Source organism: Paenibacillus ilasis, assembly GCF_043195395.1.
GTDB classification, from domain to species: domain Bacteria; phylum Bacillota; class Bacilli; order Paenibacillales; family Paenibacillaceae; genus Paenibacillus_AQ; species Paenibacillus_AQ lautus.
In genome coordinates this window covers 1,023,863-1,139,205 of sequence record NZ_JBHDJG010000001.1, presented here as the reverse complement: position 1 = coordinate 1,139,205, position 115,343 = coordinate 1,023,863, and the positions used below count along the sequence as shown (strand labels likewise).

Here is a 115,343-nt window from a genome sequence, read left to right as displayed (position 1 = left end):
CTCTGCGCGTGATGAGCTTCAACCTGCGTTATGCCGCCAATGACAGTCAACCTTGGGAGAAGCGCCGCCCTGTCACGAAGAACCTGATTCTGGAGCATAAACCGGATGTCATCGGGACGCAGGAAGGACTTCATCGGCAAATCGTTGATATGGAGAACGATCTGCCGGGATATGATCGAATTGGAGTCGGACGTGAAGGCGGAAACTTAGGGGAGTATATGGCGATTTTTTATAATACGGAGCGATTGAAGCCCTTGGAACAGTCTCACTTCTGGCTGTCCGATACGCCGCAGACGATCAGCTCCGCCAGTTGGGGTAACCAGATTCCGCGGATGGCAACCTGGGTTCGCTTTCAGGATCTTCAGAACGGCAAAACCTTTTATATGGTCAACACGCATCTGGATCACCAATCCGAGGTTTCCCGGCAGAAGAGCGCCGCACTCATTGTCGACAAAATGAAGGCCTTTGCCTCGGATATCCCCGTGGTCGTGACCGGCGATTTCAATACCGTTCCGGGAAGCGATACGCATTCGATTTTTACAAGCAACGGGCTGTCGGACGGACATGTCACCGCCAAGAAACGCACCAACGATGACCTGGGAACCTTCCATAATTATAAGGACCCTACGGGCGGCGGCAGCGGAAACCGGATTGACTGGATTCTGCATAACCAAGACTGGAATGTCCTGCACAGCGAGATTATCAACTACAATGAAAACGACCAATACCCTAGCGATCATTATCCCGTCATGATGGAAGGCACCTTGCAAAAATCCAACAAAACGACCGAAGAAACGGTGCCTAAGCCGCCTCTGACCACTGCCCTTCATATCACTGAGGTGGTCGCTAACTCGAACGAACAAGGAAATTACAATTATGTGGAGATCTACAATCCGAATGACCGGGAAACCGACCTGGAAGGATACCAAATCTACTACTATTACGACCCTGCGCTTCCGTTCGATAAATCCAAGTCCAACCGCTGGACCATTACAAAGGATCGCTACAGCACGAACACCATCATCGGCCCGAATGAAACCAAAGTGATCTGGATCAAGAAGCAGCCCTGCTGTTATGACCTGAGTATGGAGCAGTTCCTAGCCAACTATAATGCCTCCGGAGATGAGCTCTCGCCTTTTCAACTGCTGGCCGTCTTCACGCCGGGGAACAATCAGGGGCTGAATGGAACCTCCACCAATGGACGCTCCTTGGGCATTTCGTCGCCATCCGGCACACATCTTGTGGGTGTCCAGTTTAATAACGGTCAGTTGGATGCCGGAGTTAACGAATCGATCACGTATCGGGAGCCCGAGCCGCTGACGAGCATTATGCAGAAAAAAGAGACCCACCAGATTCCTTCTCCAGGTCAACCGTAAATAAAAGTCCCCCTTGATTGCCGGATACGCCATCTAAGGGGGACTTGCTTATTAGATCGATGTGGATTTATATTGGACCGCCAAACACTGCTTCGCGATGTAAAAAATCTGACCCATATGCTCCGAATAATGCGTGGCGCATTGATGCAGGATGTCGAGGTTGCTTCGTTCTTTACCGCGTACCGATTGAACCCGTTCAAAGTCCTGACTCGACATGGATTTTACCGTATCGATCAGAAACTGAAACCGGTTCTTCACGATCTGAATCAGATCGTCTCGGCTGACAAATACCTGCGTCAACTCTTCCTCCCGGTTCCGCGTAATGTCTTGGTGCAGAATCCCTTTCATGACCCGCTCTTGAATGTTACCTTCAATGTGCCTGATCAACGTCGATATGCTCAGACTGGAATGGTTGGGCCGCCAATTGACTTGCTCATCGTTTAACTGCACCAACACTTTTAAGGTACGGCTGCGGATGTTTTCAAATTTGTCCTCCAGCCACTTCCGGTTGAACTCATGATCCATAACGCAACACTCCTTTTTCGGTATGATAAACGACTTGACGTCACTTCTTCATCGCTTTCCAGATGTATTTGTGTTCATGGACTCCAAGCTGCCCGTCGATCTGATTCTCCCGTATCTTAGCCTCGAGTTCACCCTTCATTTCCGGCAAGGTGATATCGGGATTACCCGGCGTATCCGACAGAAACAATGCAAATTCGCGGGCATTCGGGAAGTAAGTAATCGCTTCATTATACTCCTCGATCTCGACATTCATGTAGCCGTTCTCCGACAATCGCCTTCGAACAGCAGTCACATCATTATGTATGCCGATGATGGTGCCGCCTGAAGCCAATATCCTGGGATGTTCAAGGATCGAGGTGGGTCCTCTGCGGTCATAGATGAGATCAAACTGACCATCTTGAAAGGGCATCTCGGTTTTCGTTGTGGCATACACAAATTCCACATTCCCGATCCACTGCTCTCGAGTAAGGATTGGGAGATTCGGATCATCTCTGCGGAATTGTCAAAACCGATGATGTTCTCAGCATGCCTGGACATCCGGAGCGTGAACTCGCCATGCCCGCAGCCTGCATCCAGCACCGAATGAAACTGCGGCAGCATCTCCACTAACCGCTCCTCAAACACCTCTTCCGCCGACCTTCCGACTACGGTACACACCGCTCTTCCTCTGTAGCCGCCATTTCTGCGTGCGATCATGTCATACCAATCAATCCCCATGCATTACCTCCTCCGTGATAAGCTGCATTGCACTCACCATCCAAGATGGCAGAAACCTGTTTTTACGTGATCTGATACAAGCCGCTAGGTGCTGAAATCAACCGAAATATCTAATGACTTAAAATATTACCATTTTGTTCCGTAATGTCAACGGTTACATTTAAAAAATTTCCGTCTAAATCATACCTTTATCTTTCGATCTCCCCGATATTCGCTCCTCATTCGAGACGTTCAAAAAACTGAAACGGGCGCAGGCTAACTCCCAATCCATAGGTAAACATTCAGAAAAAACAATTGCTCCTGTCATAATTTGTCGACTACAATGGAGGAATATTAATCCAATACATAGATACATACAGGAGGATTCAAATGTTTCTAAAAAGGTGGCGTCTATTATTATCTTTAACCCTTATTCTATCGTTGTGCATGACATCCATGGCAAGCGCGGCGGGATCCAACCAAGACAAATATGCCTGGGCCAATGAGTCCGTTGATTTCCTTAGATCCCATGGGGTTTTTGAGAACATGGAGTATCGGACAAAAACGTTAGGCAAGATGGTGACCAAATCCGATCTTACCCTTATGGTTCACCGGTTGTTTACCGATTTCCGGGTCGAAGCCGATAAGAATATCAACATTCCCGGCGTCCCTTATGGGCACCCATCCTACCAGATCTTTAAGGATGTATACGGCAGTATACCTTCAGCGCCGAACGGATTAATCGGAGCCGCCGACAAAATCAATTATGGCAATGAAACCTTCAAGTATATACCGGAGAAAGTGTTAACACGCTGGGACTTGTTGATTACGCTGAATGCGCTGTTTGATGATATTGGTTATTCCCTGGAGTTATCGGACGGTGAGGATATCGCGAGATTGCGGGCGATTAAAGACCTACCCAAAAGATATTTCAATTCCTACAACCAATATGAGAAATGGAAGTATGCCTATCAGCCATTGACACCGGAAATCGGATTGATGCAAGACAAAAAATATGGGCCTTCCTTAGCCTCCGACCTCGATTACGTCAAAGCCTATGCGGTGCTCGGCTTTGCCGAGGCCGGCATCATGAAACCCGATACGAAAGGGTATTTTCGCCCGAATCAAAAGGTAACGTTAGCAGAAACCGCAGTTGTCCTGCATCGAATTTACGACTATTATAGTGGCAGCGACTATGTCCGGGAACCATCGCCGGATGATCTCATTCCGAATGGCACAAGAAATTTTATCTATGCGGGTTCCCCATCAGGACACGGACAAAGTCCGGTTTCTGACTTTGCTTTGGTGAATCGCGATGCCCTGCCGGAATTCTATCTGGCCTTGAAGGCTACGGAGAAAATCGACTTGCAGATCAACGTGAACGGGGAGCCATCCTATTATACTTACGAGCAGTTGAGCAACCCTAAGCAGCCTGTTCGAATCTCCTTGAATGGCGCATACTATGCAGAATTCATCCCCATTATCCGAAGCAAGGGTCAAAAAGCAACCGGCGACAATAACAACATTGAAGTTATGTATTATTACTCTGATAAGTTCCAGGACTTTACCCAAGCCATATGGTATGAACCCAAGTTCTAGTTAAGTTAACAAAGGGAGTGCACAACTGTTGCAAACAGTAGGCACTCCCTTTTTATCGTGTTACAAGACATATTCAAGTTCTTAAAATGTTTGCCTTCCCGCTTTGCAGATCCTCAAATACCGGTCTTTGCACAGAGCTGATGTCCTCTAGCTCAATCTCATGCAATGCCTTGAATTCCAACTGTAACGACTCGTTATCCTCATCGTGATGAATCAGTATTCTGCCTTGCTCCTCCGTCCTCCCTCTCAAATCCGCCGTGGCGTTAAAAATAAACATGACAAACACGACTTCATTTCCGTCCGGATAACGATATTGCATTCTGGGTCCGCTATAAACCCCATAGAGTTCATGATCGAGGACGACCAGCCCCGTTTCTTCGAGCACTTCCCGTCTCATCGTCTCTTCAACGGATTCTCCTGCCTCCATACCGCCGCCGGGAAGTCCCCAATTGCCGTAGTCCGAGCGTCGTTGGAGCAAGATTCGCCCTTGATGATCCCGGATGATGGCGCCGCCAGTCACGATGATTTTCATATCAGCATAATCCTCTCCACATACTTATAGACCAAGGGTTCAAAGCATCAGTTTCGCTACGGATTCACCATCCGACCACGGCATGACGCCGATTTCCTCAAACCCCGCTTTGACGTAAAGCTGCCTGGCCCGTTCGTTCTTCGGATCAAAACTTATCATAAGGACATCCGTCCGGTCAGGTTTGTTTCGGATTTCTTCGATTATGATTCGAAGTGCGTCTTTGCCATATCCCTTCCCTTGATAATGCCCGTCGATCATGAAACGGTAAATCCAATAGTTTCCGTCATCGGAATCCAAGCCATACAACGCGAATCCGATCATCGTCTGCTCATCATAAATCGCCATCGCTTCAAAATGTTCAAGGAATTGAAACTGGGCAATCGAATATAGATTAGAGGCAATAAAGCCTTCTTGATCCGGTTTCGCTTTCAGTTTAATGCATTCGGTCCAATTATCCTTATCAACGGGTTGCAGTCTAATCATATCAAGCTCCTTCGGATGGTTGTTGGTTTTAGACTCGCCTACTCCAAATACTTAATAAAGTAATAATGCTGATGACCCCTTGGGGCATCGTCAATGCGAGTTATCTCTTGAAATCCATGTTTACGGTAGAATACCGGCGCTTGAAAGCTGAAGGTATTGAGCTTGATGAATGTGCATTGCTTTTCTCTTGCGATCCTCTCGATCTCCTGTAGCAATCTTGAGCCGTATCCCCGTCCTCGAAGCCGATCATCGACCCACAGAATATCGACCTCAATCCAATTCCAGCAAAATACACTGTTGATACCGCCTGCGATTTCATCATTCTCATCTTTTATATGTAAGTTGATCTCCTCGTAATTCTGCTGCAAATCTTCTGCGATAAACTGTGCATTAAATTTAATCAGATTCGTCCGTACTGATTGTGCTTCTTCAGGACTGCTTCGATGGATGTTAATCTTCGGCAATTCGTTACTCCTCTTTCTCTTAACTTCTTGGTTAGATAGCACATTCAGCTTCAGAACTTCCTCATCGCCAAACCAGTTTCCCGTTTCCGCAAAACCTAGATTGCTGTACAAGGTTTTCGCTATCCGGTTATCCTTGTGTACGGTCAGGCGTATTTCTTCACATTGCGGAAATTGGCTTTGGATCCATGTAATCATCTGGAGTATAGCTGGTCTGCCATATCCTTTGCCCTGTTCTTTTGCATCTATTAAAAAGCCGTTGATCCAATAACCATCGGTTGTATTCACTTCATAAGCATGCATGATAAATCCGACCATTCGGTTCCCGTCATATATCGCAAAAGGAATGTATTCGACTTGTTCACCATCCGGCTTGATGTAAATCTTGGCTAGAGATACAGCTACCGCTGGCACAAACCCCTGCTGTGGGTCCAAAACCTGCAGTGCTAATGCTTCTTCCCAGTTCTTTCGATTGACCGGCTTTAACTCGATGTCCATATCATCGTCCTCCCAAGCGAGCGTACATTAAACCAAATAATACCATATGGAGTTGCGATATTCCTGGAATTAAACGACTTTATATAAACTCTTCCAAAATACATCCAGCCCAATCAACTATAATCCTCGATCACTGCTACCTTATTGTCTCTAAACGCAAATACGGAGCTTCCCTTCATATGAATCCTATCGCCGGCTTTCATACCGTTAGGCAGATCCTTGGCAAGAATACCCTCGTAATCAATCTCAACCTGAGCTTTGTCATCTTCAAACGAATAACCAACGATAGTCTGACAGCGATAGGAGAATAACGACTTGGACTGTTCGGCTATTTCTCGAAATTTCTCGATTCCTTTTGTCTCCACATCCACCGATCCGCTAGAATTATTTCTGAATTCAATATCCTTATGCAGAAGAGCTACCATCCCCTCGACATCAAAAGAATTATAGAGCCTCACATACTCTTCGATCATGTCCTTCATTTTCATAGGATTCACATTACATATCCCCTTTCGTCCGTTTTGGGTTACAACTTTAATTTTGTAAAACTCCGCCTTTTGCTTTGCACACTTTTCATCAACTTGTCATTTAATATACTGACTCTACTATAGTAAAAGAGGTGAATCGAATGGGTCGTGTCCGCGCTGTTCCTCAACCGGATTTAGTATTAATCAGCTGGTCAAGAAACCCTCTTGTTGCGGGCTCCGCGCGTAGAATCGTTGCTGCCCGTGTCATTGGCGATGCTTCTCCTTGCCGAGCTGATTTGACGCCGAATGCATTGCTAAGAACTGCCTTAGCCTGCTTATTAGATAATGATGTAGGTTTCAAAATCGTATTCCGCCAAAGAACATCCAATATTAGCGGATATCTGTTATTGCAGCGTAATGCATAACCTATGATTAAGAGCAGCCTTATCGCTGCTCTTTTTTGTCTCTTTTCTCGGGGCCATCTTATATATTCATCTCATCTAGTGAGTTTGTTATTCTCTTTAATTCATCGAGATTTTCATTTAAAAACGCCTTGTGTTTATCAATCCCTCGTTTGGCACACCATGCCACCCCACAAAAAGAATCATATAATGAATAAAAGGGCAGTGTTCGCTTAAGATCAATTAACGATTTAATGCTGTTATAACCTTCTTCAAATATTTCTCTTGTAGCTGGATTCCTCTCCCAGATATATCGATTCACTTTCGTGAAATCAATCTCGGATGCCCCTCCTCTGGAGCTCTCAAAATCAATAATGCCTGTAATCTTATGATCTTGAACCAATAGGTTTCCCGGTCTAAAATCTAAATGAACAACACATGGAGGATCCGGTTCTGGAAGACTTGAATATGCTTTATCAAAATATGCGACGCATCTTTCATATAGCCCCTGCTCCAATATGTCCAGGCATATTGGTTTACAATTTTCAAAATTCCAACGTATATAGGAACGCCAATGATTATCGGGTAAACCATGAAATCCGTCTGGCGTATCGTAACCGTACCCCGGCATGTTTACTGAATGCATTTGCGCTTGCAAACTTCCGATTTCATAGGCAAGTTTATCCGGGATAACGCCTGTTATAGGTAGGCCGGGAATGGATTCTAACAGCAATGCGCCGGTGACTTCATCATCTCCTTCCCAATATTGATGAACTTTCGGAACAGGCAGCTTCCCAGCCAATCGTTGCAACATAGCAAATTCACGATATAACTTCACCTTATTGAATGGGATCTTTAAATATACTTGTTGTTGGTTCGACAGGGTTAAGCGGTAGACCTCCGAGCTATAAGACTCCGGAACTCCATCCACATGAATCACATTCAATTTAAATCTTTTAATGAATTTTTGTATGTTATTCATGGCGGCTCCTCTTTTCATATCATCCCATATTTCATATAACATCGAAACGGTAAGCCATTTCGAGTAAACCTATCATAATAAGATTTATTGATTACGTACATCCCTAATTTTCACCCCCTTCCGATTTCCCATCTTTTTGCCAGATTAGATTGCCCAGGAAATATCTCTTCCCAAATAGCCTCTTGTAATGAAAAAAGCTTGCAGGGTATCCATTCACCCTGCAAGCTTCCTCGTAAGAACCACGATTCGCCTTTTTCATATCTAAGCCATATCTCTATTCCTATGGTTTGTCTCTATATTTATTGCACTTGGGCAACGCTTACTGCAACCTTCTCCAGCTGTGCTTTGCTTAAAGAATGATCCGGAGAGCTGATCGTCACGAAGCGGTCATTGATTTGAAACCCCAGCATGTCCGTATCATCCGGTGTATACCATTTTGCTTTGGTCCCATTGGACAGAGTTACCGGTTTGCTGTCATATCCATGAGAGTAGTCTCTTGGGGAGATATATACCGTCATGTGTTTGAACAGCATGTTAACGCCATCTCCCGATGCACCCGTCTTCTGATACATATCTCCTTTTACCATCTGACTTGGAGCATACGGTGTTTGGAAACCATCAAATTTGGCGAATGCGCTTTTGATCTCTTTTAGTTGTGCATCGCTGTATTTCACGTTGATCAGCTCGATCGTCTGACCGTTACCAGGATTATTTCCGATCAGCACCTGGTTATTCTTCGCATCGTATTGTACAGGAACATCCAGCACATTGGCAATTGCGCGAACCGGCAGGTACGTTGTGTTCTTATACGTGATCGGAGTCAATGTTTTGCCGGTGTTATAAACGGTACCGTCCACTTGGATACCGATGCTGTGGTTCAGGTAAGCCGAGATTTTCTCCATGTTTGCTCCCGCATAGACACCCGCGGCTCCCGTTAACGTCATTCCTAGCACGGCAACTGCCACGATTGATTTTTTTAATTGTTTCATTTCATCCATTCCCCTCGTTGTCCCATCAACATCTCTAAGTCGATGAGTCATAATATGAAGCACGATATCTTTATTGAAAATCAATAACATACGTTGCAATTAAATCTTCTTTATCTTCAATCGTAATTCCTAGTCTTTTTCCAGATGGACTCCAAGTCAGTGGGTAGACCGGATGGGCCGCGGGATGCACCGCTGAATAATAAGGCGCCATCCAGCTTACTTTCCCGGAAGCCGTATCAAACACATACACGCCGTTCATCCCGCTCTCATTTTCCGAGTACACATCAAAGGCTAATCTGGCAGAATCCGGCGACCAGGATAAGTACGAGATCAAATTGCCTTTTCCGATCAGAGAACCTTGCAAACTGCCGGCCGCGTCATAGATCAGCAGTTTGCTGCTTTGGTCCCCTCCCGGGTTAGTAGCTGTTGAGACTGCAATGTACTCGCTGTCCGGAGAAATCGCAAAGTTCCATACATTTTCAATGAGATGTATCGGCTTCGACTGTCCGGGTTCAACCACCTTAAGCACCTGGTTCACATCGGTATAGTAGATGCGGCCCTTACTCGCTCCAAATTGGTTGTAAAATTCAACATCCTCATCCTCAATGGCTATGGTGGTATAAGTGCCGTCCGTGGAAATGAGTCGAATATCGCCTTTGCCGCTCATGGAGCCTGCTGCGAGAACATAAGTGTCGGAATCCAGCCATCCCCCAATCTCCATGTAATTGTCACCTTTAACCGGTATGCTCTTGCCTGTACTCAAATCCTTCAGGAAATTGTCAGCTGTGTACTTATCCCTCCATTTCTGAACAAAGCTATATTTACCGTCTGGCGAGATCTCTTCTTTGACAAGATGTTCGCCTGGATGCGACTCTTCATGATTCGTCAGCTTACGCCGCTCACCTGTGCTTACACTCACTGCTTCGGAGGTATAATCATACTGCGGTTCTTCTGTTTCGGTCGCTTCCTTGATCAGCTTGGTTGTAAGCACCTTGACCTCATTCTCCGACAGCCATGCCTCAATGTTGGACGAGGCGATCCGATGCGCCTGATTCACGACCACTTCCTGGCTGGATTGCCCACTCGCCCCTTCCACAACCGTGAGTTTGCGCTCCCCCGATGCCGTCTCTCCGGCGTTCGATACAGGGTGCTGGACAGTTTGACTGCTGCCTGGCTCCACGATCGTCAACCGATCCTGGGACTGGCAGGCCGCAAGCGTTGCAGCAACAGCAACTACAGACAACAACTTGAACCCATGCTTCCCAAATCTATGTTTCATAACAGGTTCCTCCTAAGCATTCCCCCAAGGAGCTTCGGCAGCTGCAACTAATGTGTCTAAGCATGCCGCCTCTTTCCCTGTTGAACTCAGTATAGAATGCAAATATCTCGATACGATATCGAGCTTGTAACGAACTTGTAAACAAAGATGTACATTTAAAAAAAGCCCAGACCTTATTCCAAGTCTGAACTTTCTTCTGTCGAAATAACCTCTGACGATTGTGGCCGATTCATCGGCAAGACAATCACAAACGTAGAACCGCTGGGACCGGATTCCACAAGCTGAACGGACCCATGCTGCTTCTCCGCCAAATTGCGTACCAGGGCTAGCCCCAGCCCTGTCCCTCCGTGAACCCTGGAGCGGTCGCTGCTCACCGTGTAAAAAGGATCAAAGATCCGTTCCCGGGCCTCATCCGGAATTCCGATTCCGGTATCGCTTACCTTTATGAACATCCGGTCATGGCCATGCTCATCCTGCTTCACTTCGTTCGAGAGTGTGACGGTCCCTCCGGGCCTATTGTATTTAATTCCGTTATCCAGCAGATTCAGAACCATGTGCATCAAATTCTCCGGATCGGCCCATACCTTACCCTCCGTTAGGAATGATTGAATCGCAATGTTAGATTGCTCTGCCTTGGCCTCTAACCGGGCTGCCGCCTCTTGCAGAATCGGCATGAGGTCTATGTGCTCCGCATGGGTTTCGAATTCATAAATATCCATGGACGATAACTGAAGCGCCTTCTCTACCAGGCGGTATAGACGCTGTGCTTCCTTGCTGATCTGTCCTCTGGCTTCCTCGAGCAGCGCGGGATCGTCACGATACATTTCAAGCAGATCCGCATAAGCGAGTATGGAAGTCAGCGGCGTCTTTAACTCATGGCTGATATTCCCGATAAACTGCTTCTGCTGTTGTTCCAGCTCCTGCAGCCGTTCGATGGCATCCAGCAGCTTCAGCTTCTCCTCCGTCAGCTGGCTCACCGAGGAGGAAATTCGCCCGCTCATTTCATATATGCCTTGTGCCAGCTCGCCGAGCTCATCGCTTCGCTTAACCGTCGGCTCGCTAAGATAGACGCCTTCGCCAATCTTCTGTGCAGCCTGGTTCAGCCTGCTGATGACATGCACCTGCCGCCAGACGTATAGAAAACCGATCAGGAAGCCGGCGGCCAGCACCGCAAGGCCTGTCACGATAAACAGGTTCTGGATTCGATCATAGAAAGCGTGCTGCTCAGTTAGGGAAGCGTGGAATTGAATCGTTCCGATCGGCTGTTCCATATTCCGAAGCGGGGCAAGATAGAGCACCTGGTCACCCTCGGTAATATAAGCGGAACGCCCTTGCGCCGTGTGTGCAAGCGCGTCTTGTACATCCATTTTGGGCTGAAACGGAAGGGAAGTCCCCGTGAATGTACCATCCAGCTTGTACAGGGTTACCGGCATGCCGCTCTGGGCTCCAAGATCGACGGCTAGCCGTTGACCTACATTTTCCATAAAATCATCTGGCTGCGTTTGAGGATTCGTCAATAATTCCTGCTGAACCCTGAGATTGGCCGCTTCTGCTTCATGGGCGAAGGATTGCTCCAGTCGCACCCGCTGATCCTCCCGTATCCCGGCAAGAACCAATGTGCTCAGAACAACCACAACGGCGATCAGCAGCAAGGCGAGAAGAAGTGCGACTTTCCACTTTAAGCCAAAACGCACTTTTCTTTTGCTCATGATGGAATCTCCGTGCTTTTATAACCGATGCCATACACGGTCTGGATCACGTCATGCTGGTTCCCCAGCTTCTTGCGCAACCTCTGCACGTGAATATCTACCGTACGGGTTCCGCCGGCAAAATCCATATCCCATACCTGTTCAAGCAAGGCTTCGCGCGAATATACCCGCTCCGGATTCCGGGCCAGGAGAGCCATGAGATCAAACTCCTTCGGGGTCAGCTCAAGGGGCTTTCCTTCCACGTGAATGGTGCGATTTAACAGGTTCATGGTAAGCCCGGATATCCGGATCACATGCTGTTCCGGGGCTTGCTTCCCGGCTGCTTCAGGAGTACGGCTTCTTCGGGACAATGCTTTTACCCTGGCGATGATTTCCCGCATGTCAAAGGGCTTCGTCATATAATCATCGGCACCAAGCTCCAGCCCAAGCACCTTATCCACAATATCGTCCTTCACCGTCAACAGCAAAATGGCAGGGTGCTGCCGATCCTCGAGCTTGCGACAAACATCGTACCCGCTAAGCTTCGGCATCATGACATCGAGCACCATCACGTCAGGATCAAACGACTCCACACGCTCCAGCGCTTCCTGTCCGTCTCCTGCCGTCTCCACCGTATATCCTTCCCTCCGCAGCGCATAAGCGACTGCGCTTGAGATACTGATCTCATCATCTACTACAAGTACCTTGGTCATCGCAGATACGACTCCTTTGTTGGCCGATTACACATTGCTAATTCCATGATGGTAACGTATCCGGCATCATATTTCAACACGCGCCCCTGCCGATTTCATTACAATTGTAACTATGAACGCTTTCGTACGGTTGCCATAATAAAGCTAAGCACTCAACCAAAGGAGGATTCGGATGACAATCGCTACGATGAACCATATCATTAAGCGCTATGGACATCAGCTTGTCTTGGACCATGTCAATCTAGAAATCAGGCAAGGCGAAATACTCGGCCTTCTTGGACCGAATGGTGCAGGTAAAACCACATTGATCCATGCGTTATCCGGTTTAATTGGCATCGATTCCGGAAGCATCGAGCTGTTTGGTAAACAGCTAAGCGGCCCTATGCTGGAGGTCAAACGAAAAATTGGACTGGTCACGCAGGATGTCACCGTTTTTGAGGATCTTACCGCGCAAGAGAATCTCGCCTTTTTCGGTGGAATATATGGGTTAAGAGGCACTGAACTGAAAAGGCAAATCACGGAAACGCTCCAGTTCGTCGGATTAACGGATCAAGCCCATAAACGCCCTTCCAAATTTTCCGGTGGAATGAAGCGGAGGCTGAATATCGCCTGCTCTATTATCCACAGGCCCAGGCTCCTGATCATGGACGAACCTACGGTTGGAATCGACCCCCAATCCAGAAATCACATCCTGGAATCGGTACGCGAACTGCAAAAAAGGGGGACGACCATTCTTTATACAACCCACTACATGGAAGAGGTACAGTCCCTCGCGTCCAGTGTCGTGATTATGGATCAAGGCCATGTCATCGCGCAGGGGACGATCGATGAGTTGGTAAAGAATATCCAACATGAAGAGAAGATCAAGCTGGAGGTCGTGGAGCTGACAGAGGATCTGATCGATAACATCAAACAGCTGGATGGAGTCAAGCAAGTGATTTTGACAGGAACGCAAATTCAGATCATATCACGAGCAGGTGCAGGAAATCTGGATCGTATCCTGTCGTTGGCCAAAAGCGCGGGTGGCGTCCTATCCATCCATGCGGAGAAACCCACGCTTGAAGACGTATTCCTTACGCTTACCGGTAAGCAATTACGTGACACGGAGGGGATTTAACATGCTTCTATTCAGGATGGCGTACTTCTCCTTGCTTCGCCTGATACGCGAACCCATCGGGCAGCTGCTTCTGGTGGTCCTTCCACTGGTCGTCATTACCGTGCTGGGTCTCGTTATCGGACCCTATGAAGGCATGAACGGTGTTCCTCCGCTGGATTTGATGGTCGTTACGACCATTATGGGCGTTCAGTTTTTTGGCGGCACGTATTTGATGAGTTATTTGGATATGGATTTACTTAAAACCCGGAAATGGAGAATCTATTCGCTCCCTATTAACGTAGCGGTTTATTCAAGCTCTCTTATTCTTGCCTGCACACTCTTCAGTACTTTGCAAGGATTGGTCTTGGTGTTATTCACAACCTGGGTGTTCGGGATCGCGTGGGGATCGCTCGGCTGGGTCCTGCTGGTTTTTATTATTTATTCCTTGTTTGCACAGTCCGTACATCTGCTGCTGACATTATCCATCCATAACGTAAAATTGGCTGAAAGGGTATCTGAAATCCTCGGAATCGGCTTCATTCTCCTGACCGGATTAATGTTCCCTCTTCCGGATCATCGTTTCTTTGAGTTCATGTCGGCCTATGGGAATCCGGTATCCCTCGGAAAAATGTCCATCTTGGAGATGCTTGTCGATGGCGGGCAAGGGAAAGCGTACCTTAGCATATTATTGCTGTTAGCCTTAACCGTAATATGCATGATGATCAGCGCATGGCTTGGGAGGAGGAAGCTCGCTTGACGATATTTCATTTCGCGCTCATTCGGAGCGTCCGCAGCTTGCCCAATCTTATCCTGCTGTTAGGTCTTCCCGCAGCCGTCGTTGTCCTCCCTGTGGGCGGTTGGCATGGCTTACCGCTGGGGTATCACTTCTATGGAATCCTGCTGTTATTCACAGCCTCCAAACTCGTTCATATGATCATGGAGGATCGGAAGAATAAAATTATGACCCGGATCGGCGTTGCACCGGTGACCCACTTCAAGTATTTATCGCAGAATCTGCTTGCTTTCGCTCTGCTGCTCGTAGGACAAAGTGCCGTGGTCACGATCGGCGCCGGGTTGCTGCATGCCGATGTTTTTGGCAGTCTGATTCAACTCTTCAGCATGTTCAGTGTGTTCTCGGTCACCGCAATTAGTTTCTCTCTCGCTTGGTGCTCCATGTTCCGCCAGCCTGAATCCTCTACGGCCGTCATGCTGGGAATCATCATGGTCATGGCGTTGCTCGGAGGAACCTTATTTCCCATTCAGGCTATGCCTGCATTATTGCAGAAAATCGCCATGTTATCCCCGACCTATTGGCTCCATAAGGGAATTATGCTCGCTAAGAACGGGGGCTTGTTCACGGAGCTACTCCCTCCGCTCGGGATCCTGCTGTTGTTTGCGATCGCTTTAGTGCTGATTGGCAGCCGAAGGAAACTGGCTTGAAGAATATGTTACGATATGGGGAGTAGAGAACGTGTGCCATGGGAGGTTTTCATGAAAAGCTATACCGATTCGTGGTCCCCGAGCATCGCCGTAGTGATTTGGAGAATATTTGCCCTGCTGCTTCTGGCCGCTCTTTGGTTTATGGGAGATGCCGGGACCGAAGGGTTCATCCTGATCTTCGCCTTAGTGATCCTGGCGTTAGCCCGATGGCGGTTTTCCCTTCCTACATGGACAACAATGGTCGACCAGATCCTATGCATGTCCATCATTCCATACTGGCCGGAGGCCAGCTTCGGACTGGCTCTGCCGCTATTTGAAACCATGCTTGCCGGTCAACCGCTGTTTTCCCTGCCCATTCTAGCAGCACTTGTCATCGGGTATGTCGATCCGGACCTCCCGCTTCTTCTCTTACTCGTTCAAGCTTCATTTGCAGGATGGATCGTTTTATGTTGGTCCAAACAAATCCATCATTATCGGTTGGAGGCCGATCAGGAGCGTCGCGACCGCTACGAGTTGGAAATATTGAAGGGTGAGCTGCTTATGGCCAATGTGCAAACGGCCCAGCTTGCCGAGCTGAGAGAGCGCCATCGGATCTCTCAGAAGCTGCATGATGAAGTCGGCCATGAATTAACAGCCGCGATGTTGGCCTTTCAAGCTTTTGAAACATTATGGAGGGAGCATGACCCGCAAGCGGAAGACATGTTTGCTCAAGCCCAGATGCGCTTGTCGAGCAGCGCCCTGGAACTGCGGGAAACAGTCCATAATATGCAGCCTGTCCAAGCGACCGGCATTCGGAGCCTGGAGGAGATCTGCCGTAATTTCAAAGCGATGCCTGTACAGCTGCAAATTTATGGAGATACATCCCGTATAGCTGCCCATCTGTGGGTCATCCTGAATGCTTGTCTCAAAGAAGCCTTAACCAATGCGGTACGTCATTCCAAAGCCACACACGTTGAAGTATCGTTGGACGTCAATGAACATATCGTGCGGTTAAGCGTCCAGAATGACGGCGTTTTGGATTCCTCCTCGCTGCCTGGAACCGGGCTCCGCAACCTAAGACAAAGAGCCCAGGCGGCAGGCGGCAGCATCTCCACCAATACATCCAGCGGCTTTCAATTGGTCTGCGTATTACCTACGGGAAAGGAAGGCATTCGATGAACATTCTCATTGTAGATGATGATCCATTGGTATGTCAGAGTCTCCGGCTGCTTCTATCCAGAGAACCAGATATGGAAGTAACGGCCACTGCGAATGACGGCGCTGCAGCCATTCAATGCTGCGAAGAGGTCCTGCCGGACATCGTCCTCATGGATATTCGGATGCCTGGCATGGACGGAATCCAAGCGGCGAGGCTCATCAAGCAAAAATGGCCCCAAGTGCAGATTATGATGCTGACCACGTTCCAAGATGAGCATAATATCCGCCTAGCGCTGCTAGCCGGAGCCAAGGGGTACATGCTGAAATCGACGCAGGTCTCCAGTATGGCACAACAGCTGCGTGCCTTGGCTTCCGGCACTTCCGTTGTGGACGCCAATGTGCTGAAAACCTTGATGCTGCCCGAAAAAGAGAATCGTGCCGACCTTACCCCGCGGGAAAACGATATTCTCGAGCTGGTTGCCTTAGGCTGCTCGAATCGAGAGATTGCCGAGCAATTATTTATCAGCGAAGGAACCGTGCGCAATACGCTCTCGATCATACTGGATAAGCTGGAGCTCCGGGACAGGACGCAATTGGCGATCTATTATTGGAGGCAACCGTTGTAGTGTTCTTTTTCGTAAAGATGGATCACTCATTCTGGGTCTCGTCAACGTTCTACCAGCTTATTTTTCAAAAATATACATGGTGTCCGGATGGTTCTTTAAATATTCTCTGAATAAAATTTGGTCATTCCACTGCGGACCCTTGTATTTGTAAATATGTAGATGATGCGTCCCCGCCCGCCATTGCCCTCTTCGAAAGAACATCCGCTCCGGAAACTCCGGTTTAAACACGTATTCATACCCGATTCTGGCCAGATTCTCTATATAATGTTCATTTACTGATGTTAAACTCAAAACACCAGCCATCATATCGATGGTCGGTTTGGACCCTAAACCCATCACAGACGTGCTCCCGATATGTTCGATGTGTACGTCAAGCCCCTTCAAAGCCAACCTAATTTTATCTTGTTCCCGTTCAAACTCATTCTTCCAGTCCGGATTGTATGGTGTTACAATGACTTCTTCCATGCAAGTTTTCCTTTCGATACATGATTGACCATTACGAAGCCCTTATATATTCCGTCTCAGCTTAATTTCAAACTCCGGTTTCGTAATATATTCCATATAGACGACCTCTCGATTAAAATCCAAGTAAGCCTGAAATCGCGTTCGAATGGCCGGGGCCGTAATGTATTGGAGTACTTCATCCTTAGCGATCCAACGACTGTCCGTCGTTTCATCCGAAATGCTCAGTTCTCCCCCTGTAGGCTTACACACAAAATCCATCATCACTTTCGTTGGAACCACAGCGACGCCGCTATGTCCCGGATAGGTTGATGTATTGGAATAGACGCCGATCAGATGAGAAACGATGGTATCCATGCCGCTCTCCTCTTTGATTTCTCTTATTAATGCATCCACTAGATTTTCTCCGGCTTCCACCTGTCCACCTGGAAAAACCCAGCCGCTACGGTCCTTCACCAACAGAATTTCACCGCATTCATTCTCAACCACGCCGCCTACAGCGACGATATGGGTTGGCATCAACATGATAACAGCCTCCGATAGATAAGATATACCTCAACTTTCACACGGTCCATTAGATTTCGTCATAATTCACAATGCTTCCGGGTTCAAAATCCTTGTCGACGATATGTAACAGATGCATCCCTATTACCTCTGTAGATAGCAGCTGTCCTGACTCAAACGCATGGGCGAAAACCTTGGCCATTCCAAACTCCTGTTCATTTTTCCCTCTGGCCACTCTTTGCATTTCCGTATCCACCATACCAGGGTTGACAGTAATGATCTCCACCGGGTTCTGCCGGTTCTTTTGCTCGGCTCCAACACTCTGCGTAAACATATTGATTCCGGCCTTCGCCGTGCAGTAGACACTCATCGTAGGCGCTGGATATGTTCCAGAGCCTGAAGAGATGTTGATGATTTTCTTCCGAATGGAGAGCTTCTCCGTTTTCTTGATGAAGAAGGACGTTAAGATCATCGGCGCAATCAGACTGATTTGCACATTCATATGAATATCTGTCGCATCGCATAGTTCAATGGCCTTCAATGGTTCAAGCATGGACGCATTATTGATAAGGCAGATCCTATCTGCGTGATCGAGATCGATCTCCTCAAATATGTTATCCATAAGTCCCTCAAGCCCTGATGTCTCGCTCAGATTATACACATGGTGTCGGTAATTAGGGTAGCTGCTCAATCTCCCGGGCGTTCCTCTCGCTATCCCGTGCACGACATGGCCCTTCTCTAGAAGCATGTGGGCCAGCTGCTCGCCGATTCCTTTTGAAGTTCCCGTGATTATGAAATGACTTCCACTCATTGTTTTAACCTCCGTTATTCTTAAAAAGAAAGCTTGAGAATATATTCTTCCACTTCTTCACCACGAGCATGGGCATAACCCTTATCTTCCCCCCAGATGATGAAGCCGTTTTTCCCCAAAATCCGAATAGAGGCGGTATGATCTTTTACTGCACGTGCGTATAATGGACGTGTTTTGATATCTTTGAGAAATAACGAAAGGGCTCTAGTCGCTATGCCTCTTCCCCAGTATTCGCGCCCTATCCAGTAGCTGACCTCGGGCTGACCCATATGTTCGAAGAATACAATCTGCCCGGCCACTTGTCCCTCATATTGAACCGTCTTCTTGATGATGCTCTCATCCCCTAAGATTTTGGCCCAATGCGCATCAAAAGCTGCCTTATCCGAAGGATCTTTTGCTGTAAAAGCCGCCATGTAGTTCGCCTCCGGGTCCCGTTGTTGCTCGAAAAATATAGCAAGATCATCATCTTCGAATACATCTCGCAATAGCACCTCAATCATCACTAGTCACCCCAGTCGCCTATTGGTATTCATATATCGTCTATACCTAATGGATTTCACATGAGACTTCCGTTATCCTGCAACCATCACACAATTTCCTAAATGCATTGTTATGCGAAAATCATAAGCAGCAGGAATAAATCGCAATCGAAAAGAAATCAAGATAAGAAGGGTATGATACGATTACTTTACATTCTATTATCTGTGATGAAGGAGTTGGGATGATGAAGAATAGAGTCCAAAAGATTTCACCAAACTTGTGGTTTGATCACCACGCCGAGGAAGCAGCCCAGCATTACGTCTCTATTTTTAAAAATTCGCAGATCGAACGTATCACGCGCTACGGTGCAGAGAAGAATGACAACCATGAGTTTGCGGAAGGAGCAATAATGACCGTGGAATTCCTGTTGGAGGGACAACACTTCGTTGCACTCAACGGCGGTCCGCATTTCAAATTCAACGAAGCCATTTCGTTTATTGTGCATTGCGAGACACAAGAAGAACTGGATTATTATTGGGAGAAGCTATCTGAGGGTGGGGACGAAAAAGCACAAGTATGCGGCTGGTTGAAGGACAAGTTCGGTGTATCGTGGCAGATTATCCCGGCTAACTTAAGCGAAATGATAACCGACCCCGATCCGGCAAAATCGGAACGAGTTATGAAAGCTTTACTCCAGACGAAATCAAAAATCGACATGCAGACGTTACAACAAGCATACGAGGGGTAAGGAAGGCTGCCTTCATGGCAGGCTTTCTTACCGTTGAAAGCACTCTATCAGATCGAGGCGGGACATTAGGATACCATCATAACTCAAGTTCATGCGTGACTATTTCATCATCAGCAATTTCCTTAAAACCTAAATTCTTATAAAATTCAGCCGCCTTGGGATTGTCCGTTTTCAACACGAGTTTGGTGTAATAGCTGCTGGCCTTATGAATTACCGCTTCCACCAACCTTCTCCCGGCTCCATGACGCCGAAATTCCTTTAACACATATAGTCTGCGGATCCTGCCTATGCTTCCGCCAGAATACGGATCACGGTTTAACCCGCAAATGCCGATGACTCTATGACCAACCCGACATTCAAACAAGGCTTCATCTTCATGCTGAAACGTATTCATACCCTCATTATATTCATTCACTAGCCTATGGATATTCCTGAATCCTTCTTCCTTACTTTCAGTCAAGAGCTCGGTAATGTCTACTGCACCCAGGTCGGTAACTTCGTGAACGATCATGTTGTTCATGGTATTCGTCCCTTCCTTATGCAAGATCACACCTCAAAATCTGGACTTGTAAAAATTGCATTGAATTAATGGGTGTGTTCATTTGCACTTTTCTCTATGTCGCTTCGTCGTTTGCTGTACTTGTACAGTCTTATCAGTTCATCCTCAAAAGCTCCCCACAAAATCACGACTACACCACTAATTATTATAATAATAGATCCATTGATTGCTGCTACTGCTCCCATTTCTGCTAAGGCTGTACCTAGCCTACCAGGAGGGGTTGTCCAGCTGCCTAATTTAGAAGCGAATAATGTTGCCGGTATATGCACACTCAAGTAAAGTATAATTCCACTTATTAATAAAAACCCACCTGCAACTACCTTTTTCATCAACTATCCTCCTTGTTCACTCAACTAGTATTCAAAAAAAGTATTCAGAATTCCAACGGCTCGTAATTGATAATCCTTGTTATCTTCCGAATATGTTTGTTCGACTCCCATATAGATTGCAGCATAGGTTCTATGCCCTGACTTAAAACGAATTTCCTTCCCGGATTTACTGCATTTATTTTCCGTTCCTGTGTTTACGCATGTAACTCCATATTCCTTCGATAACCATCTGTTATAATCGGCCTCGTTGGGGCAGGTAACTGCTAAGATGATAAGAACCAGTACCAACATTGCAACCAATCTTCTAATTAATTTTTTCATCCCCCTCCTATAATTCCAACTCAGGTACTTCGATGTACGCTGGCACTCTATTCTTTAAAACTTCAATCATAAATGTGTACTCATCAGGAATATCAAGTCGAACCATTCACTTGCCGTTTCTGCCCGATATACAACAAATGAGACGAGACTCCCAAAATGCTAGGGTTCTCCGCTTCCTGGTAGATCAGGTTCATTACTTCTTGGAATTCCTCTTCCCCACGGGACCGCCAATAATCGAACTGCTCTGCCTTAAATGAGCCTGCTATACTTGACGAACCTATCAATTTAATCGTCTCGAAGCCATGCGATTCCATGAACGGCTTGATGTCCTCCAAATTGTAATAATACGCACCGGTAAATCTTCCTTCATCGCTATGATTGAATATCCCGGTCCTAACAAACTCCTTAATGCTGCTGATATTATCATTCGGTTTCCAATGTTCCGGAGATGATAAAGAGGTCATCAGATGCCGAATTCGAGTCATGAATGCCACAAAGACGTAGCCTCCCGCTTGTGTAACGCGATACAATTCCCGGACAGCCGTGGAACGATCCTGTTCTGTCTGCAAATGATATAAAGGTCCCATCATAAGTGCGGCGTCAAACACCCCATCTTGAAACAGACTAAGATTGTTGGCATTGGCACGGTGAAACCCTTTGAACTGGTCGGTTAACCTAAGTTCCTCGGCTTTAGCAGCCGCAATCTCAACTAATCTTGGCGTAAGGTCTGTTAAGGTCACATCGTAACCGTTCTTCGCTAATTCCATGGAATACTTCCCTGGTCCCGCACCGTTATCCAGCACATGGCCTTTCTCAGGCAGCATACTCAAGATATGATGCAGATTGACAACAAACTCAATGGGCTCCCTATCCAAGCGCCCCCATTCATCGAAGGCATTATAATAATCTATCACTTTATTCAACAGAGTCACCCCTTCACTTAATCGCCAGCTTGTAGAGCTGAACAACAACATATTACTCCCTGCTTAACCCTTACTCGTCACTTCAATCCATCTAACGATGACTTGTTTTAATGGTTCTTTCTTCTCCTCTAGATCGTCTAAATTGAATATTTTCACGATTGCCCGATCATTAGAGGCCCATTCCAATAGAGTATCCTCAGGCATGACTCCCTTGATGTCATGATTTTGAACTTTTGCACCGCAATGAAAAATGATGCGAAAGAAACCTTTCCCTTGTAAATTCAAAGTGATCCTGTCTTCTCCCTGAACGCAGAAGCTGGGTGCATTCCATTTGATCTGCTCGGTTATTTGATCATCGACGCTTAATATGAAGCTTCTTACTTCCTCAATTTCAGCCTTGAGTGGATGCTTTAGATGGTGAAGATACTCCACGACTTGTTCTGGACCAGTTAATTTAGCCATCCATAATTCCTCCTCAAATATTGAAAAAACTCATTTTACCCAGGTGGACTTCGTTCATGATTTTCTTGCGGTCAAGATCGGCTGATAGAAGCCCGATTCCGAAGGCATATGCCACCTGATATCGGCAAATCCCGCTTCCTCCAATATTGCACTTAATTCCGTTCTCAATAAAGCTCTATAGGATGTGCTGTTAACTTCAGTCCTCCATGCCCCGTCAATCTCTTGCATAATAAATTGGTTGGTTATATAGTGTTTTCCACCTTCAGCCCAATCCCACACTTGAAAAACGATACGTTTTCCTTCATCCATAACCCTGGGTACCGTGCACGCTGTCGGTTCTGCCGAATCTCGTCATAGTCCCTCATCGATATAATCAGCAGCCCCTTGTCTCTAAGCTTCACGTAAAAGTTCCGACAAGCCACGCTTAATTCTTGGTCGTCCAGTAAGTGGGGAACAGCATTGTCAGCAGACAAGACGACATCGAATTGTCCTGGAACATCCTTATCCAGCGAGCGGAAATCCGCGACGCCAAAATGAACATGAACCCCCAACTTGTCTGCTTCCTTTTTGGCTCGTTCAATGGATTTGGGACTAAGATCCGTAGCCGTTACGGTAAAATGATGCTGCGCTATTCCCAAAGCCTGTGTTCCTATTCCACATGATGCATCCAGGAGATGAATCGGCCGCTCGTGTTCCTCTGCGTATAACGAACGAATAAACTTATCGAAGAAAGCACCCTGCCATTGAACCGTTTCATGCCAATTCTTAAATATCAAATGATATGTATCCGCTAGCCCATCGTAAAAGTCCAAGCTGGTGTCCTTCAACACAATCTCCTCCCGATCATGAATTGGATGATCCCTCAAGAATTACAGAGTGGTATATGAAATAGAAAAATTTCCCTTTCCCCTATCATAGATGATTTGTGCCCGGGAAGGAACCAAAAAAACCTCCAATTAGGAGGTTCATTTGATGTAAATACGATGGTTGTATATTAGTTCTCGTTATTCCGGAACCATTCTTCGAAATCTTCCCCGTCCGCTTCATTTCGTCTCTCCTGGAAGGATGACGGACCTGCTTGCGGCCGTTCGAAGGTTACATGATTTGCTGGACCCGAAGCATTCTTCTGCAAGATCCAACCCAGCGTTCCCAAGGTAACAGCAAATAGTACATATTGTGCACTATTGGCCATATAGAAGTTGACAATATCATACTCGCTTCCGCTCACGCTGATCTGATTCTGTTCCACCATGCTGCTAATGTAACCATGAGACTCCACCGCTGCCCAAGCCGCATACAGCGTTAACAAGCCGGCAAGTACGTACAGAATGATGCTGAAGACATGTATTTTCTTTTTGCTCATATAGGATCAGCCTTTCTCTATATAAACTTTAATTATTATGACTTGATATACAGCAATTTTCCTTCCGAGAGTCCCCACACCTCGTCTGCCACCGATGTGACTTTCTTGGAATGGGTGACGATAATGACGCATTTTCCTTGGTCATGAGCGAGGGACATCAGAATATTCAATACCTCGGCTTCGGTATCCCGATCCAAATTTCCGGTCGGCTCATCGGCAATGACAACATCCGGATTGTGAGACAAGGCCCGTGCAATGCCGACGCGCTGCTGTTCTCCCCCCGACAGCTTCAATATTCGGCGATCTGCCGTTTCCCGGTTGATCCCTACTTTTTCCAGGAGCGAATAGGCAAACGCCTTTTTGTCCTTTTCCTTACTGCCGCTTATATTCATGGACAGCACAATGTTCTCGACGGCCGTCGCCGTAGTGAGCAGATTAAAGCTTTGAAAAATAACGCCGATACTCTTCGCTCGGTAATGGTCGCGGTCCAGCGACTTCAGGCTGTCTCCTTTATACAGAATATCCCCGTTTGCGCATACGTCCAGACCGGAGAGGAGCGACAGCAGGGTGGATTTGCCGGAACCGGATTTTCCTACAATGGTATATACTTTGCCGTTCTCAAACGCCACATTGACGTTTTTCAAAACAAGCTGCTTTGCGCCCTCATAGCGATACGATACATTCTGTAAGGCTAATACACTCATTCTTAAGCGCCCCCTAGTTCCGTTCCATCAAAATTTTAATGGGTTCGTATTTCGTAATTCGGCTGATGCTCATTATGCTGGATACTGCTGCCAGCAGCAGCGCGATAAGCGCGATTTGTAAAAGGGTATCCATTCCCAGCCCGACATCGATTTGGCTGATCGGCGGGGTTGTTACATTGCTCATATTGCTCTGTCCCCCGACCATCAGAAATTTACCGGGACCGCTCGCGGCTTTTGTCTGTTCCGCCGCTTCGATCTGATTCTGCAGAATGGTGTTGGCCGTAGGCTGCGACAGCGCACTTCCAATGGCCAGCCCTACTATAAGGCAGATTGCCGTAATCATAAGCGCCTCGCTGATAAGGCCTGCAGCGACCTTGCCTTTTTTCATACCCATCGCCCGAAGGACCCCGATCTCATATTTCCGCTCCCTGATCGTTATGGAAGACAACAGCGCAAGGATGATGGAGCCCAGAATAATCACGACGATCATAAAAGTCAGAAAGATTCCCTTCATCGCTTCGACCGGACCGACTACCTTGGCATAGCTTTCCTCATCGGTACTTACCGTATAGGAACTCGGAAGCCCTTTATCACGCAGCTCATTTTCGAAATCAGGCAATAGATCCGGACTCTTCAGAAAATAAGTGGCCTGAATGTTAACAGCACTCGCTGCCGCTTGGTCGTCCCCCATCACCGTATCAAAACTCGTCAAAATTTCATTGCGGCGGTTCATGAAACTCATCTCCATCGGCATGTCCCCGTATTCGGCCGTGGAGTCTAGATAGATTCCGGTAACGGTCAATGTAAACGGATCGCCCTCGCCCATCACACTGTTTACCTCAATCGTGTCTCCGACCGTGATATCGTTTAGCTCTGCAAACTCCTTGCTTACGATACTTTCATTGGTCTCCTGATACATTTCCCCCTCAGCCAGTGTTCTCTGTCCATCCGAGAATTCGGCAAGAGTCTCCAGGTTTGAATTCCCCACGAGTTTCATCGTTGGATTTCCTTTGGACGCTCCGCCGGGGCCTTGAAGCTTGATATTTCCGCCCTTCGGATCGTTATCCTGGTCCACCGCTTTGACGGTATCACTGGCACTTGGTACGACGGCGGAAAAGGTGCTTTGACTCAGGTATTCGGATTCGGCAAATTCCAAATATTGCTCCGATGTGACTTTTTCGTAATCTGGCCCCTTGCTGTACATTTGCTCTAAATCGGGAGCCAAGCTAACTTTGGAGCCAAACTGTGTTTTATAATCGTCAATGATCCTGCCTGACGTGTTATTGATAATCAGTGAGATGACGGTCGCAATGATGATGACCAGGACGATGATACCCATCAGCATATTTCGTCCTTTGTTACGGCCGATGTTTTTCATGGCATGTTGAAAGATGTACATGGTTATCCTCCCTATTGTTTTTGGCCATAGGTGCAGCGAACCGGTTCACTGCATCCTCATGGACAATCCCATTCTAACGAATGCCATGTTAATCTAATGTTAAGGCCTCTGGAAAAATCATATAAAATGTAGTGCCTTTAGCGCCTCTGTTCTCTACCCAGCACAGCCCGTCGCAGAGCTCGCACACATGTCGTACCAGACTAAGCCCGATCCCGTAGCCGTCTTTCTTGAGTTTGCCGACCCGATACTGGTAATCGAACAGCTTTTCCTGCTCCACTTCGTCAATGCCTTCTCCTCCATCGGAGACCGCTACAATCACACTGCCTTTCCTGTTGCTTACCGACACTAGGATTTCACTGTTCCCGCCATACTTCACTGCATTGGACACCAGATTGGTGACTGCACGATTTATCCAGAGCTCCCGTCCGATCACCGTATTGTTGGCATCGTCATCAAAATCAAAATGGATGTTCGGGTGAAGCCTTCGGTATTCGTCGCACACATCCGCGCATACAAGGGCGGTATCGACGATTTCCATGGTCGTATTCTCTTTGGAAGCACTCAATGTCAAAATATCGTCCAGGCTGTCCGTCACCTTGTCCACCTCTTCCGTCAGCTCTCCATGGTCTGAAAGCTGCAATTTGGCTCGGAGCAAGGACAGGATGTTTTTCTGTTCATGAGTCACGTAAGCACTAAGGCGGACGTAATCCAGGGTGTACGCCTCGAATTTACTCTTAATCTCCTGATAAGCCTTAACAATGGCAGGGTGCTGCTCCATGATGATATGCTCCTCATCCATACTGCTTAATTGCTTCGCTAGGAGTAGGGCCTGTTTCTCATGCTGAGCTTTCAAAATTTTGGACAATACCCAGGTCCCTGTCACCAGAATGCCTACAAGACATAGAACCAAGATCGGGATATGCTGAAGCAGCGCTCCAACATAATAATCCTCCAGGTTTCTTTTGTTAATAACGGAAGGTTTTAGATCGAGGAAGGACATGCCGCCAAAACTCCCGTTTTGAATGAGCGTTGTCACCTTGTTCATGTTAAACATAAAAAAATATTTAGGGAGGTTGGTCTCCGGGGCGGATATGGAACGAATGAAAAAAATGAAAGCAAGAATCAGGCAGGCTGTCACCGCCAGGGAGTAATACAGAAGAATTCGGCTGACTTTCATCGATGTTGACCGCATAACTGGTACCCGTTCCCTTTCATCGTGATCAGCAGCCCCTGTCCACCTTGCAGCGTTAGTTTCTTGCGCAAATTCGCAATATGCACCCTTAGCACCGACGAGAACGGGTCAAAAAACTCATCGTACACATGCTCCGCAATATCCTCGCTGGATACGATATCCGGGCTTCGGCTTGCCAGATACTCCAATATATCAAATTCCTTGGCGGATAATGCGATTTCCATTCCATCTATGTAAGCCTTCCTTGTACGGGGACAGACTCGAATTCGGCCGATATCAATCTCATTCTTCCATCCCGTCTTTGTCAGGCAAATTCAAATCAAGCAAAATAGCATCATACCGGTTGGCAAACCCTTTATCTTCACCTTCAAGCCCTTGGTTAGCGACATCGACATGAAACCCGCTTTTTTCAAGCCCGGCTTTCATAACATAGGATAATTCACGATCATCTTCGATTATTAGCAGACGCATCTCTTCTACCACCTCCCCACCATTATACGGCTGCCAATGTTAAATCTACGTTAAGAGGACCTTAAGAGAAACTATATTGATAGGATTTGAAAAGACCATGGAGCAGCAGTGCTCCAGGGTCTTCGGAATGGCTATTACTTCATGAGTCCAGTTGTTACACTCCCCTTATTGCCTAAATCATTATCATTAGGACTCTGCGATTATAGGCATAAGCACAGTAATCAACAGGGTCAACAATAAAAATGAAACGGAAAAAATGTGATACCCCGATTTCTTTCGAAGGCAGATCAACCCGATCAAAACGGCAATTAGGGGCAAACCGAGTAAAAAGTGCATGATGTATTTCAAAGTAATGCCGCCAGCCAGATGGTTCATGTAGATTATAATTCCGATAGGCAGCCAGATCACTGCAAGCAAGAGTCCATAGGATATGGGGACTAACGCCCTTCCAATAAATTTGCCCATTATGCTGATCAATCTCCTCTTTGAATCTCAGAATCCTTAACCATGATTCGCCTGACTTATGGACCCTTAATGATGTGCTTCACACGGTTAATGAACTCCCCTGCAAGCTCCACTCGTGCGCAAGCGAAATCCATATCCCTATGGCCTGCAACACCTTTAGGATTTTATATCACTCTTCCAGCGAGCTTCCAGAACTCCTCATACTGAAAGCAAAACGCGGACTAAGATATTTCCTATCTAAGTCGGGTCATGTGGTGTTTGCGTATCTTTTTCTAACGAGATTAAATCCTAACTCCCTCTACCCGATAGTGATCCAACGCCTCTCTCATCGCTTCATCCGTTTCGATCGAGGCACTAATCTGAAACGGTGTTTGTTCGACCAGCTTACCGTCCTCATACGTGCATCGGTGATCATAGCAATTCGGATCATGCAAGATAAGTTCGAGCGAACCCGGTATATTAGCTGCAATTCCAACATTCGCATCGTCCGTTATCCATTTAACGGGTTTCCAATCCAATATGCCTTCAGCTGTCGTGATCGGAGTAAGGTAGATGTAATCCTCAGGCACCTCTGCTAGATATAAATACATCCCCCCCGTAATAGAACCGTTGACGGACCAAGTCACTACGCCTTTAAAGGTTAGACTGTAGTCTTGTATACGTGTCTCTTCCTCCAGTTCACGTAACATTGAGTCTCGCGGGGTTTCGTTCGCCTCCAGCTTGCCTCCTACACCATTCCAGCACCCCATCCAGGGCGGGGATTTACGATTCAACAATAAAACCTCATCACCGCGCCGCACAAAACAAATATTGTATTTGATCATCCGAAATGAATCCCCTTCCTCATCGGTTGCTCTTATGTTAAGCTTCGGATCTTCTCTTCGATTGGCTTCTGCTCATCTTCATCCCACACAATGGATACTTAAAAAGTCCCTTCTTCAAAAAACAATGGAAATCTTCGCTTGAACCAAGGCTGCATGGGCAGATCCATCACTTCACGTATCGGTACCCATACGAGCTCCCCTTCCGGAGGATCCGCTAACAGTTCCCCTTCAAAAGAGTCAGCTATATAATTAAACACCATGTAACGATAGTTCGTCTTGGGCACGACATATTCATCCAGTCCCTTATATTTCAAGTTGGTCACAATCAATCCGGTTTCCTCAAAAACCTCACGCACAGCACCTTCTGATATACTCTCAGGAAATTCCACTTTTCCCCCTGGACCAAGATAACCGGGAAAACCCAGCTTGTCCGGGCGATTCATTAATAACACCTTATCATCTTTCCGGATCAGGCACATTGTGTACATGCCATAAGTTATAGGGGGTATAGACATTCATTTCTCCTCCGTCCTGCAGCGTGTCAGCTTGCTTTGACAAACGACCTCTCTTATACAGGTGTATAGCTGCTACTCCCTCGAATATAAGAGTGCTCCGCCAGATCCCAGAATAACGAAATGTTGACCAGACGGCGAAAAACCACTTTTTATTTTTCCATCCAGCCGGTTCAAATCGATCATCGCGGCGTTTTTGAGATATTCATAGTTAGGGACAAACACCTGATCCAATACGACGGAAGCCCTTGGCCACCAAGGGTGAATAACTTCCAGCATCCAGCCATCGTTCGTCACGTGAATCCCGTCTCCGGACTCAAATCCAAATATCGCAATATCCTGTCCGCTCTGCGGAATACGAAAACTCAAGTAGTTCTCGCTAATATGATCTTCGGTTACTTCAGAATCCCGCTCTCTGTGAATCAAGGTTCCTGACTTGGCCTGCGTAATACTGTATCCATTGCTGCTGATCAGAACCAGGTTCTCATCGGTATCCCACCCGCACGCAATACACCCCGCAGCTGGAATGATAACCTCGTGACGCCAAGGATGTGGTGGTTTCGTAGGTTCTTTGGCTTGTGCCTGGTGCAGCAAATCGATCTCAAACTTCGTTCTGATTTCTTTTTTAGAATGTTTAAAAGGGTTCATATCATACTCCCACATGGATCTGAATTAAGGCGAATACGCTCCCAGATTCCTTCTCTACTGGTTTAGCAAGGCTAACCTCACTCAATAAAAAAACAATATCATTGTTTAGGATGATGATTTATCTCTTGTATTCTAGTGTTAAGCTCATCCAATGAACGCTGCATGCGCTCCATCCTTCTCAGTGCAGAATACTGATTGCTGATTATCCCGGCCAAGCCAACTATCAAAACGATAATAATCAAACTGATCATATGTAGAATGTATCCTTTCCGTTCTTAGATTGATCTCTAAAAATACTTGTTATCAGGTAACATCGAAGCGTGCACCCATTCTTCAAAACTACTAAACATCACGGTCTTCGGCCATTCCGCCGACTCTTCATATTTCCAGGTTAAATGCACCTGCGCATACGTCCCCTGCTCATCTAATAAAGAAAATAAAAAATCATCCCGATCGCATCTTCTTGCTACGGTCTTCACTTGAACTCCGAACAGAATATGGTTCCTCGAGATTTCCTTATATAATTCTTCCGCGAATCTTTCCGAGGTCTCGGCTTCCCATGGCTCCAAGTAGATGAAGCCTTCAGGTATCGTTGTCATAGCAGCACCTCCGTTCGTATATCCTTCAATGCAATGATTCCTAATGTTGAATAATAACTTTATTTTCAATTCTCCGGTCCTTCCTGCATGGAAATGAGTATCTGAATGAGAAGCCTTTACCGATTATCCGCCAAATGAAATACGATACCCGTCCACATCTTCAATCGTAAACTCACTAAAATGATCATTCAAATCCGGTCCCTTTACAATGGAGATCCCCTTTACAGTGAACTCTTCAAGCAATGCCCGAACGTCGGTATAACAAAAAGCATCAAAATACAGCCCTCCCTGAACAGATGAATAGGGTTTAACATCACTGGGATTCACGGCTTGATGCAGAATAAACGTCACCTGATCTCTGGTCATATGAACATGCTGAACTTCGGGACCGCCTACTAGTTCATATTGAAAGCCCAAATTCTTATAGAAATGAATCGATTGGTCAATATTTTTAACGAGTAATACCATGGTTGGACCGGACAAAAAAACTCTCCCCATTTTTCATCCTCCTCTTAATTTCTCCTATATAAAACGCGAGCAGCAAATAGGATTACACGGGCTTCCGTCATTGGAATTTCACCCCTCGCCCATATTCATTAACACGTATACCTTTTATAACCGTAAGCACTCGTAAAATGTTTCATTAAACATGGTCTGATCTTCACTATAATTCTCTGTATATTTGTTCAGCATCCGAACCCCTACCGCATTGACTTCAGGAATAACTACGCAATGACAGCCGGCGGCTCCGGAAGCATAAAACCATTTTTCTTGATAATACCATCCAAAAATCCGGTGTTGATCTTGAGTTTCAGCTCTTAATTGTTTAATCAAACGAAATACTTCAGGAGGGAGAAGTTGTTGGTTATGAATGGCTCCTTGGTGTAGATGCAGAAATCCCCACATCGCTAAATCCCTAGCGCTGGCATACAAATTCCGGTCGTACCCTTCATCGGATTCTATTCGAATGGATGCATACCCATCCGCAGCTTGAAAATCACATACCAAACGAGTTTGGGGCACAGACACCCACTCCGAATGATTTAGCTCCATTGGTTTAAATACCCGTTCTGTTATTAATTGAGAGATCGTCTTGCCTGTTATCGCTTTTATTAGTTTTCCTGCGACTTCCTCGCGTTCGATTCGCTGGGGCCCAAAGTATTTTGCATTGGTTTTTGTTGCTAAGTCTCGGATAGTCACTCCCTTTAAATCGCTTGTTGGCATATCCTTAATAATATCAGAGACAACCGTATCGATGGAGATGTTCCCTTCTGTAACCGCAATGGCAGTTGCCATGCCAACGTATGACTTTCTGATTGAATATAGATTAAACATCGAATTCCCGGTTACCGGCAATGCACCACTCTTAAAATGATGCTGTCCAGAATACCATTCCGTTACGGCATGACCATCTTGAATGATGAACAAAGCAGAGGCAGAAGCACCATACTTCTCCTGAGAGGCTTGAGTATATGAAATTAGTTTCTGGAAAGGATCACTCATAAAAAATCCCCTTCTAACGACAAAACCCGCCCTATAGATCTTGCTCTGCTTAGGTCGGGTCAAGTGTGTCTTATTATTTTATTTCGTTGCATACATCGATAACCACTGAGGAAGCGCTGCAAGCGGGTTCAATTGCCAGTTCTCTATCCCTCTATTTCTCTATAAATGCTCAGCGCTTTCTCCATCTTGTCTGTGTATGCCGTGGACTGGCTAGAATTTAATAGCTTTACATCCTGACTCCCGCTGGAGCTGAGCAGATCATGGTCACTTAATACCTGAATGAGTCTGTTCACGGTTCCTTTACTGCCATCTATCATGCGAATGTGATCCGGCAGCAGATCCGATAAGATTCTTTTGTAAAAAGGATAGTGGGTACAGCCCAAGACGATGGTTCCGTATTCATTCATATCGAAGGATTCGAATTGCTTGGTAAAGTATGCGTTCATGACCTTTTGATCGAAGTTCAATGCCTCACAGTGCTCTACCAGCTCCGGCAAAGGCAGGGAGTCCACGATATGCATGCTATCGACTCGTCGAACCAGATCTCTGTACTTCGATTCCTTTAAGGTCAGCGGCGTGGCAAGCACAAGGATTCGCTTCCCGCTGGAACGATTGATTTCGACGGCCGGCTTTACGGCCGGCTCCATCCCGATCACCGGGATCGGATAAACCTTCCTCAGATCGGAAATCGCCATGCTTGTTGCCGTGTTGCATGCAACGACGATGGCTTTGACTTCTTCCTTCATGATCGTTTCCATCGCATGATGGATGTAAGATTTCACGTCTTCCTTGGCTTTGGTACCATATGGCACATGGAGGGTGTCCGAATAAAACAAAAAGTCTTCATGCGGCAGCTCCTTCATAGCCGCCGATAACACGGTTAAACCGCCTAAACCTGAATCAAAAAAAGCTATTCTCATGTTTTTCACCTATCGTTGTATGTTTTTCTGTCAGCATCATTACGTTCATGTCCTTATACATTATACTCCACTACCCGAATCCTCGCAGGGCCATCTGTGCGAATTGAATCGTAAGTGGATCAGGTTCAAAATACAGAACGACCCAGCCTTATTGTAATCTCAGAGGCCGGGTCGCGTGCGTCGTTCCTATGCGATTCTGAGAAGAATACGTAATTTCCTTCGCGGACATGAAGAAATACGTGTTTTACTCAAAACATTTCAACAGTGCCAAGGCCTCTTCATGATCAGGCTCCAGAACAAGCGCCTCACGCGTGTATTCCAGAGCCTCCTCGTCGAGACCCAGCTCATAACAGCAGATCGCCAAGCAATATAAAACCGTTGGCACCGGCTCGTCTTCATCCGTTTCCACGGATTCCTTCAGGAAGAACCTCGCATCCTCGTACATATCCATCTCGAACAGCACCAGCCCCGCGTCCAATGCCAGATCATAACGCTGCTCCATTACATAGTACGATGACCACATCTTGTAGATGCCTGTTCGAATATCCAGCATTTCTTCGTCATTGGCATCCGGCAGCAAATTCGAGATACGCTTTGCACTCTGAATGAAGAACTCGGCGTCATACCCGCCCAATCGCCAAAACGACAATATTTGCTGCATGCCCATGCTCTCAATATTCCGGTCGACCCATTCCTTCATGCTGAAGAATTCATCAGGTCCGAAGCGTTCGATAAATTGGCGATAAGCGATCCGAGTATTCGCATAACTCGTTGGTGCTTCCAGCATGAGGATACAGCCGATGTTAATATTTTTATAATGCTGCGTGGGGAAAATCGACTGTGCGCCCCTTTGCTCAAACACATGCTGCATCGCATGATAATTAGTCGTTAAAGAGAAGCTGCCATGGTAAATTAATTGCGGCGGTTCGGCGAACTTCCAATTATCGATACGATGATCTCCTTTATCCGCAGTAAGAAGCATGAAACCCGATGTTGATAACTGATTCAGTCGCTCCAGGCAGGTCAAACCCACCTCCGGAAACAGGATATGTGAATCCTCCAGCTCTTGCTGGTAATAGGCAATCACATCGCGGTACGGGTAGGTATCCTCCTCGTATCTGGGTGCGCGGCTGTGCTCGTATGCCAGTTTCATACGTTCCAGTGCTTCAGCCGGCTTGAGCTTGTCGTGCTGATCCGGAAATTCGATGACAACATCACTCTCGTAAATCTTGCCTTCCCCCACATAGATCAATTCTTGCGGAATGCCGTCAAAAAAATAATTAGCGACAACCAGCAGCGGCTGCTTCAGATCTCCAGGACGTATCGTTGTCTTCGATACCACCAGGTTCAATTCCGTGTCATGCACGGCATCGAACTTCGCGAAGTCCAGCAGTCCCTGTTCAATATAGGATTGCATGGCAGGATGTTGATTCCATGCCGTAACATTTTTAATCGGCAGATCGGTCATGACATAGCGGAAAGGGGGCAGAGCTATACCCGCAAAATCTCTCAGCTCACACAGCTTGTGCAGGACATGATAACCGAGGCGCCCGGCTCCGGCTCCCAGTTCCAGAATCGTAACCGTTTCGGTTAGATCGCCTTGATCGGCGCGGTCCCGAAGGAATCCGAATATAATTTCGGCGTAAGCCGTTGCAATCATAGGGTTGCTCGTAATATACTGCGGAACCTGGTCATTATTCCAAGCCTTCATCCCCAGTTCTTCGTAGTAAGTCCGCTGTAATTCCCAGATGGGTGCTTCACTGAAACGGAAGCGTTGTTGAATATTGTCCGTCATTCTTTATAACCCTGCTCTCTATGTATCTTTAAAGTACAATCTCATGACGTGCATGCTGATGCACCTGTCAACCAAAAACGTCTATTGAATCGTACCATATAACTCGGTTCTACCCAAACCCTTCTGATAATAAAATCCGTGTTAAGCTTGGACTTGATGGTGGATTCGCTATTCTCAGTCGTATAGGCACCTTTCCTTCCACACCCTAATATAGTGTAGGAGAACAGAAGGGCGGGATGTGCATGGGTACGAGCATGGAACGAGAACAATGGGCCATTTTTCTGGCAGCGATCTGCGGACAGACCTATACACAATTCACCAATACGGACGGCTCATTTGTCCTTCCGCTAAATTATTCGCTTTATGACACCATTGAGGCGAACTCCTTAATCAGCGTGTCCGAGCGCTTTGGGTTTATTCTAGAATCACCGGACGAAATTATTATTGCCTTTCGGGGCACCAGTTCAACGACAAACTGGATCTCAGATGCCATCGCCTCCCAAAAAAACTTCAAATATATGAAGGACTCTTCTCTCACACACCGCGGTTTCACTAACATCTACGCCTCTGCTCGCGGCCAGGTGATGTCGGCGCTTAACCGACTTCCTACACACAAGACACTGTTCATTACAGGCCACAGCCTTGGAGGAGCACTCGCAACCTTATGCGCAGTTGATGTTGCCGCCAACACGGACCACCAATCCCCCTATGTGTTTACCTACGGGTCCCCTCGTGTGGGAGATCCCGATTTTGCCAAGGCCTTTGCTAAATATGTTCGAAGCAGCTCCCGTATTGCCAACCTGTTCGATGTCGTAACGCATGCTCCGCCTCATATCTACAAGATGCCGAAACGGGAGAAGAAGTACTATTACAGCCACGTGCATACCCAATGGCCTTTGACCTTCCAGAATGGGTCGGTGAGCGGAAACCACGTGATCGGTAGTTATTATACGGAGCTTGCCAAGCTCCAGCCGCAATTTGCCGAACGCTTAAGTTCGACGAATCCCGAATTCTGTCCAGTTACAGAATCACCATTAGAGAAGGTGTAAGCTTATTATTCAAAATTATATAAAGAAAGCGGACTTCCCTGAGAAGGGAATCCGCTCTTTTTCTTATTTAACCAAGAATAGATTACTCATGAGCACCCCTTAACATCGGGAACAAAATCTTCATTTCATCCTCATTCGGTCTTCTGCCATAATCCGCAATTTCGAAAGGCTCTGCATATTGTACGCTGGCTGCGTAGTCTTGGCCATATTGCTTCGCAAGCGAAGGGAGCATTTCGTCCGAGACGCTCAGGAACCGATCCCAATACTTCAGAATAAAATCCCGCTTCGCTTCCCAAGTATTCGGTACCGCATCCAAGAAACCGCCCTGCCAAGGTGCAAACTCATAGAATTGGGAAGCATGGGCATCGCAGGCCAGCAATTTCTTCTCGATGACGGCTCCTGCATCGAACACCATATCCGGTTGATACGTCGCTCGTGCCGCGTAATCCGGCATCAGCAGGAATATCGGGGATTTCTTCAATGACGGCACTTCAGGGACGGCATTCGGCACATTCGCAACAAAATCGGCCGCATCCCGCACGACCTTCCCGACATTGCGGTTATCTACATGTCCGGGACCGTCCGGATGGAACGTAATGACGATATCCGCCTCCCAGCCACGGATTTGACGGATCACCTCCTTGCGTACTTCGAGCGTGGGCATCAATTCGCCATCGGGAATGGGCAGAACGACGTATTCCAGCACCCCAAGCCGCTTTGCTGCCTCATGAGCTTCTTGAATCCGACGTTCGACCAGCTGCTGCCCGCTCATTTCATGATGACCACAGCATCCATCGGTTAGCGTTACGAACTTGACCCGATGACCCATCTCCGCGTAAGCTGCCGAGATCGCGCCTGCATAGATTTCAGGTTCATCCGGATGTGCAGCAATGACAATAAGATTGAGAATATGAGACATCTGCTGCTCCCTCCTTGTAATTTCTTGAATGAACGATCAATGTACCAATTACTTCGTTCGTTTCATCAATGGATGATCTTCCTTCAACTCCAGCAAATCCCACAGATTGCCGTATAAATCCTTAAATACCGCCACCATGCCGTAATCCGCTTCTTTGGGCTCTCTTACAAATTCAATCCCCCGCGATACCATTTCACGATAATCTCTCCAGAAATCATCCGTATTCAAGAACAGGAACACCCTGCCGCCTGACTGGTTGCCTATAAATGGCTCTTGCTCCGGTTTGGACGCTTTCGCAAGCAATATCGTTGTGCCGACCGATCCCGGTGGTGCTACGACCACCCAGCGTTTATCTTGTTCAGGCTGGTATGTATCTTCAATCAAGGTAAAATTCAGCTTTTCGGTATAAAATGCGATGGCCTCATCATAGTCCTTCACGACTAACGCGATATGAACAATGGATTGAATCATGCTCTCTCCCCCTCTGATATGATTTTTCATTTCCGTTTCTTATTTATTTTCTAGTACAATCATCATGATGTTCCCGTCCAGAGCTGTACATTTTCCCATAAGACCGGATCCGAAAGGTCCGGAAGCCTTGTATACATTCTACCGATTTTTCCATAGGGTTACATCAATAAAAACAGAAGCTATCTTTTTCTGAATTAACGGGTTCCATTAGGTTGCAGCGGCTCAACCGAGTTGGCGGACTGAATTAATTCTTGCTTATCTAACTTAGGCTGTCCTTCATTAAGAAAATATACAAATCTATACGTTAAGCCGTTATTTCTCCACCATAATGATTGACCATCATCATCTTCTTCATAATATCCTTGAATGCCATGTTCCAGAGCGTGGCTTGTCTTCCCTCTCGCAATGGATTGTTCACTGTATATCTGGTCAGTCTCATCATACGTAATGATTAAATTATAAAGCTGCTGTTTATCATTATTCCTATGATGGTATACCACTTCCTGAAATTTCCCTTGCTTGGTTTCATACGATTCCAAAGAGGCGGTTTCTTCTGCCACATCAATCGGGATGTATATTGGAATCTCCGGAATGAATTCCAGTTTGGATTCAATAAGCTCAACCGGCTGCTCCGTTACATGCACATAATTTGTAGTTGAACCTTCAGAGTTGGTCTTACATGATGTAATGACAATCAACACAATATTTCGCACTAGATGATCCTTTCTAATTCCGTCAGCTTCTTTATGATGTTATCGAGCTGTATATGATCCGGCTTCATTTTGTTCATGCGATTGATCCAAACGGCTCGTATTCCCAATGTTTGAGCCCCTATAACATCACTTGTTAATGAATCCCCGGCATGCAGTACCTCCGTATTCTTTAACTCATACCTTCGAAGTGCTTCTGCAAATATTTCCGACCTAGGTTTATATGATCTAACGTCTTCACTCGTAATCACGCCAGTAACCTTTAATTCGTGAAACTTTATGGCTGCCATCACATCTGATGTATCAATATTAGAAATGATATATATGGGCAACTCACACGACTTAAAAAATGAGAGAGCATCTTCATAAATGCCTGGCCTTTGCCAATGCTCAAATTGCTCCTGTATGATCTCCTCTGCAATGCAATCCGCTTTGAAGTAGTCTATCGTCATGCTTAAAGACATCCTACCCAGATTTCTTTGAGTATCAAAGTTTTCCCCGTAGCTTTCTTGAAACATCTTCGAGAATGATGTCCACCAGTATTGCCCTATTTCCTGAATCGTACATTTTTCACGAGAACTATCTTTAATTTTCCGGCATATTAAAGGAATGATCTCATCATCTTCATGAACTACAGTCCCATAAAAGTCGAGGAAAATCGCTTTGGTTGTCAGCATAGCAAACCCTTTAACGCTCTCAGTCGCAATAAAATTTCAGCAACATGTCCTTTCATACATACGCTGATGAATAACCCTTCATTGTTTCGGTCACCGCGAACATAACTGGTCATCAATTTTCTAAGGGTTACCAGATCGGCGCTGCTAATGCTGCTCCCAATATGATTATTTAAATCTCGATAAACCTCGTTCTCCGCTAACCATTCGCTCCAGTTAAATACCATGAGGAAGCCGACATCATCTAAGGCTTTACGAAAACTTCGGATTTCCTGGCTTTCGCATCGATATCCATTAACATCGTGGTAAAAAACGGACCCGGGATTTTGAAAATAATCGAGGTATGAGAGCAATCGCTCCACATCTGAAGCAGTTAAGTCTGAATCATACGGCATACCATCACCTCACTTCATTTTCTGCGCAAGTTTCTTATGGCACCTCGGATAAACGCCCTAATGACTGTTAACGCCCCCTTAAAGCCTTCCTAGCCTCGTATGTCATCATCTGACCCGCAATTACAGGTTGATTCATCCAGCGATAGTCAGCCGACTTCGTAATCTCTTCGTATCCCTGCTTCTCCAGCATGAGTTCAAACTCATGCATCCCATACCAGCTTAGAGGAAACCGCTGCAGCTCGGTCTGAACCAGATGGCCTTCCTTCCATTTTTCATATTTCAGAATCGAGACGATGCGCTGGTCAAGCAGATTGCATTCCGTACGTCTTTCCTCCAGAACGATGACTTCGTTATCGGAAGTTTCCCAGCTTCTAGTCGAGGTGTGATTCGCGTCTAAATCCGTAGGAATATACAGATCCACGATCAATCTACCCCCAGGCGTCAAATGGGAAGCATAATGTTTCAGAGCCGAATCCGCCCGCTCGCGTCCCTCCACTAACTGAAAAGATCCTGCTGGAATGATAATGGCGTCGTAGGCATCCGCCAACGAAAAGTTATGCATCTCGTCTTCAAACAGCTTAGCCTCAAGGCTCAATTCCGCTAATCTTCTTCTGCAGGAATCCAGCATCGCAGCCGAATTATCCACGCCTTCGATGTTAATGCCTGCTTGGAGCAACGGGATTAATACCCTGCCCGATCCACATCCAACTTCCAGCACCTTGCCCTTAACGTCTTTTAGGCGCTCTACATAATATTCCACGTCGCCAAACGAGAAACCTAACGGTTTGCTCAGATCATACACCTCCGTACACAGCGCTCCGTACAAACTATACATTGGAATAACCTCACTTTTTTATAAATGTTTTTTATTTCCCGTCAACTCAGCTGATATGATCACTCACTACACTTCCCGCTTCTCTTCCGGCCGATAGAGGATTCTTTGGTAGTCCCAATCTTTAGAATCCATATCACGAGGCAGCGCGCCATCGAATGTCGTGAACAGCGTCCCATCCTGAAACCATTCGTTTAGCTCATCAAGATGGCTACGGACGTCCCGGGGCGGGTCGTGGACCAAGACTTGACCGTCCTGATACACATTCAAATAAACTAATTAGGTAGTATGTGGTTTCGTGTTATTGTATTCCTCGAATGTGATCAGCACTTCACTCGCGTCGCTCTTTTGATCCTATGAATATCTATAGCTATGAGGTCATTCCTAATATCATACAAATGAGCAGTAGGAAGCTCTATACCAACGATATTTATAAACATTCTTTACATAAAACGACTCCCGATCATCCTTCTGTTGACCTGAGCATTCTCAATCTATTTTACATCCTCATTTCCGTTTGGTAAAAATAGCAAAAGGACTCCCCCGGCTCATGAGATCATGACAGCAGGAAGTCCCCTATGTGTGGTTTCGTTTAAGCTACACTCTTAAAAAAGCAATATAATCCGTTATGATTCCTTTGTGTCCCAAATGCCGAAGCATGGTCGTGATATTGCCTCTATGGTAGGTTCCATGATTTACGACCTGCTGGAGAATCTCCGAAATCGAATTCTGAAATGCCTCACCCGCAGTATTGTGATAAGTCACAACCTTCCCCATATCGCCAATTGACGCTAAATATTCATGGTGCTCGGTTTGGAGCTGGCTCAGGTATTGATAAGCTGCTTCCATATTCGCGAACGGTCTCGCGGCAAGCGACGGAGGACTTTCCTCCTTGATCCGGGCAAACCAAACTTCCTCCGCAGCTGCAAGGTGACCGAAAACTTCGGCGATGGATTTGAAGCCCAGGTTCACTTCCTGGAGAAACACGCCTTCCGGCAAGGATTGCAAATGATTCCATACTCTTTCGTTCGCCCACATGTGATAGTTGTACAATTGAAGAAAAGGTTTGTTCATTCTGCTCTCTCCTTACTTGATTGCTATATCGGTAAGCCTGAGTTTACGATGCTAGCACCTGACACCTGCTAGGAAATTATACCATATATTGCGAAAAAGGAGGCACGCGGATCAAACAAAATATAGAGCATATTCGGATTACTCTTTCACGCTTCCCAGCACGATGCCTTTGACAAAGAAACGCTGGAGGAAGGGATAGAGCAGCAGAATGGGCAGCGAGCCGATGAATATTTGCGCGGCTTTAAACGTTCGGTTAGACACTTCGGAAAGGGCCGCGGCATCGTCCGCATTGATCGACGTCAGATTGGTCTGAACGATAACGGTCTGCAGGTAACTGGACAGCGGGTATTTTTCCGGCGAATTCATGAGTAACAGTCCGTCGAACCATTCGTTCCATTGCCCGACGATTGTAAACAGCGTAACAGTAGCCATGGCCGGCAGCGACAGCGGCGCGTATATTTTCCACAGGCTGGTGATGTAGCTACCGCCGTCAATGAAGCAGGATTCCTCCAGCTCCTTGGGCAGACCTCGAAAAAAATTGAGCAGCAAAATCACGTTGAACACCGCTACAGCGCCAGGGATGACCAACGCCCACATCGTGTCGATCAGCCCCGTATCCCTGATGGTCATATACCTCGGTATCAACCCTCCGGAGAACAGGGTCGTGAACACGAAGAACCAGGCATACTGCGTGCGGAATTTAAAATCCCGCGGTTCCTTCGACAGCGGATAGGCGATCAGCAATGTTAGCAGCATGCTGATCCCGGTCCCGAGAACGACACGCTGCACGGTGACCCACATCGCTACCATAAATTGCGGTTTATTCAGCACGTACTGATAGGAGCTAAGCGTGAAATCGACGGGCCACAGCTTTACGATCCCCGCCGTCGCCGCGCCTTTGGAGCTGAGGGAAACCGCCAGAATATGAACGATGGGAAGAAAGCAGAGCAGCCCCAGACCGATCAGAAAAGCGTAGGTGAAGCCAAGAAAGAATTTGCGGCTGAGTGACGGTTTATGCATAGGGACACCTTCCTTCCTAAAATATTCTGTAATTGGCGAACCTGGATGCCAGGGCGTAGGACGTCACGATAAAGACGAACGAGATCAAGGATTTGAACAAGCCGATCGCCGTGGCCACCCCGTACTGGGCGCCCTGCATGCCGATCCGGTAAATAAACGTATCCAGAATATCCCCGCTCTCATACACCTGCGGGCTGTACAAGTTGAACACCTGGTCAAAACCGGCATTCAGCACGTTCCCAAGCGAGAGGGTCGCCAGCAAAATGATGATCGGCATCATGCCGGGAAGCGTGATGTGCCAGGTCTGTTTCCAGCGGTTTGCGCCATCGACCGTAGCCGCCTCATACAGGGATGGATTGATGGAGGTTAACGCAGCCAAATAGACGATGGTGCTAAAGCCGAACTCCTTCCAGATGTCCGTTATGACGAGGGTATAAGGAAACCATTGGTTGCTGCCCAGGAAAAAAATCGGCTCGATGCCGAACCAGCCCAATACTTGGTTTACGATCCCGTTTGTCGGCGACAAAATGTCGATGAAAATTCCCCCGAGGATGACCCACGATAAAAAATGCGGCAAATAGACGAGCGTCTGCACGCCCCGTTTGATCAGCTCGTTCCTCAGCTCATTCAGCAGCAGCGAAACCAGGATCGGGACGATCAATCCCCCGATGATTTTCATGAAAGCGATAAACACCGTATTCCAAATGATTTGACCGGTTTCCGGCAAATCGAACACATAGCGGAAATTATCCAGCCCAATCCAATCCGAGCCGAAAAGGCCTTTGAACGGCACGAATTTCTGAAAGGCCATGGCGATGCCGATCATCGGCCAATAGCTGTAGATCAGCACGATGACGATGCCGGGCAAGATCATCAAATGAAGCGGCCACTGCCGCCGAAATTTTTTGCTTAACATGGCGATCCTCCTGTCTGTCAATGTATATCCCATTCACCTTCAGCAGGTGGTGAAAAGAGAACAGGGGCGGGTGTCAGAAACCTCCCTCCCCTGTTCCCGTTAGCCGAACTTCTTATCTGGCGGCCTTCCATGCATTAACTTCTTCGGTAATCTTGTCGCCGCCGAGCTTCTTCCAATTGGCCACGAACTCATCAAAGGCGTCGATGCTTGCCTCGCCTAAAATGATTTTGATGAACGTCTCCTGTTCCAGCCGATCGAGCGTCGCTTTTTTGTCGGCCATGGTCTCGGTCGGAGCGCCGACATAACCGTTCGAGATGACTTTGCCCGCATCGTTCAAATCGCGAAGCTGCTTCATGGAGCCTTCCGGACCGTTGGCGGCATAGCCGGACCAGCCCATCGGATTGTTGCCTGCGAGATAGTCCTGAAACTCCTTGAACATGATCTTCGTTTCGGCGCTGGTGATGTCCGCGTCGCTTTCGGATTCCAGCGCTTTGGCCAGCTCCTCCTGCCGGATCAGGTCTTTGTTCGGATTGACGACCTCAACCAACGAATATTTGTTGACTCCGATGGATACGCCGTCTTCGATAATTTGGCCGTACTTGTCAAATTCGGCATTGTCGCTGTACAGCTTCTCATAATACTGGTTAGCCAGCTTGACGATAACCTCGGGATGCTCGTACCCCTTTTTGACCACGTAATATTGGGATACGGCAAAAGGCATCTGCACCGTCGCCGGACCGCCCTCCAAAGACGGGATCGGGTAGGACTTCCAATTCACCGATTCATCTTCTTTCACCATGTCCCAGAAAGGCCATGCCGGATACCAGCTCGGTCCGATCAGCATGCCGATTTTGTGGGTGGTCACGGATTCAAAGACCTTGACGGTATCCTTTACGCCGAACTCCGGGTCGATCAGCTTGTTATTGAACATCTCCTGCAGCTTGGCTAGCGCTTCCTTCATCTCCGGCTGAATGCTGCCGAACTGCAGTTGTCCCTCCGCGTCTTCGATCCAAATTTGCGGGAAACCGCCGAAGCCGTTAAAGAAACCTACCGAAGAGCTGTTTAATCCGATATCCTTAGTCAGCGCAAGTCCGTAGGTATCCGCCTTGCCGTTTCCGTCCGGATCCTGCTTGGCAAACGCCTCCGCAATGGCCACAAGGTCATCCATCGTGTTCGGTTCAGGCAGATTCAGCTTCTCCATCCAATCCTCCCGGACCCACAGCAGCGGAGCCGAGCCGCCGATGACCGGCTGGGTGGACGGGATCGCCAACAGCTTGCCGTCAAACGTTGCCGAAGGGAGCGCGTTTTTCTCGATCTCCATGACCTTCTTCAGGTCATCGCTGGCGAAATTCTCGAAAGCGGGCGTCAAGTCCGCCAATTGCCCGGCGTCCGCAAGCTGGCGCAGCTGCTCCGGCGTCACCTGCATGATATCCGGGAGGTCATTCGAAGCAATCGCGATATTCATTTTGGATTCATACTGCTCCTGACCCGTCACCACCCATTTATAGTTGAGGTTGATGCCCATTTCCTTATAAAGGTCGGTCCACACGTTGTTTTTAATATCCTGTCCGGACGGGAACTTCACTTCTTCTCCCACAAACCGGACGGCATCCAGCTGAATGGGGGGATCATACTTGCCGAACGGGTCGCCCGGCTCCAAGGCCGAGGCTTCGCTATCGGTGGATGAACCAACCGCGCTGCCTCCGCCATTTTCCCCTTTGCTGCAAGCGCTTAAAATAAACACGAAAGCCAGCATACTGATCCACAATACGGACAAGATCTTATTTCTCTTCATGTTTGCGACCTCCTTGAATTCGATGTTTGTTTAGAGTATAAGGGAACAAAAAAAGAGCTATCTACTCCAAGCTCTTTACTTTGATATCTTCTCTTTACATGTTGTGAAGTTCTCTGTATTCCTGCGGCGTCAAATGGGTCGTTTTTTTGAAAAAGCGGTAAAAATACGGCGGAGAACTGAAACCCACCGCAGCGGCAATGACATGGATTTTGTCCGTCGTTTCCTTCAGCAGCTGCTTCGCTTTGGCCAGCCGAGCGGCATTAATCGACTCGGACAGGCCCTCACCGGTCACTTGTTTGTACAATCTGGACAAATACGAAGGGTTGTGTCCCACCGCCTCCCCGATCTGCGTCAAGGACAGGTCGCCGCTTAAGTGATCCTCGATATACCGTTGAACTTTGGCAATCACCTCATGCTGCTGATCCTGCTTCCCCTGCTCTTTCCGGCCGAAGATGATGTCCGCCAGCCTTTCGAAATATTCGGTCGCCTCCGTCCAGGAATCATGCTCCTCCAGATGAGTCAATGTGATATAATCCACAGCCCCTTCCCCTTCTTCGTTCTGACAGAGAGCTTCCATATCCACCAGGGACGGCATCATCACGGACACCAGGCCATAATATACCTCCATCTTCAGCAAATGTTCGACTTCCGGCGGGAAGGAAGAAATATCGGTCACCTCATGGAGCAACTGCATGAATTCCTCCCGGTCCCCGTTGTCTAGACAGCCGCGCAGCAGCTCCATCCGCTTCAGATGCGAGCGAGAGCGCCCCGGAAAATGCCCCATACGATCCGGGCGGCTGCGCTCACCGGCTTCGGTCAACAAAGATTCGTGGCCGATCCCGAGGCCGCTGTCCAGCAGCTGCTTCAGCCCTTCGAATTTGTCCGGCAGCCGCTCCCAATCAACCCATTCGCCAGCCATGGCAAACGAAGTCTTCAATTTCAGAAGCGTTTTGCAAACGTCCTGAATTTGTTCCAGCATCCCGCGGACAAAACGCTGGACCCGTTCCGCCGCCGGACTTTGAACCTCCTCCGGATGCTCCTCCCCCTCCTCTTTGCGCTGCAAAATCCAGATCATCTTGGCCCTGCCGTACTCCACGGCCATGCCGACGGTCATCGGGCCGAGCAGCTCGCCGATGATGTTCTGGACCGCGTACAGCATCAGCGAATGGGCCGATGGACCATCCTGCCTTCGCCAGCCGTCCAGCCGGCATAACAGCAGCAGGCAAGGCTTGCCGGGATCCAGCTTCATCTCCAGCTCCGCAAAGCGCTGCTCCAGCTCCTCCCGCCGAATATGTCCGGATGCTTTTTGCATGAGCTCCAGCACGTACTGCTGCTGTAAAAACGGCAGCGCCATGCGCATATTGTCCTTCGCTTTGGCAATCAGACTTCCCTCTTCCATCTCCTGGTCAAGCAGCTCCACGGTCTTCTCGATCGCGCTCAGCACGGCATCGTTTCCCTCCGCCTTAAGAACGTAATCGACGCTCCCTTGCCGGGTGGCCTCCTGGATATAAGAAAAGTCGTCGTATCCGGTCAAAAAAATCACTTTGCAATGGGGCCACTGCCTGGATATTTCCTTTTGCAGGGCGAGGCCGTTTAACCCCGGCATTTTGATATCCGACAAAACGATGTCCATTTTCGCCCGTTTTAGCCAGCTCAAGGCTTCCGATGAGGAATAAGCCTTATACACCTCAAGCTCGAGAAATTCCGCGCCAAGGCACAATTCCGCAAGCCCGTTCACGATAAAAGGTTCGTCATCCACGATCAGTATTCTGTACCTGCTCTTCATCCATCTCGCTCCTTTCTTGCTTTGGCAGTGTCATATCGATTCTCAAACCGCCTAATCGGCTTCTCGAAAAGGCCAATCCGCCCGCAGGCCCGAATTTTAATCGAAGGCGTCGATGCACGTTGGATAAACCGGTGATCTCTCCTTTCACGTCCGAATTCGCGATCATGGATTGCAGGTTCCGCAGCTTTTCGTCCGTCAACGTCTCCCCGTTATCCTCCACGATGATATGCAGGACATGCCGTTCAGCGGCCATGGTCACCCGGATTTGCCCGTCCGCTTCCTTCTCCTCAAGTCCGTGCTCGTATCCATTTTCGATTAAGGGCTGCAGGATGAGCAGCGGAACGTCCTGTCGCTCCCAATCACCGGGGATGTCATCCCAATACGCCGATATCCGGTTATGGAAACGGATGGACTGAATGTCCACGTAAGCCTTGGCATGCCCCACCTCCGCCTTCAACGAAACTTCGTCGGCAGCGTTGCGGGTAATGAACCTGAAATATTCCCCCAAATGCCTCGTAAAACGAACGATATTCTCGTAATCCTGCATCTCTCCCATTTGATGGAGCGTAAAGAAGCTGTTATATAAAAAATGGGGGTTGATCTGGGATTGGAGCTGCTTCAGCTCGGAACGCTGCGAACGGATTTTCTGCTCGAACACTTCGTGAATCAGTACCTGCAGACGCTTCACCATATGGTTAAACTGCTCGTACAGATCGTGGAACTCGTCATGATGCTTGTGGCGCAGCTCCACCCGGGGACTGTCGAAATCGATGTTGCGGAATGTCCTCACCATTCGCTGAAGCGGCTGATGAATCCGCCTGTAGATCCAACCCGAGAACAGAATAACCACAAGAAGGGAGAAGCCCGACAGCCCGAAGAATATGAGGCGGTATTTCCCAAGCGGGCCCAAAAATTCGTCCTCCGGCACATACACGACCAGATCGGCATTCAAAAAGGCGGAACGCTCCACGCTCACCCAATAATTGGCCCCATCCGCCCTTACCTTCGTGTTGTAGGGGAGCTTTGAAAACTCCGTGTTTGTTAGCGCTTCCATGTCAATGCGTTCGACTAACCGAGGCCCGATGCTGCCTGCGTCCTCCCGAGTCAGGACCCAGCTATTGTCCACGCCGATGAGAACGGCGCCCCCGTCCCCCGTGGCCAGCTGCAGGAGCGCCGTTTGCAATTTCGGTACGGAGAGCTCCGCGGCAATCGCAAAATTAGGCGGATTGTCGTTTCGCATTCGTTCCGGATATACCATACCCAGCAGAAGTTTGTTCTTCCACTCAAAAATGACCCGATCGGGATGCTCCTCAAGCGCCTTCATCTGTTCCGGCGGCATGGCTCCTTCGTACGACACCTGCTCAATCGTTTTCTCAATCAGCGGAATATAGGTTTTGGCCTCCTGAACGTATTGATTGGAGCTTTGCAGCAGCCGCATTTTGCCCTGGAGGCGGTTGATCGCCTGAAAATATTCGGAACGGCTCATGGCGGGCGCAATAGTACTTAGCTTTTGCAAGTCCGAGTCCTGCGACAAATCGTTCATCAGCAGCACCGTCGATCGCAGCTCCTGTTCCAGCGTGCGCATAAAGAAATTAGTCCTCGCATTCAATGACTGGGTAATTTCCTGCTCCACGCTCGCAAGCCCGGACTCGTTCATATACAGCGCAGCGGCGTAAACCGGCGTAATGGCCAACAAAAAGCCGGCCACGATTTTGGGATAAATCGATTTGAACCACAGCAGCATCATCGTTCGCCTCCACTTCGTTACCATGATCGCTTCTCCTGGCCGATTGAAGACAGGAGGAATGCGGACAATAACGGTTACACGACTATTCACGACCGGTTGCCCGGCTTCAGCAAGGACGGCCAACAACTTCAGCATATCCGCTTTCGCCGGGTTGAACCTGTATCGTTAAGATGGTTTAAGTTTGCATACGGACCGTTTAGCCTTCCACCATCAAGCTTGCGATCTCTCCTCTTGTCGAGTCGGGGCCGACCTGAATGCGGAACTCGCCGGGCTCCACCACCGGCTTCAGGTCAAGGCCGATCAACTCCAGCTGCTCGCTGCCGATGGTGAACGTTACTTCCTGCGTCTCCCCGGCCTTCAGGAACACCTTGCGGAACCCTTTCAACGCCTTCTCGGGACGGGTCACGGAGGCGGCCAAATCCGAGACGTACAGCTGAACGACTTCCGCACCGTCCCGTGCTCCCGCGTTGGTCACGTCGATCCGGACCGTGGCTTCGCCGCCTATGGGGACGACGGCCGGCTCGATCATCAGACGGTTGTAACGGAATTCCGTATAGCTTAAGCCGAAGCCGAACGGATACCGCGGCGCAAGATCCGTCTCCAGGTAACGCTTGCCCCGTGTCCTTCTGGCATTGTAAGAAATCGGCAGCTGGCCAACCTCCTTCGGAATGGACAGCGGCAGACGACCGGACGGGTTGATATCGCCAAACAGCATGTCCGCAATGGCACCGCCTCCCTCCTGGCCGGGATACCAAGCTTCGATGATCGCCGGAATAAACTCGTCGATCCACGGCTCCGTAATCGGCCGTCCGTTGATATAAACGACGATCACCGGCTTGCCGAGCTTATGGAGCTCCTGCAGCAGCTCCAGCTGCACACCCATCAGCGTCAGGGTCGAGCGGTCAATCCCTTCCCCGCATTCCATATCGCTCTTTGCATCCCCGCTCACGACCGAGGCACCGGTTCTGAGATCAATGGTGCCCTCCCCGAAATCCCGTGCGCTGGAGCCGCCAAGCACCATCACGATGACATCAGCTTGCTCGGCGCATGCCAGCGCCCGAGGGAAGCCTTCCCTTGAATCGCCTTGAATGCGACAGCCCGGGGCATACAGAACGCGGCTGTCTCCCAGCCGTCGGCGGATGCCGTCCAGCACCGTTACGATCTGCCCCGGCGGCTGAGGGGAGGTATAATCGCCAAGCTGATGGTACGGCGCATGGGCGTTGGGGCCAATGACGGCAATGGTTCCGCTGCTCGAATCCAGAGGCAGCAGGTTCCCCTCGTTCTTCAGGAGCACGATGCCTTCAGCCGCGGCCTGGTAGGCCAGAGCGATATGCTCTTTGCAGCCGATGACCTGCTCTGCCCAGGCTGGATCCACATAAGGCCGATCAAAAAGCCCCAGGCGAAACTTCAGTTCCAACACGCGTCCGGCTGCCATATTCAGATCGTCTTCAGAGATCAGCCCTTGCTCCAGCGCTTGGTGAAGATGGGCCCGGAACATGGTCCCGGACATCTCCATGTCGACTCCGGCCTTTAGCGACTGGGCCGCCGCCTCCACTCCCGATCCGGCCGTATTGTGACCGCATGCCAACATATGGATCGCGCCGCAATCGGTAATGACAAAGCCGTCAAAGCCCCACGCCTCGCGAAGTACGTCTTGCAGCAGGTACCGGCTGGACGTGCAAGGGACTCCGTCGATTTCGTTATAAGCCGTCATAACCGACAAGGCGCCTGCTTCAACGGCCTTGCGGAACGGCAGCAGATCGATTTCGTGAAGCTCCCGGAGGCCCATGTGAACGGGGGCTCCGTTGCGTCCCCCTTCGGAAGCGCCGTAGCCTGCGAAATGCTTCAGCGTAGCCAGCAGGCTGGTATGCGAATCAAGGCGTTCGCCTTGCAGTCCCTGCACGGCGGCAACCGCGAATTCGGCCACCAAATGGGGGTCCTCGCCAAAGGTTTCTTCAGTCCGGCCCCAGCGGGGATCCCGTACCACGTCCAGCACCGGCGAATAGGTGGCCGCTCCCCCCTGAGCTCTTGTCTCGGCGGCAACGGCCCGGCTTATGCTGTGGAACAGCTCCGTGTTCCAGGTACTTCCGATCGTGAGCGGTACGGGGAACACCGTCGCCCCGATCGCCATATGTCCGTGGGAGCATTCTTCCCCGAACAGAATCGGAATCCCCAGCCGGGAGTGCTCCATCGCGTAACGCTGAATTGCATTAACCGCTTCCGCCCCTTCCCGCGGGGACAGTCCGTTTGCCAGCGTCACCCCGGTCCAGGGATCGGCCCGCAGCGTACCGTACAAGGAACCGATTCCTCCTTCCGCAAGCTGCGATTTGAACTCCTCGGTAAGCTTGATCGTACCGTCGTCGTTCCTTATGTAAGCCTTCCAGCCGAACGGCTGGATCAGCTGTCCGATTTTCTCCGCCGCCGTCATCCGCTCCAGCAAGTCCTCGACCCGCCGCGAAACCGGCCATGCAGCATCCTTGTAGTCCATAGCGCGCACACCCTTTCTTTTTCCTGTTAAATTAGATCTTATTGATCACAGCAGCCCTGCCGAAATTTCCGATGGAAGAAAAAGGTTCCCCGGCACGATCCGATCGGCCGGAGAACCTCCCTCTATGCGTAATGTGCAGAAGGCCGCGCCGCACCGTGACTATCCAGGTCAACAGCAAGACCCCTCTTCCAACCGTTTGAGGGGCGAGTACGCCTCAAGATGGTTGGCTCTGCCGGATCCGTACCTCCTCCGGCCGGTATACGGTCCGCACTTGTCCCCCGGCATCGGTCGTAAACATCACGGTCCGTTCCCGTTCCAATTCGAAGGCGTAGACCGTCCCGGATGCCGGGTCCTTTACCTCAACTTCTGAGCTTGCCCCATGCTCGGAGACGAAAATGTACAAGCTTCCCTGTCCGAACGCCAGCTTGCGGCCGTAGATCCCGGGCAGCTCGCCTCCCTTTAGCCATTCCAGCTCCGGCGAAACGGCTGCGGAGCGGATAGCTTCCGCGTACAGCGCCTGGATCGGCTCCCAGCGATCGTTCATTTCGACCGGAATCGGGCACCAGATGAATCGTCCCGAACCTAAGGTCACCGTGACGGGCTCTAGGCTCCCATCCAACCGGCCCGCCGGACGATCCACCGCCAGCGCGTTAATCTTCCGTTCGCCGAACGAAACGGCGAAATGCGCTCCCGCCAGCTCCAGCGTTTCTTCGCGAAGAACGTTGGCATGAACGGTTTCGCCTATCTCCTGCCGCAGGCGATGCGGTGCCGGCCCCCAATACGCGTCGGTCCGAAGCGGGCCTGTCCACAAGACCGTGCTCCCTTCCTTTACCAAGTCGAGGAGCTGGGCAAACGCGGCCTCGTCGAAATTATGCGCACTCGGCACGATGATCAGCTTGGCCGGATAACGCTTCAGATCCTCGAGCTGATATTCGCCAATGCCCCGCGGATGGACGTTCATGCCAAACGTCAATGCGCGCATAGCCCTCGTCGTCGCTTCGTAGGCCAGCTTCCGGCTGGAAAAATCATTCGAATACGGGTAAACGACGGCGATATCCTCAAGCTGACGTTCATCGTCGAACAAGCCGGCTGCTTCCTTCATGAAGCGGCCGAAGTCATAGGACACATCGGCTTCGGGCTTCTGCGTTCCGTCCGCCCGAAGCGCCCCGATGTTGGATTCGTTGGCATTATCCATGAAGTAGTTAATATTCCAAATCCACTGCACGGCACCCGCGCCCCCGGTCGAGAACGAATACGCATACTTCCGCTCCAGGATGCTGCGAAGCTCTTCCTCCGTCCGCTTGGCGATGCCGTCCGGACGCTGCATGTGCATGATGCCCGTCTCCTGGATCAGATTCGGCTTGTCCGGCGTTTTCGTAAATATGCCGTCCCAAGCCAGGTGATCGTTCTGCCACCAGGAGTGGACCGTCGTGTAATCGACGGCGGGGCCGTAGAACGAAGGCGACGGGCGCTGGGAGCAGATGCCCTCATCCTGCCCGACCGTTACCAGCTGGCGGGGATCGGAGCGGCGAATGGTGCCGATGAGCTCGGACGCCCACCGATTATGCATGTCCATGGTGAACAGCGTGAAATCGATCCACGGTCCCCACTTCTTCGGCTGCAGCACGCTGTTGAACAGCTTGTCGTCCGGACTCGGCGTAGGTGCAGACTCGAATGAAGGCAGCTCGCCCGGCGTCATGTTCCAGCGCTCCTGAAGCAGTTCAAGATCCTCCCCGTGGCGCTGCCGGAGCCACTCGGACCAGGCCTGCCGCTCGAACCGGTCCCCTATCGATACCGGCCCCTCAAAGATTCGCTTCGGATCGAACAGCGAAGGCTCGTTGATCAGGTCCCAATGCACGTTGGTCGTGCCCCTGTGACGTCCGACGATGGAGGCAACGAAGCGCTTTTGCGCCTCCACCGATCTCGGGTCCAGATAGGGGTTCACGCCTTCCCAGGCTTCGGGCGCAAACGAGAAGAAGGTGAACGTCACTTCCAGCTCATGCCGCTTGGCCGTCAGGACAAAGGCATCGATCGCCCGCATAACGTCCTCGGCCGCATGGCCGTCGGCAAACATGATCATCCGGTACCCCGTCCATATGCCCGTCCGGATCAGGTTGATACCCGCCCGCTTCATCTCCGCCATATCCGCATCCCAACGCTGCACGTTCGGCAGATGAAGAAATTTGCGCGCGACGTCGGAGGTCATGTACGTCATGCCAACGATCGGAACCGTCCGCCCGCCGCGGCGGAAGTAATCGCGCCCGCATTCCAGCCGCTCTCCCGCCTGCAGCAGTGAACGGTCGACGCCCCATACCGCCTGGGTCAGGGTGCGGCGCTCCCCGGATTCGGACTCGGCTTCGCAAACGATCCGGTACAAGTCCGCATTCAGCCGTACCGGTACAGACAAGCGAAGCTGCTGCAGATCCCGCTGTTCGCTGCCGGCTTTCGACTTCGCGTGTCCGTTCCAGACGGTCTCACCGTCGCTTTCCTTGATGACGCTCACCGCAAAATGCCATGTCTGCATCGGTGCGGACGTCCGGGACAGCGTCTGCAGCTGGATCGTCAATTGCATCTGCTCGCCCGGCTCGTAGGAGGCATAGTTCGGCTTCAGCCACAGCTCCGTCACGCCCGTGCCCGAGTATTCGGCCAGCTCCTTCAGGGCGTCCATCCCTTTGTTCTCCCAGAACGATGCCCTAAGCTGCTGGTTGATCAGAATCCAGCGGCCCCCGGCGTAATCGCCCTTATGCTGCTCCAGCATGACAACCGGAGCGGACCGCTCGCGCTGATCACGGTCCACGCCGACCAGCAGCGGCGAGATGACAGCGTCCATCGGACCGCACGCCCCCATCTCGGCCGGGATGTCGCTCGCTTTGGTCGGATGCAGCGTCAAGCCCCAGGTCGGCTCCATGCCGAACAGTTCCTCGCGCCCCTGCAGGATCGGGAATTCGGCAGAGGCCTTCATCTCCCGGACGCGCGACACGTCGACCGCCAGCGCATCATGGATATCCATTCGCTGGTGATAAGCCAGCTGCTCGCGTTCGGCATGCCAGCTTCCGTTCAGCTCTCGAACCGGCCTGCGGAAAGGCACGCCCCCGGCATGAACCAGACCGCCGCCGGCCTTCAGATGGCCTTCGATGGCGGCCCAAGCCGCTTTCGGAAAGTACGGCCCGTGCAAATGAACCATCGCGTCCCAGCCGCCTTCCGTCAGCCGCTCAGCCACGTCCGCGGAACCTGCGATCTCCGCCCAGTCCCGCAATCGCCCCAGTGCCTCTGCAGACGGGCGTTCGCCTTCGTAAGGAAAATGCTCGTCGTAAAATACCAGCGTTCTCATCGTTTACTCCTTTCTCGCCCGCGGCTGGCCGTCGACGTATACGGATGTGCCGCGCGTTCGGGCCCAGTCGGCGATCCGGGAAGGGTCGCCGGTCCAGAGGCGGTCCACTCCCCATTGATTGGTCTGCGGCCGCTCCTCGCATTCGATGCGGATGACCGGGAACAGCTCGGTCGGACGTTCCCGCGGCAGCCCTTCGATCCACAGCACGCCGTCCTCCTGCCGGAACGGCAGCTCCTGTCCCGTTGTCAGCAGCGTCACCCGTGTTACAGGCGTCACCAGATCCGCCAGCCTCAGCACCGGCCGCCCATCCCAGAAACGGATGATGAGATACAGATGATTGTCTTTCATGGTCTGCCGCCCGTAAGTAATAAACTCCGTAAGGTTTCCGCCATCGGAGCCGTAGATGGCCTCGCCGTGAACGTCCAGCCACTCCCCGATCTTCAGCGCCCGCTCCACGAAAGCCGGCGGAAGCTGCCCGTCGGGCTGCGGTCCGACGTTAAGCAGCAGATTGCCGCCGACGGTGCCCCCTTTCTCCGCACACTCGCACAGCATGTCGAGCAGGACGTCGGCCGGACGCCATCGTTCGCCGTTCGTGTACCCCCACAACCTCCACGTGGTGACCTGGCTGGATTCCCAGAGCCGCTTCTGGTCCGGGACGATGACATGCTCCGGCGAGCCGAAGTCGCCCAGCACCTCGGAATCGCCCGAGCCGCCGCCGCCATCCGCATGCAGCTTCTCCTCCTCGGACAGTCCAAGACGGTTGTTGACCAGGATGTCCGGCTGAATCGACTTCATCCGTTCCACCAGCTTGATGCTGTCCAGGTCCTCCGCAGTTCGCGGCCAGACCCCGTCAAAAAAGAAATGGTCGATGCGCCCGTATTTCGTGACCAGCTCTTCCACCTGCGCATGCAAATACTGCTTCATCGTCTCCCAGCCCTCCGGGTCCTTCTCCGGTCCGTCGAAGTATGCCGGAATCCGCCAATCGATCCAGGAGTAATATAAGCCGACCCGAAGCCCCTGGGCCCGGAACGCATCGGTAAATTCGCGCACCAGATCCCTGCCGGGCGCCTGCTTCGCGCTGGAATAATCCGTTGTGGCCGTATCCCACAAGCAATATCCGTCATGATGCCTTGTCGTCAAGCAGGCATATTTCATCCCTGCCTTGCGCGCCGTGTATGCCCACAGCTCGGCGTCAAAGAACTCCGGATTCCACTCGCAGGCTTTCCGTGCATATTCGGCCTGGTCCAAATGTTCCCGGAACAGGACCTGCTCGCCCCGCCCGTATTGGGCATAAGGCCCGAAATGAATAAACATGCCGTACCGGCTTTCCGTAAACCATTGCCAGCCTTCTCGGATGGCTTGTGATTGCTTGTTCATTGAACAACGTCCTCCTTATGCTGCTCCGCTCTTATTGTGCGGTCAGCCTTGATCGTAATTGTCGTTTCTAGATCCAAGAGAAGCCTCGAGGCTTCGTATGACCTTTACTCTAGCCCGGGAATCCCTGTCTTGAACACTTTACTTTTGAGAGAAAACTTCGAATTTAGCTAATATCGGAGAATTGAAGCCGTAAGGCTGCGCCCATGATCACTCCTGAATCCCCTTAGACTCGACTCGAAATTCCACACGACCTTCTTCATGGCTAAAGCACGAAAAAAAGCAATTCCTCCCGGCACTAGCCGGGAGGAATTGCCCTGTTTAAAAAATCATGTTCATTGCAGCCGATCGCGCCTGAACTTACGACTGACCGGCTCTCCATTCATCGAATTGCCGTTTGTATTCGTCAACGACCTCATCGAGACCAGCGGACTTCATTGCGGCCAGCATTTTATCGTAGGCGTCCTCGTATTTCACGACCCCGTGCATGACCGGATAAACGCTGGTCTTCAGTTCGGCAATGCAGTTAGCGTACTGCGATGCTACGTTGGTCGGATCGAAGGTAAAGCCGATTGTGATGCTGTTCACGGCATCGTCCGCAACCGTCGTACGGCGCTCCAGCCGAGCAGGATCCGTATTGGTCGGGTAACGGTTCATCTCGACGTGGCCGAGCAGCCAGTACGGAAGCTCATAAGCCGGGGAACCGTTCTCGTTCTTGGCCAGATAATCCTTCGTATTCTTGCCGGTATCCTTCCAATGCACGTCCTTCACACCGCTTTGTACGAGATCCATGTTCTCCTGGCTGCTGTACACCCAATTCAAAAATTGAATGCCGGCTTCCGGATGCGGAGACGTGGCCGAGATCCCGTTGGAATTCCGGATCGCGTAGGATCTAAACTTCGGCTGGTCGGCCAAATAGTAAATATCCAGCTTCGCGTCCGGGAATGACTGAAGAATAGCGTCGCTCAAGCCGACGTCGCCCGGTCGATACAGATAACGTCCGGCCAGCTCCTCCTGATTAATGACTTCCGTCGGCGTTGTGAGCAGATCACTCATAATCAGCCCGCGCTTGTATGCCTCGTTCATGTACAGCACGTCTTTTTTGAACTCCTCGGTTTCAAACCAAGACTTCACGTTCCCCTGCTGATCGATGTAAATCATGTTGTCCGCCACGGTAAACGGATAGGTGTCGTACGTCGTATGCAGGAAGTAGGCAGGCTCCTCCAGCATCTTGATATACACGTTCTTGTTGTCCTGCGGCCAGTTCTTCTGCAGTGTCTCGGCTGCATCGAGCAGCTCCTCCGGCGATGTCGGAGGTTTCAAGCCATTGGCTTCGAGCAGATCGGTGCGGATCGTGAACATGCCGTCGTTATAAGCGGTATCCGCCCAGAAATTCGGCACGTACGTGATCTTGCCGTTGATTTTCGACGATTCCCAGATCCAGTCCGGCATGGAAGCTTTCAGCTCGCTGCCGTATTGATCCAGCAAATCGTCGATCGGAATGATCCCGCCGCTGCCGGCAAGCACCGTCGGTCCTTTGGTATCGTGCATGATGGCAATCAGTTCGAATTCCTCGCCCGTTGACATCATGAGGTTGGTCTTCTGATCCCATACGTCCCATGCAATGTACGTCGGTTCGTAGGTGAGGTTCAGACCATCGGCCTCAAGCTTTTCGTTGATTGCTTTGACCGCCGACTCCAGATCCTGCGGCGCGGAGCCCGGAAGCAAATACCGGACCGGCAGCTTGTCCCCGCCGCCGTTCTCCCCGCTCGCCGATCCGCTCTCACCGTCGGTGTCGCCTCCGCCGGAGCAGCCCGCGATCACCGTAACCATGAATATCGCGGCCAACCATAGTGCTAGCGCTTTCCTTTTTTTCATGCGTGTCTCCCCCTGTCTTCATTTGGTTTGGTCATGCGGTACGATTCCTATCTTAAGGAGACATTAGGGATGACGTATACTTCAAAATGATTCTTTTCGCCATTTTAAAACGCTAGAAATGACCGTCACTGCGCCTTTTTCGTCTCGATCGCCTGCTGGCTTCGGAACTGGGCCGGCGAGATCTGGTAGTGCTTTTTAAACAGCGTATAGAAATAGGTTGTATTCAGAATGCCCACCTGCTCGCTGATCGATTGAACCGACTCCTCGGTGCTCGCGAGAAGCTCCCGTGCCTTTTCCAGTCGAACGGCATTCAGGTAATCGTTGAACGACAGCTCGCAATGCGCCTTGAACAGCTTGCCGACATAGCTGCGGGACAGCTTCACCTCCCCCGCAACCTGCTCGAGCGACATGTCCGGCCTTGCATAATGCTTGCGTACGTACATCTGGATAAAATCAACCACCTCCGCATGCCTTACCGCTCCCGATTCCTCGGACAGGCTGCAGAGCCTAAGGGCAAGATCCTTCAGGGCATCCGCGGTTTCCTGCAGCGTCTGAAAGCGGGTAATCCGCCGCGTAAAGTCAAGAAAGAGATCCGCGCTTTCCCGATTTTTCACCGTATGGACATTGAGCTGCTTGTACAGGCCCCCGATGAACTGGTTGATGAAAAACATGACTTCATGATAGTTGTAATCGCGAATTTCCTTGATCCACTGATCGATTTCCTTCTCCAGTTTATCCCGCTGCTGCAGCTTGATGGCCTCGATAATGCGCTTCTCCCGTTTGTCCGGATACTGCGCCTCGGAATGCTCCACCTCCGCGGTGATGACCGGATCGCCATGGAGCATCTTCCCCTTGCCTTCGAAGAAACGCTGCTGGAAGCAGGACTGCGCGCAATCGAACGATTCGCGCAGCTCCTCGTATGTCTGCGCTCCCGTTCCGATGCCGACAGTAACGGACACGCGGAGCGTGCGGAGCAGCTCGCCCTGCAGCTCCTCCAGCATGCCCAATACATGGAGCGGAGGCCGGTTCTGCTTCATAGGAAGAATGATCGCCACGGTCCCGTCCCCCACCGTTGCCACGCTCGCTCCCTCCGGCTCCAGCATCTGCTGGGCCGCCCGGGCAACGGCTGCGCAGGAATACGATTGGAGCTCCTCGTCCTCGCCGCCGGGCGATCCGTCCTGACTATCGAGCAAGAGAGCCGCCGCCAGGAAATAGGGTCCCTTGCCTTCCCCGGCCAAACGGCGGAATGCCATCTCATCTCCTCCCTTGAGCAGCTGCAGAACATGGGCTTGGCGTGCAGCGGAAGCCGCGGACTCCATCGATTTCATTTTCTCCGTCATCTCGGCGTAGGTTGTGTCCAATATCGCAAATTCGTTGATCTGCCGACGGTCCTTTATCTTCGGAATGGCGCTCATTTTCTCCAGCAGATGGCGGATCGGGTTGTATGCATGATTCGTCAGCCAGATCGATAAAAACATGCTGACGGCGAAGCAGGCCAAAGCGAGAACCAGCGCCGACGTTCGGAGGGCCTGCATGTTGAACAGCAGATTATGATATTGGCTTACGCTGATATACGTCCAGTTCATATCCTTGGATTTGACATAGGTAACAAGGCTCTTGCTGCCGTCAATGGAGCGGGTGAAATAACCGCTCTCCGCATCCGATGCCAGAATGGACTGGACATAGGATTCCTGCGATATATCCTCCATGAAGCGGGAGCGATCCGAATGGGTGATGATGGTTCCCTTGTCGTCAATAACATGCAGGGAATCCACCGCTTCGTTGCGGTAGCCTCCGATCAGATCCTGGATGGTGTCGGTGCTCATGTTGATCACGATCGCTCCTTTGGAGCTTAGCGGCGAATAATAGCTCGGAAGGAGGACGAAGGTAAGGACGTCTTCGCTCCGGTTCGCCGAAGTGGCGGAAGATATCTTGCGCGGGAACAGGTGAAAATAAGATGTATTCTTGCTGTTGATCTCCTCCAGCAGCGCCATCTCCTGCTCCTTGGTAATCCCCTTCGTATTCAAATACGTATTATTCGAGCCGTTGTAGATCCCGATCGAATGAATGAACGGGTATGTGGACTGGACTCGGTTAAGGGTGCCAAACACGCCATACTGTTTCACCGGATCGGCCTCTTTGTCCAACAGGGCGTTCACGATCTCCTTGTCGCTGAGCAGAAGGTTGCCCACGTTATACACCTGGTCGCGGATGACACTGGATACGGCGCTGTTCTGCTTCAGCATCGACTCGGATATGTTCCCTACCTCCTTCGCGGTGCTCCAGGAGAACATCATGTACAGGACGACGGTTACGAGGGCAATCATGGCTGCCGTGAGTAAAACAAAGCTGAGAAACATATTTCGATACACTGCATAACGGAATAATCGCTGCCGGATCATATTCTCCCTCCTTGCCATTTGGTCTGTATCGTTAAACTGAAATCTTCAATGTTCATGAATATTTCTAACATTATATGTAATCTATATGTCAATTTAGTAGTGTTTCCTAGCCAACCGATCACTTGGAACGGATTCATATTTTACTCTCATCTTACATTTGCTCAGGGCATTCATCAATATGAAAACGCATTCTTTATTTTCCTCCCCCATCTTTCCTTTATAGACTTCATCGGCTAAACCCCTTATAAAACAAAGGTTTTTGGGCCTTTATTCAATCCGGACGACATGTTTCAAAATACTCAAATTCGAAGTTTTTTCCGTTTTTTAAAGCACACGTTCCTCCCTTCAATCCGTTCAAACTCTATTTTCATAGTTTACTGCACGCGGCAACTCTCTTTACACTCGAATCAGAACTGCAGACGCTTGCAACCGCCATCACAAACGAAAGGACGTGCTTACCAATGAAAAAAAGCCGCTCCGGCTTCCTGCGCGAAATCCGCTCGAACGGATCCGCCTACCTGCTCGTCGTACCGGCTGCCATCTATACGCTGGTCTTCGGATATTTCACGCTTCCGTACATGCTCATTGCGTTTCAGAAATTCAACTTCAAGACGGGACTCTTCAATTCCGCCTGGGTCGGCTTCGACAATTTCAAGTTCTTCTTCTCGTCACCCCGGGCGTGGGAGGTCACCTTCAACACCTTGAAGCTCAATTTTCTATTCATTATCGTTGGCACGCTCGCAGCCATGGCGCTGGCCATTCTGTTCAATGAGCTCCGCAGCCGCTGGTTCTCGAGGGTGACCCAATCTACGATTTTGTTCCCCCATTTCTTATCCTGGGTCATCGTCAGCTACATCATCTACAGCTTGCTGTCGACCGACTACGGTATCCTGAACCGGATCCTGGCGTTCTTCCATGTCGATCCCGTCAACTGGTATGCCTCTCCGCAATACTGGACGTGGATTCTTACGACCGCGGCGGTCTGGAAGGATCTCGGGATGAACCTCGTCATCTATCTGGCGGCCATTACGGGGATTGATGACAGTTATTACGAAGCCGGCCGGATCGACGGCGCTACCCGCTGGCAGCTCATCCGCCATATCACCATTCCGCTCATGCTGCCGACCATATCCATCTTGACCCTGCTCGCTTTGGGCAAAATCATGTACGGCAGCTTCGACATGATCTATGCCATCGTGAAGGACAACGGGCTGCTCTATCCGACCGTCGACGTCATCGACACATATGTGTTCCGTTCCCTTCGCACCATCGGGAATCCGGCACAGGCAATGGCCGTCGGGCTGTATCAATCCGTCGTCGGCTTTATTCTCGTATGGGGAAGCAATAAAATCGTGAAAAAAGTGAATCCGGACCACGCCTTGTTCTAAAGCGAGCCGGAACCATTCGGAAAGGAGCCAAACTTAGATGACGTCCAGACCTAAATTTTTCGACGCCGTGAATGCAGCACTGATCGGCATCATCTCCATACTCTGCATCCTGCCCATGCTGCTTGTGCTCATGGTGTCCTTTACCGACGAAGCCAGCATTAAGCAGTTCGGTTACCAGCTGTTTCCGACCGAGCTGTCGCTGGATGCATACAAGCTGCTCCTGTTCGGCAGCACGCCGCTGTACCGGAGTTACATGATCTCGATCCTCGTGACGGTGATCGGTACGATCCTTGCGGTCACCATTACATCCATGGCCGGATATACGCTGGCCGCCAAGCATATCCGTTACCGCAACGGGCTCGGACTGTTCTTTTTCATTACGATGGTGTTTAACACGGGCCTGGTTCCCTGGTACCTGATCAACCTCAATCTCGGCATGAACAATACGATTTGGGCCTTGATCATCCCGTCCCTGGTGTTCAACCCGTTCAACCTGTTTCTCGTCCGGAACTACATGTCCCAAATTCCGCCTTCTCTTACGGAGGCGGCCAAAATCGACGGCGCAAGCGACTTCTATATCGCGTTCCGAATCTTCTTCCCGCTATGCATGCCCGTCCTGGCCACGATTACGCTGTTCTACGGCATTGCTTACTGGAACAACTGGTTCAACGCCATCATGCTGGTGGACAACGAGAAGCTGTATCCCCTTCAGTACCTGCTGTTTAAGCTGAACTCCGAGATCAGCATGATCCAACAGATGCAGAGCAGCGGAGCCATCCTCGGCACCCAGACGCTGCCTCAGGAATCGGTGAAGATGGCCACCGCCATTCTGACGATCGGTCCGGTGGTGCTGTTCTATCCGTTCCTGCAGCGGTATTTCATTAAAGGGCTGTTGATTGGCTCTTTGAAGGAGTAGGGCTTCATCCGCATGCAATGGTCTTTAGGTCATAAGCCTTGGATCAGGCTTTACCGAAAACAAAGAGGCTAACCGATTTCACGGTTAGCCTCTTTTCTATGATGGCTGGCTGTTTGGATTCGTCTACTGCTTGGGATGGAACATCGTGCACGGTGCTGGCTAACGTAGCGTTGTTGATTTGAACATGGACAGTAACGGTTACAGCTCTATGACGAACGGAATGAACCCTAAAACGCCCGGCTTTTGACTTCTCCCTGATAAGCCAATGCATCCATGGCCCTTAATCGCTGAACTTCGCTTAGCTCCGACAGCTCGACCCATTTATACTCCGAATGCTCTGCACTAAGGATAATTTCCGCCTGAGGCGGGATCGAACAACGAAAAATGCCGACCTGTGCATTGATGTGGCTGTGGTAATAAAATCCGGTCAAGACCACATCTTGTATGGTATGGCCCAGTTCTTCGCGGCATTCGCGAAAAATCGCTTCATGGATCGTTTCGCCGGGATCCACCCCGCCACCGGGCAAACTCCATCCCTTATTCCCATAGGTCCGTTTTAATAAGAGCAGCTTGCCGTCGGCATTCGATATGATGGCATGCACACCAAATCTGTACGTGTCATGAAATCCCAAAGTTTAATCCTCCCCATTCTGTCATTTTAAATGCCACTCCCAGTAAGACTACTGCCTCTCCCCAATGTCATTTCCGCACTTCGGACAATATTGGTACGCGTCATGTTTGATCGCTCTCCCGCAATACGGGCAGAAATTGAAATCGCCATCCTGTCTAAATTCTTCGTTGTTAACACTTTGCCTTGAATTCGCTTTAAGGTAAGGGTCTAATGGATCCGGTTCGTCGTCGGTAATATCATAGATCGACATGCGGTTAGCTCCAGTAGCATTTTTAAGATGAAAAATTCCCTGCACAATCGCGACCCCGACAAAGACGACTCCAAACAGAACAAAAAAGACAGGAGCCCCCATGCTTGCTGCCGATATCGTCCAGAAAATCCCGAAAATTCCAACCGCAACACTCCCAACCGCTCCCATGGCCGATGGTCCACGACCTGGTTTAATGCTTCTCATTTGAAGCTCCTCTCTGATATGTCTTCAATTATCCATATGTAGGAAGTCCAATTCTATATAGTGGAACCAGGCCTACTCTCGATTATGTAGATACCTGATCTTATAAAATCCATTGGTATGTCGTTTTCTTTTCTACTTTCCATGATATCCATGAATGGACTTACTTCTAACTCCACCATGTGGATTTCGAGGAGTATGGTAACGACTGTTCATGCTGTGCAGCCATGAAGCCCCATTGTGCTACCTCAAGCGCTCCTTCATTTCCTCCAGCACAATTCCCCACCATGATGAGGAACGGACGGCAGTAAGGTCCATGTCTTTCAGTTCCAGCATCATTTGTTCGAAGGCCGCCTTCCACTCGTGCTGAGCTTGCAAGGCGTCCGGTCGGGTTCTCGGCTTGATCTCCCCTCTCCTGAACTTCTCAAGCATCAGGCGAGATTGTTCTGCCGTCAAGATCATGGGAGGAGGATCGGGCTGCAAGCGCTCCGTTTGCTGTTTGAATCGAAGCACACGATCCATAAAGGCGAGCAGGCTCTCGATGGAGGCGTTCATATAGGTCGGTTTCTGTGTACCGCCCTCCGTTATTGCCCATACCACCCCTGTATCCCTTTTGATCGCGACATGAAGCCCTTCGCTCCAGATTTCCCTTCCGATCGCGATATAGGCTCCATGAACATCCTGCAGCGGTAACGCTTCGTGAAACAGAAGACCCAAAGGAGGCTCCTGCGGATCAAAGTCCGGCATTCCCCAATGCACTAGCGTTTCCGCCATCTTATCGGGCATTCCCAGATGGTCCAAGCTTTCCCTCCTATAAGACAGCTTCCCGTGATCATACAACGTGTGATATTGCTGCTCCATTCTAACCCTCCCCTATAATCCTAAACGGGCACGCAAACTTGAACCTATTGTGATAAAGTGCGATTTATAGATATTCGCCGAAATAATACTGAAGCGCATCCCGGGAATACCCGTCGCTTCCTTGCCACTCCGACATCGAGAAAAAATCGTCGTTTCTCCTCGGACGCGTGCGAGGTGTATCCTGCGGAACCAGCACGCCGGCATATCCCCAAACTTCCATGAGCACGTCTCGTTCATGCTTGCTTGAAGGTAAAACATCCTTCCAGCGCTTCTCCAAATGACGTGGGCTTTCTTGTTCGGTACAGTCTTCAACGGCTTCTATCAGACCCCGCAGGATGGCGATATCTTCATCATCCACCGTTAAGCTCTCCTCATGGCTCAACAGCTCCAGATCAAGCCAGCAGTAGAGCAGGTGATTCAAACGGATGCCTCCCCATTTGACCCGTTCGAAATTAAGCACATTCAAGTCGGCATTCATATAATCCCGGTCGGACTGCAGCCCCGCGTGATTGCAATCCCCGCAGCTGCTGTAATTCGGCACGGCCGAGCGCCGCTCTTCGTACGTATGAAGAGGCAGGCGCGAGGTCAGCGCCCAGCTGGAGAGCGCGCTTCGCAAATGGACCTGTTTCGTGGACAAGCTGTGCAGAAAAGCAGCTGCCACCTTTTCTTTTGTAACCGTCTGATGCAGGCAGTGCAGCCGCTGGACCAGCTCATCATGTCTGATGGTGATGGGGTCGAACATCAGCCTCATGCTCTTCGCGTAATCAAAATCCTCCCCAACGAACGGCAAAGGACTGCTTTTCCAGCCGCTGGATGACCAGAACGTTTGGAGTAAAGTCTTTTTCGCTTTTTTATCCACCACTTCTCCTCACTTCCCACTATTTTCTTGTCCCTATCATATCAAAGTAAGCAAAAGAATTATTTAAATCCTTCGATCATTTCATTTATTTGTTTAATATGTCTTTGTTCATGCAAGTAAAGTGATTTAACCCATTCAATTAATAACATCTCTTTAAAGACGGGGTGGGTGAAATGTCTTCTGCTTAGCACGGACGGGTCTTCTAATGAATGGAGCAGTTCCGTTAGCTTCTCTCTTGAATGATGCAGTTTCTCGACAATTTCTTGATATACTATAGACTCATCGGTTGGTTTAGCAATGTCAGGTGCTTCTAACTTTCTACTTCTGTCCAGCAGAAATTCCAAAGGTTTATTCTCAATAATTGAATCTTCCTTGCCCTTCAATCCTCTTTTAATAGCAACCACATATAATTCTTCTGTCTTATATAGGTGCTGATACACCTGGCTGATACTCCAACTGTCCGAGTCTTTCTTCTGGTTTAATTGATCTCCGCTCACTCCATTAAGGATTCCAAGTAATTCGTCTCTTGTTTCTTTTAACTTTTGATTGATTTCTTGAAGTTCCATGGAAAACACTCCCTTTCCTTGATCAAAAGAATCCATAATTCCATATAACATCCTTGAATTCACAAAAGCGCCCCAGCCTTAGATAGCATTGATCTTAGGCTGGGGCGCTTGCTGCCTGCTTCTTCCATAATTATACATCCGATGATCGAAGGGCGTAAGCCACAAAGTGGTTGAAAAAATTTTCATGTCTCTGGCATATTCTACTTACTTCTTCTCTTCTCCGAATAGTACATACCGCTTTTGTACATTATTTCATCGCTTTGGCAAGCTCCGTAAAAATAACCCCGAGCGCGTGTGCGCCCGCATCCGGGTATCCGATGCTGCGTTCGCCTACCGTCCCCGCTCTTCCCATTCGGGCAACGATGTCTGCCGTCTTCTGCGCTCCGAGAACCGCTGCCTCTGCCGCCTTGATCGCTGCCGGCTTCATCTCTTCGCCCTGCTCTGCACTATGTGTCCAGGCATCCGCGAACGGCACGAGTGCATCGATCAATGTCTTGTCGCCGACGACCGCTCCTCTTCCGAACGATCTTTCGCCCGTATCCTGGATCCCTTTCACAACGGCCTGCATCATATCTGCGACCTCATGAACGGACAATTCCTGCTTCTGACCGGCAGATTTACTCGCTGCACGGAATGCGGATCCCCAGATCGGTCCGGAAGCCCCGCCGCAATGCTCCATGATGATCATCGAGCAGGCGTCGAGGAAATCGCCGATATCACGAAGATGGTGGGTCAGAATATCATCCCACTCCGCCTTGAGCTGCTTGAAGCCCTTAGCGACACTCATGCCGAAATCTCCGTCTCCGGCATGGGCGTCAAGCTCGCAGAACGGCACCTCGTTCTCGATGATGACCTCGCTCATTTGATCGATCAGATATACGATATTTTGCAAGGATAACCGGTTGTTCTTAATCACTGCTGCGTCAGCATCCGTATTGTTTTTATACGAAACTGTCCTCTCTGACTTTTGTTCAAGGATAACCTCGGTATAGTTCACGGGCTCAAAAGATCCCTTAACCGACAGTGCCGGCGTATCGCATGGCGCAGACAGCCACTTCTTGAGCGTCTCGTCCAGCTTCATGATCGTCACCGATGCGCCTGCCATATCGATGCTGGTCATATAGTTGCCGACAAATACTTTGAATACCCGCTTGTTCCGGGACGCCAATTCGCGCATCACGGAATTGTTCAGCAAGTACAACTCCTGCAGCGGCGTGCCGCCAAATCCATTGATTAATACGGCAACTTCGTGCTCCGCAGAATCATTCATCTGCAAGTTGTCCAGCAAAGACGTGACCATCCGCTGCGCCAGCTCATCTGCAGGAACGGCTTTCTCCCTGCGGATTCCCGGTTCGCCATGAATGCCGACGCCGTATTCCATCTCGTCAGCTTCGATATGAAACGTCGGAGTTCCCTTGGCGGGCACGGTACAGGAGGTAAACGCAAAGCCGATGCTGCGAACATGGTTAATCGCATGCTGCGCCGCTTCTTTCACTTCCGGCAGGGACAGTCCCGCTTCTGCGGCCGCTCCGGCTACCTTATGAACGAGCACCGTTCCGGCAACCCCTCTTCTCCCTACCGTATAGAGACTGTCTTCAACGGCGATGTCATCGTCGACCTTCACATAATCCACTTGGATACCGTCCTCGCTCGCAAGGTGGGCCGCATTTTTGAAGTTCATGATGTCGCCGCTGTAATTTTTGATAATAAGCAGCGTTCCCTTATTGCTCGCGGAGCTGCGGATCGCTTGATACACCTGAATTTGGGATGGGGAAGCAAACACATCGCCGCACACGGCCGCATCCAGCATGCCGCTTCCAACGAATCCGGCATGGGCCGGTTCGTGCCCGCTTCCGCCGCCGCTGATCAGCGTAACTTTATTGGGGTTGATTTCTTTTTTGGAAATCACTTTAAATTTAGGGTGGAACGCCAGCTCAGGATGCGCCAGCACGAGCCCATTGCACATTTCCCGAACCAAGGTTTCCGGCTTGTTCATGATTTTCTTCATCTTATATCTCCTTACTTAATTTGTATTGACGGCCCAACTGGTCAGCGGCCATAATCGCGGATGCTACCGTTTCTTCCGAAATCGGGAATGGCATTGAATGAATGGATTCCTCGGCAATACATGCCTTCTTGGCCACTTCCAGCAATTCCTCGTAGGTCACTTGCTCTACTCCGATATCCGCCAGGCATATAGGGAGACCGATCGACAGGCAGAAGTCCAGCACTTCCTTCATTTCCTCCCGGTCCGCATTCTCAAGCACCAATTGAGCAATCGTACTGAAGGCTACCTTCTCGCCGTGATAATAATGATGGGTTCCTTCCAAAGCCGTCAAGCCATTGTGAATCGCGTGAATCGCTGCCAAACCGCCGCTCTCGAAGCCTAGTCCCGATAACAGAATATTCGTCTCGACGATATTCTCCAAGGCTGGCGTCACGATATTTTGATCGCAGGCCAGTTTTGCTCTATATCCGTTCTCAAGCAGCGTGTCATAGCATAGCTTTGCAAGCCCCAGCGATGTAATCGTCCCTTTGGCCTCACCGCACACGCCTTCGCGAACGCCGCATGGCAAACCAGCATTAACATTGGAATACGATTGAGCCGTCGCTCTTGCTTCGAAATAGGTAGAGAGCGCGTCTCCCATTCCAGCAACAAGGAATCTAGTCGGTGCTTTGGCAATAACCGTTGTATCAATCATAACAACGCTAGGACTTTGTTTGAAATAAGCATAATCATCGAATTCGCCTTCCGGGGTATAGAGGACCGCCGAATGGCTTGTCGGTGCATCGGTTGCCGCAATCGTCGGGACAATAATCAGAGCCTCGCCTTCGGCTACGCATTTTGCCGTATCAATGGCTTTGCCTCCGCCGAGGCCAACCGTGCAGGCACATTGATGCTCCTTCGCCAAAGCTTGCAATCGGGCAACCTCCTGCCGGGAGCATTCCCCACGGAAGCCGCTTTCAACTAGCGTTATATTAAATTTCTGTTTCGTTGACTCCAGCTTGTCTTTCACCCGTGCAACATCATCAGGATGGGCAATCAGCAGAGCGGAATCTCCGAATGTCTTTACAAAATAGCCTAAATTCAACAGTTCGTTCTCACCTTGCACATATTTTGTCGGACTGATAAACGCCCTTCTCATTTTTCATTCCTCCTAGATTGACTATATGTATTATTATAGATTTCACTCATTAGGGAAGCATGAAACAATGAGATCGGAATAAAGCGTTTTCTTATCGTGTTTTTTTGTCATTCACATGGTAAATTGTATTATCTTGTCCTTTAGTAGAATTATTCGCTATAATATTCAATAGAATTTCTATTATGTTCATAGGAGAATATCGTCATGTCCAAATCCCGGTTCGATTTAGAAGAAATCATTGATTTGGAGAAGTGGGAGAAGCTGCAGGATTCCTTATCGCTCGTGACCAAAATGGCAATCCTTACGGTCGATTACAAGGGCGTTCCCGTGACCAAACACAGCTACTGTCAGCCTTTCTGCCAAGGCGTGCGCCAGGATGGCCATCTTTCGCAGTATTGTCAAAAATGCGACGCGCGAGCCGGTATTGAAGCGGTTCGCCAGAACAAACCATACATCTATCTGTGCCATTTCAACATTATCGATATCGCCATTCCGATCATCATCGATAACCAATATCTTGGTGCGATCATGGCCGGACAGCTTAAGCTCCGGGAACCTGACGCGCCAATGCTGGAGCAGATCGTGTCTCGGCCGCCCAATGTGGAGTCAAACCGGAAGTTTAAAGAACTCGAAGCGGACTACAACGCCCTGCCAATCTTGTCTTACGAGGAAGTAACGAAGTGTGTGGACTTGCTGCTGCAATTAAGCACTTATATCGTGGAGGAAGCGATTCAAAAGCATACCACGGTTGATATGTACAAAAAAGTGCTCACGGCTAACATGGACGCGCCCACTTCCGTTGAGACTTTTAACGAATCCGATCGTGCGGTCCGCAGCATTCAATCCATACAGCAGGAGCTGTCGGGTGCACTGATCGATACGAAATTGAAGAATGGCGCTGGGCGGTTTATCTCTTCGAATGCTGTGCTTCAACCCGCGTTCGACTATATTTTTGCGCACAAGCATGAGAATTTCAGCCTGAAAGAGATGGCCAAGCTTTGCCACATCAGCCCCAGCTATTTTAGCCGCACATTTACGAAGGAGACAGGGGAGAATTTCTCCGTCTTCATCGCCCGGCTCAAGATTGAATGGGCCAAGCAGCTGCTGGAATCAACCGATTCGCCGATCCATCAAGTGAGCGATGACTTGGGCTTCTGCGATACGGGCTATTTCATCAAAACGTTTAAAAAGTTCGAGAACCTCACCCCGGCCGTGTACCGGAACATGTATGCCGGGAGATCCGCTAAGTAATCGGCTTACCTGCTGATCATTCCATGTAAAACCCCTTCGTTCATGAACGAGGGGGTTTTACGATGAGTGTTATTCGGCCAAGGCCCGTTAAGGGACGTTATTCGGATTCCGGTAGTCATCCAATACAATCGAATATAATTTCAGATCTTCATGTTTCCCTTTAACGAGTATCGTCTGTCTTATTAAACCTTCATAGGTCATGCCGACCTTTTCCATCACTCTCGCTGAACCTAGGTTTAACGGTAGACAGCTTGCTTCGATTCTTACCAGCTGCATTCTGTCAAATCCAAAAGAGAGGATGGCCCTGATTACTTCGGTCATGTAACCGAGATTCCAATAATCCTTGGACAAGACATATCCCAACTCCGCCTTAGCATGATGGACGTTCCAAGCCATAAATCCCGAAGTTCCGATGATCTTTCCGGTTTCTTTGTCCACGATTCCCCAAGGGGCGACTGCATGATGATCATATTTCTGCAGCACCTTCGTTAAATAGATACGGGTATCTTCCATCGTTCGATGCGTCGGCCAAGCGGTATATCTCGATACGTCATCATCCGATCCGTATTGAAAGATATCTTGTTCGTCTTCGCTTCTTAATTTTCTTAGAATCGTTCTCTCTGTTTCCAATGTTGGGAGATCCGAAAAGATATCTTCGATCCGCATATCATTCACCCTCCAAGGCTTGCAAAATATCCTTTAACAAAGTTTTGGATATCGTGTCACGATTGAATTCATTCAAGCTGATGATACTTACTTCCTTCTGATATTTAATTTTATCTATTTCAGGGTGACTCTCTACGGGTATCGTCCCAAGAACAATCCGATGATCAGAAATAATCTCTTGTACTATTTTTTGAAAAGAGGCAGATAGCATTTGCATAAATCCCATTTCATCGATGACAATGATTTTCTTGGAGGACAAGGCGTCTTCTAGTATGTTCACGGCAAAATCCTCGAATGCTTCTACATCCATTCCGTATCTTCCAATACGGGTGCTGCTGGGACTATCTACATGTGCAATCTCGACGCTTTCCCCACTAACGGACACGCATTTGAAACCTATTCGATCACTCGAGTTCGTTATTTCCTCCGTATAGAATCCACCGCAAAGATCAGGGCCGAGGTGATGTACGAGTTCCTTGATCATCGTCGTTTTACCCATCCGAGGCTCCCCCGTGAGTAAAAATGCCGTTTTGACATTCAGCGGTTCCCCGTCCAATCTGGACAGCAGCTTATACCGAGGCGGGTTCAAATCCCAAGTCTCATACGGGGCCGAACTCTCTGCACGGATGGCATCAAACAAGCGTGATTTGATCTGAGGCCTTGTTATGTATTTATCCAGGTTCGTATCATCCAAGTCTACAAATTTCGCTTCCACAATTTCTTCAGGTTGAATGGTTATTTCTCCGCTGACGTATTCCGCATGAAAAACGACGGACAAGACATGAAGCCTCTCGTTGTAATAAACGCCGGATATGCCTACAGGGCGTATCACCATTCCCGTTTCCTCCAGAAACTCCCGGCACACCGCTTGATCCAACGGCTCGCCAGCATCTACGAAGCCACCTGGCAGTTCCCACGTATCTGAACGCAAATGCGTACGAACCATTAGCACATGTCCATCCTCATTCTTCACTAAAGCTGAAACAGCAACGAAATGTTTGGACTGTTCATGCATCGTATAACACCACCCGTTTCATGACTGATGTTTCGCTCCAATGACTAATCTAGTGTAATTATCGATCGAATCAAATGATTCCATAATTATACATCCGATTAACCAAGGGCGATAGCCCTGCGGCTTGAAGTGAGGTTGATTTCATATTCCGATTTCCTGCATTCTCACCATAAGTTTCTGGGCCCTGCCATCCATATCCGTTCCCACAAACTTGGGAAGCTTGAGTTCACTTACCATTTTCCCATCGCGCATAAACATGATGCGCTCCGTCCGCGCTGCAACTTGTGCATCGTGAGTGACAAGCATGACCGCAGTACCGTCTGCATTGATTTCAGAAAATATGTCCATGATTTCCTGAGCGGATATGGAGTTGAGTGCCCCCGTAGGCTCGTCGCCGAAAATAATTCTCGGGCTGTTCACTAGCGCCCGGCATATTCCCGCGCGCTGAAGTTGACCACCCGAAACTTGGGTAATGCTGCGTTTTTCAAGCTCTGCAATGCCTACCCTTTTCATAAGCTCTTTTGCCTTGAGTGAAATTTTCGCCGCGTTTTTCCGGTTATCCCGCATGGATGGAAGAATGATGTTGTCGAGGATATTCAGATTTTTCAGCATCGTCGGCTGCTGGAACACAAAACCCATTTTGGATCTGCGTAGATCTGCAAGCTCACTCTCCCCAAGCGTCGATAAATCTTTACCATCAAAAACGACTTTTCCGCCATCCACGCCATCCGTCCCGCTCAGTGCAAACATTAGCGTTGACTTTCCCGATCCAGATGGTCCCATAACAGCAACGAACTCGCCCTCGTTAATATAGACGGACACCCCGTCCAGAACATTACGCTGTTCGTCGCCCTCGCCGAAAGATTTTACGATATGATCACCGATAATCATCTTTTCCATATGCCTACTCCTTCATATATTCGGATATTTTTATTTTTCCTGCCCCCGATATGCCGATGATCGTAGCGATAAGTACCGAGGCTATCATCATAAGCGGGCTATACAGATACGCCGAAAGCGGATGGACCGCAAAATGAAACGTCGACGCTCCAAACGAAGAGATAACCGCACCCGCAAGCATTTCTCCGAGCGTGTTTGCCAGGAGAGTTCCGAGAACAATACCGACAATCAGAACAAATACCAAACGCGAAGCATATTGCAACTTCATGTCCGAGTTCGTAAAACCGAGGGCTTTCATAACGGCAATGGGATATCTGTCCTTAGCAATAAGCATTTTCATAAACAACAGTGTAATCAGTACCGATATCATCAGCGCAATAGCCATAGCAGCGTGAGAGGCCTTCTTAACAGAATTTATCGTTGAACCGAATGTCTGTGCAATAAATTCATCAATGTCTGAAATCTTGGCAAAATCAAACCTATCCGCAAAGTCCGAAATCCTCGCGGCGGCAAGAGATTTATCCGAAAGTTCAGCGGAGATCATGCTCCACATCATATCCGCCGAATTGTCGGTGAATACCGCCTTTGCGGTTTTGCCGCCGTTGGTAATGTCGGAATATATTCCGCTTACCGTTAGATTCTTCTCCCGGCCCTCCATCACCAGTGTAATGACATCACCGACCTTCTTGCTCAGCTCATCAGCGTTCAAAGCCGACAGTGCAATTTCATTCTCTGCGGCGGGTGCTCTGCCTTTGGAATAGGCAATTGGGAATATGGAATGGTCGCCAAGTTCGACCTTTATGTTTTCCTCTGAACCGTCTTCTGTTTTGATTTTAAATGCCTTTGTTGTAAGGACGGCAACCTTAGATATGGCACGGTCGTTGTTCATCGCATTTCGTAGTTCAGCCGTTTTCTCTGAAATGTTATCCGTCTGCTGTATGTCAGCACGTATATCGTAGTTTCCGATCCCCATATATTCGATAAAGCTTGTAGATGAAATGGTGTTGTACAGATTTTGTGGAACTATCATGATAAATGCAGAAATCACCAGTACCGTTAGGCTTGTAGCATAAAGCTTTTTCCGTGCGAGAACGTCTTTGATACCGAGGAAAGCATTCGTATTCAACAGCCTGTTTCCACTTAGATTAAAACGTTTCGCGCCTGTGTTTTTTTCCTGCGAAGTACCAAAGCGTATGGCTTCTGCAGCGGATATGTTCCGAAAGCGCTTCAACACTCCGCTTACGAAGGCGAGCATGGCAAGGAATACAAGCAGTATGCCGATGATTCCGAACAACAAAGCATAAGAGGAATTTTCACTTTCCCCCATATAAAGCCGTATATTTTCAAGAAGTATGCCTTTGAACATAACCGACAGTGCAAAACCGAGCATACTACCCACCGCGGCAATCGCTGCGTACTTCGCAAGATACATCTTCTTTATGTCGGAAACACGCAGCCCTATTGCCTTCATCACGCCAATCTCACGATAGTCGTCTTCGATTTTCGCCAGGAGCGTAAAACGTATACACATCAATGCGATGGCCACGACAAGCGCGCTCACAAGAAGTATAACCGCGATCATCATCCCATCGGAAAGTGCGTTCATCATTTTGAAAAGCTTATATGTAACGGTTGGTCCGTTTGCTTCAAGGCCTGCGGAGGCATAAGCCGCTTCAAATGAACCGAGCTCGGACAAATCCTTTAATCTAAACTCAATCAGATACTCCGTGCTGCCGAGGCTCTTAATTTCCGCGTAATCATGTTTATGTACAAGAAATCTCTTGGAGGAGGAGAGCGCAGAGTTCATCTGTGAATCCCGAAGGAATCCTGCAACGATAAACTCCTTCCCGCTAATAACCGCCTTATCACCGACCTTGGTGGTACCATCCTTCATATAGCTTACTGGAACATACAACTCGCCGATGGCGGGATTAATGATGCTACCGTTGAGATCAAGAAGATAATCGAATTTTTGGCTCTGCATGCTAAATCCGTTATCCTGGACACTATTCGCAAGTGAATGTTCGCCTAATCGTATCCGCGCACCGTCCATATTGAGAAATTCCATCACCTGAACATCATCCACATTGTGATGTTGCTCCGCAAAAGCTGAAAGTCGCGCAGAATCTATTTCACCGGAATGCATCTGCATAAAATGCGGGGTTTTGGCTTGTGTCATCAATGTGTTCAGCGCACCCGAGAGATTGACGACGAGGATCGCCGCGAGCGAAACAAGCATAGCCGCAGCAGCAACAAATATCATGGTTGTTAGCGTAGTGGCCTTGCTTTTTAAAAGATCATTGCGGATTATTCTGGAGTACATAAGACACCTCTGTTTCAAGCATTTTAACCGACTTTAACTTATACAGAATGACGAAAGACTTCCCTGATTTATTCAAGGCTGCTTTCATCTCCTCCACCAAACATCTGCATAACGTCCATAAGACTTCCGCTTGCTGCACCGAGCAGCCTCTCGACATTGAAAACAAAGGCCAGAACACGCTTCCCTCGTTCCTTGTCCGTCATAGCAACCATATCGTCATCAAACACGGTATTCGCATAGATCACCACCATTTCCATGCATTCATACGGGTACGGCGTGCTGAACATCCCCTGCTCGATGCCTTCGCGGATGATGCCCGTCAGAATCGACGGAACGCCATGGATGATGACCTTTTGAATCTTCTGATGCATTAGCGCATTCTGCGGCTTGTGAATATGCTCCATGATTTCCTTGCTGCTTCCATTTTCGTCGCTGCCACTTATGTTCAATGCCATCACAACGCGGATGATGCGCTCAACTACAGGTATGCTCTTGTCCGCGGCAATTACCTGTGCTCCTTCCAACAGCCGGACGGTATACCGGTCAATCAGCGCATCCATGATATCCTCCTTTGACTTGAAGTGATGATACAAGGTTCCACGCGCAATCCCGACCATTTCGAGAATTTCGTTTGTACTTGTGCCGTCAAAGCCCTTCTGACCAAAAAGCTCCTCCGCCGCGTTAAGGATTTCGTTCCTGCGTTCTTCCGCTTTTTTTACGACTCGCATGATTCCCCCTCCTTTTCTAGACCGACTGTCTGTCGGTAATATAGTAACATGCTTCTTGTTATTGTCAATATGCTGTTAAATGAATCGATGAGGTTTTCTTAAAACAGTATTAATCATACGTTCAATCGGTATAAGGAACTTCTTTGTCGAATGGTTCAACTAATCATACAAAAGCAGCCCATCCTCTCACGAGGAATGAGCCGCTTTTGGGTTCTTCATTTCATTCAACTATCTCAGTATTACTGTCTAATTACGAGGATGTCTTGAGGCGGTCTAGCAGTTCTTTGGATTTGGGATATTTCAGCGTCCGTAAGATTGCGTCCTACAACAATGAACGAAGATGTCACATTGTTAAAGTTAAAATTCGCCAAGTTCGCTACGTTTTGGCTGCCACGGAACACACGGAACGCTCCCTGAAAGTTAATTCTCGAAAACAATACAAGCGTTATTTCAGAGCTCTGCGCAACATTTCTGAGTCGGAAACTCGAAAGAACATTGTCAAACCGAAACGCTCCAAGGTCTCGAACCGCAACGCCTCCTCGTCTGAAGAGAATCCGACGAACGGAAAAATTAGTGCCTGACCAAAGCGCAAGACGTACATCACTGTTTGCCATTTATATCACTCCTTGTTTGGGAATGATATAGTATATTACCAGAGTTATAGAATGGTTAAAGACAAAAATACCCGTTTAATCGTTTGTTTTCGGATTCTACTTCCCTACCTTTCCTTAGCTATTCTCTCAAAGATATTCATCCCTTAAAAGACCATAATACACAAGGTCTATGCTCCACCATATGAACCGGCATGCCTACACCATTGTCCTTGATGCGGATTACAGCATTTTCTCCTGTGTCAGCAATCTGTACGGCAATAGCTGTTTATTCCTTTTTTGGGTGACCGGTTAAGGATGAGACGACTTTTTCAAGTAGACTTCCAATGCCCGTATGACGACTTCTTCATGGATCCCGCTCATTGTATGTATTCGTTTTGCCCATTCCTCGATATCCTTCAGCTGAGGCTCCACTTTTCGGCCTTCCTTGGAACTTAGGTAGCTTTCGTAATTATCGAATTCCCAATGGAGAACCTGCTGATCCGTAAAAATCCGCTTTTCCACAAGCGGATCGCTGAACAGGCGCTGCGTTTTTTGCCCCGCTTCGATCAATGCCTCATCGGATATGGGCGTCAAGTCGAATTCTTGGCTGCTTTCCTTTCCGTTTGGTCTTCTGTAGGTTACCCAGAGACGATTCGCTTGGGTGTTCAGTTTAATGAACGAACCTGGAAAAAAACCATCCACAAACTCTTCCGTATACGCTTCATGGCCCGGTTCCAACAAAATAGGCTCAATCCATTGATCTCCAAGATCGCAGAAATATTTGTGGCCCTCTTCGTTGACGGCGACCACGGCGACATGCAAATGCTCCGTTAGCACTCCATAACAGGGTACTTTGTTCTGTCTGAATTCATCGATTAACCAAATCGCCAAATCAAAACAATTGCCCGACGTTCCATATAATGCTCGATGCTCTTTCATGACATCCGTTGTTCGTTGTTTACATTCCGGGTCGATTAGGCTGTGCCAGGCTTTAGTTAAGGTTTCCATTGGAAAGTCGTTGAACTTCCTCCATACCTGCATGATATCTTCAGTCGCGCGCATATCCCTTCCTCCCTTCGCAGCTACTCATCCATGATACATGTTCGGACATCCATTCCTATTCTTTCGGATAATAAATTTCCGTTACGCCATTCGGCTGCAAGGTGTCGTTAAATGTTTCAAATCGTGCCTTGGCTGCATTGACGCCATATTTGTTCCGATGATCGGTTTCGCAGAAATACTGCCAGAATGAACAAATATGTTTCTCTTCAAACCGGAAAACCTCGTACTCCTCTTCCGGAAGATTCAATGATACCATGCCCTCCGGGATATCCCCGATACGACTTACCATCAATGCTACCGTCATCTTCGACCCGTCATCATGGATCACCATGTACGTATTCGGATCAGCTGTTTGATGCTGTATTTCATCTCTTCTGGCTTTAAGGGTTGCAAACAAGCGCTGTTCGTCCTCGTAAGACTGTGGAAGTTGATTCTGAACGCCGATTAACCATCGATTACCTAAACGTTCTCTTCGAACCGACCACAGGTCTTCCATACGGACTTGGCTGATCTCCGTCATTTTATATCCCCTTTCTAATTCCCATTTGCTGTGCACTACCGTTTTCGGATCCTTCCATTCCTCATGCGGGAGCTAGTAACACCATTATATTCCAAAAACCGCAAGACCCCAATATGAAAAATGCCCCACCTATAAACAGGGGGAAATAGGGCGCTGCACTGCTACTCCTAATGAATGTAAAAAAGGTCTTGACCGGTATAAACACCGGACCAAGACCCTGTATGCTAGGCTATTTATAAACTTTACTGGTTGATTTGGCCGCCATCCACGGTATATATGGATTGCGTGACATAAGAGGCATCGTCAGACAGCAGGAAAACGGCGACGTTGGCTACCTCTTCCGCTTCCCCGTATCTTCCGAGCGGAACGGCGGCGCCAAATGCTTTTCTTGCACCTTCCGCATCCTCAGGAACGGTGTTTTTCTCAATTTGGCGCATCATGCGCGTATTGATCACCCCAGGCGCTACGGCATTCACTCTGACGCCGAACGGAGCAGCTTCCAATGCTACCACTTTCGTCATGCCGATCACGGCATGCTTGGAGCTATTGTATCCGACAAATCCCGGCGAACCGATAAGGCCTGCACCGGAGGAGGTATTTACGATGCTGCCATATCCTTGTTTTTTCATCACCGGCACAACGTATTTCAATCCAAGGAAGGCCCCCTTCACGTTGACATTGAAGACCATTTCAAAAGTCTCGGTTGGATAATCCTCTACATTTGCGGTGATTCCTTCGATCCCTGCATTATTGAAAAAGCCGTCGATTTTGCCAAACTTCTCGACCGTGGCATCCACATAGGCTTTGACTTCCTCTTCTATGGCGACATTGGCTTGCAGCGCAATCGCTCTGGAATCATCCAGACCCAAATCGGAGAGCACTTGTTGGACGGCTTCCAGGTTCAAATCGACCAGGGCAAGGTTGGCACCTTGCTCCGCCAGCTTTTTCGCGGCTGCCGTTCCGATCCCGCCTGCTGCGCCAGTAATTACAATCACTTTTCCATCAAATTTGCTCATGGTGTATACCTCCTAGTAAGATGTCATGATTCTCTCTACGTCTAAGCTCACCCATTATTGGGCTGTATATCCACCGTCAACCGTCAGGGTATTTCCCGTCATGAATGAAGAGTCATCCGAAGCCATAAACAGAACAGCCTTTGCCATTTCTTCAGCTTGTCCCAGACGCTTCATGGGAGTGGCCGCTGCCAACGCTTGCTTGCTCTCCTCCGGAATGATCGGTGTGTCGATAAAGCCCGGGCATAGTGCGTTGATCCGGATATTTTGCTCCGCATACTCCAGTGCCAGGGAACGCGTCAAGTTAATAACCCCGCCTTTAGCTGCATTATAGGCTGCGGAACCAGGCGAGCCGACCCAGCCGTACATGGATGCGGTATTGACGATCGTGCCTCCGCCAGCTTTTAACATTGCACGGATAGCTTCGCGTGCCACCAGGAATACGCCGTCCAAGTCCACGTTTACGGTGTTGCGCCACTCGGAGTACTCCAGATCATGCGAAGAATGAACGCGCCCAATCCCTGCGTTGTTAAATACAACATCAACTTTACCGAAGGCGTCAATCGCTTGTTTGAAGATGCCCGCTACTTCTTCCTCACTTGTGATATTCGCTTTGACGAACAGCGCCTCGTGATGATTCGCTTTCAGTTCGGCTTCAAACGCCTTACCTTTTTCCTCATTTAAATCAACAAGCACCACCTTGGCTCCCTCTTCAACGAAGAGGCGTGCTGTTGCCGCACCGATGCCGGATGCACCACCGGTAATTACAGCTACTTTGTTTAGTAATTTCCCCATCTTGGATACCCCCGTATAATGAATTAAAATAGTACTATATTAATTAGAAGCAATTTAAGATATTAAATTTAGTACTATTTTTGCTACAATTCAATTGTACTATTCTGTTCACATTTCACAATCATTAACCTGTTATGAAGTGTCGATCTAGTCAACACTTAGAACAAAACTGTCTTTTTGGGGGGCGCTCTTTTCGTGAATCATGAACAAATCGTGACATCGGCGCGAAAAAATCGTACGAAAGAACATCTGAAATCCGCCTTTATTCAACTTGTAAAAGAGAAGGGATATCATGCCGTGACGGTGAAAGACATCGTGGATAAGGCTTCTTATAACCGCAGCACCTTTTATGTCCATTACCAGGATAAAATCGAGTTAGCCGAGGATTTGCTGGCCTCCATGCTACGTGGCCTGGAAGAATCGGTGGGCAAGCCTTACATCCCGGGGCACAAAGTATATACGGCAAACCTCAGTGCGCCGTCCTTCAATATCGTTGCCTACATTTACGAGCATCGGGATTTTTTTGAGCTGATTAAATACGAGGATACCTTGCCGGGACTACACACGGAATTCCCTCAAACGATTGTAAAAATCTACAAGGAACGATTTATATTCGAAACGATTAACCATACTCCGGTTAACATGGATTACTTTAAACGGTACACGGCCTACGGCTTCCACGGACTGATTCTGAACTGGATCCGAAACGATTTCAGGGAATCCCAGGAGGATTTTATTAAAGAGGTCATTGATTTAACGAGGACGCATATATACTCGGTGGAGTATGTGAGGGAGTAAGGTGGACGGAGCAACAACAACTCAAACCTTTATTGAGCCGCAATGCTGCATAAAAAAGTCCGGTAGGGGGTAACGATGGCACCTTCCGGACTTATTCGATCTATTATTTTCTAGCAGACGTGTGCGGGATCGCTACTGTCAAGTATTCTTGATCCAATATCTTTTAACTACGTTTCCGTCTTCCTCTATGTAATCGGTATCCGGCTTCCCACCATTTTTGATAATGGTTCTTTCAGATCCCACATTACCGGCATCACAGACAACTAAGACATCGTTTATCCCCAGTTTCTTAGCCTCAATCAAGGACAATTCCAATAGTTTCGTCGCATAGCCTCTTAATCTTGCTGACGGGCGGATACCATAGCCAATATGCCCGCCAGCATGATACAAATGTTCGGTTAGTTGATGTCTAATATTAGCCGCACCTAATACTCTATGATGATTATCGACTAACCAAAAGGTTGAATCTGCGACCCAGCCTTCTTTTACTCCAATCCCCTCCTCTTGATTAGAGAGCTCCTGCAACATTCCCTGAAAATCACTTGGATCCTTACTTATAACCCAAGGAACCATATCCTCACCGGATTCTCTCCATTCTTGATAAAATGATAAGTAGTCATCTTTCAGCTCTAGCTGAGGCTTAACTAAGCTTACATCGTTCATATGTTTCAACGCCCTTTCATGGTTTTTATGTTCTTCAAACGGGAATATAGTACAAAATAGGCTGCCCTAAAAGGCAGCCTATTCTTGATATTGTGTTTACTTGCTGGCGGAGAGAATGAATTTTTCAAGCGCCCCTGTATCGGTAATACTGTGATTACATGCTTGGCTATCCAAACATACGTATTGGCCAATGAACGAAAGATTATCCGGTGAAGCAACGGTCGGCTTGGTCTTGACCGAGAACAAGGCAAGCTCTTGATGCCGGTTGCAGAACAGACAGTACCCTTTCTTGTTGGTCGGCGTAATTCTTCCCTCAATCCCGATGAATCTTCCTTCGAACGGATATACGATAAATAACTTGTTAGTGGCTATATCCACCCAGCCCAAATACGTTACATATCGAAAGTCGATCGATTGCAGATCCGGAACTTTCAGCTTCTTATTTTTAGGAAATAACTTCTGAATCTGTTTCAGCGTAATCGTCGGATAAGGCTCCAGATAAGGTTCTAATCCGTTAAGATATCTCTGGAAATCATCGGCCTTCTCGATGGTCGATATTTCTCCCAGCATCCGCTTCTGATCCTCTGTCAGAGCCGGAAATGTTTCCATAATGTTCATTACGGAACGATACCTGACCGTTTCCAAAACTTTTCTATCCGCGATCGTTCGCAATGTTTTCAGAAGGAAATCCGATTGTTTTTTAATCACATTAAACTGGTGGTTTCTAATAAATGGTGTACTCATAGCTTTCAGCCCCTTATTTTTATTAAAAATGAAGGTGCAAAGCCTGTTATTAGAAACGATAAAGTTAAGGTTGGGCGATCGAATTCATCCTATCGCACCCCACGCAAAGTATCGCCCCAGATCAGGCTTTGCATGAGGACTTCCTAGCTAATGAGCAATCCAGCATTGCCATCGGTATAACCCCCAATCACATATCATACGCAAAATTATAACAGGAAGACCCAAATGGCGCAATTTATTCCGTTGGAATGGGACACCGTCTATCTCAACCTTAAAATCTATTTAATGGTGTCATACAAGTCTGCTTCCATATGATTCACTTCCCCATGTCCCCATTCATCCGAAATCTCCAGATGCCAGGATCTAAGCAGTCGTTCATGGTTATTTTCTAGTATCCAGTGATGGAGCTTTTCATATGTATTTCTAATTTCGTAATTAGGCCCCTTGTGTTGTTGGACTGCATATTTTTGTTTTGGAATGACTAAAGAAACCATCCCTTCAGGAACTTGTTTCATGTCATTCACCTCAACGCATACCCAATAACCATCTTCCTCTTCCGATACATCCTCAACCATGAATGCACCAACAAGTCTTACCGGCTTTACGACGTCACGAATCTCATGCAATCTTTCTTTAAGTTCAACAGAAGCCTTGGGGATCTCATTGACATACTGATCACCTGCACATACTACTCGTATGCCGACTAGTTTCATTTCAAGGAGCTCGACTACTTTCACAGGGCTCACTCTCTTTCGTTGAATTTTTATTTATAATGGCCAGATGCGTGAAAATGTTGTTAAATGAAGCATTTGTATTTCTTGAGTTACCTTGACGCTTGTTCCTTCTAGAATTCAATATATACCGGCTCATCAGCTCGTCTTAAGCAAGCTTCGATTCTCTCTCTAAAATTCATATAGGTTACCATATTCAATGCTTCATCCATTGGAAAGAACCCTGATTCAAGACTTTCTGTTGTAGCTACCGGTGTACCCCCAACGTATTTAGCAAGAAATAATGTATTACAAATACTCTCCTTCACATTTTGGAATATCCCGCAAAACCTTATAATCTCAATATCCACTCCAGCTTCTTCTTTGGTTTCCCTGATTGCTGCTTGTGCCAAAGACTCTCCAACTTCAACCACTCCACCTGGCATCTCCCAGCCTCTTTCCGGGCCCCGGATCAGTAATATTTCATTTTTATCATTCAAAACAACCGCAGCAGCAGAGACAAAATGTTTTGGTAGATTCATCATATTTCTCCTTGTATAAATTTCTTCAATATAAAGTCAATTTAGGTTAAGTGACTCGCTGACTGCTTTACTCACCAAACATGTTTTCCATTGGCTCTTTGCAATGCTGGTAACCATTCTTTTTGTAAAAATCAACACCTTCATCACTGGGCCATACAATAATGAATTCATATTTGTTTTCTTTTGCCCATTCGTTGATTTTTGATATTAATTTACTTCCTATTCCTTTACCTCGATAACCAGGTTTCGTATACACATTCGTCATATATGCAAAGGGATGTGTAATTCTCCCTGGTCTCGGTACCTTGTGAATAAGTTCTATATAGATGTTGGACACGACCATGCCGTCTTCTTCAGCAACCCAAATACTCCAAATATCACTTTGAAAAGCATTTAATAAAAAATCATAACACTCCTCGTAGAAATCACTATAGGTTTCATTTTTTAATTTTCCATCTAAATCGTCTTCCAGTGTAAAATCCCATCTCATTTGAATGAGTTGATCCATATCTTCCTTAGTCGCAATTCTAATTATCATAAAATCACCCCGGAATACATTAAAATCACTTCACCTTTCAACTAAGATAAAGAGATCTCAGTATGCTAGTTCCCACAGCGTGAAAGCAAAATGTTACTACTTTGTACTGAACTCCTGAATGTATTTCTTTGAATCTTCCCTGTATCTCTCCGTGTAATTATTCTTGGAATATTCACTGATTACTTTTCTCCAAAAAGATATGGCAGATGTATTACTCTCCATTTGAGCTACTTTCCAATTTGCTTTGAATAACTCAAATGCCTGTTTGGCTGCGGTGTGGCCTATCCCAATTCTTCTATATTTCTTCAAAATCATAAAATCATAAATTACATGCGTTGGGTCTGGATCCGTATCAAAGTTTTCAAAAAGCACAACCAAGAACCCTACAATTACTCCTGAAGATAAAATGAAATACGGGTTCCATCTTGGGTCGCCTCCCCAGTAGAAATCAATATTCACCCCAAAAGTTCCATCATCATTTAAATCCTGATTCGTATATCGACTAAAATCATAATAATAAAATTGATACATGTTCGATAATGTTTCTTTCTCTTGAACTGTAACGGGAAGAAGTTTGATTTCCATAACGCCTCCTTTTATCACCCTATTATTTCTGAAAGTTTCGTAGGTTCGGTTTACAGATCCGGTTTACCTGGTTTCCAACCTATTTCTTGTGACCAAATATGTGCCTTTTGTATGATCTCCCACACAATCGGACCTTTGCCTTCAACATATTTTTGTCTTTCATGTTTATATAATCCCATTAACCGGTGTTTCCATTGATTTTATATTTCAGATTCACAGTCAAACCCTCATAATATTTAAATTTACAGATTTAAAAACTGGAAGACTCCTCTTATTTCTCCGCGATTCCCATGATCCCTCGCTTAAATTGATTCCGTTTATTATCGTATAAAGGGAGCATCTACTTTTTCAGAAAGTAACTCTTTATAAGTTTTCACTTTCCTAAACGTATTGCCCATCATTTCTTGATTACGATATTTACGAATTTCATCCAGATCAAATTTTGCAATAAATACGCCTTCCGACACATTATCCGCCAGCATAATGGTGTTATCGACCGATTTCCCATCAAGATCCCACATCATTGGACTATAGGCACAAGAACATCCCGCATTTTCACCAGGAGGGTTCGCCATCGCAATACCAACCATATTTTCATATGCTCTTGTTGAAAGTGCCTGTAATCTAGGCTCCATGGTTCCACAATCATTGGGAACCAAAATGATTTCTGCCCCTTTTAACATCAATACTCTTGCGCTTTCCGGGTACTCTCTGTCGTAACAAATCATGACCCCAATCTTCACACCGTCAAAATCACATACTTTAAATTCAGTACCAGGCTCAAGCATACGTTCAGTATCAAAATGGACTTTGCTGTACTTTAATAAAATTTCACCTTTACGATCAATTACAAATGCTGAATTTTGAGGACGCTTTACCCCTTTTGTAAAACCCGTGATGACAATTCCAATAGATAATTCTTCAGCAATTTCTTGAAAAGCTTTTAAGGCTGTACTATTTTCGTCTAATGCCGCCTCATACCAAGCTTTGAAGTCAGGATGATTCTCTATCTCTTCTTCGGGGAGCTTGGTTTCAACGATGTCGGGAAAGGCATATGCTGTTATCCAACACTCCGGAAATAATACAATATCTGCTCCAAGCTCTTTGGCTTTTTTTACGTAGCTCAATCCAATTTCCGTATTTAGTTTTTGATCAGGTTCACTGCAATTATATTGCACGGTTGCAACTGTAAAGGTTTTCATCATTCTACACCTCACTTTATAATCTTTTTTACCGTCACTTCTTTCAAAGATTTACAAGTTGCTCTTTAAATTCTTAACTAAATAAATTAATAGATCATCTAACGCTTAGCAAATTCTTGATCCAACAATTCAGCTTCTTCTAATGTAGTTAGTCTCTTTATATTTATGATGTCCCTCATGTTTTATCTCCTTCTCGGAACTCATTCACGAAACGCTCAAGCCTTAGATACATGTCGGGGCTAAAACCTGCCATCAGCCAAGCTTTAGCCCCGAATACATGAAATCTACGCGCATGCTCGACATCATCATAAATGTGCATGCCGCTTAACCCGCTTGCATGCTTTCTACTTATAGACCGTTTACACATCTTCAAGCTAACTTAATGACTGTGCTGCAAAATGGTAAAACGCCATGGCATCCTCTCCGGTGGCAAAACCGGCCTGTGCTATCTTGTCGCTGCCTCCGCCTTTACCGCGATAATCGGCCAGATACTGCTTCAAGAACGCACCGCAGGCAAGTCCGCTCTGTCCTCCCTGGGCGAGGACAACCTTTTGGTCCGCGTTGGATACGAACAGCACGATAACGTCAGTTTCTTCGGTGAGTTTGGCCGCCAGGTTCTGCATATCCTTCAGCGGCTTGTCCGCAAAAACATGTTTGATCAGGCTGCCTTGACGTTCGGCCAATAGCTTCCCGGCCAGGTAAGCGTCATTCTCGGCCTTCACGGCGTTCAATTCTGTCTGGAGCTGCTTCTGCTCCTGGTCCCATTTTGCAATCCGATCCAGAATCTCTTCCTTTGCGGTATTAAACCTAGCCGAAAGGCTGCCGAGAATCTCCATTCCGGCATTAAATTCTTTTAACGCTCGATATCCGCATTTAAAATAGAGACGCATATGCCCCTTCTGCTTCTCGGCTCTCAGCAATTTGATCATTCCGATCTCACCGGTTGCAGATACATGTGTACCGCCGCAGGCGTTATATTCGATACCTTCGATTTCTACGATCCGGATATCGTCGGTTACCTTCGGCTGCTTCACCAGCGGCAGGGCGGCAGCCTGCTCCCGACTCACAACATAATTCGTTATTTTTCGATTAAGGTAAACCTGATCATTGACTTCCAACTCCAGCATCATCAACTGGTCCTGAGGCAGGTCAGATCGGGCGATATCAACGGTGGCGTAATCCTGACCCAGGTGGAAACTGAGCGTTTCCGCCTGGCATACTTCCAGACATATGGCAGACAGGAGATGCTGGCCGCTATGTTGCTGCATATGGTCGAATCTTCTATCCCAATCCAAACGGCAGCCAACCTCTTCTTTCTCAGGAAAACGCTCGACTTTATGCAGAATTTCCCCTTCCTCCTGAACGACATCAAGAACGGGAATTTTATCGATCCACCCTAGGTCACAAGGCTGCCCTCCGCCGTGCGGATAAAAGGCCGTCTCCTCCATTACCAGATAGGTTCCATCCTCCCGCTCCAGTTTTCGTGTTATTCGTGTCTCCCACTCCCGAATATGAGTGGATTCGTAATATAACTTCTTTGTCATTTTCTTGTCCTCGCAGTTCTCAGGTTAAATTAACTTTAGTCACAGCTTGCTGGCACTCAATAGTTTTAAGTACATTCTACTTCTTCTTCCCTTTTTCTTGAAACTAAAATCATGCTGACTATACTTAATAATAGAACAGCAAAAAACATATACAAGGTAATTGGGTCTCCTCCAGATGGAACTTCATCTGCTACATATCCCGAGATGATCATATTTACTCCTGATACAGAACTAGAAACAACCGCCAACATACCGACAGCATATTTATTAACAACAGTTTTTTTCAATAATATTAAAATCAATGTGATTAGCAAACTAAAAATAAAAATACTCATAGAAAGTTTTATATAATAAAAAACATCTACTAACATGAATTCAGCTCCTATAAAGTCTTCTCGAAAATGTATAGATCATCTTCTTCTCTGACTTTGGTGAATCCGCACATGGTGTAGAAGTGATGATTTTTGACACTCCAGCTAGGAGTATCCAACCACCATTTTGCGCTATCCGGAAAACTTCCTTCAATTTCTTTCATTACTTTTTTACCGATTCCTTGATTCTGATATTTTGGGTCAATAAAAATTCGCCCTAGATTATGTACTTGATTGCTTTCTATAAATATCATAGCTCCCCCAATTATTTCTCCATTATAGAGCACTTTAAAGTACTCACAATTTAGCATCATCTCTTCTTGCCAACTTATGGAGTCATATCCTAGTGGACCACAGATTTATTTAAACGAATGCATGAATTGTTTATAACGTTTTGGTCATAAAGAAACAACCCAGCCTGAGACTGTTCTTATCTTAGGCTGGGTATTTGTTGTCTGAGCTTCTTCCTTACACCTCGGGAAAAAATGTCGTTAAAAGCTATCTCTCTCCTGTATCTTGAAGAGAAGAATAACCTTCTTATCTTAGCTCCAACGGAATTAGCCAATGCGGGGTCACTTGCCTGACTTCAGTTCATGAAACACGTCAGGGAGACAGTCATTCCCCCTTAAAACCAACCATAGTACGATGCCGTCCAATGATATTGAATTGATTTAGTTCAGTTACTTGATTAAAGAAACCTTTAATCTCGATATGAGGTTCTTCTAAGTCAATATTACGGTTTCCTTCATACATTTCCTTCGGAGCAAATACAGTAAGAAGTAATTCTTCTCCTGGATCAATATTGAGTTTATTATTTCTAGCCTCGATCTTAAAATCATTCCCTTTAGCACCGTTTTCAATTTTTATGGGAAAACTTAAATAAACATTATTTTGTACTATAATATGACTAGTTTTGTTCTGTAATTTTAGTGTGAACATTGTTCCATTTGATTCTTCTTTTTGTTCAACTAATTCTAAACTTATATTGTCAATGTCGTCAGTAGTCATTTCGTTGTTATTACTACAACTTACGCTAATTAGTAAGCACAAGATGACGGAAATGATGAATATTGGTTTTCTATACACTTTCTGAATCCCTCCCAAACTTCCTTATTCTTTTAGGCGGATAGTCTGACGACATTAATTCACTTTGTAAAAATACGGCCCACACATGTCTTCATGGGTATTCACATACGTCCAAGTAAAGTTTTTATCAAAAATATATATATCTTGTTGAGAATCAAAATCCTCCGCGACTATGGCATTTGCGTTACTGTATAGAAATACATCGGGAGAGTTTTGGTACATTACATATAATTCATCTTTTATTTCAGTATTAAAAGCATTTCTTGCTGCATTTTCTTTCAAACAACCTTGTATTTCGTAACTAAAAATATGCCACTTATATTGACTGTAATAAATGCTTTCTTTTACATCTTCACTAATGTTTAGTGTAAATGTCTTATCCCATCTATCCATAATTTCTGTTGCTCCATCAAATACATCTGAGATGTTTACAGCTTTTTCAATTAACTTTTCAATCAATTGAATCTCTTTTCTGATCAAGTTCTCTCCCCCCTAAATAAGTGTAAATACTTTATTATACTTATGGTCCCTCTTCTCGACTTGCTTACAAAAGGCTCTTTCCTAGCATCGGTTCAACTTGTTCTATCCATTTATGCTCTTTATCTGCTAACAAGGTTTTCCATCCGAGTTCGATAACCGGGTTTAAGTTCTTTTCTTGATCATCAATATAAACAACCGTTTGGCCGGATTCAAATTGTTTCCCGACATGTTGAAAAATTCGTATATCGGGTTTGCTTAAACCTACTTGATTTGAAATCGTTATGCTCCTGGTATACGGTTCTACTCTTTCTAATATCGGTTCCAACCATTCCTTACAATGGTTACTTACTATGTGGATATCTGCGATTTCACTCCACTCAGCCAAGTAATTTAAGCCAGGGAGTGGTTCCAGTGATTGCATTAATAATTCTCTGGCTCGCTCTTTGTTGATCTGCTTCATTCGCTGGCTCATCCATCCCCAAAATTCCTCTTCTTTGATCTTTCCTGTCCATAAATCTTTTCGAATCTCGTTAAACTGTTCTCTGATGTCTTGAAACGAGATTTCGGAACCTTCAGATAATTTGAGCCAAACCGCAGATGAAAAATTACTTACTAATACACCAGCTAAATCTAATACCAGTTGTGGCTTGGCAGTCATCGAATCATTATTCATTGGTCTTGTTTAATTCTTGATTTAGTCTATCAATTTTGTCTTCTATTCTTCTCAAGCTTTCTTTTGTATTTTTTGTGTGTAGAATGAATCTATTTACAAATCGAAATAATCCAACAAAAAACAGTATAACTAATAAAACAATGAATATGATTTGAAATAACATTGCCATCGAAAAAAAGCCCAAGATATTACCCCCTTAATAAACTAAAAACTAAATTACGCTTTCTTCCATGATTATACATCTGGCAACCAAGGCGCGGTAGTCCTGCAGTGTGAATACGTTGTTATCTGATGTAATTTCTTCACTCGAATCAACGATCTTCCCTCGCTAGTTCAATCATTTATCGACTGACGTGTTGCTGCCAGTTGGCACAGTAAAAGCTGCCGAATATCTCTGCAGCAGCTTCCTGACTGTGCTCTTGGTCCTGCGGAGCCCCGTGTTACTTAAAGTGCACACTCTTTATTCAGATCTATCTTGACACTTAAATTCGAAAATCTCATCAACAGCTTGTTGATACCCACCAGATTGTCGAAAGGATTCCCTAATATTTGCAGCCGCTTTCTTAAAAGATAAAAGGCTTAACACATGATCTGCAGCTTCACGCAGTTGATTTGCAGTCAAACTTTGCATGTGTAATGTAATGCCTGCTCCGATATTGGCGACTTGCCCCGCAATGATCGGCTGATCCGCGTTTTGCGGAATGACAATCAGCGGAACACCATAATACAGACCTTCATGGGTGCTATTCATTCCACCATGTGTAATAAATAATTTAGCGTATGGCAGTACATCGGTTTGTGGAAGGTAATTTTTAACGATGAAGTTTTTAGGAATTTCCCCTATATCAGAAATTTGGACTTTACTCCCAATCGACATGACAATCGTATGCTCCGTGTTTCCCAATGCCTCAAAACAAAGCTTATAGAAATCCATTGCATGATTAAACACGGTACCCAGTGATATGTAAATGGGGTTTTTCCCCTCGATGGCAGTAAAGTCGAAGTTTTCTTGCTTTAATCGTGAAGAGATGGATGGCCCTACAAATTGATACGTTTGGTCGAATGCTTCTTCTTCAGGTTGAAACTCCCTTGTTGTATAAACGATCGTAAGCGGCGCTGGATTGCAAAACACTTCGTAAGGCGAATTGATCTCCACCTCATATTTTTCCTTCACCATTGCCGTCAGGCTTTGAAATGTATCGTTTATCGGTTTAACGATATCTGCAGGGACATTTTTAAAAAATGATTCCAGCATTTTATCGAATGATTCTTGTGTCTGTGCAAAAGTAGTACAAGAGTTGATTGCAGGAAGCTTAAGAATTTGAGCAAGTAATCGTCCACAGCCAAACATCGAATCATGGATGATATAATCAAAATGCTCTCCTTTGATCTGTTCAAGAACGCTTGGTATGACGATATCTGCCGTAAGTAAAAGACCGTTGATTCTTTGGAGCATATAATCTCTTCCACCTGAAATAAAGGCTTTTATAAATTTTTGATCGTCAAATGTTCGAACGGTTGCTCCCGTCTTCTCCATACGCTCCCGAAAAGCCTCTATACAAAAGTACACGACCTCTTCCCCACGAGAAATAAGCTCCTGCACAACACCAATCGTTGGATTGATATGTCCCTCTGATCCGCCATTAATAAATAATACACGCGCCATTTCAACCACTCCTTTAGGCATACTGTTCTCTACACGATGAATGAGTAAGGGGCACTGTCCCATACCATTGTTCGAATCCATAATGGAATCACGTTTATCATAGTACAATACTTGAAAATCTCAAACCTGGATCGCCATATTATCCAGTTAAGCAATGTCGTTACAGAGCCGGTCTTACTTCATGGACAGTTCTGGACCTGGGGTACCAAAAACCAATATCGTTCGATATATATGTTTCAATCCAATGCGAAGTGGGTAATTGTATTAAACATATTATTGCAGTTATACGGTCCTACCCGAAAGGGACTCGTTACCTGCTTACGCATTTTGCATATATCCATTTGGGCTGAGGGAAGTAATACGAACAGGGGCATACAGGCTTGGAATACTTCTTCGGATGGATGTAACAAGGGATTGCACAGTTTGGAAAGCTATAATGCATATAAAGGTGGAATTTTGGGTATGTAAGTCAATGCCATAACGAAGATTTTCAACTTAAATTGTTAGTACCCTCAGGGCTTCCTCTTAGATTGTTCTCCACCCCTTAATCATGCGCTTAATCCTATTCCATTTTGATTTCTTTTAATGCTAACTTGCTTAGCTTCATTTTCCATTTCTACATAACAATGCTGAAGCCTTCCCTTAACTCTAGCACCACATTTCCCCCAACATTTTTGGGTCCCCGATGGATGATATGCCAAATGCTCCGCATAATATGGATACTGCTTGCAAAGGGGCGATTGGATGATAGTACTGGAGCATGTGAACAAGGTTTACGATAATGGCTTTCACGCGCTGAAAGACATTAATCTCGAATTCAAAAAAGGGGAAATTACCGTCCTCATCGGACCGAGCGGCTGTGGCAAATCAACGACCATGAAGCTGATCAACGCGCTCAATACGCCATCCTCGGGCAAAGTTTTGATTGACGGTCAGGATATCTCCAGATTGAATCCGGTTGAACTGCGGCGCAATATCGGCTATGTCATTCAAAGCGTTGGTTTATTTCCGCATATGAATATCTCCAAGAACGCGGGCGTGGTTCCGCGTCTGAAGAAGTGGGATAAAGACAAAACAGATCAAAAAGTAAATGAATTGTTGGACATGGTCGGACTGGACCACACCGTTTATGGCACACGCTATCCATCCGAGCTAAGCGGCGGACAACAGCAGCGCGTAGGCGTCGTGCGGGCGCTTGCGGCTGAACCCGATATCATCCTGATGGACGAGCCGTTCTCCGCACTGGATCCCATTAGCCGCGAGCAGCTTCAGGATGAGCTGATCCGGCTTCAGCAGGAGCTCAATAAGACCATTATTTTTGTGACGCATGATATGGATGAAGCTATTAAAATCGCGGATACCATCGTTCTGATGAAAGATGGCGAAGTGGTTCAAACGGGTAGACCGGATAGCATTTTACGGCATCCTGCAAACGATTTTGTGCGTGACTTTATCGGTTCGAAACGACTGCAAAATGAGAATGAAAGCGCCTATGAAATTCCGCTTGTGGATGAAGTGATGATTACGAATCCGGTCACGGCATTCCCGAGCCGGGGATTGGCTGAAGCCATCAAGATGATGGAAATGAAGCGGGTCGATTCGCTGCTGATTGTGGACCGTAACCGTCAGCTTCAAGGCGCGGTTTCGATCTACCGGGTACTCGACCAATACGGCGAAGAAGGCAAAACCGTCGCGGATGTGATGCATCCGGTCCGTTTTTCCGTAGCTTCGGGAAGCACGCTTCCGCAGGCCATCGAGATTATGGACAGCCACCAGCTCAGCAACCTCCCTGTCGTAGACAGCAATAACCGGTTCCTCGGATTAATTACAAGAGGCAGTGTGGTTAAACATCTGGCCGAAGTCTATCCAACGATGGTTCCTCCGGTGCTGAACGGAGAGGGTGAGTGATATGAATGCATTTTGGAGCTTCATCACGGATCGTTATCCGGATATTCTGAAGGCTTTGCAAGAGCATCTGGTCCTCTCGTTCTCTGCCGTGCTGCTCGGGACTGTGATTGCCGTACCGATTGGAATCCTGCTGGTCTACAACCGGGTCGGCTGGTTGAACAGCATCGTCTTTTTCGTTGCGAATCTGTTTCAGACGGTACCGAGCCTGGCACTCCTGGCGATTCTGATTCCGCTGCTCGGGATCGGCATGAAGCCGGCCATACTCGCATTGTTTCTGTATTCCCTAATGCCTATTCTGCGGAATACCTATGACGGTTTTCACTCCGTGGATAAAGGCGTGCTCAATTCGGCCAGGGGGATGGGATACAGCACCGCCCAAACGATTTTGAAAATTCAGCTTCCCCTATCGCTTCCTTACATCATGTCCGGTGTCCGCATTACGACCGTGTATATCATCAGCTGGGCAACCCTGGCTTCCCTGATCGGTGCTGGCGGTTTAGGCCAGCTCATCGTATCTGGACTTGGGGTTAACAAACCCGAGATGATATTCATTGGTGGCATCGGTGCAATTCTGTTGGCACTTGTAGCTGACGGACTGCTTGGTCTGCTGGAGGGTTGGCTGAGCAAGCACTACCATCAGAATCAAACCCGGGATGCTGCGATATGAGTAACTTCAACCGTAAACAGCGAGCCCGACGGAATAAGGAAGGCGTGATGAAACTGAACAAGCTGAAAAGGATACCGATGTTAGTCTGCCTGATGGCTCTTGCCGCTATTACCTCCGCATGCGGAATTCAAAGCGACCTTACCATCGGGACGCAAACCTATACCGAAACCAAGATTATTGCCGAAATGTATAAAGCGCTGATTGAAGACCAAACCGATCTGAAGGTGGATGTTATCCCGGATCTGGCATCAAGTTCATTGGTCATCAATGCGATGAAACGAAACGACGTTCAGATGGCGACGCTATATACCGGAGAGATTTTCAACAACCATTTCCCGATCAGCGGCACCAAAGACCGCGATAAAGTCTTGAAGGAGGCACAGGAGGGATTCCAGGAACACTTCGGGTTCACCTGGATGAATCCGCTGGGTTTTGAGAACACCTACGCGTTCACGGTAAGAAAGGATCTTGCCGAAGCCAACGGGTACGCCAAAATTTCCGACGTCAAAAAAGACATGGCCTCCATGAAGCTTGGGGTAGATACAACTTGGCTGGAGAGAAGCACGGATGGATATCCGGCATTCTCCAAAGCTTATGACATCAAATTCGGTCAGATCTTCCCCATGGAAATCAGCCTGGTCTACAGCGCGGTAGCCAATGAGCAGGTGGATATCGTGTTGGCCTATTCCACGGATTCCCGGCTGAAAGCCTACCAATTGCAGACGCTTCAGGATGACCAGCAATTCTTCCCTCCCTATGATGCAAGTCCGGTATTGCGTTCGGACCTTTTGAAGAAGCATCCTGAAATTGAGGATACGATAGCGCCTTTAATCGGTCATCTGGATGCAGATACGATGATATCGCTTAATTATCAGGTGGACATTGAGAAGAAAAGCGAGCGGGAGGTCGCCATCGCGTATTTGAAAGAGCAGGGCCTCTTGAAAAGCTAAAGGAGGGTAAGCATGGAAAGTGAACATTTAACATTTGCCGACTTTTTGTCGTATATATCACGAAATCAAGAATTGCTCTGGGAGTATTTCATCCAGCATATTACGATGGTGGTTATCGGGCTGGGGCTGGCATTCATCGTCGGCGTGCCGCTTGGCATTCTCTGCTCTAAGAGTAAATGGGCGGCCAAGATCATTTTGTTTATCACCAACATCCTGCAGGTGGTACCAAGCTTAGCTATGCTCGTGGTTCTCATGTTATGGATGGGGCTTGGAACGACAACGGTCATGGTGGGACTCTTCCTGTATTCCCTGAATCCCATCGTGCGGAATACGTACGTTGGGTTAAAACAGGTGGATCCCAGCTATTTGGAATCCGGAAAAGGAATCGGGATGAGCCCCTTCCAAATGCTCGTGAAGGTGCGTTTTCCGCTGGCGCTGACGTATATCATGTCGGGCCTGCGTATCGCAGCCGTCATTGCCATCGGCGTGGTAACGATCGCTCCCCTCGTGGGAGGAGGCGGGCTGGGACGAGAAATTTACGCTGGACTAAACAGCAACAACTCCCTGCGGATTTTTGCAGGCGCCATTCCTGCCGCGGTGCTGGCAATCGTTGCGGATATCGTGCTCGGCATGCTGCAGCGTAAGATGGATCTGGCTAAGCGGAAGTCAGCCGGTGCGGCTCCATCGCCTGCAAAAATGCAAAATATAAACTGAGGTTTGTAGAGGGTACATTCTAAGGGGCATTCCAAAAGATCTCAGATCTTGCGGGGTGCTCTTTTCTTTTAATTGTTAGCATGAGTGACATCCTTATTTTAGAAAATCCAAATATATCCTTACAAGTTTACTTAGAATCTCAATACTTTCCTCCACATTATTGGTCTCCAAGGAATGATTTGCATTAGGAATTTCAATGACCTCTCTGACTTTGTCTATGTTAATTTGGTCTGCAAGTTCACGATGAAACACTTCATCTTTTGTACCATAAACCACAAGTCCATTAAACTTGTTGATATAGTGAATGGTGTCTTTAATTGGTGTCAAAAATAAATGTTTTATTGGAATTTCAAGTTTCCCATGAACTTCTCCAGCAACTATTGTCCCTAAGCTCTTACTAATAAAAACAACTTGATTGTACTTGCCAATGATTCGTTGAACCGATTCGTGGCTTTCATCTATTACTCTTTGCAGATCATTAACATCGAAATTCGTTCTCGCAGCTTGATATCCATACTCCAGTACCATTAAGTCAAAACCACTTTGAAGTGCGGAAGTTCCAGCAAAATGTAGACTTGGTTTATCACAAGGATAGTTTTTTCCGGGGAACAGAACAACCAACTTGCTGTTTTCCTCATAAAGTTGATAATATTTTTGTTTCATTTCCGTTTTCCAAAACGAGGGCACCGTTAAAGTCTCTAATTTCATTCTCTCCCATCCTTTCCTGTTTCGGATGATTCGTTTTAACAACCTTGATGAGCTTTATAATCATTCTCCATCTTCCATTTGCTTTTCAATAAATTCATCTTTAGTTAAGCCAAACAAGATAAAATCTAACTATTTGCTTCTATGATCATTTCCCCTTCACCAGTAGGCACTTCAAAACCCTCTAGGAATGAAGATAATATATCTTCTGTTATTGTAAATGCTGCATTGGCATCGAATCGCTGGCTCCGAATGCGAAGTCGTTCACGTAATTCATTAGGATGAACTTTCAAATATATTAGTTTCCACACTCCGCCTCCATCTTCAATTAACTTCTTATATTCATTTCGTCTTTTTCGTTGCCAAAAACTGAAATCGACAACCACATTGCGCTTTTCATTCAAGAGATTGACGAGTTCATTACGCAACTTTATTTCAGCTTCAACTTTTAATTGCTCATACATTTCAATGGGGTAGTCAATTCCGTAACGACCATGTGTAGCCCATATTTCTTCATCAATGGAAAGACGTACAAAACCTCTCTTCTCTAATCTTTGAGCCAATGTTGTTTTTCCTGATCCTGCTACTCCACACATCATTGCTACTAATGGAGCGGAAGCATCTGCTTGGTTAATAAAATCATCTATTTCAAAATTGATATGCAACTAATATTCTCCTTTCAGAGGTTGCTGCCATCTTGAACAGTCAACCAGAAAACTCACCTATATTTCCTTTACTCTCGTGTGTGCAAAATAGTCATGTATACCTGCTTTCCCTCTATTAAAAAATAAAACTACGATATATAAAATCAAAATGATATTGGGAATTAAAATTAAATATGGATTCTTTGGCATTTCAATACTCCACCAGGGTTGTGGAACCAGAAATTACATGTGTTAGCTCCCATGGCAACAGTCTTATAAAGCTTCTACATAATGCTTGATAGAAATTGATTTTTGATCCCTCTTTGTCCATAACAATTAACCTTAGCAGTCGTTTTCCAATAGTTTGCTGTTTATACATCTCAAACGTAATAAAATATGTCCAAACTGGCAAGGACATGGATAAAAGTACCCAAATCTCTATTTCAATTCCCTCATGCAAATAATCAAAGGGGAAGCCAGACGTTGTTTTATACATCAGCAATTGAAGGAAAATAAGAATTAATGCAATCAAAATAATATCAAGCCAATACGCAACTAACCGTTTAAGGAATAATTTCATCCTAACCCCTTCTCATACCCTGCTCCCCTACATAGGTTGATAGTTTACGGTATTAAATAATTCTTCAGAATAAGTGATTCTTCCTCCTGAATTTCTCAAGTTTCTGTTGAATAAGTGAATCGAATGCTTTGCCTCCTTCATGCTGAACATGTCCCCCCGATCGCACTTCTTCCCCCGAACACAAACAAAGGCCCGCAGCAGGTCATGATCATGACTTATGCTGCAGGCCTTCGTTCTTCGAAGCCTCCCCCACTACCATGAACTCTTTTTTCACTGTCTACCATGAGGGGAAATTACCACGGAATAGCGCTCTTTATTTCACGTCCTTATTCCTGATCAAAATAAACGGTTTTTCCTGTTTCTGCGGATATATACACCGCCTCTAATATTTGTGAAACAATCATCGCTTCCCTCGGTTTAACCAAGGGTTCGGTATCGTTCACGATACTGTGAATCCATTGTTTGGCTTCATATTCGAAATCCGTCAATTCTTCTCCCCTGAATTGCTCTCGTGCATTCGGATTCACCTCGATTTTATTCAGGAACAAGCTCCCGTCCCGCTCGCCATTGATCCGCAGTTCATTTTTGGCAAAATCCGCCCCGCCCTTCGTTCCGCACAGCAGGTTGCCGCCACCTTCCGCAATGTTCAGGGCCCAGCTGGTTTCAATGATGACCGTCGCTCCGTTTTTGAACTTCACATACCCGAACGCCGAATCTTCTACCTCGAATTCGTTTGGATCCCAGGCCCCCCATTCGTTCGCGGCATTTTCGGTATACTTCAGTTTATGGAAGACACTGCCGACGACACTCACCGGCTCATAGTTATCCATCAACCATAGGATCAGATCCAGGGAGTGGGTTCCAATATCGATCATGGGACCGCCACCCTGTTTCTCTTTATCCAGAAACACGCCCCATGTCGGAACGCCTCTTCTTCGGGTAGCGACCGCTTTTGCCAAATAGATATCTCCAAGCTCCCCATCGGCGATCATCTTTTTTAACAGCTGGCTTTTGGCGTTGGAGCGATTCTGGTACCCGACGGTAAGCTTCTTGCCTGTTCGCAAGTGGGCTTCGTACATCGCTTTGGCCTCCGCACCTGTGACCGCCATGGGTTTTTCGCACATGACATGTTTACCGCTTTCGAGCGCATCAATGGAAATCGTCGCGTGCGAGCTGTTCGGTGTTAGCACATGCACGACCTCAATCTCTTCCATGGCAAGCAGATCGATGTAATTAGTAAACACCTTTGCTTCAGGCGTGCCGTATTTTTTCGCGGCTTCCTCGGCTCTTTCCGGCTTCAAGTCGCAGAAGGCCACCATCTGTACGTTGTCTACCTTGGACAAACACGGCATATGTTTGCCGTTCGCAATCATTCCGCAACCGATGATCCCTACTTTTACGGTTCTCATGGAATTCCCTCCCTCGCGTTATTTAAACTCTACCGTTCGGTTTTCCTTATGAGCGATGTATGCCGCTTCCAATAGCTCCGTCAATTTCGTTCCCTCTTCCAATCCGAAGGGCATCGGCTTGTCATGAATCAAGGCATCCGCCCATTGGATGATCGGAAGCGGCTGCTCTTTAGGGAGTTGAGTGGGTGAGATCCATCCGGAAAAAGGGGCATCGAGCTTCTTCGAGATGACTCTGACGGTATCATCTGAGATCATCAAGGTGCCCTCCGTTCCGTAAATCTCGAGAGCGGAAGGAGTTCTGTACGTCACCAGGCTCGTTTCGACCAATGCGACCGCGTTGTTGACGAACTCAATGGAGCACTGCGCATTATCTTCCACTGCACGATGGGTGAAATAATGAAACATGGAGGTGATTCGTTTGGGCTGACCTAACATCCAACTGGCTAAGTACATCGGATGACATCCCAAATCCATCATCGCTCCGCCGCCGGTTTGCTTCTCATCGTACCAGTATTCCGGAAGCCAATTGTTCAATGCGCCGTCGTGGCCGTTCCGAATGCGCAAAAGGGTGACATCCCCTAATACTTGGTCATCGATCAGCTGCTTCGCGAACAATTGGTGAGGCCTTGTGCGAGCGGGAAATGAAATGCAGAACTTGACCCCTGCTTTACGTACCGCCGCGGATATCCGATCACATTCTTGGACGGTAAGAGCCATGGCTTTCTCAGTAAAAATGTGTTTGCCGGCCTCAGCGGCAGCTACCATAACGTCAGCGTGCATGCTTGTAGGGGCATCCACCACGACCCCATCGATGTCTTCCCGCTCTAGCAACGTATCCAAATCCGCTTCAAAATCCGTTCCCAATCGGGCAGCCCATTCGCTTCCGCGCTCAGGCTGTTCGTCCCAGACTGCCGTGAGTTTAACGTTACCGTGAGATTGCAACCTTCTTGCATAATCATCTGCATGCACATGCCACTTACTTAACATCGCAACGTTCAACATGCGTTTCCCCTCCGTCATCGTTTGTATTTTTTTACAAGATTTTAGTTTTCTTCAAAGGGTGGTGGCGTATAACTTGCTCCAAATGGCGCATCAGGCCTTGAAAAATCCCCCATTAAAGCTCTTCGCACAGGCGTAGTTCTTTGCATAAAGTTGACATCGTTATGAAAACGGTCCGAGGGCTTTACCCACGGAGGGCTATAGATGTAATGCATGGTATAGCGGTCGTAATCCCAATTATGTTCGTACGCCCGATGCCATACTGCGTTGTGAAACACCAGGACTGACCCTGCAGACGCACATATCACATGGCTGATCGGCGTACCCGAATTTGCAGTCCGGATTGAATCCGGTAGTGGAACGAGACTGCGGTGGCTGCCTGGAATCAACTCCATATTCCCCATGCCGGGTTCTTCCTGATCGGTCAATAAAAATGAAGCACGGAGCTGAATAAGAGGGACTGGGTACCCCAGATTCTTAAAATCGAAGGCGCTGGATCCGTCTTGATGCCAGCCTCCCATCCTCCCCATTGCCGGCTGCATCGTATTCCACCCGGACTGCATAATGAATCGATCGCCAAGTAACCCCCTTATCTTCGGTAAAACCGAGGGATGATCCATTAAGTTTTCAAGAGCGTGTTCAGACTCATACCCTCTGCCGACTTGACCCCAACCGACTGTACCTGCCGCTTCATGAAGTCGAATTGATGCCTGCAGGCATTCTTTGACCTCCTCTTTCGACAGCACATTCGGAATGACAAAATAACCCCACGATTCGAACATAAACTTATCGAGTTCAGTGAATGCGCCTGCTGAAACGACCGGGTTTAACATGAGTTGTCCCCTCTCTTGCATATTTAAAAGAAGACTGACCTAGTATTCATGAAATATTCGGGATGGCAGTGACACCATCCCGCAAACCTCTTCACTAGAACCCGACATCATCCCGTTCTGCAGCTTTTTGAGCCACGAACTCCGACATTTCTTCCACGCCGGCAGCTCTAAATTTTTCTTGAACACTATGAAGCATATTTAGAGCTTCTTCATCTGACGCCGCAAAAAAGGCTTTCTTAAATTCCTCATCGAAATTCAAACTGCTGGTTTTATCGATATATTCCTGATATTTAGGCCACTCTCTTGCAAGGTAGCTGGCGCTTACTTTGTCTATGATTTTGATAGGCATTTTTGCCGAGAAACTTTCCTCCAGCTTTTGCCACTCCGTTTTTTGATCTTCCGGCGTAGGCCAAGTGACTTCAGAGGAGAATGCCCCGATGAACCTTCCCGGAAGATAACTGAGCCCTGCGTCTCTTTTCAGATCCGGGTTTTCATCGAATTGTTTTTTCACATCCGGGATCCATTGGGGTATCCCGTTTTCCATCGTGTAGTGCGTTCCTTCGATCCCGAAATACGCAAGCAATCGGCCTTCTTCGCTGTTGACATAATCAATGTACCGTAATGCCGCATCGGGATCTTTGATGTTAGCGCTTAAGAAAAGGGCAGGGAAACCGGAACGGCCGGGTTTTTCCACTTGCGTTCGAATGTTTCCGCTCTTATTCTTCATCGGTCCGAGTAGTTCATATTGCATTTCCGGATTTGTCTTATAAAGCGTTTTTTGTAAATCAACTAACATAGGCTGGGCTCCGAATACGGCAAGCTTGCCCGTCGTCAGCTTTTCATTCGCTGTTGTGCTCGTATTGTTGAAGGCTTCAAGATCAAACAAACCTTCCGTTAATAACTTTCTCATGTATAACAACCTAGCTTCATGATCCTTGGACTGCGTCCAGTGAATCAGTTTTCCATCCACTTCACGGTAGTCCGAAATCGTGTAATCCGTCCACCCGGCAAGGAATTGACCGTAATCCCATCCATTCCACATGGTTCCGGCAGGGATGACCGGCTTCCCGCCAATATCCTTGAAACCGCCATCTCTGATCTTGATCAATAGATCAACTAGCTCTTCTTGCGTATCAATATCCTCCGCTTTTACGTTTAATGCTTTCAGGATATCTCCCCTGGCAAAAAGGCCGTAATTCCAATTATGAATGCTCTCGGGGGTCCCGTCCGGGGTCTCCGTAGGAATGAGATAGGTCTTGCCTTCAAATTCGGGACTGTTGAGATCGAACTCGGCAAAATCCTTCGCGATCCCGGTTGTCACAAGTCTTTTAATATTCGGGTATTTATCGAGATAAGGGGTTAAATCCAGAAGCTGTCCTTCCATGGCCGCCTTCTTGATGACTTGTCCTTCTCCTCCTGTCGTAGACCAGAAAGGTGCGTTAACGATATCAGGAACCGTACCGGAAGCAAAAATGGTGTTTAGTTTTTCTACTTCACTGGTTGTGATGGATTCCAGTTTCAACGTGACCCCGGTTTTTTCCCTAATTTGCTGGGCTACGGGATTATTCTCCTGGTCCTGCGGGAAACCGGCTCCGCCACCGTTCCAAGCACTGAGGAAAGTCAAGGTTACCGGTTTTATTTCTTCCGTACCTTGCTCCTTCGGACCCGTGTCAACCGTGCCTGCATCCTCCCCTCCGCCTTTTCCCGTACATGCCGTCATGGTCACTAAAAGCAGTAAAGCGATTAGTGCCATGCCAAGCACACTCCTACGCCTGTTCATCCTCATCCTACAATCCCCTTCCATTGGAAGTTTTTATATAAAAGGCATAACCTTTTATACCAACTATTCCTTAAGAGAACCTACCAGTACGCCTTTCACAAAATATTTTTGAAGGAATGGATACACACAGATGATCGGAGTCGTAATGATAATGACGAAAGTCATCCTCAAGGCTTCCGGCGTTACGCCTCGCAGCTCCATCTGCGCCTCGGTCATGTTTTGAATGGCAGATCCGCTATTTCCCGAGGACGACGTCATCGACTGGAAAGACGCTTCGCTGATCATCTTGTTAAGAAACGTAGCTGCAGGCTGCAGGTTTTCATTCTGTATGAAAAACTGACCGGTAAACCAGTCATTCCACACGCCCACCCCGACAAATAAGGCAATGGTAGCAAGCACCGGCATCGAAAGAGGTAGTATGATTCTTGCAAATACCGACAACTCGCTTGCCCCGTCGATTCGGGCCGACTCCGACAGACCTTCGGGGATCCCGTCGAAGAAGGTTTTCATGATAATTGCATTGAAAAAATTATATAGGGATGGCAGCACCAACACCCAAAACGTATCCAGGATGTGGATTTGCCGGAACAGGATAAACGTCGGAATAAGTCCTCCGCTGAACAACGTCGTAAAGAAAAAGAAGAATACGATATACTTTCTTCCGGGCAAACCTTTCCGCGAAAGTGCGTAGGCTAATAAGGCCGTCAAAAATACGGAGGCAACCGTGACCACAACGGTTCGGGTAATGGAAATATAAAACGAATTCAAGATCAAATGGTTGCTGAAAGCTTTAGCATAGTTTTCTAATGTAAACACTCTAGGAAAAAAATAGATTCCACCCTTCATCGCATCGTAGCCGTCATTGAAAGAAAGGGCTAGAAAATAAATAAATGGATAGAGTGCCGTAGCGCAGAATAAAAGCAGCACCGCATAGTTAAGCGTCATATACATTTTATCTGCTGGCGTCAGCCTTCTCACACCCATACACACACCTCCTTGTCTTCAGTGCTAGCTGATTACCATAACGATACGTTACTCACGCGTCTGGATATATTATTGACAGCAACGATGAGCAGCAGCGAAATCGCAGACTTGAATAAGCCAATGGCCGTGGAATAGGCTAGTTGCCCCTGTTGTAGGCCTGTTTTTAAGACATAGGTGTCCAATATCTCCGAGACGCTTAATGTGGCCGGGGACTGCATCAGCCAGATTTGGTCAAAACCCGCGTTCAGTATTCCGCTGAGGGAGAATATGAGCAATATGCCGATCGTTGGAGTCAGGCATGGAAGCGTGATCTTAAATAGTTTGCTCCATCGACCTGCCCCGTCGATTTCCGCAGCTTCATACAAGTGCGGATCGATATTCGTTAACGCGGCTAAGTAAATGATCGAACCCCAGCCTACACCTTTCCAGATGTCGGAAATGATGACCAATGGATAGAATAATTCCGGCTTTCCCATAAAAAAGATCGGATCCAAACCCATTTGGTAGCGAATGTCATTAATAAGCCCAACGTTCGGAGACAGGATTTTTTGAAGTAAGGTAACGACTACGACCCACGAAACGAAGTGCGGCAGATAGGAAATCGTTTGAAACACTCTTTTGAATTTTTTGTGCATGACGGCATTGAGCATTAAGGCTAGGATCAATGGAGCTGGAAATCCGAAAAAAAGTTTAAGGGCACTAATGGATAACGTATTGCGGAGTACATCGTAAAAACTGGAATCGTTTAAAAACTGTTCGAAATATTTAAAGCCTGCCCACGGACTCCCCAATATTCCCAGATTGAATTTGTAATCTTTGAACGCTATTAAAATGCCGTACATCGGATAGTAAGCAAACACCAGAAACCAGATAAGAGCAGGAAGCAAAAATAAATATATATGCCTGAAATACCATATTTTACTGAGTTTCTTATTCTTCTTTAATTGCTCAAATCCAGGGATAACCACACCCTTTGATACCATTTTCCGAACACCTCCTACATCTTCGTCGTATCGGATTTTTACGAATCCATTCCCGATAGCTTAGGAACAGAGCCAATGCCCATGATTTTCGATGTTTCGACGGTATATAGCGACTGTCTCCCCCTCCTTTATTGCAAGCGGTTTCATATCTATAGTTTAAATATATTCAATATGGTGTTGAAATCATTCCATAATTTCCTCATTTGGATAAAAAGTAATCTTCAGGTCAAAAAGGTTCTGGTGGTTGCATTAATGAATGCATGGGGGGCTGCTTGAAAAGAAAGCGGTTGTTGAGCAAGAGGAGGCTCCTATTCTTTAGGTTATAAATAACGGATTAAGCACCCCTTAATCGCATCCTTCTTTTCAGGCGCTTTATTCCTTGATGAGGGTACATTATATTCAATATATACATATGAAATTGTTGGAAGAGCTTCTGCTGAATTTCTTTATGGATTTGGGACTTATTATGGGGGGGGGGATTTGATGTGAGGAAGTTGTAGTTGACCTAGCAGAAGAGCCCAAACGCCCTCGCTTCGTTCGAATAGAAAGCGCGTCGGACTCGTTATTAGGTTACCTATATATAAGAGAGTAGCGGGTGTTGATATCATGAAGTGGAGAAAACGTTTTTTCCCGTCGTCTCGCCAATCACCAATTCCGGCTCCACTAGGGTTTTAACGAATTTTCCGTGTTGCCCGTCTTCACTGTTAATGACCTCAAGCAGCGTGCAAGCCGCACGGTAACCCATGTCTCGTTCAAACTGTTTAACATGCGTGAACGTGCTGTATCCTTCGATGATGGAAGTCGGATCGTCAAAACTGATGATGGATATGTCCTCAGGCACCTTCAATCCAGCTTGACGCGCCATCTGATAGATTTTCACGCCAAGACTTCCATTTAGCGTAATGTAGGCCGTTGCCATTCGATTTTGAATATAGCGGTATAGGGGATGTGTTTGAGCTTGCACCAAACTTCCGATTTCAAAATCGGTTACGATGTGGGCAGGGTTAATGAGTGATCCCTTTTCCTTGAAGGCATTCATATATCCATCGATCCGCTCTTGAACAGTAACGGTTTGTATGGGCGAATCAGAGCAAATAGCGATATCACGATGCCCCAGCTCCCACAGGTAATTGACAGCCATGTTAACGCCAAGCCTACCGTCTGATGCTATATAATGAGTTTCCACCCCAGGAAGGTAACGGTCGATGAGAACGAACGGAAAACCCGCAAATTTCATGCTTAATATTTCCTCGTTGAATAATTCCTCGTCAACCGGGAAAATCAGTAAGCCTTCCACTCCGATTTTACTGCATGTCTGGATAGCCTCTTTTTCCTTATCTAGGTTGCCCTCTGATAAATAGATAACGCAGCGGTAATCGTTCTCATTTAGTGCTTGCTGAATGCCTTGTATAAGCCTAATGGTAAAGTAGTCATAAATGCTCGGCATAATTAGGCCTATCAACCGTGTCCGCGTTTCTCCGCTAGTTTTATGGATTTGCTTTACGGCACTTTTAGGAGGTGTCATCGGAATTTCATATTCAGGATCGCTTACAAAAGTCCCTTTTCCGGGCACCCTCGTTATGATTCTTTCGTTGACCAATCCGGAGAGGGCATTCACCACCGTAATCTTGCTTACTCCGAAACGCTCCATGAGTTCCTTTTCCGTAGGTATACGGTCACCGATTTTCAATACTTGTGATGTTATCAAGTCGCGTATATACTCTTGAACCATCTGATACAAAGGTATTCTTTCCGTTGGGTTCATCCGAATCACCACATTTCAATCAATATGTTCAATATATACATTACGAAAGACGCCATCGTTTTATTCCATTAGGGTGGAATAAATGCGTCGTGCAGCTGGATGTGAATACCCTTAGACTCTTTGATGGGGAGGGTGGATTTTCTTTTACCTGAGAAAATAGCCCGCCCTGAAAGGGACTTTTTGTATGATCAAAACGACAAATCCCAGTAAACGAGATTAACATCTCCCGGTTTTAATTTGCCCGTTAGCATAACAAAAAGCAGCCGACTGTTCTAACATCGACTGCCTTCTTGTCTTTGTAAGCTATCTTGCATGCCCCTGCACTACCATAAATTCCACATGTGCTTTTAGGTCTGAAAAGAAACCAAGGTAGCCGTGTTCGCAACTCCAATCATCGTTATGATCAATGTGTTCACCATTGCACCGAGCCAAATATTTCCTGTCAATTTGTACAGGCTTCGACTAATCATTGCCGCTGCAAATAACAAGAACATAAAGGGAAGTAAAACCATGGGATAAAGTCTCGTCTCTTGCCAGAATGAGTTACCCGTCATAATGCTATGTCATTCCCTATAAAGAACTCCATACTATCGGCATCGCTCTGCCGGAACCATAAAAAAAGAGATCCCCGCCTTCGCGGAAATCTCCAATGCATTTGAAATGATCATTCATTATTCATTATTTAATGTTTTCTAAACGAAGAGTTCAACTTCCTTACGAACACTTACTATACCCGCAGTTCCCGCACGTCTTGCACCCCTCGATGTTAATCAAGGATGCCCCGCCGCAGGATGGGCACAGATCCAGCGACATGGAGCCCCCGCCTGCGTGTGCGCCATGTCCGCCATATCCAGCAGCTGGCGTTGCCCCGGCTTCGCCTGCATCGACAGGCGCCATCGTGGCTGCGACCGGTGCCGGATCATGGTCATGATCCGCCTCGGCGTTGTTGGCCACATGCGTTTCGAGTGCCTTCGCCACGGCGTCGGCGATGGATTCCACGCGGTTGGCGCCGAAGCCGATCGCGCCGGTGCCGCCGATGCCTTTGAGGTGCTTGATCAGCAGCTCCACCTTATTGCCGTGGTCCCCGTAACGGAGGAACAGGGAGCATACGCGGCCCAAGGCTTCCGCCATCGCGAACACATCCGATCCAGCTTTGCCGACGTTCAGGAAGATTTCGCTTGGAATGCCGTCCAGATCGTTGATCGTAATGTACGCCATACCGAACGGCGTGTTCATTTTATAGGTTGCGCCGCGCAGCACTTGCGGACGCTTCTTGTATTGTTTATCCAGCCCGCTCTTGCTCGGTGAGGCTGTCACGGCCATGCTTGCAGCCGCCGGCTCCACGCTCGCCGCATCCTCAGCGGCTTGGCCTGCCGCGCTTTGCTCCAGCGCCGTTTCCGCGGTAGAAGCTGTCGTCGCTTCGGCGGCTTTGTCTTCTTTTTTCTCCGTCTGCAGCACCTGCACGTCGCGGCTGCCGTCGCGGTAGATCGTTACGCCTTTGCATCCCAGATCGAATGCCAGCTCGTACAGGCGCTTCGTATCTTCCACCGTGAAGTCCGCCGGACAGTTCGCCGTCTTCGAGATGGAGCTGTCCACCCAACGCTGAATCGCCGCTTGCACGCGGATATGATCCTCGGCGGAAAGACTCATCGCCGTGACGTAATAGTCCGGAAGCTCCTCACCCGGATGGCTGTCCAGCCAATCCTGGGCAATTGGGACGAACTGCTCGTCGAAGCCGAGACGGCTTTGACGGAAGTATTTGAAGGCGAAGTACGGCTCGATACCCGTCGACGTTCCGACCATCGTACCCGTGCTGCCTGTCGGTGCTTGGGTGATGACGGTTACGTTGCGTGCACCTTTGTTGCGTACCGCTTCAGCAACTTCTGGATATACCTCGGTCATATTTTTCATGAATCCGCTTTGCAGGTACAGTTCGGCATCGAATGCCTGGAACGAACCCTTCTCCTCGGCAATATCGGCGGATGCAAGATACGCTTCGCGCGCGATGAAGCCATACAGCTTATCCAGGAACTCCAGCGATTCCGGGCTGCCGTAACGGATGTTCAGCTTGATCATCAGCTCGGCCAGACCCATCGTTCCGAGACCCACGCGCCGCTCTTTCTTCTGATTCAATTCGTTTTCTTCAAAATGGTACGGCGTCCGGTCAATGACATTATCCAGGAACCGCACGGAGTAACGCGTCGTTGTCGCCAGCTCTTCCCAGGCAACGTCATGATTCGCTTCATCATAGAACTTCGACAGGTTCATCGCGGACAGGTTGCATACGCCCCAGCCCGGGAGTCCCTGCTCACCGCAAGGGTTCGTACAGATAATCGGGTTGAAATACCAGCTGTTGGACATCTGGTTGTAGTATTCCATGAAGACGACGCCCGGCTCTGCCGATTTCCACGCGGATTCGATAATGGTATGCCAGACCTCGCGTGCTTTTACCGTTTTATATGGAATGATACTGCGTCCAGCTTTCTTCCATTTATCCAGATCGCCGTCCCACAGCTCATCATAATTCGGATCGGTAGTATCCGGGAACACCAGCTCCCAGTCCAGATCTTCCTTTACGGCCTTCATGAAATCGTTGCTGACGCATACCGACAGGTTCGCATTCGTAACTTGTCCCATCGTCTGCTTTACCGTAATGAAATCCTCCACGTCCGGATGCCAATCGTTAATCATCAGCATGAGCGCACCCCGGCGGCTTCCGCCCTGCTCGATCAATCCCGTTGTATAACTGAACAATCCGCCCCACGATACCGCACCGCTGGAAGATCCGTTCACGCCTCTTACAATCGCGCGCCGAGGACGCAGGGAAGACAAGTTAATGCCGACACCGCCGCCGCGTGCCATAATCTCGGTCATCTCGGACAGGGTTTCCATGATACCGCCCCGGCTGTCCTTCGGTGAAGGAATCACGTAGCAGTTGAACAGCGTCAATTCATCGCTTGCACCCGCTCCGGCTGCAATCCGTCCGCCCGGCACCAGCTTCCAATCATCCAGAATCTCGCGGAACTTCCCGCGCCACTCTTCCTGCAGTTCCGGCGTTGCCTCAACCGATGACATGGCGGCCGCGAGTCGATCCCACATTTCTTCCGGCGTTTTCTCGATGGTTAACGTCAGCTTCTCCACATCCGATTCCACAAGCTCGCCCTTCCGTGTCTTCACCGTGACCTTGCGGCCTTCGCGCTTCACGATTTCGCCAACTTCCTTGGTCGGAAATTTAGGATCATCCTTCGTCAGAACGAGCACCACATCGCCTACCTTAGCGTTGTTGGTGTCGGCATCCTTCCAGGCATACCGGTCCAAAAAGATCTTCTCGCTTAAACCTTCCAGCCGCTGATTCTGCATCGTACTCAAGAGCAACTACCTCCTATATAAGATATAAAATTAAAAAGATTCCCCAGTATATGCGCTCACCAACAACATAACCTGTTATGTAGTCGGTCAAACATCAAAAACCACTATATACACCATATATAGTGCTACTAATTCATTATACTACACTATATATAGGTTAACTATGCCGATATTGTGAAAATTAAGCCGACAAATCCAAGCTCCCGCTCGCAAGCTTCCGCTTTCTTCCTCTCGCTCTCTTTTTCGCCATTCCCTATGAAAAAAAAGGATGAAAATATCCAATTCCAGCAGCCGTGCGCCATTCGGGTTATTCCACGCCCTTCCGAATCCGTGCAAGGTTATGAAGACTTCTTTTTTCGTCCATACTACATATACACCGTTGGCCCGGAATCTTTCACAACAGGAGGAGATCGACATGAACCATCAGCCATCTGCCGACTCAGGCATGATTTTCGACCCGCGCCTTCCCGTTCCACTGCAGATCGACCGTTCCTGGTTTGACGATCTCGCCGGTCGACTGGACAAGGGCGGACCTTGGGGTGACTATCGTCTGGCCCAGCTTGCCGTGGAGGGCGAGAAATCGCGTCTCGTTACAAGCTTTGAAGAACTGCAATGCCTCAAGCACCTTGGCGGCTTGTCCCCGCTCCCCCATCAGACCGATACCGCAAGACGCGTCTTGTTCGAGATGTCGGGCAGAGCGATTCTGGCCGATGAGGTGGGACTTGGGAAGACGATTGAAGCCGGCCTTATTTTAAAAGAATACATCGTGCGCGGCCTGGTATCCAAAGTGTTGATTCTGGTTCCGGCTTCCCTTGTGCTGCAATGGGTTCGCGAGCTCAACTCCAAGTTCGGCATTCCCGCGATTGCGCAGAAAAAAGCGTACTCCTGGGGCAATGATATCGTTGTCGCCTCCATGGACACGGCCAAACGCGATCCGCATCAGGAGATTCTGCTGAACGAGGAGTACGATATGCTCATCATCGATGAGGCGCACAAGCTCAAGAACAAGAAAACGTCCAATTATCAATTCATTCAAAAGCTGCGCAAAAAATACTGCCTCTTGCTGACGGCCACGCCGGTGCAGAACGATCTCAGTGAGCTCTTCAATCTGATCACCCTGCTGAAGCCGGGTCAGCTCGGAGGCCAAGGGCAGTTTGCCGCTAATTTTGTTGTCGATAAACGAAGACCCAAGAACCAGGATCAGCTCAAGGATGAGCTGTCCAAGGTCATGATCCGTAACCGCCGCGGCGAAGGCGAAGTGAAATTCACCAAGCGATCCGTCCGCAATGTAGGGCTTAGCCTCTCGCCCGAAGAACAGTCATTATACGACGGCGTCACGTCCTTCGTCAAAGATCAGTATCAGGCAGCAGGGGGAAATTTAAGCAGTATGCTGTCCCTCGTTACCCTCCAGCGTGAAGTGTGCAGCAGCCGCGATGCCGTCTTCGTGACTCTTGTTAATCTGTCCAAGAAGCTGCCGGAGGACTCGCCGCTGCGCGATAAAATCTGGGAGCTGGTCTATCTCATCAAGGCCATCAAAGCCAACACCAAGGCGGAAAAAGCCATTGAGCTGATCCAGCAAATGAACGAGAAGGTCATTGTATTTACGGAATACCGCGCCACGCAGGAATACTTGCTCAATTATTTCCGCGATCACGGACTGATCTCCGTACCGTACCGGGGCGGCATGAACCGCGGCAAGAAGGACTGGATGATGGACCTCTTCCGGGGCAAGGCGCAGGTCATGATTGCGACGGAAGCCGGGGGTGAAGGCATCAATCTGCAATTCTGCCACCATATGATCAACTTTGATCTGCCCTGGAATCCCATGCGGGTCGAGCAGCGGATCGGACGTGTGCATCGTCTCGGCCAGACCAATGACGTGAAGATCTACAACCTGTCCACGTCGGGAACCATTGAAGAGCATATCCTGAATCTGCTGCACGAGAAAATCAACATGTTCGAGATGGTCATCGGCGGACTGGACGTCATCCTGGAGCGGTTCGAGAAGAAGGAATCCATCGAGAAGAGCCTGTACAAAATCATGCTGGAGTCCGGCAACGATGATGAAATTCGCCAGCGCATCAGTACACTGGGTGACTCGATTCACCATATTAAACAGGATATCGAGCAAGGAAGCATCGTCGAAGAAAATCTGAGAGAGGAAGAGGCCTAATATGACCATGACGCCGCAGGAGGTGCAGCAGCACTTCATGGCCTATTTGGAAGCCACCGAATGCACCGTCATTGAAAAATCGCCTGAGCACGTCACCGTGAAACTGTCGCCGCAAGCTGACAAAATGCTCACCAACCGCCCGTATTACTGGGGCTTCGTGGAACGTACCGGCGCTCCCGCCGAAACGTTGTCGTTCAATTTCGTGTTTGATCCGGAAAAATACGACGAACGGCTGGCAAAGACCAAAGAAGCCGAAACCAAAGTGCAGCTCGCTGCGCCTGCGCAGGATCCACTCCTGGCCCGCTTTTATGGGAATGCCCCGGTGCTGCCTATCCTTGGTCCCGGCCGCATTCAGCGGGAGAACATCGGCTACGGCAGCAGCCGGCTCGCACAGATCTGGAATGCTTCCCGGGAGGAAGGCAAATGCGTCTATCTGTTCCAGCAGCGCGAGACCGAGCCGCGTCCGCGAGCCCGTTCCACTCCGTATGAGCAGTGGCTGGGCGTCTGTTTCAAGGTGGAGTTCAGCTGTGATCTGAAGCGGGAGGAATTGTTTTTTCTCGGCATCTCACTATCCAGCCGTTCGATCGCCCAAGACTTCCCGGCGGTCCTGAATGGACGCGAACTGACGCCCCGCTTGCCGGAGAGCGTTCATGTCCGCCCGGCTGCGCTCACCTTGCAGCAGGCCGTAGATGCGCTGGAGAACCATCTCATCGACAAGCTAAGCAAGCTCGACTATGACTGGGCCACAAAAGCAAGAGAACGTCTTGAAGATGAACTGTTGGTCATCGACAGCTATTACGAGGACCTGCTCAAGGAGCAGGACGAAGAGAAAAAAGCGCTTATCGAGGAGCAATATAAGAACCGCCGGTCCGAAATGCAGTGGCAGTACGAGCCGAAAGTGAGCTTGTCCGTCATAACCTGCGGTCTATTTCATCTATGTTCGCCTGTGGGTGCGTCATCATGACGCCCCTCTACAAAAGCAGGCAAAAAAAGAACCATTCTCCCTTCTCCTGCCGCGACAGCTTGCAACAGCCTTTGCAGAGCTTGTCCGATATGATGATTCCATCACATCCATGGCGTGTAGGGCCAAGGAAAGGCGGTTAATGATTTGAAACGGTGGAACATGAAACTTCATAACCATAATGACAAGGATTTTAAGCCCAGATCACCCTATAATAAGCAGTTGAGCCGATATCGAATGTTGTCTGTCTCCGTTATCGTAACGACCATCCTGTCGTTCAGCACGGTCCAGCCGCAGGCAAGCATAGCTGCTGCAAGCCAAGCCGATGTTTCCAATTCTGCGGATAGCCTTAGTCTGACAGGCACTCCGTTTACAGCGGATCATCATATATTAGGCATTTCAGGTGTTAATCCGAACAAAGCCGTGGCTCAGGTGCCCGGGAGTTTGATGGACTTTGCTGAGGAGACCGTCGCTCAATTATCGGCCCATGCGCCATTTACGACCTGGGACGAAGCAAAACTCGAATTCACCCCGCTCGGTCCGGGCACGCACGGCTGGCTGGTCACGATTTCCGCTGAAGGACTGCCGCAAGGATACATGATTATCAGTGCAGGAGAAGAGGGTGGATATATCCTAAGTGAATACGGGATCGGCTCGACCCTTCCCTACAGCCAAGCTCCGCTGAAAGAGCGGCTCGCTGCGGAAGGTCTTATGAAGGCCGGAGGATCATTGCCTCAAGGGAGCATCGTGCGTAAGCTGTATGAAGTATCCCCTGTCTGGCAGGTCCAGCTCCCCGGCAAAAAGCCGGTCTATTTTAGTGCACTGAACAGCGAAGCGCTCCCGGATGAGCCTCAGAAGACACAAACAAAGACTAAGCCGGCATCCATATCCCTGCCTGCCGCAGCCAAAGGACTCGTGGCTTCATCCACGTCGAATCGTTGGTTTGCCGGAACGCCGTCCATCGCATCCGGGGACTCTCTTGATCCTTACGATAATCTGCTGTGGCTGACCTCAAGCAATCTAACGGCCCGAAGCAGCGCCGATCTGCGGAATTTACTGCAGGAGCACTCCACCCTGATATTCAAGTCCAAAAAAGGCAATGCCGCTTACGGCGCACCTTTTAACTTAACCGGCTGGCATCGCTGGTCATCGGGGAATCAGGAGAACCCGGCTGCGCTATATGTTTCGGTTCCCTTGCGGAATACGGACACCCTCCGTTTCCTGCCGGCATCCCGGTTAATCGGGCAGGGACAATTTTATGCTCAGCCGGAAGAATACGGCTTCGGCAGCTAACAAGCGATTTACGAATATCATACGCCATCCCATACAACAGCCCTCATTCCTGCAAAATATGCCATAAATGACAAAAGGACGCGGCCCTTTCACAGGGCAGCGTCCTTTATGATTTCACGGCGTTTTACAACATGTTCACCCACATGGGTCGACAGCCATCCAGGAGCTTGGTCGCCCCAAACCGGAGATCGTGCGCACATGAAGCAACTCGCACGATGTACAAAATGCGGATTCATAATAACATGCAGCAGCAGCTACTTTGTCTTTTTTTTGCGTTTGGCGGTTACATCCTCTTTCCACAGCGACATGGAGAGCGGAATCATGCCGAACCATCTTGTGGTCCAGGATTCCTTCACCTTCGCCTGGCGCCGAACGTCCTTAGGCGTATCTATATAATGAACCACGCGTTCGGTAATGTACTTGATCAATTCATCTCCGCTAGCCATACGAATCAACTCCTTATGGTTTTTCCACATCCCAGTATCAGTTTGCTCCATTTCGATCGATTCTAGACGCACGCACTTGAACAGCATGATTTTTCCGCCAAATGCACATTCTAAAAAAGCCGAAAATTTTACGTGAAAGAAGGGAGCCAACATGATTAAGACAGCCATGGTATGGATGCTTCTCTTTACACTGGCACTCCCGAGTTCTGTTATGGAAGCCTATCCAGTGAAGGAGCAAGCCATGACGCGCCCCGCGCATGCCGTTCATCCCATCCCCATATCGACAACAAGGCTACTGACCGAAACGCCGGAATCCACCCACTCTTCAGGGCAGGAGATCGACCAGTCAGAACTAAGGCAGCTGCACCCTTTTGCCCATGATGTCATTATGATCGATGTGGGGCATGGCGGAATCGATGGAGGAACGTCGTATGGAGACATTCTCGAAAAGGATATCAACCTGGCCATTTCGCGCAGACTGTTCATGCTGCTTCGCAAGGAAGGTTATCATGCCGTCCTGAACCGCGATGCCGATTACGCGCTTAGCGACGACAACCGTTGGCATCGAAGCTCCTCGAGACATCGCCGCGATCTGTCGCAGCGCAAGCAGCTCAGCAGTGAAATCCCGACCAAGCTGGTGGTCAGCATTCATGTGAATTGGGGAAAGAACTCGTCCAAGCGCGGAGGCATCGTTCTGCATCAATCCGAGGGACGCAGCACGCTGCTTGCGGACACCATACAAGAGCAGTTGAATCTGGTTTACCGTAACAACAATCACATCATGGTAGGTAAACCATATTATCTGCTGAATCAAACCAAAGTACCCGCCGTCATTGTCGAAACCGGCTTTCTCAGCAATATGGAGGACCGGACATTATTAACCGGCCGTAACGGTCAAATGCAGATCGCCGAGGCCATTGCCGACGGGATTATCAGTTATTTAACAGCCCTGTAGTTAGGGGCTGTTTTTTTGCTATATAGACCTGCCTGCTCAATAATTAGGTCTATCAGCCTTATATTATGTAACTTTAATTAACATCAATATGAAATA

Annotated in this window: 117 protein-coding genes and 5 pseudogenes (1 of these 122 cut by a window edge); 22 read left to right on the top strand and 100 right to left on the bottom strand. The window is 48.1% G+C overall.

The window, feature by feature from the left end; genetic code table 11:
* Positions 1-1,376, top strand: the 3' portion of a protein-coding gene (locus ACETK5_RS05515; RefSeq protein ID WP_394054508.1) for an endonuclease/exonuclease/phosphatase family protein. 109 nt of this gene lie to the left of the window's left edge; only the last 1,376 of its 1,485 coding nucleotides appear in the window; its start codon lies off the left edge, out of view; its stop codon occupies positions 1,374-1,376.
* 51 nt (positions 1,377-1,427) lie between these two features.
* Here the strand turns inward: ACETK5_RS05515 and ACETK5_RS05510 are convergent, their stop codons facing one another.
* From ACETK5_RS05510 to ACETK5_RS05500, 3 genes are read right to left on the bottom strand one after another with little or no spacing between them, the layout of a single operon-like run.
* Positions 1,428-1,901, bottom strand: coding sequence for a DinB family protein (locus ACETK5_RS05510; protein ID WP_394054507.1), 474 nt, complete (start codon positions 1,899-1,901; stop codon positions 1,428-1,430).
* Positions 1,902-1,941: 40 nt separating this feature from the next.
* Positions 1,942-2,154, bottom strand: coding sequence for a hypothetical protein (locus tag ACETK5_RS05505; RefSeq protein ID WP_394054506.1), 213 nt, complete (start codon positions 2,152-2,154; stop codon positions 1,942-1,944).
* Positions 2,155-2,189: 35 nt separating this feature from the next.
* On the bottom strand, positions 2,190-2,618 hold the full coding sequence (locus ACETK5_RS05500; RefSeq protein WP_394054504.1) for a class I SAM-dependent methyltransferase: 429 nt from the start codon (positions 2,616-2,618) through the stop codon (positions 2,190-2,192).
* Positions 2,619-2,987: 369 nt separating this feature from the next.
* Between ACETK5_RS05500 and ACETK5_RS05495 the strand changes: the two genes are divergently transcribed.
* A complete protein-coding gene (locus ACETK5_RS05495; protein ID WP_326113936.1) occupies positions 2,988-4,196 on the top strand; it encodes an S-layer homology domain-containing protein in 1,209 nt (402 codons plus the stop codon).
* Between the two features lie 73 nt (positions 4,197-4,269).
* On the opposite strand, the gene ACETK5_RS05490 is transcribed toward ACETK5_RS05495, so the two are convergent.
* The 5 genes and pseudogenes from ACETK5_RS05490 to ACETK5_RS05470 form a co-directional block, all read right to left on the bottom strand.
* The gene (locus ACETK5_RS05490; RefSeq protein ID WP_100538340.1) at positions 4,270-4,728 is read right to left on the bottom strand and encodes an NUDIX domain-containing protein; all 459 of its coding nucleotides are present in this window, start codon (positions 4,726-4,728) and stop codon (positions 4,270-4,272) included.
* A 39-nt stretch (positions 4,729-4,767) separates the two neighbouring features.
* Entirely contained in the window at positions 4,768-5,211 is a 444-nt protein-coding gene (locus tag ACETK5_RS05485) for a GNAT family N-acetyltransferase (protein ID WP_394054501.1), read from the bottom strand.
* A 38-nt stretch (positions 5,212-5,249) separates the two neighbouring features.
* The gene (locus ACETK5_RS05480; protein ID WP_243390874.1) at positions 5,250-5,675 is read right to left on the bottom strand and encodes a GNAT family N-acetyltransferase; all 426 of its coding nucleotides are present in this window, start codon (positions 5,673-5,675) and stop codon (positions 5,250-5,252) included.
* Positions 5,676-5,711: 36 nt separating this feature from the next.
* Positions 5,712-6,170, bottom strand: a pseudogene (locus ACETK5_RS05475) (GNAT family N-acetyltransferase); the annotation flags it as partial.
* 113 nt (positions 6,171-6,283) lie between these two features.
* Complete coding sequence (locus ACETK5_RS05470) at positions 6,284-6,658, bottom strand: nuclear transport factor 2 family protein (RefSeq protein ID WP_394057334.1); 375 nt, start codon at positions 6,656-6,658, stop codon at positions 6,284-6,286.
* A gap of 140 nt (positions 6,659-6,798) precedes the next feature.
* Here ACETK5_RS05470 and ACETK5_RS05465 point away from each other — a divergent pair, with 140 nt between their 5' ends.
* Positions 6,799-7,062 (top strand): hypothetical protein, encoded by a 264-nt coding sequence (locus ACETK5_RS05465; protein ID WP_100538343.1) that lies wholly within the window; start codon positions 6,799-6,801, stop codon positions 7,060-7,062.
* Positions 7,063-7,120: 58 nt separating this feature from the next.
* Here the strand turns inward: ACETK5_RS05465 and ACETK5_RS05460 are convergent, their stop codons facing one another.
* The 5 genes from ACETK5_RS05460 to ACETK5_RS05440 all read right to left on the bottom strand — a co-directional run bounded on the left by ACETK5_RS05460 (position 7,121) and on the right by ACETK5_RS05440 (position 12,689).
* The gene (locus ACETK5_RS05460) at positions 7,121-8,020 is read right to left on the bottom strand and encodes a phosphotransferase family protein (protein ID WP_394054499.1); all 900 of its coding nucleotides are present in this window, start codon (positions 8,018-8,020) and stop codon (positions 7,121-7,123) included.
* 299 nt (positions 8,021-8,319) lie between these two features.
* A complete protein-coding gene (locus ACETK5_RS05455; protein WP_394054497.1) occupies positions 8,320-9,009 on the bottom strand; it encodes a stalk domain-containing protein in 690 nt (229 codons plus the stop codon).
* 70 nt (positions 9,010-9,079) lie between these two features.
* Positions 9,080-10,288: a WD40 repeat domain-containing protein gene (locus tag ACETK5_RS05450; RefSeq protein ID WP_394054496.1), complete on the bottom strand. Its 1,209-nt coding sequence runs from the start codon at positions 10,286-10,288 to the stop codon at positions 9,080-9,082.
* A gap of 173 nt (positions 10,289-10,461) precedes the next feature.
* Positions 10,462-11,997, bottom strand: a complete 1,536-nt coding sequence (locus tag ACETK5_RS05445; protein WP_394054494.1) for a sensor histidine kinase — start codon at positions 11,995-11,997, stop codon at positions 10,462-10,464.
* A complete protein-coding gene (locus ACETK5_RS05440) occupies positions 11,994-12,689 on the bottom strand; it encodes a response regulator transcription factor (RefSeq protein ID WP_394054492.1) in 696 nt (231 codons plus the stop codon). Before ACETK5_RS05440 ends, ACETK5_RS05445 begins: the two co-directional genes overlap by 4 nt.
* A 172-nt stretch (positions 12,690-12,861) precedes the next feature.
* Between ACETK5_RS05440 and ACETK5_RS05435 the strand changes: the two genes are divergently transcribed.
* From ACETK5_RS05435 to ACETK5_RS05415, 5 genes are read left to right on the top strand one after another with little or no spacing between them, the layout of a single operon-like run.
* A complete protein-coding gene (locus ACETK5_RS05435; RefSeq protein ID WP_394054490.1) occupies positions 12,862-13,806 on the top strand; it encodes an ABC transporter ATP-binding protein in 945 nt (314 codons plus the stop codon).
* Position 13,807: 1 nt separating this feature from the next.
* Positions 13,808-14,542: an ABC transporter permease gene (locus ACETK5_RS05430; RefSeq protein ID WP_394054488.1), complete on the top strand. Its 735-nt coding sequence runs from the start codon at positions 13,808-13,810 to the stop codon at positions 14,540-14,542.
* Complete coding sequence (locus tag ACETK5_RS05425; protein ID WP_394054486.1) at positions 14,539-15,225, top strand: ABC transporter permease; 687 nt, start codon at positions 14,539-14,541, stop codon at positions 15,223-15,225. Before ACETK5_RS05430 ends, ACETK5_RS05425 begins: the two co-directional genes overlap by 4 nt.
* 51 nt (positions 15,226-15,276) lie before the next feature.
* A complete protein-coding gene (locus ACETK5_RS05420; RefSeq protein ID WP_394054484.1) occupies positions 15,277-16,383 on the top strand; it encodes a sensor histidine kinase in 1,107 nt (368 codons plus the stop codon).
* Positions 16,380-16,988 carry a response regulator transcription factor gene (locus tag ACETK5_RS05415; RefSeq protein ID WP_394054482.1) on the top strand — a complete coding sequence of 203 codons (609 nt, stop codon included), beginning with the start codon at positions 16,380-16,382 and terminating at the stop codon, positions 16,986-16,988. Before ACETK5_RS05420 ends, ACETK5_RS05415 begins: the two co-directional genes overlap by 4 nt.
* Positions 16,989-17,045: 57 nt before the next feature.
* Here ACETK5_RS05415 and ACETK5_RS05410 read toward each other — a convergent pair whose 3' ends face one another.
* From ACETK5_RS05410 to ACETK5_RS05395, 4 genes are read right to left on the bottom strand one after another with little or no spacing between them, the layout of a single operon-like run.
* Positions 17,046-17,453 (bottom strand): GrpB family protein, encoded by a 408-nt coding sequence (locus ACETK5_RS05410; RefSeq protein WP_394054480.1) that lies wholly within the window; start codon positions 17,451-17,453, stop codon positions 17,046-17,048.
* A 42-nt stretch (positions 17,454-17,495) separates the two neighbouring features.
* Positions 17,496-17,975, bottom strand: coding sequence for an NUDIX hydrolase (locus ACETK5_RS05405; protein ID WP_326092851.1), 480 nt, complete (start codon positions 17,973-17,975; stop codon positions 17,496-17,498).
* Positions 17,976-18,024: 49 nt separating this feature from the next.
* Entirely contained in the window at positions 18,025-18,765 is a 741-nt protein-coding gene (locus tag ACETK5_RS05400) for an SDR family NAD(P)-dependent oxidoreductase (RefSeq protein ID WP_394054478.1), read from the bottom strand.
* Positions 18,766-18,785: 20 nt separating this feature from the next.
* Entirely contained in the window at positions 18,786-19,265 is a 480-nt protein-coding gene (locus tag ACETK5_RS05395) for a GNAT family N-acetyltransferase (RefSeq protein WP_326092848.1), read from the bottom strand.
* Between the two features lie 224 nt (positions 19,266-19,489).
* Here ACETK5_RS05395 and ACETK5_RS05390 point away from each other — a divergent pair, with 224 nt between their 5' ends.
* Entirely contained in the window at positions 19,490-19,993 is a 504-nt protein-coding gene (locus ACETK5_RS05390) for a VOC family protein (protein ID WP_100538358.1), read from the top strand.
* Between the two features lie 76 nt (positions 19,994-20,069).
* Here ACETK5_RS05390 and ACETK5_RS05385 read toward each other — a convergent pair whose 3' ends face one another.
* The 19 genes and pseudogenes from ACETK5_RS05385 to ACETK5_RS05295 all read right to left on the bottom strand — a co-directional run bounded on the left by ACETK5_RS05385 (position 20,070) and on the right by ACETK5_RS05295 (position 34,982).
* Positions 20,070-20,513 carry a GNAT family N-acetyltransferase gene (locus tag ACETK5_RS05385; RefSeq protein WP_394054475.1) on the bottom strand — a complete coding sequence of 148 codons (444 nt, stop codon included), beginning with the start codon at positions 20,511-20,513 and terminating at the stop codon, positions 20,070-20,072.
* 65 nt (positions 20,514-20,578) lie between these two features.
* Entirely contained in the window at positions 20,579-20,881 is a 303-nt protein-coding gene (locus ACETK5_RS05380) for a hypothetical protein (RefSeq protein WP_394054474.1), read from the bottom strand.
* A 413-nt stretch (positions 20,882-21,294) separates the two neighbouring features.
* A complete protein-coding gene (locus ACETK5_RS05375; RefSeq protein WP_394054472.1) occupies positions 21,295-22,125 on the bottom strand; it encodes a class I SAM-dependent methyltransferase in 831 nt (276 codons plus the stop codon).
* A 63-nt stretch (positions 22,126-22,188) separates the two neighbouring features.
* Positions 22,189-22,587: a DUF1801 domain-containing protein gene (locus tag ACETK5_RS05370; protein ID WP_326113914.1), complete on the bottom strand. Its 399-nt coding sequence runs from the start codon at positions 22,585-22,587 to the stop codon at positions 22,189-22,191.
* Between the two features lie 242 nt (positions 22,588-22,829).
* Entirely contained in the window at positions 22,830-23,453 is a 624-nt protein-coding gene (locus ACETK5_RS05365) for a class I SAM-dependent methyltransferase (RefSeq protein ID WP_394054469.1), read from the bottom strand.
* Between the two features lie 128 nt (positions 23,454-23,581).
* Complete coding sequence (locus ACETK5_RS05360; protein ID WP_100538364.1) at positions 23,582-23,950, bottom strand: hypothetical protein; 369 nt, start codon at positions 23,948-23,950, stop codon at positions 23,582-23,584.
* A 35-nt stretch (positions 23,951-23,985) separates the two neighbouring features.
* Positions 23,986-24,654, bottom strand: a complete 669-nt coding sequence (locus ACETK5_RS05355; RefSeq protein ID WP_394054468.1) for an ATP-binding cassette domain-containing protein — start codon at positions 24,652-24,654, stop codon at positions 23,986-23,988.
* Positions 24,655-24,667: 13 nt separating this feature from the next.
* Complete coding sequence (locus ACETK5_RS05350) at positions 24,668-26,053, bottom strand: ABC transporter permease (protein ID WP_394054466.1); 1,386 nt, start codon at positions 26,051-26,053, stop codon at positions 24,668-24,670.
* Positions 26,054-26,141: 88 nt separating this feature from the next.
* Complete coding sequence (locus ACETK5_RS05345) at positions 26,142-27,230, bottom strand: sensor histidine kinase (protein WP_394054464.1); 1,089 nt, start codon at positions 27,228-27,230, stop codon at positions 26,142-26,144.
* Positions 27,227-27,469, bottom strand: a complete 243-nt coding sequence (locus tag ACETK5_RS05340; RefSeq protein ID WP_394054462.1) for a winged helix-turn-helix domain-containing protein — start codon at positions 27,467-27,469, stop codon at positions 27,227-27,229. Before ACETK5_RS05340 ends, ACETK5_RS05345 begins: the two co-directional genes overlap by 4 nt.
* A 58-nt stretch (positions 27,470-27,527) precedes the next feature.
* Entirely contained in the window at positions 27,528-27,716 is a 189-nt protein-coding gene (locus ACETK5_RS05335) for a response regulator transcription factor (protein ID WP_394054460.1), read from the bottom strand.
* 746 nt (positions 27,717-28,462) lie between these two features.
* Positions 28,463-29,005 (bottom strand): NUDIX hydrolase, encoded by a 543-nt coding sequence (locus tag ACETK5_RS05330; protein WP_394054458.1) that lies wholly within the window; start codon positions 29,003-29,005, stop codon positions 28,463-28,465.
* A gap of 101 nt (positions 29,006-29,106) precedes the next feature.
* Positions 29,107-29,520, bottom strand: a pseudogene (locus ACETK5_RS05325) (NUDIX domain-containing protein); the annotation flags it as partial.
* Between the two features lie 72 nt (positions 29,521-29,592).
* Positions 29,593-30,165, bottom strand: a complete 573-nt coding sequence (locus tag ACETK5_RS05320) for a hypothetical protein (protein WP_394054456.1) — start codon at positions 30,163-30,165, stop codon at positions 29,593-29,595.
* Between the two features lie 287 nt (positions 30,166-30,452).
* On the bottom strand, positions 30,453-30,764 hold the full coding sequence (locus ACETK5_RS05315; RefSeq protein WP_394054454.1) for a hypothetical protein: 312 nt from the start codon (positions 30,762-30,764) through the stop codon (positions 30,453-30,455).
* A 123-nt stretch (positions 30,765-30,887) separates the two neighbouring features.
* Positions 30,888-31,262: a VOC family protein gene (locus ACETK5_RS05310; RefSeq protein WP_100538372.1), complete on the bottom strand. Its 375-nt coding sequence runs from the start codon at positions 31,260-31,262 to the stop codon at positions 30,888-30,890.
* Between the two features lie 114 nt (positions 31,263-31,376).
* A complete protein-coding gene (locus tag ACETK5_RS05305) occupies positions 31,377-32,267 on the bottom strand; it encodes a serine hydrolase domain-containing protein (protein ID WP_394054452.1) in 891 nt (296 codons plus the stop codon).
* A gap of 143 nt (positions 32,268-32,410) precedes the next feature.
* A complete protein-coding gene (gene murI / locus ACETK5_RS05300; protein WP_394054450.1) occupies positions 32,411-33,187 on the bottom strand; it encodes a glutamate racemase in 777 nt (258 codons plus the stop codon).
* A gap of 244 nt (positions 33,188-33,431) precedes the next feature.
* Positions 33,432-34,982 (bottom strand): tetratricopeptide repeat protein, encoded by a 1,551-nt coding sequence (locus tag ACETK5_RS05295; protein WP_326113905.1) that lies wholly within the window; start codon positions 34,980-34,982, stop codon positions 33,432-33,434.
* Positions 34,983-35,224: 242 nt separating this feature from the next.
* Between ACETK5_RS05295 and ACETK5_RS05290 the strand changes: the two genes are divergently transcribed.
* The gene (locus tag ACETK5_RS05290; RefSeq protein ID WP_326118961.1) at positions 35,225-36,031 is read left to right on the top strand and encodes a lipase family protein; all 807 of its coding nucleotides are present in this window, start codon (positions 35,225-35,227) and stop codon (positions 36,029-36,031) included.
* Positions 36,032-36,113: 82 nt separating this feature from the next.
* Here ACETK5_RS05290 and ACETK5_RS05285 read toward each other — a convergent pair whose 3' ends face one another.
* The 18 genes from ACETK5_RS05285 to ACETK5_RS05200 all read right to left on the bottom strand — a co-directional run bounded on the left by ACETK5_RS05285 (position 36,114) and on the right by ACETK5_RS05200 (position 59,843).
* The gene (locus tag ACETK5_RS05285) at positions 36,114-36,950 is read right to left on the bottom strand and encodes a PIG-L deacetylase family protein (RefSeq protein ID WP_394054447.1); all 837 of its coding nucleotides are present in this window, start codon (positions 36,948-36,950) and stop codon (positions 36,114-36,116) included.
* 48 nt (positions 36,951-36,998) lie between these two features.
* Positions 36,999-37,421, bottom strand: coding sequence for a VOC family protein (locus ACETK5_RS05280; protein ID WP_071219842.1), 423 nt, complete (start codon positions 37,419-37,421; stop codon positions 36,999-37,001).
* Between the two features lie 194 nt (positions 37,422-37,615).
* The gene (locus ACETK5_RS05275) at positions 37,616-38,122 is read right to left on the bottom strand and encodes a hypothetical protein (protein ID WP_394054445.1); all 507 of its coding nucleotides are present in this window, start codon (positions 38,120-38,122) and stop codon (positions 37,616-37,618) included.
* An 11-nt stretch (positions 38,123-38,133) separates the two neighbouring features.
* Positions 38,134-38,808, bottom strand: coding sequence for an HAD family hydrolase (locus ACETK5_RS05270; RefSeq protein WP_394054444.1), 675 nt, complete (start codon positions 38,806-38,808; stop codon positions 38,134-38,136).
* Complete coding sequence (locus ACETK5_RS05265; RefSeq protein WP_394054443.1) at positions 38,802-39,200, bottom strand: DUF6508 domain-containing protein; 399 nt, start codon at positions 39,198-39,200, stop codon at positions 38,802-38,804. Before ACETK5_RS05265 ends, ACETK5_RS05270 begins: the two co-directional genes overlap by 7 nt.
* 67 nt (positions 39,201-39,267) lie before the next feature.
* Positions 39,268-40,035 carry a class I SAM-dependent methyltransferase gene (locus ACETK5_RS05260; RefSeq protein ID WP_326118967.1) on the bottom strand — a complete coding sequence of 256 codons (768 nt, stop codon included), beginning with the start codon at positions 40,033-40,035 and terminating at the stop codon, positions 39,268-39,270.
* A 66-nt stretch (positions 40,036-40,101) separates the two neighbouring features.
* On the bottom strand, positions 40,102-40,302 hold the full coding sequence (locus ACETK5_RS05255; RefSeq protein WP_394054442.1) for a hypothetical protein: 201 nt from the start codon (positions 40,300-40,302) through the stop codon (positions 40,102-40,104).
* 327 nt (positions 40,303-40,629) lie between these two features.
* Positions 40,630-41,106 (bottom strand): DinB family protein, encoded by a 477-nt coding sequence (locus ACETK5_RS05250; RefSeq protein WP_394054441.1) that lies wholly within the window; start codon positions 41,104-41,106, stop codon positions 40,630-40,632.
* 138 nt (positions 41,107-41,244) lie between these two features.
* Entirely contained in the window at positions 41,245-42,126 is an 882-nt protein-coding gene (locus tag ACETK5_RS05245; protein WP_100538382.1) for a carbohydrate ABC transporter permease, read from the bottom strand.
* A gap of 16 nt (positions 42,127-42,142) precedes the next feature.
* Positions 42,143-43,042, bottom strand: a complete 900-nt coding sequence (locus tag ACETK5_RS05240; RefSeq protein ID WP_394054440.1) for an ABC transporter permease — start codon at positions 43,040-43,042, stop codon at positions 42,143-42,145.
* Positions 43,043-43,154: 112 nt separating this feature from the next.
* Positions 43,155-44,837, bottom strand: a complete 1,683-nt coding sequence (locus ACETK5_RS05235; protein ID WP_394054439.1) for an extracellular solute-binding protein — start codon at positions 44,835-44,837, stop codon at positions 43,155-43,157.
* 94 nt (positions 44,838-44,931) lie between these two features.
* Complete coding sequence (locus tag ACETK5_RS05230) at positions 44,932-46,623, bottom strand: response regulator (protein WP_394054438.1); 1,692 nt, start codon at positions 46,621-46,623, stop codon at positions 44,932-44,934.
* Positions 46,589-48,505 carry a sensor histidine kinase gene (locus tag ACETK5_RS05225; RefSeq protein ID WP_394054437.1) on the bottom strand — a complete coding sequence of 639 codons (1,917 nt, stop codon included), beginning with the start codon at positions 48,503-48,505 and terminating at the stop codon, positions 46,589-46,591. The genes ACETK5_RS05230 and ACETK5_RS05225 overlap by 35 nt, the downstream gene beginning before the upstream one ends.
* A gap of 61 nt (positions 48,506-48,566) precedes the next feature.
* Positions 48,567-50,858 carry a glycoside hydrolase family 3 N-terminal domain-containing protein gene (locus ACETK5_RS05220; protein WP_394054436.1) on the bottom strand — a complete coding sequence of 764 codons (2,292 nt, stop codon included), beginning with the start codon at positions 50,856-50,858 and terminating at the stop codon, positions 48,567-48,569.
* A gap of 214 nt (positions 50,859-51,072) precedes the next feature.
* Positions 51,073-54,189: a glycoside hydrolase 5 family protein gene (locus tag ACETK5_RS05215; protein ID WP_394054435.1), complete on the bottom strand. Its 3,117-nt coding sequence runs from the start codon at positions 54,187-54,189 to the stop codon at positions 51,073-51,075.
* A gap of 3 nt (positions 54,190-54,192) precedes the next feature.
* Entirely contained in the window at positions 54,193-55,566 is a 1,374-nt protein-coding gene (locus ACETK5_RS05210) for an alpha-L-fucosidase (RefSeq protein WP_326113890.1), read from the bottom strand.
* Positions 55,567-55,923: 357 nt separating this feature from the next.
* Complete coding sequence (locus ACETK5_RS05205) at positions 55,924-57,441, bottom strand: extracellular solute-binding protein (protein ID WP_326113889.1); 1,518 nt, start codon at positions 57,439-57,441, stop codon at positions 55,924-55,926.
* Between the two features lie 125 nt (positions 57,442-57,566).
* A complete protein-coding gene (locus ACETK5_RS05200; protein ID WP_394054434.1) occupies positions 57,567-59,843 on the bottom strand; it encodes a helix-turn-helix domain-containing protein in 2,277 nt (758 codons plus the stop codon).
* Positions 59,844-60,304: 461 nt separating this feature from the next.
* Between ACETK5_RS05200 and ACETK5_RS05195 the strand changes: the two genes are divergently transcribed.
* Positions 60,305-61,231 (top strand): ABC transporter permease, encoded by a 927-nt coding sequence (locus ACETK5_RS05195; RefSeq protein ID WP_100538391.1) that lies wholly within the window; start codon positions 60,305-60,307, stop codon positions 61,229-61,231.
* 37 nt (positions 61,232-61,268) lie between these two features.
* Positions 61,269-62,147, top strand: coding sequence for a carbohydrate ABC transporter permease (locus ACETK5_RS05190; RefSeq protein WP_100538392.1), 879 nt, complete (start codon positions 61,269-61,271; stop codon positions 62,145-62,147).
* 227 nt (positions 62,148-62,374) lie between these two features.
* Here the strand turns inward: ACETK5_RS05190 and ACETK5_RS05185 are convergent, their stop codons facing one another.
* From ACETK5_RS05185 to ACETK5_RS05155, 7 genes are all read right to left on the bottom strand, one after another.
* Positions 62,375-62,779, bottom strand: a complete 405-nt coding sequence (locus tag ACETK5_RS05185; RefSeq protein WP_100538393.1) for an NUDIX hydrolase — start codon at positions 62,777-62,779, stop codon at positions 62,375-62,377.
* A 48-nt stretch (positions 62,780-62,827) separates the two neighbouring features.
* Entirely contained in the window at positions 62,828-63,232 is a 405-nt protein-coding gene (locus tag ACETK5_RS05180; RefSeq protein ID WP_100538394.1) for a zinc ribbon domain-containing protein, read from the bottom strand.
* A gap of 240 nt (positions 63,233-63,472) precedes the next feature.
* Positions 63,473-64,090, bottom strand: a complete 618-nt coding sequence (locus ACETK5_RS05175; RefSeq protein ID WP_394054433.1) for an SUKH-4 family immunity protein — start codon at positions 64,088-64,090, stop codon at positions 63,473-63,475.
* A 64-nt stretch (positions 64,091-64,154) separates the two neighbouring features.
* Complete coding sequence (locus ACETK5_RS05170; RefSeq protein WP_394054432.1) at positions 64,155-64,949, bottom strand: hypothetical protein; 795 nt, start codon at positions 64,947-64,949, stop codon at positions 64,155-64,157.
* A gap of 59 nt (positions 64,950-65,008) precedes the next feature.
* Entirely contained in the window at positions 65,009-65,515 is a 507-nt protein-coding gene (locus ACETK5_RS05165) for a DinB family protein (protein WP_394054431.1), read from the bottom strand.
* Between the two features lie 247 nt (positions 65,516-65,762).
* On the bottom strand, positions 65,763-67,523 hold the full coding sequence (gene dhaK, locus ACETK5_RS05160; RefSeq protein WP_394054430.1) for a dihydroxyacetone kinase subunit DhaK: 1,761 nt from the start codon (positions 67,521-67,523) through the stop codon (positions 65,763-65,765).
* A gap of 1 nt (position 67,524) precedes the next feature.
* Complete coding sequence (locus tag ACETK5_RS05155) at positions 67,525-68,661, bottom strand: glycerol dehydrogenase (protein ID WP_394054429.1); 1,137 nt, start codon at positions 68,659-68,661, stop codon at positions 67,525-67,527.
* A gap of 204 nt (positions 68,662-68,865) precedes the next feature.
* Here ACETK5_RS05155 and ACETK5_RS05150 point away from each other — a divergent pair, with 204 nt between their 5' ends.
* On the top strand, positions 68,866-69,912 hold the full coding sequence (locus tag ACETK5_RS05150) for a PocR ligand-binding domain-containing protein (RefSeq protein ID WP_100538402.1): 1,047 nt from the start codon (positions 68,866-68,868) through the stop codon (positions 69,910-69,912).
* Between the two features lie 87 nt (positions 69,913-69,999).
* Here the strand turns inward: ACETK5_RS05150 and ACETK5_RS05145 are convergent, their stop codons facing one another.
* The 11 genes and pseudogenes from ACETK5_RS05145 to ACETK5_RS05095 form a co-directional block, all read right to left on the bottom strand.
* Positions 70,000-70,578, bottom strand: coding sequence for a GNAT family N-acetyltransferase (locus tag ACETK5_RS05145; RefSeq protein WP_100538403.1), 579 nt, complete (start codon positions 70,576-70,578; stop codon positions 70,000-70,002).
* Between the two features lies 1 nt (position 70,579).
* Positions 70,580-71,089: pseudogene (locus ACETK5_RS05140) on the bottom strand (nucleoside-triphosphatase); the annotation flags it as partial.
* A gap of 42 nt (positions 71,090-71,131) precedes the next feature.
* A pseudogene (locus tag ACETK5_RS05135) lies at positions 71,132-71,593 on the bottom strand (NUDIX hydrolase); the annotation flags it as partial.
* 141 nt (positions 71,594-71,734) lie between these two features.
* Positions 71,735-72,493, bottom strand: a complete 759-nt coding sequence (locus ACETK5_RS05130; RefSeq protein WP_394054428.1) for an ABC transporter ATP-binding protein — start codon at positions 72,491-72,493, stop codon at positions 71,735-71,737.
* A 4-nt stretch (positions 72,494-72,497) separates the two neighbouring features.
* Positions 72,498-74,816, bottom strand: coding sequence for an ABC transporter permease (locus tag ACETK5_RS05125; protein ID WP_394054427.1), 2,319 nt, complete (start codon positions 74,814-74,816; stop codon positions 72,498-72,500).
* 68 nt (positions 74,817-74,884) lie between these two features.
* The gene (locus ACETK5_RS05120; RefSeq protein ID WP_100538407.1) at positions 74,885-75,544 is read right to left on the bottom strand and encodes a TetR/AcrR family transcriptional regulator; all 660 of its coding nucleotides are present in this window, start codon (positions 75,542-75,544) and stop codon (positions 74,885-74,887) included.
* A 239-nt stretch (positions 75,545-75,783) separates the two neighbouring features.
* Positions 75,784-76,158 carry a hypothetical protein gene (locus tag ACETK5_RS05115; protein WP_100538408.1) on the bottom strand — a complete coding sequence of 125 codons (375 nt, stop codon included), beginning with the start codon at positions 76,156-76,158 and terminating at the stop codon, positions 75,784-75,786.
* A 288-nt stretch (positions 76,159-76,446) separates the two neighbouring features.
* Complete coding sequence (locus ACETK5_RS05110) at positions 76,447-77,199, bottom strand: hypothetical protein (RefSeq protein WP_394054426.1); 753 nt, start codon at positions 77,197-77,199, stop codon at positions 76,447-76,449.
* A 55-nt stretch (positions 77,200-77,254) separates the two neighbouring features.
* Positions 77,255-77,719: a GyrI-like domain-containing protein gene (locus ACETK5_RS05105; protein ID WP_100538410.1), complete on the bottom strand. Its 465-nt coding sequence runs from the start codon at positions 77,717-77,719 to the stop codon at positions 77,255-77,257.
* A gap of 242 nt (positions 77,720-77,961) precedes the next feature.
* Positions 77,962-78,735 carry an SDR family NAD(P)-dependent oxidoreductase gene (locus tag ACETK5_RS05100; protein ID WP_100538411.1) on the bottom strand — a complete coding sequence of 258 codons (774 nt, stop codon included), beginning with the start codon at positions 78,733-78,735 and terminating at the stop codon, positions 77,962-77,964.
* 54 nt (positions 78,736-78,789) lie between these two features.
* Positions 78,790-79,527, bottom strand: a complete 738-nt coding sequence (locus ACETK5_RS05095) for an SDR family NAD(P)-dependent oxidoreductase (RefSeq protein WP_394054425.1) — start codon at positions 79,525-79,527, stop codon at positions 78,790-78,792.
* Between the two features lie 195 nt (positions 79,528-79,722).
* Between ACETK5_RS05095 and ACETK5_RS05090 the strand changes: the two genes are divergently transcribed.
* Complete coding sequence (locus ACETK5_RS05090; protein WP_100538413.1) at positions 79,723-80,325, top strand: TetR/AcrR family transcriptional regulator; 603 nt, start codon at positions 79,723-79,725, stop codon at positions 80,323-80,325.
* A 138-nt stretch (positions 80,326-80,463) separates the two neighbouring features.
* Here ACETK5_RS05090 and ACETK5_RS05085 read toward each other — a convergent pair whose 3' ends face one another.
* The 15 genes and pseudogenes from ACETK5_RS05085 to ACETK5_RS05015 all read right to left on the bottom strand — a co-directional run bounded on the left by ACETK5_RS05085 (position 80,464) and on the right by ACETK5_RS05015 (position 91,129).
* On the bottom strand, positions 80,464-80,988 hold the full coding sequence (locus tag ACETK5_RS05085; protein ID WP_394054424.1) for a GNAT family N-acetyltransferase: 525 nt from the start codon (positions 80,986-80,988) through the stop codon (positions 80,464-80,466).
* 96 nt (positions 80,989-81,084) lie between these two features.
* Positions 81,085-81,732, bottom strand: a complete 648-nt coding sequence (locus tag ACETK5_RS05080) for a FusB/FusC family EF-G-binding protein (protein ID WP_394054423.1) — start codon at positions 81,730-81,732, stop codon at positions 81,085-81,087.
* A 278-nt stretch (positions 81,733-82,010) separates the two neighbouring features.
* On the bottom strand, positions 82,011-82,469 hold the full coding sequence (locus ACETK5_RS05075; protein WP_394054422.1) for a GyrI-like domain-containing protein: 459 nt from the start codon (positions 82,467-82,469) through the stop codon (positions 82,011-82,013).
* Between the two features lie 107 nt (positions 82,470-82,576).
* Positions 82,577-82,984 carry an NUDIX hydrolase gene (locus tag ACETK5_RS05070; protein WP_394054421.1) on the bottom strand — a complete coding sequence of 136 codons (408 nt, stop codon included), beginning with the start codon at positions 82,982-82,984 and terminating at the stop codon, positions 82,577-82,579.
* 67 nt (positions 82,985-83,051) lie between these two features.
* Positions 83,052-83,522, bottom strand: a complete 471-nt coding sequence (locus ACETK5_RS05065) for a GNAT family N-acetyltransferase (RefSeq protein WP_394054420.1) — start codon at positions 83,520-83,522, stop codon at positions 83,052-83,054.
* Between the two features lie 96 nt (positions 83,523-83,618).
* A complete protein-coding gene (locus ACETK5_RS05060) occupies positions 83,619-84,107 on the bottom strand; it encodes a GNAT family N-acetyltransferase (protein ID WP_394054419.1) in 489 nt (162 codons plus the stop codon).
* Positions 84,108-84,427: 320 nt separating this feature from the next.
* Positions 84,428-85,309, bottom strand: a complete 882-nt coding sequence (locus ACETK5_RS05055; RefSeq protein WP_394057332.1) for a carbon-nitrogen hydrolase family protein — start codon at positions 85,307-85,309, stop codon at positions 84,428-84,430.
* A 374-nt stretch (positions 85,310-85,683) separates the two neighbouring features.
* Positions 85,684-86,853 (bottom strand): alanyl-tRNA editing protein, encoded by a 1,170-nt coding sequence (locus ACETK5_RS05050; RefSeq protein ID WP_394054418.1) that lies wholly within the window; start codon positions 86,851-86,853, stop codon positions 85,684-85,686.
* Positions 86,854-86,918: 65 nt separating this feature from the next.
* Positions 86,919-87,224, bottom strand: coding sequence for a hypothetical protein (locus tag ACETK5_RS05045; RefSeq protein WP_394054417.1), 306 nt, complete (start codon positions 87,222-87,224; stop codon positions 86,919-86,921).
* An 11-nt stretch (positions 87,225-87,235) separates the two neighbouring features.
* Positions 87,236-87,577, bottom strand: a pseudogene (locus ACETK5_RS05040) (GNAT family N-acetyltransferase); the annotation flags it as partial.
* 262 nt (positions 87,578-87,839) lie between these two features.
* A complete protein-coding gene (locus tag ACETK5_RS05035) occupies positions 87,840-88,310 on the bottom strand; it encodes a hypothetical protein (RefSeq protein ID WP_394054416.1) in 471 nt (156 codons plus the stop codon).
* A gap of 54 nt (positions 88,311-88,364) precedes the next feature.
* Positions 88,365-88,790 carry a DUF4275 family protein gene (locus tag ACETK5_RS05030; RefSeq protein WP_394054415.1) on the bottom strand — a complete coding sequence of 142 codons (426 nt, stop codon included), beginning with the start codon at positions 88,788-88,790 and terminating at the stop codon, positions 88,365-88,367.
* 64 nt (positions 88,791-88,854) lie between these two features.
* Entirely contained in the window at positions 88,855-89,463 is a 609-nt protein-coding gene (locus ACETK5_RS05025; RefSeq protein WP_394054414.1) for an HAD-IA family hydrolase, read from the bottom strand.
* Positions 89,456-89,626 carry a DUF4083 family protein gene (locus tag ACETK5_RS05020; RefSeq protein ID WP_394057331.1) on the bottom strand — a complete coding sequence of 57 codons (171 nt, stop codon included), beginning with the start codon at positions 89,624-89,626 and terminating at the stop codon, positions 89,456-89,458. The genes ACETK5_RS05025 and ACETK5_RS05020 overlap by 8 nt, the downstream gene beginning before the upstream one ends.
* A 297-nt stretch (positions 89,627-89,923) precedes the next feature.
* A complete protein-coding gene (locus ACETK5_RS05015) occupies positions 89,924-91,129 on the bottom strand; it encodes a macrolide family glycosyltransferase (RefSeq protein ID WP_394054413.1) in 1,206 nt (401 codons plus the stop codon).
* A 744-nt stretch (positions 91,130-91,873) separates the two neighbouring features.
* Between ACETK5_RS05015 and ACETK5_RS05010 the strand changes: the two genes are divergently transcribed.
* The 4 genes from ACETK5_RS05010 to ACETK5_RS04995 are packed head-to-tail and all read left to right on the top strand — an operon-like array spanning position 91,874 to position 95,368.
* The gene (locus ACETK5_RS05010; RefSeq protein WP_394054412.1) at positions 91,874-93,037 is read left to right on the top strand and encodes an ABC transporter ATP-binding protein; all 1,164 of its coding nucleotides are present in this window, start codon (positions 91,874-91,876) and stop codon (positions 93,035-93,037) included.
* 1 nt (position 93,038) lies between these two features.
* Positions 93,039-93,704, top strand: coding sequence for an ABC transporter permease (locus tag ACETK5_RS05005; RefSeq protein WP_009589947.1), 666 nt, complete (start codon positions 93,039-93,041; stop codon positions 93,702-93,704).
* Positions 93,701-94,654 carry a glycine betaine ABC transporter substrate-binding protein gene (locus ACETK5_RS05000; RefSeq protein WP_394054411.1) on the top strand — a complete coding sequence of 318 codons (954 nt, stop codon included), beginning with the start codon at positions 93,701-93,703 and terminating at the stop codon, positions 94,652-94,654. The genes ACETK5_RS05005 and ACETK5_RS05000 overlap by 4 nt, the downstream gene beginning before the upstream one ends.
* Before the next feature lie 12 nt (positions 94,655-94,666).
* The gene (locus ACETK5_RS04995) at positions 94,667-95,368 is read left to right on the top strand and encodes an ABC transporter permease (protein ID WP_326113861.1); all 702 of its coding nucleotides are present in this window, start codon (positions 94,667-94,669) and stop codon (positions 95,366-95,368) included.
* Positions 95,369-95,461: 93 nt separating this feature from the next.
* On the opposite strand, the gene ACETK5_RS04990 is transcribed toward ACETK5_RS04995, so the two are convergent.
* From ACETK5_RS04990 to ACETK5_RS04935, 12 genes are all read right to left on the bottom strand, one after another.
* Positions 95,462-96,076, bottom strand: coding sequence for an alpha/beta hydrolase (locus tag ACETK5_RS04990; protein WP_394054410.1), 615 nt, complete (start codon positions 96,074-96,076; stop codon positions 95,462-95,464).
* A 125-nt stretch (positions 96,077-96,201) separates the two neighbouring features.
* The gene (locus tag ACETK5_RS04985; protein WP_394057329.1) at positions 96,202-96,672 is read right to left on the bottom strand and encodes a P-loop nucleotide/nucleoside kinase family protein; all 471 of its coding nucleotides are present in this window, start codon (positions 96,670-96,672) and stop codon (positions 96,202-96,204) included.
* A 256-nt stretch (positions 96,673-96,928) separates the two neighbouring features.
* Positions 96,929-97,297, bottom strand: coding sequence for an RDD family protein (locus ACETK5_RS04980; protein ID WP_394054409.1), 369 nt, complete (start codon positions 97,295-97,297; stop codon positions 96,929-96,931).
* Positions 97,298-97,623: 326 nt separating this feature from the next.
* Positions 97,624-98,706, bottom strand: a complete 1,083-nt coding sequence (locus ACETK5_RS04975) for a Gfo/Idh/MocA family protein (protein WP_394054408.1) — start codon at positions 98,704-98,706, stop codon at positions 97,624-97,626.
* Between the two features lie 18 nt (positions 98,707-98,724).
* Positions 98,725-99,708 (bottom strand): Gfo/Idh/MocA family protein, encoded by a 984-nt coding sequence (locus tag ACETK5_RS04970; RefSeq protein ID WP_326113857.1) that lies wholly within the window; start codon positions 99,706-99,708, stop codon positions 98,725-98,727.
* 41 nt (positions 99,709-99,749) lie between these two features.
* Entirely contained in the window at positions 99,750-100,538 is a 789-nt protein-coding gene (locus tag ACETK5_RS04965; RefSeq protein ID WP_100538436.1) for a phytanoyl-CoA dioxygenase family protein, read from the bottom strand.
* Positions 100,539-100,632: 94 nt separating this feature from the next.
* Positions 100,633-102,291, bottom strand: coding sequence for an extracellular solute-binding protein (locus ACETK5_RS04960; protein WP_394054407.1), 1,659 nt, complete (start codon positions 102,289-102,291; stop codon positions 100,633-100,635).
* Positions 102,292-102,381: 90 nt separating this feature from the next.
* Positions 102,382-103,302 (bottom strand): carbohydrate ABC transporter permease, encoded by a 921-nt coding sequence (locus ACETK5_RS04955; RefSeq protein WP_100538438.1) that lies wholly within the window; start codon positions 103,300-103,302, stop codon positions 102,382-102,384.
* A 32-nt stretch (positions 103,303-103,334) separates the two neighbouring features.
* Positions 103,335-104,285 carry an ABC transporter permease gene (locus ACETK5_RS04950; RefSeq protein ID WP_326119002.1) on the bottom strand — a complete coding sequence of 317 codons (951 nt, stop codon included), beginning with the start codon at positions 104,283-104,285 and terminating at the stop codon, positions 103,335-103,337.
* A gap of 604 nt (positions 104,286-104,889) precedes the next feature.
* On the bottom strand, positions 104,890-106,050 hold the full coding sequence (locus ACETK5_RS04945) for a GntR family transcriptional regulator (RefSeq protein ID WP_394054406.1): 1,161 nt from the start codon (positions 106,048-106,050) through the stop codon (positions 104,890-104,892).
* A gap of 347 nt (positions 106,051-106,397) precedes the next feature.
* A complete protein-coding gene (locus ACETK5_RS04940; protein WP_394054405.1) occupies positions 106,398-106,544 on the bottom strand; it encodes a hypothetical protein in 147 nt (48 codons plus the stop codon).
* 220 nt (positions 106,545-106,764) lie between these two features.
* Positions 106,765-109,410 (bottom strand): adenosylcobalamin-dependent ribonucleoside-diphosphate reductase, encoded by a 2,646-nt coding sequence (locus tag ACETK5_RS04935; protein ID WP_394057328.1) that lies wholly within the window; start codon positions 109,408-109,410, stop codon positions 106,765-106,767.
* A 424-nt stretch (positions 109,411-109,834) separates the two neighbouring features.
* On the opposite strand from ACETK5_RS04935, the gene ACETK5_RS04930 reads away from it, so the two are divergent.
* The 3 genes from ACETK5_RS04930 (at position 109,835) to ACETK5_RS04920 (ending at position 113,846) form a co-directional block, all read left to right on the top strand.
* The gene (locus tag ACETK5_RS04930; protein WP_100538445.1) at positions 109,835-111,592 is read left to right on the top strand and encodes a DEAD/DEAH box helicase; all 1,758 of its coding nucleotides are present in this window, start codon (positions 109,835-109,837) and stop codon (positions 111,590-111,592) included.
* A 1-nt stretch (position 111,593) separates the two neighbouring features.
* Positions 111,594-112,556, top strand: a complete 963-nt coding sequence (locus ACETK5_RS04925) for a YqhG family protein (protein ID WP_394054404.1) — start codon at positions 111,594-111,596, stop codon at positions 112,554-112,556.
* Between the two features lie 159 nt (positions 112,557-112,715).
* A complete protein-coding gene (locus ACETK5_RS04920; protein ID WP_394054403.1) occupies positions 112,716-113,846 on the top strand; it encodes a hypothetical protein in 1,131 nt (376 codons plus the stop codon).
* 254 nt (positions 113,847-114,100) lie between these two features.
* Here ACETK5_RS04920 and ACETK5_RS04915 read toward each other — a convergent pair whose 3' ends face one another.
* The gene (locus ACETK5_RS04915; RefSeq protein WP_326114098.1) at positions 114,101-114,292 is read right to left on the bottom strand and encodes a YqzE family protein; all 192 of its coding nucleotides are present in this window, start codon (positions 114,290-114,292) and stop codon (positions 114,101-114,103) included.
* A gap of 151 nt (positions 114,293-114,443) precedes the next feature.
* On the opposite strand from ACETK5_RS04915, the gene ACETK5_RS04910 reads away from it, so the two are divergent.
* Positions 114,444-115,247: an N-acetylmuramoyl-L-alanine amidase gene (locus ACETK5_RS04910; protein ID WP_243390801.1), complete on the top strand. Its 804-nt coding sequence runs from the start codon at positions 114,444-114,446 to the stop codon at positions 115,245-115,247.
* Positions 115,248-115,343: the final 96 nt, after the last annotated feature.

What these genes read in the sequence shown, in the direction of transcription:
- ACETK5_RS05510 (WP_394054507.1), bottom strand. Translation starts at nt 1,901, where the DNA reads ATGGATCATGAGTTCAACCGGAAGTGGCTGGAGGACAAATTTGAAAAC.
- ACETK5_RS05505 (WP_394054506.1), bottom strand. Translation starts at nt 2,154, where the DNA reads ATGAATGTCGAGATCGAGGAGTATAATGAAGCGATTACTTACTTCCCG.
- ACETK5_RS05500 (WP_394054504.1), bottom strand. Translation starts at nt 2,618, where the DNA reads ATGGGGATTGATTGGTATGACATGATCGCACGCAGAAATGGCGGCTAC.
- ACETK5_RS05495 (WP_326113936.1), top strand. Translation starts at nt 2,988, where the DNA reads ATGTTTCTAAAAAGGTGGCGTCTATTATTATCTTTAACCCTTATTCTA.
- ACETK5_RS05490 (WP_100538340.1), bottom strand. Translation starts at nt 4,728, where the DNA reads ATGAAAATCATCGTGACTGGCGGCGCCATCATCCGGGATCATCAAGGG.
- ACETK5_RS05485 (WP_394054501.1), bottom strand. Translation starts at nt 5,211, where the DNA reads ATGATTAGACTGCAACCCGTTGATAAGGATAATTGGACCGAATGCATT.
- ACETK5_RS05470 (WP_394057334.1), bottom strand. Translation starts at nt 6,658, where the DNA reads ATGAAAATGAAGGACATGATCGAAGAGTATGTGAGGCTCTATAATTCT.
- ACETK5_RS05465 (WP_100538343.1), top strand. Translation starts at nt 6,799, where the DNA reads ATGGGTCGTGTCCGCGCTGTTCCTCAACCGGATTTAGTATTAATCAGC.
- ACETK5_RS05460 (WP_394054499.1), bottom strand. Translation starts at nt 8,020, where the DNA reads ATGAATAACATACAAAAATTCATTAAAAGATTTAAATTGAATGTGATT.
- ACETK5_RS05455 (WP_394054497.1), bottom strand. Translation starts at nt 9,009, where the DNA reads ATGAAACAATTAAAAAAATCAATCGTGGCAGTTGCCGTGCTAGGAATG.
- ACETK5_RS05450 (WP_394054496.1), bottom strand. Translation starts at nt 10,288, where the DNA reads ATGAAACATAGATTTGGGAAGCATGGGTTCAAGTTGTTGTCTGTAGTT.
- ACETK5_RS05445 (WP_394054494.1), bottom strand. Translation starts at nt 11,997, where the DNA reads ATGAGCAAAAGAAAAGTGCGTTTTGGCTTAAAGTGGAAAGTCGCACTT.
- ACETK5_RS05440 (WP_394054492.1), bottom strand. Translation starts at nt 12,689, where the DNA reads ATGACCAAGGTACTTGTAGTAGATGATGAGATCAGTATCTCAAGCGCA.
- ACETK5_RS05435 (WP_394054490.1), top strand. Translation starts at nt 12,862, where the DNA reads ATGACAATCGCTACGATGAACCATATCATTAAGCGCTATGGACATCAG.
- ACETK5_RS05430 (WP_394054488.1), top strand. Translation starts at nt 13,808, where the DNA reads ATGCTTCTATTCAGGATGGCGTACTTCTCCTTGCTTCGCCTGATACGC.
- ACETK5_RS05420 (WP_394054484.1), top strand. Translation starts at nt 15,277, where the DNA reads ATGAAAAGCTATACCGATTCGTGGTCCCCGAGCATCGCCGTAGTGATT.
- ACETK5_RS05415 (WP_394054482.1), top strand. Translation starts at nt 16,380, where the DNA reads ATGAACATTCTCATTGTAGATGATGATCCATTGGTATGTCAGAGTCTC.
- ACETK5_RS05410 (WP_394054480.1), bottom strand. Translation starts at nt 17,453, where the DNA reads ATGGAAGAAGTCATTGTAACACCATACAATCCGGACTGGAAGAATGAG.
- ACETK5_RS05405 (WP_326092851.1), bottom strand. Translation starts at nt 17,975, where the DNA reads ATGTTGATGCCAACCCATATCGTCGCTGTAGGCGGCGTGGTTGAGAAT.
- ACETK5_RS05400 (WP_394054478.1), bottom strand. Translation starts at nt 18,765, where the DNA reads ATGAGTGGAAGTCATTTCATAATCACGGGAACTTCAAAAGGAATCGGC.
- ACETK5_RS05395 (WP_326092848.1), bottom strand. Translation starts at nt 19,265, where the DNA reads ATGATTGAGGTGCTATTGCGAGATGTATTCGAAGATGATGATCTTGCT.
- ACETK5_RS05390 (WP_100538358.1), top strand. Translation starts at nt 19,490, where the DNA reads ATGAAGAATAGAGTCCAAAAGATTTCACCAAACTTGTGGTTTGATCAC.
- ACETK5_RS05385 (WP_394054475.1), bottom strand. Translation starts at nt 20,513, where the DNA reads ATGAACAACATGATCGTTCACGAAGTTACCGACCTGGGTGCAGTAGAC.
- ACETK5_RS05380 (WP_394054474.1), bottom strand. Translation starts at nt 20,881, where the DNA reads ATGAAAAAGGTAGTTGCAGGTGGGTTTTTATTAATAAGTGGAATTATA.
- ACETK5_RS05370 (WP_326113914.1), bottom strand. Translation starts at nt 22,587, where the DNA reads ATGGCTAAATTAACTGGTCCAGAACAAGTCGTGGAGTATCTTCACCAT.
- ACETK5_RS05360 (WP_100538364.1), bottom strand. Translation starts at nt 23,950, where the DNA reads ATGAGCAAAAAGAAAATACATGTCTTCAGCATCATTCTGTACGTACTT.
- ACETK5_RS05355 (WP_394054468.1), bottom strand. Translation starts at nt 24,654, where the DNA reads ATGAGTGTATTAGCCTTACAGAATGTATCGTATCGCTATGAGGGCGCA.
- ACETK5_RS05350 (WP_394054466.1), bottom strand. Translation starts at nt 26,053, where the DNA reads ATGTACATCTTTCAACATGCCATGAAAAACATCGGCCGTAACAAAGGA.
- ACETK5_RS05345 (WP_394054464.1), bottom strand. Translation starts at nt 27,230, where the DNA reads ATGAAAGTCAGCCGAATTCTTCTGTATTACTCCCTGGCGGTGACAGCC.
- ACETK5_RS05340 (WP_394054462.1), bottom strand. Translation starts at nt 27,469, where the DNA reads ATGGAAATCGCATTATCCGCCAAGGAATTTGATATATTGGAGTATCTG.
- ACETK5_RS05335 (WP_394054460.1), bottom strand. Translation starts at nt 27,716, where the DNA reads ATGCGTCTGCTAATAATCGAAGATGATCGTGAATTATCCTATGTTATG.
- ACETK5_RS05330 (WP_394054458.1), bottom strand. Translation starts at nt 29,005, where the DNA reads ATGATCAAATACAATATTTGTTTTGTGCGGCGCGGTGATGAGGTTTTA.
- ACETK5_RS05320 (WP_394054456.1), bottom strand. Translation starts at nt 30,165, where the DNA reads ATGAACCCTTTTAAACATTCTAAAAAAGAAATCAGAACGAAGTTTGAG.
- ACETK5_RS05315 (WP_394054454.1), bottom strand. Translation starts at nt 30,764, where the DNA reads ATGACAACGATACCTGAAGGCTTCATCTACTTGGAGCCATGGGAAGCC.
- ACETK5_RS05310 (WP_100538372.1), bottom strand. Translation starts at nt 31,262, where the DNA reads ATGGGGAGAGTTTTTTTGTCCGGTCCAACCATGGTATTACTCGTTAAA.
- ACETK5_RS05305 (WP_394054452.1), bottom strand. Translation starts at nt 32,267, where the DNA reads ATGAGTGATCCTTTCCAGAAACTAATTTCATATACTCAAGCCTCTCAG.
- murI (WP_394054450.1), bottom strand. Translation starts at nt 33,187, where the DNA reads ATGAGAATAGCTTTTTTTGATTCAGGTTTAGGCGGTTTAACCGTGTTA.
- ACETK5_RS05295 (WP_326113905.1), bottom strand. Translation starts at nt 34,982, where the DNA reads ATGACGGACAATATTCAACAACGCTTCCGTTTCAGTGAAGCACCCATC.
- ACETK5_RS05290 (WP_326118961.1), top strand. Translation starts at nt 35,225, where the DNA reads ATGGGTACGAGCATGGAACGAGAACAATGGGCCATTTTTCTGGCAGCG.
- ACETK5_RS05285 (WP_394054447.1), bottom strand. Translation starts at nt 36,950, where the DNA reads ATGTCTCATATTCTCAATCTTATTGTCATTGCTGCACATCCGGATGAA.
- ACETK5_RS05280 (WP_071219842.1), bottom strand. Translation starts at nt 37,421, where the DNA reads ATGATTCAATCCATTGTTCATATCGCGTTAGTCGTGAAGGACTATGAT.
- ACETK5_RS05270 (WP_394054444.1), bottom strand. Translation starts at nt 38,808, where the DNA reads ATGCTGACAACCAAAGCGATTTTCCTCGACTTTTATGGGACTGTAGTT.
- ACETK5_RS05265 (WP_394054443.1), bottom strand. Translation starts at nt 39,200, where the DNA reads ATGCCGTATGATTCAGACTTAACTGCTTCAGATGTGGAGCGATTGCTC.
- ACETK5_RS05260 (WP_326118967.1), bottom strand. Translation starts at nt 40,035, where the DNA reads ATGTATAGTTTGTACGGAGCGCTGTGTACGGAGGTGTATGATCTGAGC.
- ACETK5_RS05250 (WP_394054441.1), bottom strand. Translation starts at nt 41,106, where the DNA reads ATGAACAAACCTTTTCTTCAATTGTACAACTATCACATGTGGGCGAAC.
- ACETK5_RS05245 (WP_100538382.1), bottom strand. Translation starts at nt 42,126, where the DNA reads ATGCATAAACCGTCACTCAGCCGCAAATTCTTTCTTGGCTTCACCTAC.
- ACETK5_RS05240 (WP_394054440.1), bottom strand. Translation starts at nt 43,042, where the DNA reads ATGTTAAGCAAAAAATTTCGGCGGCAGTGGCCGCTTCATTTGATGATC.
- ACETK5_RS05235 (WP_394054439.1), bottom strand. Translation starts at nt 44,837, where the DNA reads ATGAAGAGAAATAAGATCTTGTCCGTATTGTGGATCAGTATGCTGGCT.
- ACETK5_RS05230 (WP_394054438.1), bottom strand. Translation starts at nt 46,623, where the DNA reads ATGAAGAGCAGGTACAGAATACTGATCGTGGATGACGAACCTTTTATC.
- ACETK5_RS05225 (WP_394054437.1), bottom strand. Translation starts at nt 48,505, where the DNA reads ATGCTGAAGTTGTTGGCCGTCCTTGCTGAAGCCGGGCAACCGGTCGTG.
- ACETK5_RS05220 (WP_394054436.1), bottom strand. Translation starts at nt 50,858, where the DNA reads ATGGACTACAAGGATGCTGCATGGCCGGTTTCGCGGCGGGTCGAGGAC.
- ACETK5_RS05215 (WP_394054435.1), bottom strand. Translation starts at nt 54,189, where the DNA reads ATGAGAACGCTGGTATTTTACGACGAGCATTTTCCTTACGAAGGCGAA.
- ACETK5_RS05210 (WP_326113890.1), bottom strand. Translation starts at nt 55,566, where the DNA reads ATGAACAAGCAATCACAAGCCATCCGAGAAGGCTGGCAATGGTTTACG.
- ACETK5_RS05205 (WP_326113889.1), bottom strand. Translation starts at nt 57,441, where the DNA reads ATGAAAAAAAGGAAAGCGCTAGCACTATGGTTGGCCGCGATATTCATG.
- ACETK5_RS05200 (WP_394054434.1), bottom strand. Translation starts at nt 59,843, where the DNA reads ATGATCCGGCAGCGATTATTCCGTTATGCAGTGTATCGAAATATGTTT.
- ACETK5_RS05195 (WP_100538391.1), top strand. Translation starts at nt 60,305, where the DNA reads ATGAAAAAAAGCCGCTCCGGCTTCCTGCGCGAAATCCGCTCGAACGGA.
- ACETK5_RS05190 (WP_100538392.1), top strand. Translation starts at nt 61,269, where the DNA reads ATGACGTCCAGACCTAAATTTTTCGACGCCGTGAATGCAGCACTGATC.
- ACETK5_RS05180 (WP_100538394.1), bottom strand. Translation starts at nt 63,232, where the DNA reads ATGAGAAGCATTAAACCAGGTCGTGGACCATCGGCCATGGGAGCGGTT.
- ACETK5_RS05175 (WP_394054433.1), bottom strand. Translation starts at nt 64,090, where the DNA reads ATGGAGCAGCAATATCACACGTTGTATGATCACGGGAAGCTGTCTTAT.
- ACETK5_RS05165 (WP_394054431.1), bottom strand. Translation starts at nt 65,515, where the DNA reads ATGGAACTTCAAGAAATCAATCAAAAGTTAAAAGAAACAAGAGACGAA.
- dhaK (WP_394054430.1), bottom strand. Translation starts at nt 67,523, where the DNA reads ATGAAGAAAATCATGAACAAGCCGGAAACCTTGGTTCGGGAAATGTGC.
- ACETK5_RS05155 (WP_394054429.1), bottom strand. Translation starts at nt 68,661, where the DNA reads ATGAGAAGGGCGTTTATCAGTCCGACAAAATATGTGCAAGGTGAGAAC.
- ACETK5_RS05150 (WP_100538402.1), top strand. Translation starts at nt 68,866, where the DNA reads ATGTCCAAATCCCGGTTCGATTTAGAAGAAATCATTGATTTGGAGAAG.
- ACETK5_RS05145 (WP_100538403.1), bottom strand. Translation starts at nt 70,578, where the DNA reads ATGCGGATCGAAGATATCTTTTCGGATCTCCCAACATTGGAAACAGAG.
- ACETK5_RS05130 (WP_394054428.1), bottom strand. Translation starts at nt 72,493, where the DNA reads ATGGAAAAGATGATTATCGGTGATCATATCGTAAAATCTTTCGGCGAG.
- ACETK5_RS05125 (WP_394054427.1), bottom strand. Translation starts at nt 74,816, where the DNA reads ATGTACTCCAGAATAATCCGCAATGATCTTTTAAAAAGCAAGGCCACT.
- ACETK5_RS05120 (WP_100538407.1), bottom strand. Translation starts at nt 75,544, where the DNA reads ATGCGAGTCGTAAAAAAAGCGGAAGAACGCAGGAACGAAATCCTTAAC.
- ACETK5_RS05115 (WP_100538408.1), bottom strand. Translation starts at nt 76,158, where the DNA reads ATGGCAAACAGTGATGTACGTCTTGCGCTTTGGTCAGGCACTAATTTT.
- ACETK5_RS05110 (WP_394054426.1), bottom strand. Translation starts at nt 77,199, where the DNA reads ATGCGCGCGACTGAAGATATCATGCAGGTATGGAGGAAGTTCAACGAC.
- ACETK5_RS05105 (WP_100538410.1), bottom strand. Translation starts at nt 77,719, where the DNA reads ATGACGGAGATCAGCCAAGTCCGTATGGAAGACCTGTGGTCGGTTCGA.
- ACETK5_RS05100 (WP_100538411.1), bottom strand. Translation starts at nt 78,735, where the DNA reads ATGAGCAAATTTGATGGAAAAGTGATTGTAATTACTGGCGCAGCAGGC.
- ACETK5_RS05095 (WP_394054425.1), bottom strand. Translation starts at nt 79,527, where the DNA reads ATGGGGAAATTACTAAACAAAGTAGCTGTAATTACCGGTGGTGCATCC.
- ACETK5_RS05085 (WP_394054424.1), bottom strand. Translation starts at nt 80,988, where the DNA reads ATGAACGATGTAAGCTTAGTTAAGCCTCAGCTAGAGCTGAAAGATGAC.
- ACETK5_RS05080 (WP_394054423.1), bottom strand. Translation starts at nt 81,732, where the DNA reads ATGAGTACACCATTTATTAGAAACCACCAGTTTAATGTGATTAAAAAA.
- ACETK5_RS05070 (WP_394054421.1), bottom strand. Translation starts at nt 82,984, where the DNA reads ATGAATCTACCAAAACATTTTGTCTCTGCTGCTGCGGTTGTTTTGAAT.
- ACETK5_RS05065 (WP_394054420.1), bottom strand. Translation starts at nt 83,522, where the DNA reads ATGATAATTAGAATTGCGACTAAGGAAGATATGGATCAACTCATTCAA.
- ACETK5_RS05060 (WP_394054419.1), bottom strand. Translation starts at nt 84,107, where the DNA reads ATGGAAATCAAACTTCTTCCCGTTACAGTTCAAGAGAAAGAAACATTA.
- ACETK5_RS05055 (WP_394057332.1), bottom strand. Translation starts at nt 85,309, where the DNA reads ATGAAAACCTTTACAGTTGCAACCGTGCAATATAATTGCAGTGAACCT.
- ACETK5_RS05050 (WP_394054418.1), bottom strand. Translation starts at nt 86,853, where the DNA reads ATGACAAAGAAGTTATATTACGAATCCACTCATATTCGGGAGTGGGAG.
- ACETK5_RS05045 (WP_394054417.1), bottom strand. Translation starts at nt 87,224, where the DNA reads ATGTTAGTAGATGTTTTTTATTATATAAAACTTTCTATGAGTATTTTT.
- ACETK5_RS05025 (WP_394054414.1), bottom strand. Translation starts at nt 89,463, where the DNA reads ATGAATAATGATTCGATGACTGCCAAGCCACAACTGGTATTAGATTTA.
- ACETK5_RS05020 (WP_394057331.1), bottom strand. Translation starts at nt 89,626, where the DNA reads ATGTTATTTCAAATCATATTCATTGTTTTATTAGTTATACTGTTTTTT.
- ACETK5_RS05015 (WP_394054413.1), bottom strand. Translation starts at nt 91,129, where the DNA reads ATGGCGCGTGTATTATTTATTAATGGCGGATCAGAGGGACATATCAAT.
- ACETK5_RS05010 (WP_394054412.1), top strand. Translation starts at nt 91,874, where the DNA reads ATGATAGTACTGGAGCATGTGAACAAGGTTTACGATAATGGCTTTCAC.
- ACETK5_RS05005 (WP_009589947.1), top strand. Translation starts at nt 93,039, where the DNA reads ATGAATGCATTTTGGAGCTTCATCACGGATCGTTATCCGGATATTCTG.
- ACETK5_RS05000 (WP_394054411.1), top strand. Translation starts at nt 93,701, where the DNA reads ATGAGTAACTTCAACCGTAAACAGCGAGCCCGACGGAATAAGGAAGGC.
- ACETK5_RS04995 (WP_326113861.1), top strand. Translation starts at nt 94,667, where the DNA reads ATGGAAAGTGAACATTTAACATTTGCCGACTTTTTGTCGTATATATCA.
- ACETK5_RS04990 (WP_394054410.1), bottom strand. Translation starts at nt 96,076, where the DNA reads ATGAAATTAGAGACTTTAACGGTGCCCTCGTTTTGGAAAACGGAAATG.
- ACETK5_RS04985 (WP_394057329.1), bottom strand. Translation starts at nt 96,672, where the DNA reads ATGATGTGTGGAGTAGCAGGATCAGGAAAAACAACATTGGCTCAAAGA.
- ACETK5_RS04980 (WP_394054409.1), bottom strand. Translation starts at nt 97,297, where the DNA reads ATGAAATTATTCCTTAAACGGTTAGTTGCGTATTGGCTTGATATTATT.
- ACETK5_RS04975 (WP_394054408.1), bottom strand. Translation starts at nt 98,706, where the DNA reads ATGAGAACCGTAAAAGTAGGGATCATCGGTTGCGGAATGATTGCGAAC.
- ACETK5_RS04970 (WP_326113857.1), bottom strand. Translation starts at nt 99,708, where the DNA reads ATGTTGAACGTTGCGATGTTAAGTAAGTGGCATGTGCATGCAGATGAT.
- ACETK5_RS04965 (WP_100538436.1), bottom strand. Translation starts at nt 100,538, where the DNA reads ATGTTAAACCCGGTCGTTTCAGCAGGCGCATTCACTGAACTCGATAAG.
- ACETK5_RS04960 (WP_394054407.1), bottom strand. Translation starts at nt 102,291, where the DNA reads ATGGCACTAATCGCTTTACTGCTTTTAGTGACCATGACGGCATGTACG.
- ACETK5_RS04955 (WP_100538438.1), bottom strand. Translation starts at nt 103,302, where the DNA reads ATGGGTGTGAGAAGGCTGACGCCAGCAGATAAAATGTATATGACGCTT.
- ACETK5_RS04950 (WP_326119002.1), bottom strand. Translation starts at nt 104,285, where the DNA reads ATGGTATCAAAGGGTGTGGTTATCCCTGGATTTGAGCAATTAAAGAAG.
- ACETK5_RS04945 (WP_394054406.1), bottom strand. Translation starts at nt 106,050, where the DNA reads ATGAACCCAACGGAAAGAATACCTTTGTATCAGATGGTTCAAGAGTAT.
- ACETK5_RS04940 (WP_394054405.1), bottom strand. Translation starts at nt 106,544, where the DNA reads ATGTTCTTGTTATTTGCAGCGGCAATGATTAGTCGAAGCCTGTACAAA.
- ACETK5_RS04935 (WP_394057328.1), bottom strand. Translation starts at nt 109,410, where the DNA reads ATGCAGAATCAGCGGCTGGAAGGTTTAAGCGAGAAGATCTTTTTGGAC.
- ACETK5_RS04930 (WP_100538445.1), top strand. Translation starts at nt 109,835, where the DNA reads ATGAACCATCAGCCATCTGCCGACTCAGGCATGATTTTCGACCCGCGC.
- ACETK5_RS04925 (WP_394054404.1), top strand. Translation starts at nt 111,594, where the DNA reads ATGACCATGACGCCGCAGGAGGTGCAGCAGCACTTCATGGCCTATTTG.
- ACETK5_RS04920 (WP_394054403.1), top strand. Translation starts at nt 112,716, where the DNA reads ATGAAACTTCATAACCATAATGACAAGGATTTTAAGCCCAGATCACCC.
- ACETK5_RS04915 (WP_326114098.1), bottom strand. Translation starts at nt 114,292, where the DNA reads ATGGCTAGCGGAGATGAATTGATCAAGTACATTACCGAACGCGTGGTT.
- ACETK5_RS04910 (WP_243390801.1), top strand. Translation starts at nt 114,444, where the DNA reads ATGATTAAGACAGCCATGGTATGGATGCTTCTCTTTACACTGGCACTC.